This is a genomic window from Microbacterium pumilum, assembly GCF_039530225.1.
GTDB lineage: Bacteria > Actinomycetota > Actinomycetes > Actinomycetales > Microbacteriaceae > Microbacterium > Microbacterium pumilum.
In genome coordinates, this window is the sequence record NZ_BAAAOH010000001.1 from 1,027,321 (window position 1) to 1,142,663 (window position 115,343).

Sequence of the window (115,343 nt, forward strand, 5' to 3'; positions counted from 1 at the left end):
CGGGCATACCTCGCCGGCGAGCTCGATCTGCTGTACGTGGCACCTGAGCGACTGACGCTGAGACAGGCGCAGGGTCCGAACGGGCTGGTGGCCCTGCTCGCGCGTGGTCGGCTCAGCGTCATCGCGATCGACGAGGCGCACTGCGTCTCGCAGTGGGGGCACGACTTCCGCCCCGATTACCTCGCGCTCGGCGACCTCGCGTCGCACTTCCCCGGCGTCCCGCGGATCGCCCTCACCGCGACGGCGACGCCGGCGACTCATCGCGAGATCACCGAACGCCTGCGGCTGCCCGAGGCGCGGCACTTCGTGGCGAGTTTCGACCGCCCCAACATCCAGTACCGCATCGAGCCGAAGGTCGACCCACGCCGCCAGCTCGTCGCGTTCATCCGCTCGCAGCCCGAGCGCTCCGCAGGCATCGTCTACGCGCTCAGTCGCAAGTCCGTCGAGCAGACCGCCGACTTCCTCTCCGCCCAGGGCATCGACGCACTGCCCTATCACGCCGGACTCGACGGAGCCGTGCGATCGGCCAACCAGTCGCGGTTCCTGCGCGATGACGGGGTCGTGATGGTCGCGACGATCGCGTTCGGCATGGGCATCGACAAGCCCGACGTCCGCTTCGTGGCGCACATCGATCTGCCGAAGTCCGTCGAGGGCTACTACCAGGAGACCGGGCGCGCGGGCCGCGACGGCGACCCCGCGATCGGGTGGATGGCCTACGGCCTCGGCGACGTCGTCCAGCAGCGACGGCTCATCGAGCAGAGTCCCGGCGATCGGGTCTACAAGCAGCGCCTGGGTCAGCACCTCGACGCGATGCTCGCGCTGTGCGAGACCGTCTCCTGCCGCCGCCAGAACCTGCTCGAGTACTTCGGCGAGGCATCGGGTCCGTGCGGCAACTGCGACACCTGCCTCGAGGCACCCGACACGTGGGACGGACTCATCCCGGCGCAGAAGCTGCTGTCGACGATCGTCCGCCTGCAGCGCGAGCGCGGCCAGGCTTTCGGGGCGGGCCACCTCATCGACATCCTGCGCGGCAGCTCGACCGACCGCATCCGTCAGCAGGGCCACGCGTCGCTCTCGACGTACGGCCTCGGCGCCGATCTGTCGGAGCAGGACTGGCGCAGCGTGATCCGCCAGCTGCTCGCGCGCGGCATCCTGGTCGCGCAGGGCGAGTACGGCACCCTGGCGCTCGGCGAGCCCGCCGCGGCCGTGCTGCGAGGCGAGTCGCCCGTTCCGCTTCGGCGCGATGTGCTGGGCCGCACCGGCGCGGCGCCGCGCGTGCGCAAGGCCGCGGCGTCCGAATCGGTGGATGCCGCTGACCGGCCGCTCTTCGAGGCGCTGCGTGAGTGGCGCGCGGGTGTTGCGAAAGAGCTCGGCGTGCCCGCGTACATCGTGTTCGGCGATGCGACGCTTCGCGCGCTCGCGGAGCACAGACCGAAGTCGCTCGCCGATCTCGACGGCGTAAGCGGCATCGGCGCGAAGAAGCGCGAGGCGTACGGCGATGCCGTGCTCGAGGTGGTCGCCGCCGCTGCCGCGTGACGCTGCTCTTGCTGGGGCCGCCAGTGCGCCGCAAGCACCGCGGCTCGCGCTCCCTGACTGTTGCCTGGGGAACCGGAGCATGTTGTCCGGAATGGCTCGCCGATCGCTACGGTTGACCACACCATGAGCCTTCGCGACATCCCGATCAAGACCATGGAGGGCACGGAGACGTCCCTCTCCGAATTCGACGGCAAGGCGGTTCTGGTCGTCAACGTCGCATCTCGTTGCGGCCTCGCCCCGCAGTACGAGACGCTCGAGAAGCTGCAGCAGAAGTACGGCGAGAGAGGACTCCAGGTCGTCGGATTCCCGAGCAACCAGTTCCTCCAGGAGCTGCGCTCGAACGATGCGATCAAGGACTACTGCTCGCTGACCTGGGGCGTCACGTTCCCGATCTTCGATCGCGTCAAGGTCAACGGGCGCCACGAGCACCCGCTGTACACGGAGCTGAAGAAGACCCCCGACGACCAGGGCAAGGCCGGCAAGGTCGAGTGGAACTTCGAGAAGTTCCTGGTGACGCCCAGCGGCGAGGTGCGGCGGTTCCGTCCCAAGACGGTGCCGGATGACCCCACCGTGATCGCGGCGATCGAGGAGAGCCTGCCTGCCTGAGGCGACCCCGGCCGCGCTCGCCGCTGCGGCGATCGGCTCGATCGCGGGATTAGGCTGGCCGCGCCGGACGAAGGGGTTCGGCGAGGGGGAGCATGACGCTGAGCAACATCGAGATCGCCCAGGCAGCACGGATGTTGTCGATCCAGCGGATCGCCGAGCAGATCGGCATCCCGGACAACGCCCTCGAGCCATACGGCCGGCATAAAGCCAAGGTCGCCCTCGGCTGGCTCGCCGGGCTCGACGACAGAACCGACGGCAAGCTGGTGCTCGTCACGGCGGTCTCGCCGACTCCGGCCGGCGAGGGCAAGACGACGACAACCGTCGGGCTGGGCGATGCGCTGCGCCGGATCGGCCACCGCTCGATGATCTGCCTGCGCGAGCCCGCGCTCGGGCCGGTGTTCGGGATGAAGGGCGGCGCAGCCGGCGGCGGCCACGCGCAGGTCGTCCCGATGGAAGACATCAACCTGCACTTCACGGGCGACTTCTCGGCCATCGGCGTGGCGACGAACCTTCTCGCCGCACTCATCGACAACCACATCCACCGCGGCAACGCGCTCGGCATCGATGTGCGGCGCATCACCTGGCGCCGCGTGCTCGACGTCAACGACCGTGCGCTGCGCGACGTGGTCGTGGGCCTGGGCGGTCCCGACAACGGGTACCCTCGCGAATCCGGCTTCGACATCGTGGTCGCGAGCGAGGTGATGGCCGTGTTCTGCCTCGCCACGGATCTCGCCGATCTCCGGACCCGGCTGGGCGAGATCGTCGTCGGCTATACGCGCGAGCGCACCCCCGTCCGCGCTCGAGATCTCTCCGCGAACGGCGCGATGACCGCGATCCTGCGCGATGCCCTCGCGCCCAACCTGGTGCAGACCCTCGAGCACACGCCGGCGTTCGTCCACGGTGGTCCGTTCGCGAACATCGCACACGGCTGCAACTCGGTGGTGGCTACCCGAGCGGCGCTGAAGCTCGCCGACTACGTGGTCACCGAAGCGGGCTTCGGCTCCGACCTCGGAGCCGAGAAGTTCGTCGACATCCTCTGCCGCTCGTCGGGGCTGCGACCGTCCGCCGCGGTGATCGTGGCAACAGTGCGTGCGATGAAGTACCACGGCGGGGTGGATGTCGCGGACCTGGCGACCGAGGACGTCGAGGCCGTCGAGCGGGGTGCGCCGAACCTGATCCGCCACCTCGGGATCGTGCGCGAGACGCTGGGCCTTCCCGCGGTCGTCGCGATCAATCACCGCGCCGAAGACACCGACGCGGAGGTCCAGGCTCTCGTCGCGGTGGTGGAGCAAACCGGCGCCCGCGCGGTCGTCGCCCGGCACTTCGCCGAGGGCGGTGCCGGTGCCGAACAGCTCGCGCACGAGGTCGTGCGCCTCTGCGACGAGCCGTCCACGCTCCAGTTCACCTATCCGGATGACGCGACGCTGTGGCGGAAGATGAAGACGATCGCGACCCGCATCTACGGGGCCTCGGACATCACCGCGAACACGGCGGTGCGCCGCCAGATCCAGCGGCTTCAGGATGAGGGCTACGGCGGCTATCCGGTGTGCGTCGCGAAGACGCAGTACTCCTTCTCGACGGACCCCAAGCTGCGGGGTGCGCCGACCGGGCACATCGTCGACATCCGCGAGGTGCGGCTCGCCGCAGGAGCGGGCTTCGTGGTCATGGTGTGCGGCGATGTCATGACGATGCCGGGTCTGCCGGCGGTACCCGCGGCGGAGTCGATCGACGTCGACGAGAACGGGCGAATCGTCGGGCTCTTCTGACACTCCTTGCAAAACCGAGCGCTATTCGGTTTACACTGGAAGGACGTACGCACGAAGGAGTGACACCGATGACCGATGTCGAGACCACCGCCGCTTCCCACCCGGACGCTTCCGCCGCACCGGCGGAACGACCCTGGCTGGATGCGAGCCTCGCCGTGGACGAGCGTGTGGCTCTCCTCCTCGAGGCGATGACGCCCGCAGAGAAGGCGGGTCTGTTCTTCCACACCATGATCGCGATCGGCGACCTCGACGAGCCGAACCCGATCTTCGGCACACCCTCCGCCCGTGAGTTCATCGACCGCAAGCAGATGACGCACTTCAATCTGCTGGGCGGCGCGCCGAGCGGCCGCGAGATCGCGGCCTGGCAGAACGCGCTGCAGCGGCTCGCGGCATCCACTCGTCTCGGCATTCCGGTCACCCTCTCGACCGACCCGCGCCACTCGTTCAGCGATAATCCGGGTGCGGCGATCATGGCCGGACCGTTCTCGCAGTGGCCCGAGACGATGGGCCTCGCCGCCATCGGCGACGAGGAGCTCGTCGAGCGGTTCGCCGACATCGCGCGCCAGGAGTACACCGCCGTCGGGCTGCGCGTCGCGCTGCACCCGCAGGTGGACCTCGCGACCGAGCCGCGCTGGGCGCGCCAGGTGGCGACGTTCGGCGAGGACGTCGACCTGTCGGGGCGCCTGGGTGCCGCGTACATCCGTGGGTTCCAGGGCGCTTCGTTCGGTGCGGGCTCGGTCTCGACCATGACGAAGCACTTCCCGGGCGGCGGTCCTCAGCTGAACGGCGAAGACCCGCACTTCGCGTACGGTCGCGAGCAGGTGTACCCCGGCGGTCAGTTCGAGCTGCACCTCAAGCCCTTCGAGGCTGCCTTCGAGGCGGGGACGCGCCAGATCATGCCCTACTACGGCATGCCGGTCGGCACCGAGTACGAAGAGGTCGGGTTCGGCTTCAACAAGTCCGTCATCACGGGTCTGCTGCGCGAGCGCTACGGGTTCGACGGCGTCGTGTGCACCGACTGGGGCCTGATCAACGACGCTGAGATCTTCGGCCAGCCGTTCCCGGCGCGCGCGTGGGGTGTCGAGCACCTCACCCCGCGTGAGCGGATGCTCAAGGTCATCGAGGCGGGTGCCGACCAGTTCGGCGGAGAGGCATGCCCCGAGCTGCTGCTCGAACTCGTCTCGGATGGTTCGGTGTCGGAGGAGCGACTCGATGCGTCGGCCCGCCGCATCCTGCGTGAGAAGTTCGAGCTGGGACTCTTCGAGAACCCGTTCGTCGACGAGGATGCCGCCGATCAGATCGTCGGCAGCGCCGACTTCCGGGCCGCCGGCGACGCGGCGCAGCGCGCGTCGATCACCCTGCTGACGAACGTGGTCGGAGCAGACGGAGCCCCGACGCTGCCCCTCGCGAGTGGGCTGCGCCTCTACGTCGAGGGCATCGATCGCGACGTCGCCGCACAGTTCGGAGTGGTCGTCGATTCTCCGGCGGAGGCGGATGCCGCCATCCTGCGCCTGCACGCCCCGTTCGAGCAGCGCGGGTCGACGTTCGAGAACTTCTTCCACGCCGGTTCGCTCGAGTACCCGGGCGACGTCGTCGCACACGTGCGCGAGGTCGCCGCGGCGGTGCCGACGGTGGTCGACGTCCTTGCCGACCGGCCCGCCGTGCTGACGCCTATCGTCGAGGCCGCGGGAGCCGTGACGCTGAACTGGGGCGCGAGCGCGGCAGCGCTGCTCGACGTGCTGACCGGAGCCGCCGAGCCGAAGGGCCGACTGCCGTTCGACCTGCCGCGTTCCATGGCGGCGGTGGAGGCATCCCGCCCCGACGTGCCGTTCGACACCGCCGATCCGCTGTTCCGGTTCGGGCACGGACTCAGCCTGTAGGCCGAGCCCGGCGCCGGAGCCCGCGGCGCGGCCCGCCCCGCGGCCAGCCCCCGCGCTCCCCCCTCCGCGCTCCGGCCAGCCCTGGCATCCGATTCAGGAAGATCGACCAGATCAGGACGAATCAGCGCAATTCGTCCTGAATCCGTCGATTCACCTGATCTCGTTCCCGGTGGTGCCCCGGCGCCGCCTCAGCCCGGGGGAAAGGTGCGCACGCGCCGCACCCGCAACACGTGCGGCAGCGCCGCGGTGTCTCGCGTGCCGTCCGCACGAGGAAACTCGTACACGTCGAGCATCAACTGAACGGGGTAGTTGATCGACTGCGCCACGGTCTTCACCCAGCGCCCGTCGATGAAGAACCGCATCCGTTCCGGGCTCCACTCGACGGCGTAGTCGTGGAACCGCGTGAGGTCGCCGTCCACGCGGATCTTCTCGAAGTCCGCACGAAGGCGAGGGTCATGGTGCGGCTTGACCCCCACGCCGACCCAGCCGCCGTCGTCATCGAGTTCCGCGCCGAAGATCTCGGCGATGCACAGCTCGCCGCAGTTCTCGGGCCGGTCTTCGAAACCGACCGGCCAGAAGGCGACCATCGCATCCGGATGCCGGATGGCAGCGAGCCGCACATCCATGACGCCGTGGTGCGCCAGCCACAGTCGCTGTTCGGGCTGCTCCTCTCGCACCGTGAGACCGTCGCGGAACCTGTGCTGGCCGATCCCGCTGCCGACCGGACCGGAGAACTGCCCGGTCTGCAGATGCGACACCCGCAGCTCACCGTCGATCGCAGGCGGCCACGGCGGGGTGTCGCCGTCGATGCGCAGCTCGAGCCCCGCGTCGCCGATGCTCCAGCGCGCCTCGGTCGTCGCGCGCGACGCCCAGTGCGGCAGGTAGAACGGCGACCACCGTGTCACGTCGAGCCCCGGTCCGCGGAAAGTCTCCTCCATGTCCGGTTCGCGGCCCTCGAGGTCGAGCGGCGACATGTCCAGCATCCAGGTGTTGAACGTGAGCTCACCGCCGCGCCACGGCATCGTGTCCGAGCCACGGTGCTCGAACCCGGCGCCCCGGCAGAGGGCGTTCGAGCCAGGGTTGTCCACGCCCGGGTACGCGACGAGGAGCGTTCGAGTGCCGTCGTCGACGATGCGGCGGATGACGAGGCGCAGCGCCTCGCGGGCGATCCCCCTGCCCTGCCACTCCGGCTCGACGTTCCACCCGGTCTCCCATGCGGGCACGCCATCGTGCTCGACCTTCCAGTACCCGATTCCGCCGACGGGGACGCCGTCCACCTCGATGCGGAACATCCGCGCCTCGCCCGTCTCCCACAGCCTCAGGTAGCGCGCCTGCCGCTCCACGAGCTGCTCGGGGGTCTCGGGCCCACCGAGGTGCGCGGTCATCTCGGGGGTGTTGCTGCGCTCGAGAAGGGGAAGGTCGTTGTCCCCCCACCGCTCGATAGTGACCGTCATCCGCCGCCCGCCTTTCACGCCTCCGGCTCATTCTGCGCGTGGGGTCCGACGGGGAACACCGGGCCGCCGCATCCGTCGTCGGCCCAGCGTGCCCCCGGTCCAGAATTCACAGCATCCCTCGGCGCAGAGCCTGCGAAACCCGGACCTGCGCCATCACGGCCCGCCAGGGCGGCGGGGGTCGATCATCCAGACGTTGACCGACATCCCTGCCTGCTCGCCCTCGCTCGCGAACGCGCCCGTTCCGACGAGCGAGAAGCCGACGCGTTCGCACAGGGCGTTCGAGGCGGCGTTGTCGACGTTCGCATAGCCGACGATCGGACGTCCTTCTCCGGTCGCGACGGCGCGCCGGACGACCTCGGCAAGGGCTGCCGACGCGGCGCCGCGCCCTTGCCACGCCGGTTCGATGACGCAGCCGATCTCATAGACGGGGGCATCCTCGTGCACCTCTGTCCACCAGCCGGCGTAGCCCGCAGCGACACCGTCCACCTCGACTCGGAACATCACGACCTCGCCGGTCTCCCACAGGTCGAGGTAGTCATGATGGCGCTCCGCGATGGCGTCGTCGCTCTCGGGCCCGCCCAGGAACCGTGTCATCTCGGGAGAATTGGCGCGCTCGAGCAGCTCGATGTCGTCAGCTCCCCAGCGCTCCAGCGTCACGCGCATGCACGTCCTTCCGGTCCCTCTCCATCGTCCCGGTCTGCGCCTGCGCACGCCACCCCGGCTCCGCCCGCCGAGCCCGTGTCTTCCCAGCCGCATCCGCCAGCCCCGCCTCTGCGCGGCGAGGCACCAGCTGCGTCCGGTGTGGACTGGACACAAGTCGAGGCGGACACATGGCCGAACTGGATTGTCGAACAGCTCCAACCGGTTTGAGTCACCATTGTGGAGGTCCTACCGTAAGCGTGACCTTCTTCCCCCTCCCCGAGAGGTGTTTCCATGGCCGACGCCGCTGTCCGTTCCAAGAAGCCCGCCACGAGCCGGCGCACGCCCGCCGGCGGTGCGCCGACCGCGCCGCACACGGCGGCTGAGGCATCCGATGCTCGCATCGACATCGCCGCGGTCACCGACATGCTGCTCGGCACGTGGGCCGACACCCGGCGCGAGGCTCGCGCGATGCTGAAGGATCCGGCATTCCACCGCGTCGACGGCCTCAGCATGCACGAGCACCGCGAGCGGGTGCTGAGCCAGCTGCACCTGCTCGTCGAGAACGGCTCCGTCCACCGCGCATTCCCCAAGTCGTACGGCGGCGAGGACAGCAACGGTGCCAACATCGCCGGGTTCGAAGAGCTCGTGTCGGCCGACCCCAGCCTGCAGATCAAGTCGGGCGTGCAGTGGGGCCTGTTCGGTTCTGCGGTGCTGCAGCTCGGCACGAAGGAGCACCACGACAAGTGGCTGCCCGGCATCATGAGCCTCGAGATCCCGGGTGCGTTCGCGATGACCGAGACAGGCCACGGGTCGGATGTCGCGGCCATCGGCACCACCGCCACGTATGTCCCCGACACCGAGGAGTTCGTCATCCACACGCCGTTCCGCGGCGCCTGGAAGGACTATCTCGGCAACGCCGCGCTGCACGGCATCGCGGCCACCGTCTTCGCGCAGCTGATCACGAACGGCGTCAACCACGGCGTGCATTGCTTCTACGTGCCGCTGCGCGACGAGAACGGCGCCTTCCTGCCGGGTATCGGCGGCGAGGACGACGGGCTCAAGGGCGGCCTCAACGGCATCGACAACGGCCGCCTGCACTTCGACCACGTCCGCGTACCGCGCACGAACCTGCTGAACAAGTACGGCGACGTTGCGGCCGACGGCACCTACTCGAGCTACATCTCGAGCCCGGGCCGCCGGTTCTTCACGATGCTCGGCACGCTCGTCCAGGGTCGTGTCTCGCTTGACGGAGCCGCGTCGTGGGCCTCAGCGCTCGGTCTGGACATCGCCATCACGTACGCCAACCAGCGTCGTCAGTTCGACTCGGGCGCCGGCACCGACGAGGTCGTGCTGCTCGACTACGGAAAGCACCAGCGGCGCCTGCTCACCCGTCTCGCGACGACGTACGCGTCGATCTTCGCGCACGACGAGTTCCTCAGGAAGTTCGACGGCGTCTTCAGCGGCGATGCCGACTCCGACACCGATCGCGAAGACCTCGAGACGCTCGCCGCGGCCCTGAAGCCGCTGTCGACCTGGCACGCGCTCGACACCCTGCAGGAAGCACGGGAAGCGTGCGGCGGCGCAGGCTTCCTCGCCGAGAACCGCCTCGTCGGGCTCCGCGCCGATCTCGACATCTACGTCACGTTCGAGGGAGACAACAACGTCCTGCTGCAGCTGGTCGGCAAGCGACTGCTGAGCGACTACGCCAAGCAGTTCAAGGGGGCGGATGCCGCGAAGCTCGCTTCGTTCGCCGTCACCGAGACCGCAGGCAAGCTGTTCCACGGCGCAGGCCTGCGCCAGCTCGGCCAGGCGGTCGGCGACCTGGGGTCGACGGCTCGGTCCGTCGAGCGCGGACTCCGAGCCGACCAGCAGCACGACCTGCTCGCCGGACGCGTGCAGCGCATGGTGGCCGACATCGCGGCGCGGCTGCGCCCGGCATCCGGTCTCACACCTCAGGGGGCGGCCGCGCTCTTCAACGCCAATCAGGCCGAGCTGATCGAGGCGGCGCGCGCACACGCGGAGCTGCTGCAGTGGGAGGCGTTCACGGATGCCGTCAACCGCACCGCCGACGAAGGCACCAAGCAGGTGCTGACATGGCTGCGCGACCTGTTCGGGCTCGGACTCATCGAGAAGCACCTCTCCTGGCACCTCCTCAACGGGCGCCTGTCGACCCAGCGCGCCGGAGCGGTGTCGAGCTACATCGACCGACTGTGCGCGCGCCTGCGCCCCCACGCGCAGGACCTCGTCGACGCGTTCGGCTACGAGCCGGAGCACGTGCGTGCGTCCATTTCGTCGGGTGCCGAGCGCGCGCGTCAGGATGAGGCCCGCGCCTACTACGCGGCGCTCGCCGAGTCGGGCGAGGCGCCGATCTCGGAGAAGGTCGCCAACAAGAAGTAGGCGCATTCGGGACGTCTCATCTCGCCTTCGGCTCGCTCGACGACCGGGGCTCGTCTTTGGGATCGCCCTCGGTCGTTGAGCGAGGGAGCGCAGCGACCGAGACGAAACGCGGTGAGCCGCCCTCGGGGATGCGCGTGGGGAATGTACGTGGCGGCACGGATTCCCCGGTGGACGCGGCGGCCATATCTTCGGGACAGCCCCGTCGCCGACGGGCCGCACACCCAGGAGGTGACCGTGCGCAGATTCTTCGAGATCGCGTTCTCGATGGTGACGATCCTGCTCGTCATCGCCGTCGTCCTGCAGCTGTACTTCGCCGGGATGGGAGTGTTCAGCGATCCCACCGACCGCCTGTTCGCCATCCACGGCTGGAATGGCAGGGTCGTCCTGCCGCTTTTGATCCTGCTTTCGCTGCTTTTCGCCGCGCTGGCGAGGGCGGGGAAGCGGACGATCTGGCTGAGCGCGTTGCTGGTCGGTCTCCTCGCCCTGCAGACGCTCATCTTCGTCATCACGGGCCTGGTCTTCAACATCGGCCCCGAGACGCCGCATCCGCCGCTCGCAGCCACGATGCTGCTGAGCCTTCACCCGATCAACGGTCTCGCGATCCTGGTCGTGTCGGTGATCGTCGCCGCACGGGCATGGAAGCTCGCGTTCGCGCGAGATGCGGCATCCGTCGGATCGTCGGCGGCACCAGCCCCTGACCGCGAGACCATCGATCTGGTACGTGAGCCATCGCGACAGTCGGTCGGCCGCGCACCCGCACCGTAGGGGCGTGTCATGAGCGCGGCGATCCTGCAACTGGGGTGCGGGGGAGCCGCGCTCGCCGCCGCCGTCGTCTGGATGATGCTCGCGGTGAGATCCGTGGCGAGTCCGCCGAAGGGAGGCGGAGTGCTGCCGCGCACGGTCCGGCGGCTGCCTCTCGTGGCCGTGACCGTCCTGCTCCTCGGCAGGGTGGCTGCAACGGTGGCGCTCGGACGGGCATCCGAGGCTTTCGCTGTCGATCGTGTCTGGGGGCTCGCCCTTTCCGCGATGCTGACGGTCGCCGCGCTTGTGGGAGTCGCGACGGCATCGCCCGCCGCCGGTGCACTCGCCGGCGGTGCGGCGCTTGCCGCCGTCGGCGAGCTCGTGTTCACGCTCGTGATCGGTGCGCCTGTTCCTCTCTGGGCCGGTATCGCCGTCGTGGTCGCGGTGCTCGCGGGGACGGCCGCGTGGGCGAACGCCACGTTGCATCGGGGTCGGAGGCCGCTCGCCCTCACCGCCGTGGTCGGCACGCTCGCTGTGACAGCGGCCGTGACCGTCGGGTGGGTGGGCACGACCGTTCCGGGGTCACTCGCGGACGAGGGATTCCAGGCGCACGAACACGGCACGACTCAGGCGCGTGAGGAGCAGGGCACGCCGGTGGTCGAGCTCGTGGGCGACGTCGACGCGGCGGCCCCTCGTGTCTCGGTACGGTTGATCGCGAAGCAGGACAAGATCTCGCTCGCCTCAGGTGAGACGCTCTCCGCCTGGACGTTCGGAGAACTCGGGGGTCCGGCGATCACCGCGACCGTGGGCGACGTGCTGGACGTGCGCCTCGACAACGTCGACATCGCCGGCGGCGTGACGGCGCATTGGCACGGGTACCCCGTTCCCGCAGCCTCGGACGGCGTGGCGGGCGTGACACAGGATGCCGTTGTTCCCGGTGCATCGTTCCAGACGGCGTTCGCCCTCGACCGCGCCGGGACGTACTGGTATCACACCCACCAGGTCGGGTCGGAAGGGGTCGCACGGGGCCTCTACGGCACGCTCGTGGTGCTGCCGGCGGAGGGATCCGCCGAGGATGTCGACGTGGTGCTGCCGCTGCACACGTTCGGGCGAGCCGTCGTGTTCGGTGCCGACACCCACGCTCAGCACACCCCAGCGGCCCCCGGACAAACGGTGCGTGCGAGGATCGTGAACACGGACCAGCTCCCGCAGCGGTTCACCGTGTCGGGCGCGGTGTTCCGGGTGCTCGCGATCGATGGCGCGCCGGTCGAGACCGACGAACTCGAAGACGTCGCGATCGAGATCCCGGCTGGCGGTCGGTTCGATCTGGGCTTCACGATGGGTGGGAGCGCCGTCGCGGTTCGTCCCGAAGCTTCGCGGAGCGCAGCGATAGTGTTCGGCCAGGCGTCCGACGAGGCTCCCCTGTCGACCAGCCCGGCTCGCACGTTCGATCCGCTCACCGAGGTGATCGGATCGACGCCACCCGACGAGTCAGCCGCTGCCCTGATCGCGGCGGCGGCCTCATCGGGACGATTCGACGCCGAAGCGACGTACGTGCTCGACCGTCTGCCGCGGCTTGTGAACGGCATCCCGCAGTACGCGTACACCGTGAACGGCGCGGCCTATCCGCACATCCCCTCCACGGTCGTGGCGGAGGGTGACGTGGTGCGTCTGACCGTCGTCAATCGAGGATTCGAGACCCACCCCATGCATCCACACGGTCACACCGTTCGAGTGCTGTCCGTGGACGGACAGCCACCGGCGGCACCGCTGTGGCTCGACACTTTCGATGTCGGACCCGGGCAGGTGTGGGAGGTCGCCTTCGTGGCAGACAACCCGGGCATCTGGATGGATCACTGCCACAACCTGCAGCATGCTGCGTTGGGCATGGTGCTGCACATCGCCTACCGGGGTATCACGACCCCGTTCATGCGCGGCGGCCACGCATCGAACGCCCCCGAGTGAATGGAGCCGATGAGCGGCACGTCACGGGCTCCCGGTGCGCTCGAGCCGTACGCGCGCTACCTTGTCGGCGGGGCCAGGAGGACGCCATGACGCAGCTGCTCGGACGGGAGGCCGTGGTGAGCCGGGTCGTCGCCGCCCTCGAGCGCACTGATCGGGAGGGAACCTCTGTGGTCGTCGTCTGCGGGCCGGCGGGCGTGGGCACGAGCGCGGTGGTCGAGGAGGCGCTGCGGCCGCTCGGCGCGAAGGTCGCGCGCGCACAGGGGGCACTGCCGTCGGATGCGACGGCGCCGGTGTGGTGGATCGACGACGCCCAGCGCCTGCCGCTCGCAGCGGTGGATCGCTTGCGAGCGGGCATCGCCGACGGCACTCGTGTGGTGCTGCTGTCGGGACGGACTCCGCTCGGGGAGCCGCTCGAGACGGTGGTGCGCGATGCGGTGCGCGCTGATCCGGCCTGCGTCGTGGATGTCTCGCCGCTGGATGCCGATGTTGCGGTCATCGCCGTCCGGGCTCCGGGCCTCGACGAGGCGGCGCCCGCTGTCGACGCTGAGCGGGCGGTGCGACTAGCGGCGGACTCGGGGAGCCGGCTTCGTCTGCTCGCTGCCGTGCTCGCATCGGATGAGGGCGACGGCGTCAGGGGAACGGCGGTGCGCGTCGCCGTCGACGATCTGCTGCGCGACCTGACGCCCCCCGCGCGACGGCTTCTCGATGTCGTGGTCACCGGCGGGGGTGACGTGCGTGCCGCTGCGGTGGAGAGGGTCTTTCTGCGCGACGGCGATGCCTCACGGGAGAGCTTCGATGAGGTCCTGGCCGAGCTCGAGTCAGCCTCACTCGTGGAGGTCGACGGCGTCAGGCTGCCGATGGGCGTCCCCATCGTCGCCGAGGTCATCGCCGCAGAGGTGGGGGCCAGTCGAGCGGCCGCGCTTCACGTCGCCTACGCCGAGACACTGGCGAGCCTCGAAGGAGTCGACCCCCGCGAGACCGCGGTGCACGTCCACGCGGTCGCCGACCGATTGCCGCGGGCATTCTCGACGAGCGTGCTGACGGCGGCCGCCGAGCGGCGGTTCGAAGCCCTCGATCCGCTCGGGGCCGCCGTCGACCTCGCGGCCGCCGCCGCTCTGCTCGAGGTCGCGGCCGACCGCGGGTCCACGGCCGACCGGGCTGCGGCATTCGATGTGCTGCTCAAACTCGGCATCGCGTATTACCAGGGTGGGAGGATCGAGCCGGCGCATGAGGTGTATCGACGCGCGGAGCGATTCCAGGATGCCGCCTCCCCGACCAAGATCGCCGAGTTCGAGCTCAACCGGACATATGTCCGGGCAGACCGCGGCCATCCGGCATCCGTCCCCCTCGCGTACAGCGGACCGCCCGATGGCGGAGTGGAACGTTCTGCCGACGTGGCGGTGATGCGCCTCTTCCTTGTCGATCGCGACAACGATCCCGTGGAGTTGGACGCGGTCTGTACGCAGCTCATCGCGTTGGACGGCGACGCGGCTTCGGCTGCGGAGCGCGGTGCGGCAGCTCTCGGTTCGTCCATCCGCGCCTCGATGGCGGGCGATCACGTGCTCGCCCGCGCCGAGGCCGAGCGCGCCCTCCGGATGGCCGGCGACAGCTCGGTCATCGTCTACGGCGGAATCCAGCGCGAACTCATCCGCCTGAACACGCTCTACGGGGATCTGGCCGCCGCCCTCCGGCACGCGGACGGGGACTCATTCGCCCTGGCGGGGCGCATCCCACGCGTCGTCGAGGGGTCTGCGATCATCCACGGCGCCAGTGTCGCACTGCTGCAGGGTGATGTCCTCGATGCCGCGGCGCGTGCCGAACGTGCGCTCACCGCGACGCGCCTGTCACCCGTCCCGCGGGGGATCGTGCGCTGCGTCAGCTGGGTCGCCGTGATAAGTGCCATGCGCGGAGACCTCGCGCGGGCGCGGATGCTCATCGCCGAGGCCGGCCGCCTGTTCCCGCTCGACGGGAATCTGCGCCTGGCGGCGATCGTGCTCTTGGCGCGCGCGCAGCTCGCGCTCCGCGAGTCGGGCGCGATGCCGCCCTCGGTCGACCTGAGTCTGGAGCGGGTCGAGGGGCCGGCGCGCCTCCTGCTCCCGCTCCTGCTCGCACGCCTCGCCATCCTGAACGGCGACGCCGCCACGGTCGAACGCGCGCTGGACGAGCTCGATCGCCTCGAAGGCAGCCTCGTCGCGGCCGCCCTCGCGCAGCGGGTGCGGGCACTCATGCTCGTTCCGACCCGTCGGCGCCGCGACGCCGCCGATGCCCTCGACGAGAGCGCCACCACGCTCGAGCGGCTGGGTTTCAGGGGCTTCGCCGCCGAGACCCGGCTCGAGTGGGCCGAACTCGCTGCGGAGCGCGCCGATCCCACCGCGCGCGCCGCCGTCGTCGGCCTGGTTCCGTATTTCGACGCCCAGGGCCTCGACGACTGGTCAGACCGGTCGCGGCGCCTGGCGCGCACGCTCGGCGTGCGCATCGGCGGCCGTCGCGGCGGAGTCGGTGAGCTGACCCGCCGCGAGTCGGAGGTCGTGGACCTCGTCCTGGCCGGGCTGACGAACGCGGACGTCGCGCGCCGGCTCTTCTTGAGCGAGCGGACGGTCGAGACGCACCTCCAGCACGTGTACCGGCGACTCGGCGTGGACTCGCGCCTCGGTCTGATCACGAAGCTCGGCGCCGTGTCGGCCGTCGAGGCGGACGATGGCTGAACCGCGCAGAAGGTACGTACCAGTCCGGATGCCGCAGCACTCGGCGCGGCGGGACGATGGCCACATGAGAACGATCGAGGCGACACCTCTGGCATCCGCCGCCGCGCACCACGGCGGCAAGGCGGCAGGACTGAGCGCGCTGCTGACCGCGGGATTCCCCGTTCCGCCCGGCGTGGTCTTCGATGCCGCGCCGCTCGCATCGGCGCCGGCGATCGCGGCAGCGGCGGTCGACGCGGCGCGCGAGAACGGTTGGCGCTCCGTCGCGGTCCGATCGTCGTCGAAGGGGGAGGATGGCGTGACCTCCTCGGGTGCCGGCGAGTTCGAGACAGTCCTGAACGTCCCCGGTGACGACGTCGAGGCCATGACATCGGCTGTCGACACGGTCCTCGCCTCGATCGGTGAGAACGGCGGAGTGATCGTGCAGCAGATGGTGGCCGCGGAAGCGGCCGGCGTCGTGTTCACGATCGACCCGGTGACCGGGGCGACGTTCATCATCGTCAATGCGGTGTCGGGCCTCGGTGACGCACTCGTCTCGGGAGCCGAGACACCGTGGGAGACCCGCATCCCTAGAGCGGTGGACGGATCGGTTCGCAGCGCCGACATCGTCGCGGATGACGGACCGATCGATCGCGCCGCGCTTCGCGAGCTCATCCGTCTCGCGTTGGCCGCGGAGGACGCGAGACATGGTCCGCAGGACATCGAGTGGGCCGTCGCGGACGGCGTCGTATGGCTCTTGCAGTCGAGACCTGTCACGGCGCTCGCGGAGCAGGTGCCGGTCGAGGTCGTCGTGCCGCCGGGCTACTGGGTGCGCGACCCCACGCACGGCCGCCTGCCGCGCACCCGCATGACCGCGAGTGTCATCGACGAGGATCGCGCGGTGCGGCCCATGGTCGTGGAGTTCGGGATGCTCGCGACCTTCTCCGGTGCCCGCATCGGCGGTTGGCATTACGTGACGATCGTCCCGGTCGGTGCGCCGCCGCCTGCGCCCGGGAAGTCCCCACCGAGGCTGCCGGGCTGGCTCGTGTCGCTGCTGATCCGCGGTTCTCGCGAGGGACGGCGCCAATTGCGCGCGGCACGGCGAGCTATGAAGACGGATGCCGCGCAGCGGCTGCTCGACGAGTGGAACGACCGGCGTCGCGAAGAACTCCGTGCCGGCATCCTCTCGTTCCAGGACGTCGATCTGGGGGGACTCGACGACGCTGAACTGGCCGATCAGCTGCGAGAGCGCGCGGGCACGCTCATCAGGAGCACCGAACTGCACTTCCGGCTCGCGATGCCCTACTCGATCGGCATCTTCCAGCTCGTCGACTTCTGTCGCGCACAGATCGGCTGGAGTGCCGAAGAGACACTCGATCTCCTCTCCGGGCTCGCCGACGTCGCATCGGAGCCGGGCCGCGCCCTTGCTGCGTTGGCCGCCATGCCGCCCGGCAGCGCCGAGCGCGCCGACGCCTTCGAGCAGTTCCAGCGCTACTTCGGCTGTCGAGCCCTCGATATCGAAGTCGCCGAACCCACGCTCGCGGAGTCACCGCACCTGCTCAACGTGCTCATCGATGCGGCACGCCAGGCAGGCTCCGTCGACGCCGAGCAGGCGCAGGCGGAGGCGCGAGCGCGCGTGGCCGCGCGAGCGCGGGCGCGACTGCGGCCGGCTCGGCGGGCCGAGTTCGAGCGACTGCTGGCGACCGCGGAGCGCGTGTACGGCCTCCGTGACGACAATGTCTTCCTCACGATCGACGCGCCCCTCGCCGTGGTGCGCTACGCGGCGCTCGAAGTGGGCCGGCGGCTCGCGGCACGCGGGACCCTCGACCTTCCCGAGGACGTGTTCCACCTGACGCCCGAGGAAGCCGCTGCGGCGCTGGGGTCGCGCGATCCGCTGACCGACATCCGCGACGGCGCTCAGCGCGAACGCGGTGAGCGGGCGTGGGCGATCGCGCATCCGGGTCCGATCAGCTATGGCATCGACCCGGGGGCTCCGCCGCGTTTCACGGGCCTCACGCGGGCCGAGCGCACACCGACGGAGGCGGAGATGCTGATGGGCGAGCTCATCATGCCGAGAGTGACAGCGGACTCCACGGGTCAGGATGGCGTGCTGCGGGGCACGCCGGCATCGGCGGGACGCGTCACCGGCACGGCCAGGATCGTCCACTCCGAGGCGGACTTCCACGTGCTCGAACCCGGCGACATCGTCGTGTGCCCGGGAACGCGTCCGTCGTGGTCGGTCATCTTCCCCATGATCGGCGGCCTCGTCGCCGACGCCGGCGGGTCCCTCTCGCATCCCGCGATCATCGCGCGAGAGTACGGGATTCCGGCGGTCGTCGCTGCTGTCGGTGCGACCGACGCGATCCGAGACGGTGAGGTGATCACCGTCGACGGCGGTGAAGGAACGATCCGACGGCACGCCTTCCCGCCGCGTCGCTGAGCGAGTCGCCGCGAGACGAGACGTCGGCCGCTTCACTGCACGACCGGCTCTGTCGAGGACCGCGGGTAGGGTCGCGAGGGTGACAGTGCTTCTCGGTGCCGACGGTGTTGCTCGATGTGCGTGGGTCGGCGACGACCCCGAATACCGCCGGTACCACGACGAGGAATGGGGAGTGCCACTCCACGGCGACCACGCGCTCTTCGAGAAGTTGAGCCTTGAAGGGTTCCAAGCGGGGCTGTCGTGGATCACCATCCTTCGCAAGCGACCGAGGTTCCGCGAGGTGTTCGCGGGCTTCGACCCTCACGTCGTCGCATCGTTCGGCGAAGACGACGTCGCGAGGCTGATGGGCGACGCCGGCATCATCCGCAACCGCGCGAAGATCGAGGCCACGGTCTCCAATGCCCGGCTCCTGCTCGAGATGCCTGACGGCGAGCTCGATGAGCTGCTGTGGTCGTTCGCACCGCCGCCTCGGGCGCGGCCCGCATCCTTCGCCGACATCCCTGCGGTGACGGCGGAGTCCGAGGCGATGAGCAAGGCTCTTCGCAAGCGGGGATTCCGCTTCGTGGGGCCGACCACGATGTATGCGCTGATGCAGTCGGCGGGCATGGTCGACGACCACGTCGAAGGATGCTGGCGGGTCAGTCTGTAAAGAATTCTTGACACTGGGCGCCTTTCGCCGTACGCTCAGAATGTCAAAGTTTCTTGACATTCTGGAGGCTTCCCATGCGTGCTGCCGTCTACCGCCGATACGGCGGCCCATCCGTGGTCGAGGTCGAACAGATCGACACTCCCGTGCCCGCTGCGGGTGAGGTGCTGGTTCGAGTCACGGCATCCGTCGTCAGCACGTCAGACGTCGCGATGCGCTCGGGCACGCCATTCGCCGCGCGGCTGTTCGCGGGGCCGTTCCGGCCGCGCCTGAGAGTGCTCGGTTCCGAGTTCTCGGGCAAGATCGTGGCGGTCGGCGATGGTGTCGACTCCTTTCGCGTCGGCGAAGCCGTGTGGGGCGTCACAGGCACGGCCATGCGCGCACACGCCGAATTCGTGGTGGTTCGCGCCGACGGTGTGATCGAGGCGCTGCCCGCCGGGCTCGACCCGGTCGAAGCAGCGGCCCTGATCGATGCGACCGCCCTTTCGTTCCTGGACGACACCGCCGAGCTGGTCGCGGGGCAGACCATCCTGATCAACGGCGCATCCGGAGCGGTGGGCACGGCGGCGGTTCAGCTCGCGTCGCACCGAGGGGCCGTCGTGACGGCGGTGTGCAGTGCCGAGCGCGCCGGCCTCGTCCGCAGCCTCGGTGCGCAGGAGGTGCTCGACTATCGAGCCGGCGACATCGTCACCACGCTTCAGGATCAGGGACGCACCTTCGACGTGGTCTTCGATGTGTTCGGCCACCTCGGCTATCGCGAGGCCCGGTGCCTGTTGACCCCGACCGGACGCTACTGCGGCACCGTGCCGACGCTTCCCCTCCTGTGGCGCACCCTGCTGACCAGGTGGTCGAAAGGCAAGCGGGGCATGATCGCGTTCACCGGGCTTCGCGGGAGGGATGCCGTGCTGGCCGATCTGCGCGAGACCGGGTCGCTGGCCCGATCCGGCGCGCTCCATCCGGTCATCGGAGCCGTGTACCCTCTCGAGCGGGTCGCGCAGGCGCACGCCCACGTCGGGCGGGGCAGGGCAGGCAACATCGTGCTCACGATGGGCTGAGCCGGCCTGACTCCGGCGACCCGACCGTCATCCCTCAGCCAGGCGACCGCAGCGCCGCAACGTGCAACGGATGCCGGAATGGGAGGCAGCCGTCTCACCCCCGGCGAGGCCGTGACCGCGCTCGAAGAGGCGATCGACGTCATCCGGGAACTGTGGGACACGAGCGAGCGCCGCGGCGCATTCACCGACGGACGGTTCCATCGCGTTCACGGTGCGAAGCGCGGACCGCGCCCTGCTCACGGCGTCCCCATCTGGATCGGCGCCTACAAGCCCCGCATGCTGGCCCTCACCGGTCGCACGGGCGACGGATGGCTGCCGTCATCCGGATACATGAAGCCCGGCGACCAGGCCCGCGGCAATGCGGCCATCGACGAAGCGGCCGCCGGCGTCGGTCGCGATCCGCGGGAGATCCGGCGCCTGCTCAACGTCGGCCGGCTCGCCGCCGACCCGCGCGAGTTCGCCGAGCGGCTCGCTGCGCTCGCGATGGAAGACGGTATCGGCACCTTCATCCTCGCCGGTGACGGCCCACGGTCGCTGCAGACGTTCGGGCGCCGAGTCGCGCCCGCCGTCCGTGAGATCGTGGCGGGCGAGCGTGCCGAGCGAGGCACCGCCGCGGCATCCGTCCGCTCGACCGCGGCGATCAGCGCGCGACGCGCCGGAATCTGAGCTTCGACAGGCTCCGCGAGCGGGTCACACGTGGTCCGGATTGCGCGGCGGTCCCGGTTTCGCAGGTTCGCGGCATCCGAAACCTGCGGAACACGGACCTGACCCCAGCTTCCGGGCAGGAATGAGGAAGCGCGGTGTCCGCGGTCATGAGCACAATGGAGGGTCGCCCCTTCGAGAGGACTCCCATGCCCGTGATTCGACAAGCTCATCAACCGGAGGCGCACATCGCCGACTCGCACGAGATGATCCGGGTCGTCGGAGCTCGCGAGAACAATCTCAAGAACGTGGATGTCGACATCCCGAAGCGCCGGCTCACGGTGTTCACCGGCGTGAGCGGCTCGGGAAAGTCGTCCCTCGTCTTCGCGACGATCGCGAACGAGTCGCAGCGGCTCATCAATGAGACCTACCCGACGTTCGTGCAGCAGTTCATGGGTCAGCTCAACCGGCCCGAGGTCGACGCGCTCGAGAACGTCAGCCCCGCGATCATCGTCGACCAGGAGCGGATGGGCGCCAATTCCCGCTCGACGGTCGGAACCGCCACCGATGCGCAGGCCATGCTGCGCATCCTCTTCAGCCGCCTCGGCCAGCCGCACGTCGGGTCGCCGCAGGCGTTCTCGTTCAACATCCCCTCGGTGTCGGGCGCCGGCGCCGTGACCTTCGAGAAGGGCGGCAAGAAGGTCAAGGAGCGCCGCTCCTTCGAGATCACGGGCGGCATGTGCCCGCGCTGCGAGGGCCTCGGCGAGGCGACCGACGTCGACCTCGACGAGCTGTTCGACCGCACCAAGTCGCTCGCCGAGGGCGCGCTCACCATCCCGGGCTACAACGTGGACGGCTGGATGGTGAAGGGGTTCACCGAGTCGGGCTTCGTCGATCCCAACAAGCCCATCCAGGACTACTCCGAGCAGGAGATGCAGGACTTCCTCTACAAGGAGCCCACCAAGGTCAAGATCCAGACCATCAACATGACCTACGAGGGGCTGATCCCGAAGATCACGAAGAGCTTCATGCAGAAGGACCGCGACTCGCTGCAACCCCACATCCGCGCGTTCGTCGACCGGGCCGTGAAGTTCACGGCCTGCCCCGACTGCGGCGGCTCGCGGCTGAACGAGGGTGCGCGCTCCTCGAAGATCAAAGGCGTCAACATCGCGGATGCCGCGGCCATGCAGATCACGGATCTCGCGGACTGGCTCGCGACCGTCGACGACCCCGAAGTCGCGCCGCTCATGGCGGGGCTGCGCGCGACGATCGACTCGTTCGTCGACATCGGACTCGGCTACCTCTCGCTCGATCGCTCCTCGGGCACGCTCTCGGGCGGCGAGGCGCAGCGCACCAAGATGATCCGGCACCTCGGATCCGCGCTCACCGACATCAGCTACGTCTTCGATGAGCCGACTGCGGGGCTGCATCCGCATGACATCCAGCGCATGAACGCGCTGCTGAAGCTCCTGCGCGACAAGGGCAACACGGTGCTCGTCGTCGAGCACAAGCCCGAGGTCATCGAGATCGCCGACCACATCGTCGATCTCGGTCCCGGGGCAGGCCGCGCGGGCGGCGAGATCCAATACACCGGGGATGTCGCGGGCCTCCGCGCATCGGGCACCATCACCGGTCGCCACCTCGGCGACCGGGCGCGCCTCAAGGAGTCGACACGGGCGGCGAAGGGAGCCCTCGAGATCCGGGGCGCGACCCAGCACAACCTGAAGAGCGTCGATGTCGACATCCCGCTCGGCATCCTCACCGTGGTCACCGGTGTAGCCGGCTCGGGCAAGTCGTCCCTCATCCACGGCAATGTGCCCTCGTTCGACGACGTCGTGGTGGTCGACCAGGCGCCCATCAAGGGGTCGCGTCGCAGCAGCCCCGCGACGTACACGGGGATCCTCGACGCGATCCGCGCCGCATTCGCCAAGGCGAACGGCGTCAAGCCCGCGCTGTTCAGCGCCAACTCCGAGGGCGCATGCCCCGCGTGCCGCGGACTCGGGGTGATCATCACGACGCTCGGGTTCACTCAGACGGTCGAGACGCTGTGCGAGCTGTGCGACGGCTCGGGGTTCAGCGATGAGGTGCTCGAGTACCTGCTGGACGGCAAGAACATCGCCGAGGTCCTCGCGATGTCGGCAGCGGAGGCAGCCGAGTTCTTCACGAAGGGACCGGCGCACACCACGCTGCTGCGCATGATCGACGTCGGGCTCGGGTACATCACGCTGGGCCAGGCGCTCAACACGCTCTCGGGCGGTGAGCGCCAGCGGCTCAAGCTCGCGATCTCGATGGCCAAGAAAGGTGCGATCTACGTGCTGGACGAGCCGACGACGGGCCTGCACCTCGCAGACGTCGACAACATGCTCAGGATGCTGGATCGCCTGGTGGCAGCCGGCAACAGCGTCATCGTGATCGAGCACCACCAGGCCGTGATGGCGCACGCCGACTGGATCATCGACATCGGACCCGGCGCGGGCCATGACGGTGGCGAGATCGTCTTCGAGGGCACCCCCTCCGACCTGGTGGCCGAGGGCAAGACCCTGACCGCCCAGCATCTCAAGGAGTACGTCGCCCCCGGTCGTTGAGCGAGCGAAGCGAGACGAAACGTCCCGAGATCGGCTTACGGCGTTCGTCTCGTCGCTGCGCTCCTCGCTCAACGACCGAGTGGCGCCGCGCGCCGCAGGGGAATTGTCCCCATCGCCCAACCCGTCGGTTCTGCTTACGCTGGCTGAGTGTGTCGCCCGTGAGCTGCACTGATCTCACGTGGTCGGAAGGGCGAGATCGACCGGGTTACCCTGGTCGGACAGCATTTTCCAGTGAGCGCCCGGGCATCCTCGCCCGCGGCCTGGCGCCACGCAGGATGACAGACGACACCCGCTCGGGGGAGGCCGACGCCGCATGAGAGCCTTTGCGTGGCTTCGCGCACGCCCGCGCGCCGTCGCTTCCGCAGCCGCACTCTCCGCGGGTGCCGTCGTGATCACGACCCTGGCCTTCGTCTACGAGGGCTTCCCCACCACCGAGGTCGACCTGAACGACGGCGGCGTCTGGGTGACGAAGCAGTCGAGTCTGCTCGTCGGCCACTTCAATCACGAGTCGCAGGTGCTCGACGGCGGTCTTCGCACCTCGAGCGATGAGTACGACATCCTGCAGTCCGGTGACGAGGTCGTCATGGTCGATCCCGAGGCGGCGTCGGTCACCACCATCGATCCGGCGATGGTCTCGCTCACCGACTCGGCGAACGTGCCGGCGGGCGCGAAGGTCGTACTGGGCGGAGCGACGCTCGCGATCCTCGAGCCGGCGAAGGGCTCGCTGTGGGTCGTTCCGGCCGCGGGCCTGGCGGGGTTCGATGTCGAGGGCACCGAGCCGACGGCCGAGATCGGCGCCGACGGAGATGTGACGGCCGGCGTCGACGGCACGGTTTATGCGGTCTCGACCAAGACGGCCGAGGTGATCACGGTTCCTGTCGACGCCGAGGGAGAACCCGGTGAGGCGTCGAGGTCCGGTCTCCCGGGGATCGATGAGAGCTCCGACGTCACGATCACGGCGGTCGGCGACATCCCGGTCGTCTTCGACAGTGCGAGCGGAACGGTGCTCAGCGCCCGCGGCCTGCACACCGAGGCGGCGGCCGCGGCTGACGCCGTTCTGCAGCAGCCGTCGGCGGAGACGGATGCCGTCATCCTCGCTTCCGCGGATGCCCTGGTGCGCGTGCCCTTCGACGGGTCGGAGCCGGTCGAGGTCTCTGCACGCTCGGACGGTGTGCCGGCCGCTCCGGTGTTCCTGAAGGGCTGCGCCTACGGCGCGTGGTCCGGCTCGGCGATGTTCGTGCGCGATTGCCTGGGCGATGACGATGACCTGACGACGCCGGTGAGCGGAGCGGACGCGGATGCCGAGCTGCGCTTCCGCGTGAACCGCGATGTCATCGTGCTCAACGACATCATCGGCGGTGCCGCGTGGATGGCCAGCGAGGACCTGCAGCAGGTCGACAACTGGAACGACATCACGCCACCTGAGGGCGAGACCGAGGAGAACGACGAGGAGACGACCGAGGAGACGGTCGAGACCACGCTTCCGGAGCGCACCGAGGTCAACACTGCGCCGATCTCGGTGGATGACGACTTCGGCGTCCGGCCCGGACGCACCACCGTGCTGCCGGTCCTCGACAACGACACGGATGCCGATGGCGATGTGCTGACGGTCACCGTGCCTGATGGCGGTCCGTCGTTCGGCGAGGTGGAGTCGATCAACCAGGGCGCGGGCCTGCAGATCGCGGTGCCCGAGAACGCCTCGGGCAGCACCACATTCACCTACGAGGCCGACGACGGCCGTGGCGGCAAGGACACCGCGAAGGCGCAGCTGACCGTCCATGACTGGAACGTCAACTCGGCTCCCAAGCAGAAGCGTGTGACCGCTCTCGCCATCGAGTCGGGCGGCGTCGTCACCTACAACGTGCTCCCCGACTGGATCGACCCCGACGGCGATGACGTCTTCCTCAAGGGAGTCGTCCCCGCCGAAGGCGACGAGGCGGACTTCACCGCCGACGGGCGCATCACGTACCGTGCGCTCGGGCTCACCCAGGGCCGCAAGGATGTGGCCGTCATCGTCTCGGACGGCGACAAGGACGCCGAGGGCGTCGTGCGCTTCGACGTACGGCCGCCCGGCTCGACCGACCCCGTCACCAACGCCGACCACGTACAGGTGCGCGCGGGCCAGTCCGTCACCGTGGCCCCGCTCACCAACGACACCAGCGGCGGCAGCGAACCGCTGCGGCTCGCCCGGGTCGACGAGGTCGACGGGGCGATCGTGCGCGCGGACTTCGCCGCCAACACGTTCACCTTCACCTCGGATGCCGTGGGCGTCTACTACGTGCAGTATCTGGCCGCCGTCGGCTCCAGGATGGCGCCCGGCGTGGTGCGCGTCGACGTCCTCGAGGCGACCGACAGCGACCTGCCTCCCGTCGCGGTGCGCGACGTGGCGCTGCTGCCGAGCGGCGGCGAAGTGCTGGTGAACGCGCTCGTCAACGACTCCGATCCGGGTGGCGGCATCCTCGTCATCCAGTCGGTCTCGCTGGACCCCGACAGTGGCATCTCGGTCTCGGTGCTCGGCCACGAGACCCTCCGCATCAGCGACCAGGGCTCGCTCGAAGAGCAGATCACCATCGGCTACACGATCTCCAACGGCACGCAGAGCGCCGACGGCGAGGTCGTCGTCATCCCGGTGCCGTCACCATCCAAGCTCCGGCCGCCGGTGGCCAACGACGACCAGGTGGTCGTGCGCGCCGGCGACGTCGTCACGATCCCGGTGCTCGACAACGACTATCACCCCAACGGCGACACCATGCACGTCGCCCCCGACCTGGTCGAGCCCCTGCCCGCTGCCGAGGACGGCGAGATCTTCGTCTCGCAGGACACCGTCCGCTTCCGCGCGGGCGGCGAGGCGGGCACCGTCTTCGCCACCTATGAGGTCGTCGACAGCACCGGGCAGAAGGATGCCGGCTACCTCACGATCCAGATCCTCCCGGTCAACGCCGACACCAACCAGGCGCCGCGCCCTCGCGACATCACGGCTCGCGTGCTCACCGGTTCGCGGGTGCGCATCCCCGTGCCGCTCGACGGCATCGACGCGGACGGCGACTCCGTCGAACTGGTCGGCATCGCCTCGGCACCGAAGAAGGGTCGCGTGACCGAGGTCGGAGCCGACTACATCGAGTACGAGGCCGTCGGCGATTCGGCCGGCGCCGACACCTTCACGTATCGGGTGCGGGACCGCCTCGGCAAAGAGGCCACCGCGAGCATCCGCGTCGGCATCGCGCCGTCGCTCGACGTCAACCAGGCTCCGTATGCGGTGAAGGATTCCGTGGTGATGCGACCAGGTCGCTCCGTCGCGGTGCCGGTGGTCGCCAACGACTCCGACCCCGAGGGCGAGCGGCTCACGCTGGTGAGCAATGGCCTCATCCTGCCGGACGTCGATGGGCTCGAGGCCAGGGTGCTGGGCGACCGGGTCATCGTCACCGCCCCCGACGAGGAGGGCGAGACCTCGCTGCAGTACACGATCCGCGACGAGCGCGGCGCTGAGGCGATCGCGGTGCTCCAGGTCACGGTCGACGAGGACGTGCCGCTGCTTCGACCCATCGCCCGCGACGACCGCGTGCTCGCGCAGGACGTCGCGGACGGCAGCGTCGACCTCGAGGTGCTGGCGAACGACGAGGACCCCGACGGCACCATCGACGAACTGCGGGTCGAGGTCGAGGGCGGAATCGCACGAGTGCTCTCGGACGGCACCGTTCGCATCGCGCTCGACGACGAGGAGCACCTGCTCCGCTATACGATCACCGACCGCGACGACCTCGAGGCATCCGCATTCATCCACGTACCGTCGCTCGACGGGCTCGCCCCGACCCTCATCTCGACCGAGGGCATCGAAGTCCAGAGCGGTGAGACCGTCGAGATCCCCCTCGCCGATCACGTGCGCGCGTCGGACGGCAAGTCGGTGCGCATCACCGAGGCGGCGAAGGTCGCCGCGGTGCACTCGGACGGCGCCGGCCTCGTCAAGGACCAGAGCACGCTCGTCTACACGTCGGTGGCCGGATACTTCGGGCAGGACGCGATCACGTTCGAGGTCACCGACGGCACCGGGCCGGATGACGCGGAGGGGCGCAAGGCGACCCTCACCCTCCCGGTGACCGTGCTGCCGCCCGACAACCAGCAGCCGACCTTCACCGCCGGTCAGATGAACGTCGCTCCGGGCGAGGATCCCACGAGCCTCGACCTCGGGGCTCTCACGACCGATCCTGACCCCGAAGACCTGCCCGGGATGGGCTACGCGATCGTCGGTGGGGCACCCGTCGGGCTGAGTGCGTCGATCGCCGACCATACCCTCCAGGTGAGCGCCGACGCCGGCACCCCGAAGGGAACTCGGGCGACCCTCACCGTTCGGATCGACGACGGCGAGACCGAGCCCGTTCAGGGCACCGTCGTGGTCACGGTGACGGCTTCCACTCGTCCGCTCCCGACTGCGAACGACGACACGGTGGCCGAGGCGGCCCAGGGCACCACGGTGAGCGTGCCGGTGCTCGCCAATGACTTCAACCCGTTCCCCGATGAGCCGCTGAAGGTCGTCGCCGCGGTCACCGAGACCGGCAGCGGGTTCGCCGAGGTGGTGGGCGACACCGTCGAGGTGAGCCCCGCCGAGACGTTCGTCGGCACGATGGTCGTGCGCTACCGGATTCAGGATGCCACCGCCGACGTGGACCGCGAGGTGGAGGGCCGCATCGTCGTCACTGTGCAGGGACGCCCAGAGGCGCCCGGCACGCCCTCCGTGTCGAGCGTGCAGGACCGCACCGTCGTGCTGTCGTGGACACCGCCCGCCGACAACGGCGCCGCGATCACGGGCTACACCGTGTCTTCCACGCGTGGTGACTACCAGAAGCAGTGCCCCGCGACCACGTGCACCCTCGACGGGCTCACGAACAACGTCGAGTACAACTTCACCGTGGTCGCGACGAACCGCGTCGGCGAATCCGACCCGTCGCGGCCGTCCGAGACGGCGCGTCCCGACGCCCGCCCCGACACCCCCGCCCCGCCGACGCTCACGTTCGGCGACCGGAGCCTGAACGTCGCGTGGGTCACCCCGACGACTCCTGGTTCCCCTGTGGAGTCCTTCACGCTCGAGATCTCGCCGGCACCGCCGTCGGGCATCGGGCAGAAGACCGGCGTGACGGGCAACTCGATGGTCTGGGACGGGCTCGAGAACGGCGTCGCGTACCAGGTTCGGGTGAGGGCGCACAACCGCGCGCCCGACCCGTCGAGCTGGAGCGGGTGGTCGGCCACCGAGATCCCGGCGCGAGCACCCGACCCGGTCGGCGCGCCGAGCGTCGCCCGCCTTCAGCCGGTGGGCGACCAGGCCCAGCTGCAGGTCTCATGGCAGCAGCCGGCGACCAACGGAGCCGACATCGCGGGCTACGAGCTGCAGGTGCTGCAGGGCGGCTCGGTGGTGCGCACCATCCCGAACATCCCTGCCGGACAGCTCTCGCAGGCCGTGTCGCTGACCACCTCGACGGTCGACTACACGTTCCGCGTCAGAGCGAGCAACAAGGCGGGCTGGGGCGAATGGGGAGCGACCTCCGCGCCGCGTCGCGCGTTCGGACAGCCGGGAGCGCCATCGGCGGTCAGCGCACAGCCGGGTGACCGCAGCCTCACTGTGAGCTACAGCCCTGCCGCGGGCAACGGCGCCACGGGTGGCGAACTGCGTTACGAATACTCGCTCAACGGCGGCGGGTGGACGGCCCTGCCGGGCAACAACGTCCTCACCGGCCTCAACAACGGCACCACTTACCAGGTCACGCTGCGCGCGTACACCGCGCTCGACGGCGTCCGCTACGACGGACCCCCTTCGGCACCGTCGGCGGCGCAGATCCCATACGGTCCTGTGGGCAACCCGGGCGCTTCGGCCAGCCGTAGCGGCCGCGATATCACGTTCTCGTGGAGCCCACCCGCGCCCAACGGGCGTGCCATCACGCAGGTGCAGATCAGGCTCGACTCCGGCGGCTGGCAGAACGTCGCGAACAGCGGGTCGGTCACCAACACGTACGCGTACAGCACGACTCACACGATCGACGTGCGGGCTCAGGATGCCGCGGGCCAGTGGAGCGGTGTCGTGTCGGCGTCGGCCAGGACGGTCGATCCGCCGCAGCCGCGAGCGTGGGTGACGCCGGGAAGCTCGGCGGTAGGGCAGGACAACTGCAGCACCTCGTCGTGCGCCTACTTCGTGCTGAACACCCAGGACTTCCCTGCGGGGACCTACCGCGTGTACTGCGCGAGCGGTCCGGACGGCGAGTTCGCCGGCGGGGCCCAGCGTTCGATCCCGGCCAACGGATCGGTCCAGCTCGGCTGCTACTACGGCAAGCCCGGCACCCAGGTCTGGGTGCGCATCGCGGGCTGGGGCGAGTCCGAACACACCACGTGGCAATGACCAGGGACATGACGATGACAGAGAGGAACAGCTCATGACGATGACGCCCGAACAGGCGGCCTGGTTCCAGGGGACCTTCTCGCGCCTGATCGACAACATCGATCAGGCCGTGATGGGCAAGCGCGAGGTCGTGGGTCTGGTCCTCGCGGCCATGCTCGCCGAGGGCCACGTGCTGCTCGAAGACGCGCCCGGCACCGGCAAGACCAGTCTCGCCAAGGCGCTCGCCGCCACCGTGCAGGGCACGAGCAGCCGCATCCAGTTCACCCCTGATCTCCTCCCCTCCGATGTGACCGGCGTGACGATCTACGACCAGGCGCAGCACCGGTTCGAGTTCCACCGCGGCCCCGTGTTCGCCTCGATCGTGCTCGCCGACGAGATCAACCGCGCATCGCCGAAGACCCAGTCAGCGCTCCTCGAGGTCATGGAGGAGTCGCGGGTGACCGTGGACGGCACGCCGCACGCGGTCGGCCGGCCCTTCCTCGTGATCGCGACGCAGAACCCGATCGAGCAGGCGGGCACGTACAAGCTGCCCGAGGCTCAGCTCGACCGCTTCCTGATCAAGACGTCGATCGGCTACCCCGACCTCGCCGTCGCCGAGCGGATCCTCGCCGGCGCCTCCGATCGCAATCCGTCCGCCCGGCTGTCGGCGCTCATCACCACCGGCGCGGTCGCCGACATGGCGGATCTCGGCGCGACGGTCCATGTCGAACCCGCCGTTCTCCGCTACGCCGCACAGCTGGCCGAGGCCACCCGCGACGATCCCGCCACGCGGCTCGGTGTCTCGGTGCGCGGCTCGCTCGCGATGATCCGCATCGCCAAGGTCTGGGCCGCCTCGCACGGCCGCCACTACGTCACCCCCGACGACATCAAGCACCTCGTGCGTCCGACCTGGACGCACCGCCTCGTCCTCGACCCCGAGGCGGAGTTCTCCGGCACGACCGCCGAGACCGTGATCAGCCGTGTCATCGAGGGTGTCACCGCGCCGCAGGCGAGGTCCGCGGCCTGATGGCCGCCGAGACGTTCGCGCAGACCCCTCCGGCACGGGAGGGTCGTTCGTGGTGGACGGATGCCGCGGGTCACGCGGCATCCGGTCTGCTGCGGCGTCTGCGCAGCGTCGTTCGCGTCATCCGTCCTGCCGCATGGGTGCTCATCGCAGCCGCGGTCGTCCTCTGGATCGGCGGGATGGCGCTCGGGTGGTCGGAGTCGACCGTCGCGGCTGTGGTGCTCACCGTCGCGCTCGCGCTGTGCACGCTGTTCCTCATCGGGCGGACGGCCTACGACGTGTCGCTCGATCTGACGCGCACCCGCGTGGTTGTGGGCGAGCGGGCCGTAGGCGCCCTGACGCTGGCGAACACGAGCGGTCGCGCCATCCTGCCCTCTCGCGTGGTGCTGCCGGTCGGGGCCGGCCGCGGGGTCTTCGCGGTCGGCCGCCTCGCGGCGGGGGAGTCCGTCGAAGAGCTCTTCGCGATCCCGACCACCAGACGCGGAGTGCTCGCCGTCGGTCCGGTCAGCGTCGTGCGCGGCGACCCGCTCGGGCTGCTCGAGCGGGTCCACCGGCGCGATGAGCCGGTCGACCTGTACGTGCATCCGCGCACCGTGGCGTTCGAGGGGCAGTCGCTGGGCTTCTTCCGCGACCTCGAGGGCCTCGCCGCACGGGACCTCTCACCCGACGACGTGTCGTTCCACGCGCTGCGCGAGTATCAGCCGGGCGACGACCTCCGTCACGTTCACTGGCGATCGACGGCGCGTACCGGCACGGTCATGGTCCGTCAGTACGAGGAGACGCGGCGGTCGCACTTCGTGCTCGGCCTGTCGCGCAATCCGTCCGAGTACCGGCATCCCGACGAGTTCGAACTCGCCATCTCGGCGGCCGGATCGCTCGGGCTGCGCGCCGTCCGCGACTCCCGTCAGGTCGACCTGCAGGTGCAGGGGAGAACGGTGGCGGCCGAGTCCGGCAAGCGTCTGCTCGATGCGCTCGCCGCACTGGAGCCGTCGCGACCGAGAGAGGGCGGCATCCTCGATCTCGCCGGAACCATCGCGGCGAACCTGCCCCTCGCCTCGGTCGTCGTCCTGCTGTGCGGCTCGACGGTCGAGGTCGCAACGCTCCGTGCCGCCTGCGCGCGCCTGCCGTACGGCGCGCGCGCTCTCGCGATCGTGGCCAAGCAGGGGGCATCGCCAACGCTCCGGCGGATCGGCGACGCCGACGTGGTGACGATCGGCGAACTCGAGCAGCTTCCGGCGGCCTTGCGCAAGGTGCTCGCATGAGCGCCGGACTGCTGCCGCGCCGGCGCTGGGTCGCCGACCTCACGGCCTCGGCCCTGCTGCTCGCCGTGCCGATCGCCGGCTTCTGGCCTACCTACGGCGGACCCGGATATCTCGTCGCGGTGTGCGCCGCCGCCATCCTCGGGATGGGCATCGCGGCGCTGGGCGCCTGGCGGCGGTGGGGAGTCCTCGCTGTGGCGGGGCTCGTGGTGCTCGCCTACTTCGTCTTCGGTCCGGCGCTCGCCGTGCCGCAGACCACGATCGCGGGGGTCATCCCGACGCTGGACTCGTGGTACCGGCTCGCCGCCGGCGTCGTCACGTCGTGGAAGCAGCTGCTGACGACGGTCGCGCCCCTCCCCGCGGCGGAGGGGTTCCTCATCGCGCCGTTCCTGCTCACGCTCGTCGCGGCGACCCTGACGACGTCGCTCGCCCTGCGCGCGCGGTCGGCGGCGTGGACGCTGCTCCCGGCGGCCGGGTTCCTCGCGATCCAGATCGCCCTCGGAACCTCGGAGCCGGCCGTGCCGGTGATCGAGGGCGTCGTATTCGCGGTGGTCTCGATCGTGTGGCTCGCGCTCCGGCAGACATGGGCGCCGGCACTCGGGGCTGTGCCGCTCGGAGAAGGCGGTGGTGCCCGCGCCGGTGCCCTGCGCCGTGTGCTCATGGGCGCTGGCGTGGTCGCGATCGCGGTGGGCGCAGGTGTCGTCACGAGCGGGGTGGCCGCCCCCGCGGCGCCCCGCTATGTGCTTCGCGACGTCGTGATCCCGCCGTTCGACGTTCGCGCGTACCCGAGCCCGCTGCAGTCGTACCGAGGCTACGTGCGCGACTTCGCCGACGAGCCGCTGTTCACCGTGTCGGGCATGCCCGCAGACGCCCGCGTGCGGCTGGCGGCCATGGATGCGTACTCCGGCACCGTCTACAACGTCTCGGGCGGCGGCGCCGGCTCGTCGAGCGCCTTCGTGCCGATCAGGCCCGATATGTCGCCCGATGCCCGAGGCGCCGAGGCGACCGTGCATGTCGAGATCGCTGGATTGACGGGCGTGTGGATGCCGGAGGTCGGTGCCGTGACGCAGGTCGACTTCGCCGGAGCCCGAGCGGACGACCTGCGCCGTGCTGCGCACTACAACGCCGCAACCCAGACGGCCGTCGTGACCTCTCAGCTGCGCGCGGGAGACGAATACGACCTCCGGGTCGTCATCGCCGACGATCCCAGCGATGAGGCGCTCGGGGATGTCCCGTTCGCCCCGTTCCGGATGCCGGCTCAGGACGGTGTTCCGCAGGACTTCGTCGAGGTCGCCGCCAAGGCCGTCGCAGAGGCGGAGACCCCGATCGAGCAGGTGCGGGCGCTGCAGACCTGGCTGTCGGAGAGCGGTTTCTTCAGCCACGGGCTCGAGGGAGAGCCGCTCTCGCGGGCGGGGCACGGTGCGGAGCGCATCTCGACCATGCTCGGCGCCGAGCAGATGGTCGGCGATGACGAGCAGTACGCCGTCGCGATGTCGCTGCTCGCGAACGAGCTGGGGATCCCCGCGCGGGTGGTGATGGGATTCCACCCCGATGAGGATGCCGCGAACAACCCGGTCTTCACCGCCACCGGCGACAACCTGCACGCGTGGGTGGAGGTCGCGTTCGAGGGCGTCGGTTGGGTGCCGTTCGATCCGACGCCGCCCGAGGACCAGGTGCCGAGCGATCAGACCACCAAACCGCGAGCCGACCCCAAGCCTCAGGTGCTGCAGCCGCCGCCCCCTCAGCAGGAGCCGGTCGACATGCCACCGACCGTCCCGGATGAGCGAGAGGATGACGACGACGACAACGCCGGGTCCGGCATCCTGGGTCTCGTGCTCGCGATCACGGCAGGGAGCATCGGGGTGCTGCTGCTGCTCGCGACGCCGTTCGTGGTGATCGGCGCCCTCAAGGTGTCACGTCGTCGTCGGCGACTCCAAGCAGAGCGCGCGGCCGACCGGATCAGCGGCGGGTGGAGCGAGATCGTCGACAACGCCGCTGACTACGGCACCCCGGTGCGCCCAGGAGCGACCCGGCTCGAGGATGCCGCCACTGTCACCGCCGCGTTCTCGCAGCCTCAGGTGGTCACGCTCGCCCGTCAGGCGGATGCGGAGGTGTTCGGCCCCGCGGACCCGAGCGATGCGGATGTCGCGGAGTTCTGGCGCCAGGTCGACGACATCCTGGACGAGATGGCGCGAAGCACGACGTTCTGGGGGCGCCTGCGCGCGCGGCTCAACCTGCGGTCGCTGCTGGCCGGAACGCGCTTCGCCCTGCCGATGCGCTCGAGGGCAGACCAGCCCGCGCCCCCGAAGGCGGGCGGTGTGGCAGGCCCCGAGAGCGCTGAACCGGCCGAGGGCGCACCATGAACTCCGCGCGAGGCTCGGTCGCGGCGACTCCCGCGATGGGCCGGCGCGTCGGCACCTGCGCGATCGATGTCGCGGTCGGCGTGGCCGTCCCTTTCATGCTCGTCTCGATGGTGTCCGGCGCGGTCATCGGCTTCGGTGAGGTGAGCGGCGCGACGGCCGCCGGACTGCGGAGCCTCCTCCCTGTGCTGCTGCTTCTGTCGTGGGCGGGGTGGGCGCTCGTCCACAGCGCCATGCAGGGCAGCGCCGGATCCATCGGCCAGCGGATGACAGGGCTGCGGCTTGCGGATGCCGAGACCGGCGACCGCATCGGATTCGGGCGTGCGCTGAGTCGGAACGTCGTCTTCCACCTCGCTGCTGCGATCGTCGTCGGCTTCTTCAGTCCACTGTTCGATCGCAGCGCGCGGCGGCAGGGCTGGCATGACCTCGCCGTCAGAGCCTGCTGCGTCGACGTCCGCGCCGACCGGCCGTCGCCGGTCGCTGCTCCCCCCGCTGCGTCGCTCGCACCCGCCGCCCCGCGCGCGTATGGTGCACGTGTGAACACGACGGTCTCCGCGGACGCGCCGACCGGGGCGGTCGAGCGCATCGACGCCCCCGAACTGGAACTGACGGCTGTGGCCGGCACACCGGGCAGGTTCCCGCGCACCTCCGCAGCGCTTCGGCCGGTGCGGGACGTCGACGAGGCGCGGATGGCGGCATCCGGAACTCTCCGCGATCAGCCCGGGCAGGCGGGCTCGGGGCGGGCGATCGTCGGCCATCGCGTGATCACCGTGCTCACGTGGGACGACGGAACGCGGATGGCGGTGTACGAGCGGACGGTGTGCGGTCGCAATCCGGAACGTGAAGGCGGGGTCGCCGTGCGGGCCGTCCGAGACGAGACCCTGTCGGTGTCCAAGACCCACTTCGAGATCGGCGGCGACGACGGCGCATGGATCATCGACCGGTTCTCGACCAACGGCACCAACCTCGTCCGCGATGGCGAACGCATCGGTCTGGTGCCGGGTCTGCCCGCCGCGTTGCGCGCCGGCGACCGGCTCGAGTTCGGCGACCGCAGTGCCGTCGTCGGAGGTGCCGCATGAGTGGTGCCGAGCCGCCGGTCACGGTGGCGTGGGGTGCGGCGAGCGATCCTGGCCTGCGGCGTGCGCTCAACGAGGACTCGTTCCTCGCCGCCCCGCCGCTGTTCCTCGTGGCCGACGGCATGGGCGGCCATCGCGCGGGCGACGTCGCCAGCGCGACCGTGATCGAGGAGTTCGCGACCTACGCCGGACGCCCGAGCCTTTCGATCGGAGACCTGCACAGCGCGGTGGACCGGGCGCGTCGCCGTGTGGCAGACCTCTCCGACGGTGCCGGCGACGGCATCGGCGCCGGCACCACCCTGTCAGGAGTGGTGATCTGCGAGGTCGACGGAGACGCCTATTGGCTCGCGGTGAATCTCGGCGATTCGCGGACCTATCGGCTGAGCGACGGTGAACTCGAGCAGATCAGCGTCGACCACTCGGTGGTGCAGGAGCTGATCGACAGCGGTCTGCTCACGCCCGACGCCGCTGCCCGGGACTCCAGGCGCAACGTCATCACTCGTGCGATCGGCGGGGGCAGCGACTCCGAGGCCGACTACTGGCTGATCCCCGCGGAGGTGGGCGACCGGATCCTCGTGTGCTCCGACGGGCTGCCCGGCGAGCTCGATCGCGACGCCATCCACGCGGTCCTCCTCGCCGAGGCCGACGCGCAGGCCGCCGCGACGCGGCTCGTCCACGAGGCCATGCTTCGCGGCGGACGTGACAACATCACCGCGCTGGTCGTGGATGCGACCGCCGTCCGTGCGCGGACCGGCGGGCTCGCGAGCGATGATCCCGGCATCGGGGCGGCTGTCGTCGAAGACGAGGTCGACGGCGACACCCGCCCGAGGGTGCCCGCGGGAGGGGGCTCCTGATGTCGGCCCGCTATTCGCCAGGCGCCATCCCGGTCGTGGTCACCGCCCGCGGCATCGTCGTGCTGGCCGCAGACACCTCGCCCACACTCGTCTCGAGGATCTGGGCGCAGGTCGGCGCCGGGCGCGGACTCGCGGCAGTGCTCGAGGCCCTCACCGGCGCTTACGGCACCTCCCTGTCGGCGATCCCCCCGTTCGCCGTGGTGCTGGCCGAGGGCGACGCCGTGCGCCTCGCCGTGCGCGGTGACATCTCGGTCGACATCGAGATGTCGACCGCGTCCGAGCGGGTGAGCGGCACAGGAGTCACGACCTGGAGCGAACGCGTCCTCACGGACGTCACGCGCGTGCTGGTCGAGGCCGCCAAGCCCACGGCGCCCGCGGACCTCCCGATCTCCGACGGGGTCGTGCTCGCCGCGGTCATCGAGTGGAGCCCGCGGGATCGGCCGATCACCGAGCCGGTGGAACGCCCGAGCGCAGAACGCGACCTCCGCCCCGGCGCGGAGCCGGAGGCGACGAACGAAGAATCCGAGTCGACGGGTGCGGCTGAGCCGGATCTCGGCGACCTGACCGAGAGGGCGGATGCCGCACCCGCCCGTGCCGCACCCGCCCCTGCCGCGGCATCCGTTCCCGCCGCACCCGCACCGGAGGACGAGGTCGTGCTGGACGAGGCGGACCCGCCGTCGCAACCGATCGCGGCGATGCCCGTCCCCCCGAGCGTGTCGCGCACCGCATCCGAGCTCGCGCCCGCACCGCCCTCGCCGGCGCTCATCGATTCGGCCGCCGTGCTCTCTCTCGCCGACGCCGACACGCTGCTTCCCGCAGAGTCCACGTTCACCGTCCGCCACGACGACGAGGCACCGGATGTCGAGCTCGCCGCATCGCTCGCGCCCGCGCCGGTCGGGGTCGACGACGAGCTCGGCCGCACCGTCATCCGCGGCGACGGATCGTCGCTCCCGACCCCGGTCCTCGGCGATCACGACGGTGAGACGATCTCGCTCGCGCAGGCGCAGGCCCTCCGCGCTGGAGGGGACCCGAGCGCCGCGGCGCCGCCGCTCGCTCCGCCGCGCCCGCCGGCTCCAGGCCGGCTGCGACTGTCGACGGGGCAGGTGGTCCCGCTGAACCGCACCGTCGTGCTCGGACGCCGGCCGCGCTCGACACGCATCACCGGCACCGACCTGCCCCATCTCATCGCGGTCGAAAGCCCCCAGCAGGACATCTCTCGCAGTCACGTCGAGCTTCGTGTCGAGGGCGACAGCATCATCGCGACAGACTTGAACACCACAAACGGCACGCTGCTGCTGCGGTCGGGGTCGGATCCGGTGCGACTCCACCCGGGCGAACCCACGGTCGTGGTGCCGGGCGACATCCTCGACTTGGGTGACGGCATCACAGTCGCCATCGAGGACGTCGCATGAATTCGAAGCGCCCCGCGATGGCGCCTCCGGACCTTCCGGGCTTCACGTTCGTCGACACGCTCGGGTCGGGAGGATTCGCCGACGTCTATCTGTACGAGCAGCAGCTGCCCAAGCGCCGCGTCGCGGTGAAGGTGCTGATCGCCGATCGGATGTCGAGCGGCTCGGCCGAGGAGTTCACCGCCGAGGCGAACGTGATGGCGATGCTCTCGACGCACCCCGCGATCGTCACGATCTATCAGGCGGGGGTGGCCCAGGACGGCCGTCCCTACCTGGTGATGGAGTACTGCCCGAAGCCGAACCTCCAGGTGCGCTACCGCCGCGAACCGTTCTCCATCGCCGAATCGCTCCGCGTCGGCATCCAGGTCGCCGCGGCGGTCGAGACCGCCCACCGCGCGGGCGTGCTGCACCGCGACATCAAGCCCGCGAACATCCTCGTGACCGAATACAACCGGCCGGCGCTCACCGATTTCGGCATCGCGTCGACGACGAGCGCCACGGCGGAGTCGGCGGGACTCTCGATCCCCTGGTCGCCGCCTGAGTCGTTCGCCGACGTGCCGCGCAGCGATCCGCGCTCGGACGTGTATCAGCTCGGGGCGACGGTCTACTCGCTGCTCGCCGGGCGCTCGCCGTTCGAACTGGGCGGACAGCGCAACACCGCCGCAGAGCTCATCGAGCGCATCGAGCGGATGCCGCTGCCCCCGCTCGGCAGAGCGGATGCCCCCGAGTCGCTCGAGCGCGCACTGGAGCGGGCGATGGCCAAGGCCCCCGCGGATCGTTACGAGAGCGCCCTCGCGTTCGCCCGTGCACTGCAGAAGGTGCAGATCGAGCTGTCTCACTCGGTCACGCCGATCGACATCCTCGACGACGCGGTCGTCGAGGACGACAGTGACGATGACGATGACGGCCTGACACGCGTGCGCGGCGTCGTGAGCATCGATCCTGCGACCGACCCCGCGGCCGGGCTCACCCGCCCGGGAGCGACCTCCGGGATGCCGTCCTTCGCCGCGTCGGAAGCGACGGCGGAGGCGTACCGGCCGTCGATGGACACCGTCGTGCGGGGATCGTCCGTCCCGGTCCTGACCGAGGGCGTCGTCGAGACCGTGCTGCGCGCCGATCAGCAGCCGTCGCGCTCCTCCGGCCTCCCAGGGGACCTCACTGCGGTGGCCGGGCCTGGTGCCGACTCCGAGCCACCCGTGGAATCGTCGCGGGGCCGCTCGCGTCGGGCCCTCTGGGTCGGATCAGCAGCCGGCGCGCTCGCACTCATCGTGATCATCGCCGTCTCGCTGCCGGGACTGCTCGGCGGCGGCCCGGAGGCCAGTCCGACGCCCGAGACGAGCTCGGATCCGCAGGATCCGGTGTCGGCGATCGTTCCCGGCCCCACCGATCTCTCCGGCACGGTCGTCGCCTCCGGCGTCCGCTTCTCGTGGACGAATCCCGACCCTCAGGACGGCGACCACTACCTGTATGCGGTCGTGACGACCACGGCCGAGCCCGAGTTCGACTCCGTGACCGAGGCGGAGGTGACCGTTCCCGCCGATCCGTCCGGAACCACGTGCATCGACGTCATCATCGTGCGCGCGAACGGCCAGTCGTCCGATCCGCCGGTCAGGGGGTGCACGCCGTGAGCATTGCAGCCGCCGGGGCGGATGAGCTGGTTGTCGAGTTCGCCGGGGAAGACTTCCGGGTGGTGCCCGGCGACGTGTTCCGCGTCGGCCGAGAGGGCGATCTCATCATCGACGACAACCTCTTCCTGCACCGCCACTTCCTGACGATCGAGAACGTCGAGGGGCTCTGGCTGCTGTCGAACGTGGGCAGCAGGCTGCGGGCGACGGTCACCGATTCGGCGAGCCGCGTTCAGGCGTGGCTGGCGCCGGGGGCGCGACTTCCACTCGTGTTCGCGTCCACTTCGGTGATCTTCAGCGCCGGAGCGACCACCTACGAGCTGACGATCCACATCGCCGAGCCGACCTTCCGAGAGACGCAGCAGTTCGACGACGATGACGGTCAGAGCACGATCGGCGAGGTGCCCCTCACGCCGAGCCAGCGCGTCATGATCCTCGCGCTCGCCGAGCCGCTGCTTCGCCGCGATGGCACCGGGATGAGCGAGCTGCCGACATCCGCCCAGGCCGCCAAACGGATCGGATGGACGCTCACGCGCTTCAACCGCAAGCTCGACACGGTCTGCGACAAGCTCGACCGCATCGGCGTGCCGGGGATGCGGGGCGGTGCGCGCTCCTACGCCACGAACCGTCGTGCGCGGCTCGTCGAGCACGCGATCGCGGCCCGCCTCGTCACTCGGGAGGACCTGCCGCTGCTCGACCGTGAGCTGGAGTCCCAGCCCCCCGTCGACGACGAAGCCGACTGAGGGTCTCCACCCGTTCGCCGAATGCACCGTCGGCCGGGCGGACGTTTGCGGACCCCCTCAATCCTGCTCGCCAGTCTGGTCCGGTCCAGGTTCCACAGGTTTCGGATGCTGCAATCCAGCGAATCCTGGACCGCCCGCACCGGTCGGAACTCGCCGTCGGGGTCAGCGCCAGCTTTCGCGGGTTTCGGATGCCGCGAAGCTGCGAAACCCGGACCGCTGGCGGCGGTGGGAGTTCGGTGACCGACGACGAGGGGTGCGCCGGGGTCAGCGTCCGGCGTCGAAGAGGTGCCGGCCCCCGTGGCTCAGCACCTTCACGACGACTCCACGGCGGTGCAGTTCGGCGACGGTGCGGGTCTCTTCGTCGATGTTGCGGCCGAGCGCGTGCACGTTTGAGACGACGAGCACGTCGCCGGCACGCAGGGTGCCGAACAGTCGCACGAGGCGCTGCTGCCACGACTCCAGCGTCTCGGGGGCCGGATGCCGGAATCCCTCGATCGGCACGCCGAACCGCGTCAGCTCGTCGCGCTGCTCGACGACGGAGGGCATGTCATCGCGAGAGATGACGAGTCCGACCAGCCGCGAGCCCGCGGGGCGGGCCAGCCACCAGTCGCGGTCGTGCTGCAGCTCGGTGAAGCACTCCGGGCATTCCGCTGCGGGATGCGGGGTCCGCAGCGCAGCCGTGTCGATCGAGACCGCGGCATCCGTCGTCGCGGCCTGTGCCGTCTCCGTGCGCTCGCTCATATCGATGCCCTTCGCTTGCCTCCATTGTGCCCCGATCGGCGGACGTCGCCGACCGCTTCACGATTCGTCGTCCAGCCGCAGCTGCAGGCTGAGCTGGTCGGCGTCCAGCTCGGCGAGGGCGTGGCGCAGGGCTGCCGTGCTGAACTGTCCGCCTGACGAGACCTCGTTCAGGCGCGTGCGCATCACCTCGATGACGGCGAGACGCAGTTCGAGCACCTCGTGGGCGATGGCCGTCTGCTCGTCGTCGGGCGGCGAGAGGAACCGGTTGCCGACGCGGTCGAGGAATTCCGACGAGAACGGACTGCCGTCGCGTCGGACGAGTTTGGAGTCGGTGAGGGCGGTTGCCGCGGCATCCCGAAGCTCTTCGTTCAGGCTCGTCTGCTCGGCCTGGTCCATCAGGTCCGTCGACGAGTTCTCGAGTCGGAGCAGGCGCACCACCCAGCGGAGGGTGTACCCCTGCAGCAGCAGGCTGCCGACCGCGACGGCGAAGGCGATGAAAACGAGCAGTGCGCGCTCGGTGGTGTTCCGCGGCAGCGTCTGTGCCGCGGCCAGGGTCACGACGCCGCGCATGCCGGCCCAGACGATCACGGCACCGTGCTTCCAGCCCAGCGGGGACGCCTGGTAGTAGTCGAGATCGCTCAACGCGCGAGTCACTCGGGCGCGCCCTGCTGCGAGGCGGCGCTCCCATCTGGGACTCTCGACGCTGGCTTCCCGCCCTCCTCGGCCTGGTCCCCTGCTGGGCGGTGGGCTCTTGCCGGAGGCCATGTCGTCGAGCTGCTTGCCCATCGCCTCGAGTCGTTTCCGCTGTTTCGTGCGCGCACGCCGGCTCTGCAGCCACACCAGGAGTGCCACGTAGATGCTGCGGACGATCAGAATGATCGCGAGTGCGCCGATCGCGATGAGGATGCCGGTGCCCAGGCCGTCGTGGGCTTCGATGTTCTGCCCGACGATCTCCTTGAGCTCGAGACCCATGAGCAGGAACACGCCACCCTCGAGCACGAGTTCGACCGTGCGCCAGTTCAGGGAGTCCGAGAGCCGCTGCTCGGGCGAGAACCAGCGCGCCGCGCCCTGGCCTGTCACGATGCCTGCGACCACCGCGGCGACGAGCCCCGATCCGCCCAGCCGCTCGGTCGGAAGGTAGGCCACGAACGGAACGATGAAGCCGACGGCCGTGTTCGCGGCGGAGTGGCTCATCAGGGCGCGCAGCCGCAGGTTCAGGTAGCCGACGATCGCGCCGATCACGACAGCCACCACCACGCCCCAGAGGAACGCCGGCAGGAACCCGACATCGTCGCGCTCGCCTGCGCTCGAGCCGAGTGCGACCGCGGCGGCGGCGACCATGGTCCGCAGCAGCACCAGCGCCGTGGCGTCGTTGAGCAGGCTCTCGCCCTCCAGCAGCGTCACCACCCGACGGGAGATGCCGAGGCGCTTCACGATGGAGGTCGCGACCGCGTCGGTCGGGCTCAGGATGGCGCCCAGTGCTACCGCGCTGTAGGGATTGATATCGGGGATCACGGCGACGAAGAAGACGCCGAGCACGAGCGAACTGAGGATGACGAGAATCACCGACAGCCCGGCGATCGGACCGAAGTCGCGCCGGAACTCCACTGCGGGAAGGGCGACAGCCGCAGAGAAGAGCAGCGGCGGCAGCACTCCGACCAGGATGAGCTCGGGCTCGACCTCGAAGGGCGGCACCACGGGCAGCAGTCCAACGACGATGCCGACGATGACGAGAAGGAGTGGTCCGGCGATCTTGAGCTTCGGTGCGACAGCGGTTCCGACGGCGATGACGACGATCGCGAGGATGACGGAGACGAGGACGTCCGCGGGCGTCATATCAGCCCGAGGTCGCGCACCGCATCCCGCTCGGCGGCGAGCTCGGACACGGAGGCGTCGACCAGGCCGCGGGCCCGCGGATCAAGCGACAGGCCTTCGAGCACGCGATATCCCGTGCCGTCGGAGGTCACGGGGAACGAGCTGATGAGGCCCTCGGGCACACCGTACTCGCCGCGCGAGACGACTGCGGCTGATGTCCAGCCCTCACCGGTGCCGAGCTGATCATCGCGCACATGGTCGATCGCCGCGTTGGCAGCCGATGCCACCGACGACGAGCCGCGCACTTCGATGATCTCCGCACCCCGCCGCGCGACTCGGGGGATGAAGATGTCGTCCAGCCACGCCGTCGCCTGCTCATGCCCGCCGCGCCGTTCGGCCAGGGCGTCGATGACGGCGACGCCCCGCACGGTCGCATGCGCGACATCCGGAAACTGCGATGCCGAGTGATTGCCCCAGATCGTGACCCCTCGAAGCTCATCGGGGCGCACCTCAAGCGCCTGCGCAAGCTGCCCGACAGCCCGGTTGTGGTCCAGGCGGGTGAGCGCGGTGAACCGCTCGGCCGGAACATCGAGAGCGGATGCCGTGGCGATCAGCGCATTCGTGTTCGCGGGGTTGCCCACCACCACGACTCGCACGTCGTCCGACGCGGATGTGCTGATCGCTGCGCCTTGCGGCCCGAAGATGCCCGCGTTGGCGGCGAGCAGATCGGCACGCTCCATACCCGGGCCTCGCGGTCGGGCGCCGACCAGCATCGCGATGCTGCAGCCGTCGAAGGCCACTTCTGCGTCATCACTGACCTCGACATCCCGCAGCAGCGGAAAGGCGCAGTCCTGCAGTTCGAGCGCGGCGCCCTCGGCGGCGCGCATCCCCTGCGGAATCTCGAGCAGCCGCAGCCGCACCGGTCGGTCCGGGCCGAGCATGTCGCCCGCGGCGATGCGGAAGAGGAGGGCGTACCCGATCTGTCCGCCCGCTCCGGTGATGGTCACGGTCGTCGGCGCCTGCTCCATGGTCCGAGCCTATTCCCGCTGTCGCACCCGTCGTTGAGCTTGTCGAACCTGTCCGAGGCGGCGGTCAGGGTACCGTGTGCCCATGACCTTCAACGACAACGCCAGGGTCGGAGGAAACACAGCGCGGCGTCGCGGAGGCGGGGCCGCGCTTGCCGGCGGCGGCGTGGTGGGCCTCGGTGCCATTGCCGTCCTGCTGTTCCAGCTGTTCACCGGCACCGACATCTCCGGATTCATCGGGCCCGGCTCGGGCGGCAGCACCGACCAGTCCGAGATCGCCAACTGCGAACTCGGTTCCGACGCGAACGCCCGCGACGACTGCCGGCTGGCGGCGGCATCCCTCGCCATCGACCAGTACTGGGGCGAGCAGATCCAGGGCTACCGCGCGCCCCAGCTCATCATCGTCGACGGGTCCACCTCGACGCAGTGCGGTACCGCGTCCAACCAGACCGGGCCGTTCTACTGCCCACCGGAAGAGACGGTGTACGTCGACCCGACGTTCTTCGCACTGCTGCGGGAGCAGTTCGATGCGAGCGCCGGTCCCCTCGCGCAGCTGTACGTCCTCGCACACGAGTACGGGCACCACGTGCAGCAGATCACCGGCATCACGCAGGAGCACCCGAGCAACGGCACCGGAGCGGACAGCAACAGCGTCCGCACAGAGTTGCAGGCCGACTGCTTCGCGGGCGCATGGGTCGGCAACATGACCGAGCAGGAGGATGAGAACGGGGTGCCGTTCCTCGAAGCTCCGACTTCGCAGCAGATCGCCGATGCGATCAACGCCGCGCAGGCGGTCGGAGATGACCACATCCAGCAGGAGTCCGGCGGATCGGTGAACCCCGAGACCTGGACCCACGGGTCGAGCGAGCAGCGTCAGAGATGGTTCCAGACCGGCTACCGTGGGGGTTTCACGGCATGCGACACATTCGGGGTTCCGGGGGGAAGCCTGTGAACGAGCATCTGGACGACATCCTCTATCCGCCGATCGAACCCTACGAGACCGGCGAGCTGATCGTCGGAGACGGCAACCGCGTCTACTGGGAGCAGAGCGGCAACCCCCACGGCAAACCCGTCGTGTTCCTGCATGGCGGTCCCGGAGCGGGCACCTCGCCCTGGCATCGACGGTTCTTCGATCCCGAGCGCTACCGGATCGTGCTCTTCGACCAGCGCGGATGCGGGCGCTCGACGCCTCACGCCAGCCAGGACGCGGAGCTTCGCCACAACACGACGTGGCACCTCGTCGGCGACATCGAGCTGCTGCGCCGCAACCTCGGCATACCGTCATGGCAGGTCTTCGGCGGATCGTGGGGGAGCGCCCTGGCGCTCGCGTATGCGCAGGCGCACCCCAGTGCTGTCACCGAACTGGTGCTGCGGGGGATCTTCACGCTCCGCCGCCACGAGCTGGAGTGGTTCTACGAGGGCGGAGCATCGGTGATCTTCCCCGACCTGTGGGAGGAATTCATCGCGCCCATCCCCGTCCTCGAGCGATCGCGGTTGATCGAGGCCTACCACCGGCGCCTTGCCGACCCTGATCCGGCCATCCACGTTCCGGCGGGCGTGGCGTGGTCGCGATGGGAAGCCGCGACGCTGACCCTCCTCCCCGACGAAGAACTCGTGAACGGGATGACGGAGCCCGCTGCGGCGACCGCGTTCGCGCGCATCGAGAACCACTACTTCCTCCACGGCGGCTGGTTCGACGAGGGACAGCTCATCGACGGCGTCGGCGTGATCCGCGACATCCCCGCGGTCATCGTTCAGGGTCGCTATGACGTGTGCACGCCGATCATGACCGCGTGGGATCTGCACCGTGCGTGGCCGGAGGCGGAGTTCGTCATCGTGCCCGACGCATCGCATGCCGCCGGCGAGCCGGGCATCGCCCGCGCGCTGCGGGCGGCGACCGATCGCTTCGCCGGCAAGGTCGCCGAGCCCGAGCCGGTCGCTGACCCCGAGCCCGTCGCTGACCCCGAGCCGGTCGCTGAGCCCGAGCCGGTCGCTGAGCCTGTCGAAGCGTCCGCGCCCGACCCTGAGCCGGTCGCTGACCCCGAGCCGGTCGCTGAGCCTGTCGAAGCGTCCGGCGATCCCGCCGCCGCCCCGCCTGCGGATGGCGAACTGGCCGACGAGGAGTAGCGCCCCTGCTAGACTGGGGACACTTGCAGCGCTCCGACGCGCTTCTTGCGTCGTAGAACGCTTCCCTCGCCGCCGTCTCAGGATCATCCGAGATGCCGCCGGCTGACAAACTTCGCACGGCGACCCCGCGTCGAAATCCGACCCGGTTCACCGAACAGGGTGCGTGCGCGCGCCCGGAGAAAACTCCCTCAATGACTGATGTCACCTTCAGCACGCTCGGCGTGCCCCAGCCGCTCATCACCGCTCTCGCGGCGGACGGCAAGACCACGGCCTTCCCGATCCAGATCGACACCCTGCCCGACACGCTCGCGGGTCGCGACGTGCTCGGTCGCGGCAAGACGGGCTCGGGCAAGACGCTCGCGTTCGCCATCCCGATGGTCGCCCGGCTCGGCACCAAGCTCGCCGGCGGCAATCGTCGCGGCGGCATGCCCCTCGGCCTCGTGCTCGCCCCCACGCGCGAGCTCGCGACCCAGATCAACGCGGTGCTCGAGCCGCTCGCGAAGGCCTACGGCCTGACCACCACGACCATCTTCGGCGGAGTGAGCCAGAACCGTCAGGTGGCGGCGCTGAAGTCCGGCGTCGACATCGTCGTCGCGTGCCCCGGCCGCCTCGAAGACCTCATGGGCCAGCGCCACGTGCGCCTCGACGCCATCGAGATCACCGTGATCGACGAGGCCGACCACATGGCAGACCTGGGCTTCCTGCCCGGAGTCACCCGAATCCTGAGCGCGACCCCGGCAGGCGGACAGCGCCTGCTGTTCAGCGCCACGCTCGACAACGGCGTGGACAAGCTCGTCAAGCGCTTCCTCAGCAACGAGGTGATGCACTCGGTCGACGAGGCCAACTCGCACGTTTCGGCGATGACGCACCACGTCTTCACGATGACCGACGCCGACGCCAAGAACGAGGTCGTCCGCACCCTCGCGTCCGGCACGGGCCGCCGCATCCTGTTCATGCGCACCAAGCACCACGCCAAGAAGCTCGCGCAGAAGCTCACCGCCCAGGGAATCCCCTCGGTCGACCTGCACGGCAACCTCTCACAGCCCGCACGTGACCGCAACCTCGCGGCGTTCTCCTCGGGTGCCGCACGCGTGCTCGTCGCGACGGATGTCGCCGCCCGCGGCGTGCACGTCGACGACGTCGAGCTCGTCATCCACGTCGACCCGCCCACCGAGCACAAGGCGTACCTGCACCGCTCCGGTCGCACGGCTCGCGCGGGTGCCGAGGGCGCTGTCGTGACCCTCGTGCTTCCCGGGCAGGAGCGCGACGTCGCAGATCTGCTCCGCAAGGCGGCCATCGCCGTGAAGCCCATCCGCGTGACTCCCCAGTCGGCCGAGGTCACCGCGCTCGTCGGCGAGGTCGCGGCCTACGTCACGCCCACTCCGAAGGTCGAGTCGCACCGCGGAGGCGGCCAGAGCCAGGGCGCCAACGCCCAGCGCAAGCGCGCCGCGCGCGGCGGTTCGACCGGTGGTCAGTCCCGTGTCGAGCGGTCGGGTTCGACCGGTCAGGCTCGCGGGGACCGTTCGGGTCGTCCCGCACAGTCGAAGGGGACGGATGCCGCCCGCGGCACCGCCCACACCGGCCGTGACTCGGGACAGGCTGCGAACCAGCCGGCCGGCACGCCGCGCCAGGGCGGCTCGCGCCGCGCCTCGCACGCCGGTGGCTCGAAGCTCATGGTCGGCTCGGTCGTCCGCCAGAACGGCGGCAACCGCCGCAGCGGGCGCTGACCCTCACCTGATCCATGCGAAGGGCGGACTCCCGTGAGGGGTCCGCCCTTTCGGCACTCCCCGGTCGTTGAGCGAGCGCAGCGAGACGAAACGCGTCGGGTGGTTCGGCGCGTTTCGTCCCGGTCGCTGCGCTCTCTCGCTCAACGACCGACAGGCTCAGCGCGACGCCTTGATCCGGTCGGCGGCGACCTCGCCGATCACGATCGCGGCGGCATTCGTGTGACCGCGGACGACCGTGGGCATGACTGACGCATCCGCAACCCGCAGCCCGGAGACTCCTCGCACCCGGAGGTCGGGATCGACGACGGATGCGGCATCCGCACCCATCCGCGCGGTGCCGACCGGGTGGTAGATCGTGTGCGAGTAGCGACGCAGTGAGAGCTCAGCGCGTTCGGCAGGCGTCATCCGCTCGCCGTCTTCCGGCAGTACCCAGCGTCCAGTCGTCACGGCGCGCAGGGCTTCGGTGTCGAGGAGCCGCTCGCACTCGGCGATACCCGCGAGGATCGTGGCTTCATCGATGCCCTCGGGATCGGTGAGGTACCCCGGGTCGATGACCGCCTTTTCGAACGGGTCGGCGGAAGCGAGCCGAATCGTGCCGCGACTCCGCGGTCGCAGCAGGATGGCGGCGATGGTGAGACCCTCGTCCGGCGGCCGCACGAGGCCCTGGCCGACGTAGGGGGCTGTGGCGAAGAGGATCTCGACGTCGGGCAGACCGGCGGGCACGCCCGCGCCCTCGGCGGCCGCGGTGCGGACGAATCCATACGCCTCGGCGACAGGGGAGGACAGCATCCCTCGCCTGGTCGTGAGGTAGCGCGCGAGTTGGGGTGCACTCGCGCCCGTGAACAGGGTGCCGCCGAGGGCCTGCGGAGCGAGGCCCGCGATGAGGTGGTCCTGCAGGTTCGAGCCGACCCCGGGTGCGTCGACCACGAGCGCAATGCCGTGCTCGGCGAGATGATCGGCCGGTCCGATGCCGCTCAGCATGAGCACTTGAGGAGTGTTGACGGCGCCGCCGGAGAGGATCACCTCGTGCCGGGCGGCGGCGTGCACGGTGATGCCGTCGATCTCGACGTACACACCCATCGCGCGCGGCTCCTCTCCGGACGTGCCGGATGACGCGGCGAAAGTCACGCGCCGCACGAACGCCCCGGTGACCACACGCAGGTTGCGCCGGTCCTTCGCGGGTCGGAGGTATGCGTCCGCGGTCGACGCACGGGCGCCGCGCCGCTGCGACACCATGGTCTGCGAGAAGCCCTGTCCTTCCGGGAGGTTCGCCGCGGTGACCGGATGCCCGGCTTCGCGTGCGGCGTCGAGGAACGCCGCGGTGTGCGCCCGCGGGTCGCGCTGGCGCTCCACCGACTGCGGGCCGTCGGTGCCCTGCGTCTCGTGCGCGGCGTCTTCGGTGCGCTCGACACGGCGGAAATAGTGCTCGAGCGACTTCCACGACCAGGACTCGCCCGCTGTCTCGGCCCACTCGTCGTAGTCGGCCGCGAAGCCGCGCACCCACATCATCGCGTTGAGGGACGACGAGCCGCCGAGCGTCTTGCCGCGCGGCCAGAAGATCGTGCGGTTCTCGAGGTGCGACTGCGGAACGGTGTCGTAGTTCCAGTCGTACGCACCGCGGAACAGGCTCGTGAATGCCGCCGGAATGTGCAGCTGAGGCGCGGAGTCGGGCGGGCCCGCCTCGAGCAGCAGCACCGACACGTGGGGGTCCTCACTCAGGCGTGCCGCCACCACCGCGCCGGCTGAGCCTGCGCCCACGACGATGTAGTCGGCCGCGAGCGGAGCCACGCGCCGGCTCACGCGCGGAACGCCTGAGTGAGCGTGGCGACCAGCTTCACCCAGTCCTGGTTCATCTGGAACCGGGTGAAGCCCTCGCTCACCCTCGCGCCGGTGCGCGAGCTGACGAACCACGGCGGCTTCGGCAGCACCGAGAATCGGCCGGCGCCGAACGCCGATGACACCGAGCGGGGGAACGGGCGGAAGGGCCCGTGCGTCACCGATCGCTCGACGTGGTCGAGCAGCAGCGCGTTGTGCACGACGCCGATTCCGCTCTCGACCTCGTCGAGCGTCGCGCCGGGGAACCCGCCCCAGGTCAGGGTCGGAGTCAAGTAGACGAACGCCGACCAGGCGTTGATCGCGATGGAGCCGTAGCGCAGTGCGGCGATGGCGTTGTCGAACCCGTCGCCGAGCGCGGCCTGCGTCTGGGGATCGATCAGCACGTTGGCGCCGAGCGTGCCGGTCAGCTTCTCGTTGGCATGGGCGACCGCCGTATCGAGGAACTCCTGGCCGTTGCCCGGCAGCGAGACGACTCCCAGCACGGGGGTGAAGTACTCGGTGGTCTCGATTGCGGTGGCGTCCTCATCCGCCCCGATCACGACGAGAGCGCGGGTGCCCTCTGCGAACCATGTCGCGTCGGGATAGTCGGATGCCGCGCCGGCCAGCTTCTCGGTGCTGCGCGGGTACCAGGCAGACCGACGCGGGGCCGCTTGGTACGCCGTTCGGAGGGCGTCGAGGAAGGCATCGCGCTGCGGCCAGTCGGAGCTCATCAGCACGACCTGGCCGGCGATGCAGTTGTGGCCGGCGTTCTGCAGCCGCATCGTCGCGATGTGCTCGGCCTGGAATCGCAGATCCGCTTCGGTCCAGACGCCCGGCACGACGATGATCGGCGAGACACCGCCGAGTTCGGCGGTGATCGGCTTCTCGAGCTTCGGACGATTCTCGCGCTTGCGCTGGAGGGTCGCCGCCTCCCCTGCACCTGTCGACGGTCCCCACACGATCGTCTCGAACGTGGGTGCGGCGCCGGTGATGTGGACATGCTCGATCGCGGGGTGACCCGTGAGATAGGCGCCCATTTCGCCGCCCCCTCGGACGATCCGGACGAAGCCGGGCTCGATGAGCGGCGCGAGCGCGCGCTCGAAGACCGCCAGCAGCGGGTCCTGCGTGGGGTTGAGCTTGAGCAGGCTGACGCAGTTGCCCGACAGCAGTTCGTAGAGCACATCGAGCACGGGGATCGAGGTGACGTTGCCGGCGCCGAGCACCAGACCGACGCCACCGGATGTCGTCGGCGCGAGCTGACCGAGACCGGCAGTGCGGCGCGCCTCTTCCGCCGTCACTCCGGGCTCGAACCAGACTTCGCCGGTGAAGCCCGACAGCAAGATGCCATCGGTGGCGCCGAGCGGGAAGACGTGGGCTCGTACACGACCGCCGGGCGCGGCATCCGTCTTCACGTCCGTCAGGGGGCTCTGGCCTCTGGCCAGCTTCAGCAGGGTCGAGCGATACGCCGTCAGCGCCGTGAGCACGCCGTAGGGTCCGCCCAGCCAGTCCTCGCCACGAAGCGGATGCCCGGGCTCGAGGCCCTTGGCTGTGGCTGCGGCATCCGCCCACTCGGCGGCGACGGCGGTGACGGAGGCATGCAGCCGCTCCATGAGCCGCGCGCGCTGTTCGAGAGTGAGGTGGACCCAGGTCTTCGCGCCCAGGCCCAGATCGCCGATCGCCACGTCGATCGCGTCGCGCTCTGTCTGGCTGAGTGCGGTGTCGGGGGTGCGGGGCTGGGCCGATACAGCCGTGGGGGCCTCTGACACGGGCGCTCTCCTTCGGGCGGGAAGTCTCAGTCTACGTTCACGGGCGAGACCCGATCTCACTGGGTGCGGGACTCGATGTCGGTGCGGCGCAGCGGGTAGCGGGCGAGCGTGAGGAGGCTGAGTCCGACCAGCACGGCGGGTACCAGGCTGAAACTCACGACGATGCCCGTGATGGCGGCAGAAGGCTGGGTCACGGTCTCTGCTGCCGTCGACGAGACGTATCCCGTGACCGCGAGAATGATCGACAGCGTGGTCGCCCCCAGGGCGAACCCGATGGTCTCGCCCGCCGTCCAGACACCGCTGAACGAGCCCGCCTGGCCGGGTCCGCTCGTGCGCTCGTCATGAGAGATCACGTCGGGGAGCATCGACATCGGCAGCGACTGCATCCCGGCATACGCGACACCGGCGACCGCAACCGGCACATAGATCCAGGCGCCGGGCGCCCAGAGCGTGCCGAGGATGGTCAATGCGGCACAGGCGAACAAGACGCTCGCGATCGAGAAAGCGCGCTCCTTGCCGATGCGACGGGCCAGAACGCCCCACCCGGGTGCCGCGAACAGGGCGGGGGCGATGAGCGCGACGAAGAGGAACGTGACGGCCTGCTCGGAATGGAGCACCCACGTCGCGACGTACTGGGCGCCGGCGAGCATGAGCCCCGTCGCGAGTGCCTGCAGCAGATAAGTCGACAGCAGTGCGCGAAAGGCGAGACTTCGCCGCAGTCCCCGGATGCCGTTGGAATAATGCTCGCGGATGCCGCCGCCCTCGGTCTGCTCGCCCGCAGCGGTCCGTAAACCCGCGGTCCCTGAGCCCGCGGTCCCTGAGCCCGCGGTCCCTGAGCCTGTCGAAGGGCCGCCGGCCCACGTCACCGGGCGTTGTGCGACGGTGGTGGCGACCAGCATCCCGACCGCGATCACCACGCCGGCGACGATGCCCATGATGAGATAGCCGAGCACGGGGTCTTCGGTGATCCCGCGAAGCTCCGGTCCACCGGCTCCGAAGAGCAGGATCGCGAAGGTGAGCACGACGACCCGCCAGGTCAGCAGGCGAGTGCGTTCGTCGTAGCTCGGGGTCAGTTCCGCCGGAAGCGCGATGTAGGGCACCTGGAAGAGGCTGAACGCCGTCGCGGTCAGCGTGAAGGCGAAGAACACCCACACCGCCCCGACGACCGGGCCGAGCGAGGGCGGCACGGCGAAGGTGAGCGCGAAGAGCACCGGCAGAGCCAGCGCGCCGATCAGCATGAGCCGGCGTCGCGTACCGTGCCGGGCGAGGTCGCGATCGGTCAAGGCGCCGATGATCGGATCGATGATGACATCCCAGACCTTGGCGACCGTGATCACCAGGCCGGCGACGAGCGCTGCGACGCCGAGCGAGTCGGTCAGGTAGTACGCCAGCACGAGCCCTGGAAGGGTGGCGAAGCCGCCGGTGCCGAGCGAGCCGGTCGCGTACCGGGCGATCGTGCCCCTCGAAAGACGAACGTCCGCGGGCGAGGGGGCGGCAGTGCTCATCGCGCCAGTGTAGGTGAGGTGCGAGTGCGTCTTGGGGCGGCTGTGGAGTGAGTGCGCTTCGTCTCGCGAAGCGGTCCCTGAGCGGGTCGAAGGGCGCTCAACGACCGGCGTCGTCCGCCCGCACCGCATCCGCCACGGCGAGCAGCCCGCGGTAGGTCTCGGCGAAGCTCGTCGAGAGGGGTGAAAGGCCGATCCGCAGACCCGCGGGATCGCGGTAGTCCGGAATGACGTCATCCGCCCACAAGCGAGCCGTCACCGCCCGCATCTCGGGGTGGGAGAGCGTGACATGCCCGCCGCGGGATGCGGCGTCGCGGGGCGAGGCGACGCTCACGCCGAGGGGAGCCAGCAGCGCATCGCACACGCGCAGCGCGAACTCGGTGAGAGCGACGGATTTCGCGCGGATCGCGTCGATGCCGGCATCCTGGATCATCTCGAGGGTGTCCTGCATCGCGAGCATGCCGACGATCGGCGGGGTGCCCGAGAGGAACCGGCGCATCCCGTCGGCAGGGCGATAGTCCGGGCCCATCGCGAACACGTCGGCGGTGCCCATCCATCCTTGAACCGGCTGCGCGAGCGCGGCCTGGTGCCGATGCGCGACGTAGGCGAATGCGGGGGAGCCCGGTCCGCCGTTGAGGTACTTGTAGGTGCAGCCGACGGCGAGGTCGAAGCCCCAGGCGTCCGCCTCGACCGGCACCGAGCCGGCCGAGTGGCAGAGATCCCACAGGATGAGCGCACCGGCGTCGTGCGCGATGCGGGTGAGAGAGGCGGCATTCGCGAGATAGCCCGACCGGTACGCGACATGGCTCAGCACGACGACCGCCGTCGAAGGACCGACGGCCTCCGCCAGCGCCTCTGCCGTCACGCCCGCGGCCAGGTCGACGTCCACCCATCGGACGCGCCCGCCGCGTTCGCGGGCGATTCCGTCGACGAGATAGCGGTCGGTGGGGAAGTTGTCGCGGTCGACGACGATCTCGACGCGGCCGGGGTCGGCGCTGTGCTGCGCATCGAACGCGGCGCGGATGAGCTTGTACAGCAGCACCGTCGTCGAGTCGCCGATGACCGTCTGGCCGGGTGCGGCACCGATGGCCGATCGCCCGATCGCGTCGCCGATCGTGAAAGGCAGCCGCATCCACGACTCGTCCCAGCCGCGGATGAGGCGCCCGCCCCATTCGTCTCGCACGAAGGCCGAGAGCCGGTCGAGGCTCGCCCGCGGCGGGCGTCCGAGTGAGTTGCCGTCGAAGTAGACGAGTGATGTCTCAGACCCGACGAACGCGTCGCGGTATCGCCGCAGCGGGTCGGACCCGTCGAGAGCGGAAGCCTCGGCCTCGAGCGAATCGACCACGGCGGCGTCAGTGGGCGTCATGGATGAGCTCCTCGGCAGGAACGACGGTGGCGCCACCCAGCCATTCCGGGATGTCGTCGATCGTCGCGGGTGCGTCGCCGGCGACGAATGTCGCGATCGCTGTCGACACATCGACGCCCGGCCAAGAGTCGGTCAACGCATCGATGAGGTCAGGCCCGCGCAGTCCGCAGTCATGCAGCGCGGCGAGTTCGCGGACGATGACGCCGACGGGTCGCTCGCCGTTGCCGAGGTCCGTGCCGTAGAAGACGCGGCCGCCCGCAGCCGCGAACGCCGCCAGGTTGGCGCGCGCGGTCGCCTCGGCGTTCGAGTCACCCTGATGGATGTCGAGCGTCGAGATCCAGCACTGATCCGCGCTCACCGCCCGGGCGATGAGCTGGGCGTCGAGGACTTCCGTGAACGGTGTGTGCGCGAGCACATCGACGCCCGCATCGAGCGCGAGCAGCGTCATCCCGTCGCCCTCGACGTGCGCGACGACCGAGAGCCCGCGCTCGTGCGCACTCGTGACGATCGCGGCGAGTGTGGGTGGATCGAAGACGGGGCCGAACTCTGCGTTGAGCGAGAGCTTGATGAGCGATGCCCCGAACGTCGCCTGCTCGTCGACCGCGGTCCTGGCTCCGCCTCGCACACCCGGATGGCGCGATGCATCGGTCACCTCGCGCACGATCGCGTCGGGGGCCCAAGGCCGGCCCCACGGGTACCCGTCGCTGGTCGTCAGGAACGCGCCGGCATATGCCACTCGCGGCATCCCATCCGGTTCGCGTCGCGCGAGCTCGACGGGGTCGCCGCCCAGATCGACGACCCCGGCGATCCCGCCCGCGGCGAGAAGGTGCTCGTCGATGAGGTGGAGGTGCACGTGATGGTCGATGAACGGCGGCAGCGAGATGCCGTGTTCGCCCGTGATCGCGCGTCGGCAGGGCAGGGCGCTGTCGCCGAGCAGCGCCTGCACCGCGAAGAGATCGGCATGGCTCATGCGATGCGCCGCCTTCGCAGCCCCGCGCTCACAGCGCGCTCCGCACGGCGAACAGTTCGGGAAAGAACGTGAGCTCGAGAGCCCTCTGCAGGAACGGCACGCCACTCGATCCCCCGGTGCCATGTTTGAACCCGATGATCCGCTCCACCGTCTTCAGGTGCCGGAACCTCCAGAGCTGGAAGTTGTCCTCGAGGTCGACGAGCTCCTCGCAGGTCTCGTATGCCGCCCAGTGCGCCTGCGGGTCGGTGTAGATCTCGGTGAGCACCGGGACGAGCTCCGGTGTGAACGTCCACGCTGTGGTGACGTCACGGTCGAGGACGGCGGCGGGAATCGCGTAGCCCCGGCGGGCGAGAAGTCGCAGGAACTCGTCGTAGAGACTCGGCGCCTCCAGCGCCGCGCGCACGAGCACGTGCGCTTCGGGATCGGTGGCGAATACCCGCAGCATGCCGGCGTTCTTGTTGCCGAGCGTGAACTCGACGGCACGGTACTGCGCGGACTGGAAGCCACTCGCGTTGCCCAGCACACCGCGGAATTGCACATACTCGGCCGGCGTGAGCGTCGCCAGCACCGACCACTGCTCGGTGAGCGTGCGCTGGATGTGCTTCACGCGGGCGATGCACTTGAGCGCCGGGGCGAGTCTGTCGTCGCGAAGCAGATCGCAGGCCGCTGACAGCTCGTGCAGCACGAGCTTCAGCCACAGCTCGGTGGTCTGGTGCTGGATGATGAAGAGCAGCTCGTCGTGGTGCTCGGGATCGCTGAGGGGCCGCTGCGCCGACAGCAGCGTCTCAAGGTCGAGGTAGCCCCCGTAGCTCATGCGGTCGGCGAAGTCCGTGACGACGGTCTCTTCTATCGTCCTGGTGTTGCGTTCGACGCCTTCGGTCACGAAGGCAACTCTACTGAGCGGCCCACTCAGCCGATGAGGTTGATCACGTCGTCGAGCCCCATGCCGTAGTCGATGCGGACGCAGGGCAGGGTGAGCTTGTCGGTGCCGATCGTCACGTAACCCGGTTCGACCGTCCGTGCCAACTCCCACCCCGCCTGACGAAGGGCCTCCTTCGCCGTGTCGTTGTAGTGGCCGAACGGGTACGCCATGACCTGCTTGACGCCCAGAACGGCCGCTGAAGCCTCCATGTCCGCCACGATGTCGGGAACCGGAAGGTTCACCATCCGCCCCTCGCCGTCAGCGCCGGGACGATGCATGTCGTGCGTATGCGAGCGCTGCTGCACGTACATCGATGGCGAGGGACCCGTGCCGTCGATCGTTATGCAGAACGCCGTGCTGAGGAGGTGCTTGTCGACGACGATCGGCAGCGCCAGCTGCAGCCAGCTGAGGTCGCAGTCGTCGTCGGTGATGATGACAGAGCGGCTCGGCAGCCACAGCCGGCCGTCGATGAACGCACTCAGCTCGTCCCACGTCGGCAGATAGAAGCCCCCGGTCGCGATGTGGTTCATGTGGGCGTCGAAGTCACCGATGTAGGCCCAGTTGCCGCGGAGGTAGCCGTTCTCGCCCTCCGGCCGTGTCGTGAACTGGTGGTACATCATGATCGGGATGCGCGCGTCCTCTGCCACGTTCGCGTCCACTGTGGTCCACGCGCCGTAGAGCGTCCGCTCCTGATCGGTGCACTCGACGAGCTCCGACCCGTTCACCCGTGCGGCGATCGTGCGGGCTGCCGCATCCGCCCGCGTCGCGTACCACCCCGCGAAGACCGCGTCCACGCGGTCCGGGATCGGCAGACCCGAGTACAGCGAACCCTGCGTCTGCAGCATGGGGGCATCGTTGATCTCGGCGCCGTCGAAGGTGACGGCGCAGGCGGCGGGATCGTCCGTGGTGGTCAGCAGCCGTTCGGACGCTGTCAGCGGGGTCGGGGCGGGCGAGGGCGTTAGGCTCGGAGTGGGAGTCAGCGTCGGACGCGGAGTCGGCGGAGTTCGAGGAGTCGGCGGGGTCGCAGGCGACGCCGAGGGCCGGCCCGCGGCATCCGTCATGTCAATGGGTGACGCTGACGGCTGAATCGCGTCGTCCATCTCCGGGGCGAGCGATGCCGACGGCTGGGCCGCGGGTTTCATCCCACCGGTGGCCGCGGCGAACGCGCCACCGCCGATCGTCACCGCGGCGACGACCCCGACCGCGACCCATATGGCCGCTCGTCGACGCGCGCGGCTGCCGGTACCAGCGCTCATGCCCCCATGCCTCCGGATCGGCGCCGCTCGTCCCGGCGGGTACGGCGCCGTACACGGATATTACTGCGGCAGATGCGGGGATGCCGCTAGGGCGCGATCAGCAACGGACGACGGCGGTGGGCCGGGTCGCTGCTAAAGGAGGGCGAGGTCGCGGAGCTTGGCTTCGACGTCGGCGTTGGAGGGCTCGACGTGATGGGACGAGTCCGGGTACACCACCACGGGGATGCTCGTCCGGCCGGAGATCTCCCGAGCCACATCTGCGGCATCCGGGTCCTGCATCAGATCCACGTACGTGTACTGGATTCCGAGGCCATCGAGCTGCCGCTTGGTGCGGACGCAGTCTCTGCACCAGTCGGCGCCGAACATCGTGATCGTGGAGGGGGACGTCATGCCTCCATTCTCCCGCATGGATGCTGGGCGGATGCCGAGCGGCTCCGACCCACGGAGCGTCAGAGCGGGCTGAGGATGCCCTCTGCCTCGCTATAGCGGCCGCCTGAGACCGGGCATACCCAGTCATCACCGTCGCGCTCGAGTGGGTGCCCCGCAGTGCCCACCCAGCCGATCCTGCGGGCCGGCACTCCGACGACCAGGGCGAACGCAGGGACGTCCTTGGTCACGACCGCGCCGGCCGCGATGAGCGCCCACTCGCCGATGGTGACGGGAGCGATGCAGACAGCCCGGGCGCCGATCGACGCGCCTGTGCCGATCGTGACTCCGACGGCGTGCCAGTCGTCGGCGCTCTTGGGGGTGAGGTCGGGGTTCACCGCTCGCGGGAACTCGTCGTTCGTCAGCACCGCCGCGGGCCCGATGAAGACGCCGTCGCCGAGCCGGGCGGGCTCGTAGACGAGCGCGTAGTTCTGCAGCTTGCAGCCGCTTCCCATCACGACATCCGGGCCGACGTAGGCCCCGCGCCCGATGTTGCAGTCCGCACCGATCTTTGCGCCCTCGCGCACCTGTGCGAGGTGCCACACCCGCGTGCGGTCGCCGATCTCGGCCGACTCGGCGACATCGGCGCTCGCCTGGACGACAGCGGTCTCGGATGCGGTCATGTTCGGGGCCTTCCGGTTGCACCTGCAGGGTCTGCCAAGCATACGATCAAGATTTGGGGCGGATTCGGCTTCCGAGCCTGGATAAGCGGATGACGCGGGTCGGCGTTGACGGTACACTCCTGAGCGGGGAGTAGAGGTTCTGGCGCGCACTGGGGATTCATCGCGTGCGCAGGATCTCTTCTAGACATGTGCGCGCGTGGGGCGTGTGCTGTGCACCCGTATGGGAACTGGGGAAGCATGCGCAAGTCGACTGTCGACGCTGTCGGAACGAATCGCAATGGGGGAAGGCTGAGAAGCCTCGCCATGGTGGCGTTGACGGCGCTCGTCGCCACGACGTTCATCGTGGTCCAGCCGGCCGCACCTGCCACGGCAGCCGGCAGCTCCTGCGGCGCGACGATAAACCCGATCGTGTGCGAGAACTCCAAGCCGGGCACCGACCCGGATGTCTGGGACATCGAGGGTGCCGGTGATTCCTCGATCCAGGGGTTTGCGACCGACATCAGTGTCAACGCCGGGCAGAAGATCGACTTCAAGATCGACACCAACGCCCGCGCCTACTCCATCGACATCTACCGGACTGGCTGGTACCAGGGTCTGGGCGCGCGCAAGATCACTTCGGTTTCCCCTTCCGCGACGCTGCCGCAGGCTCAGCCGCAGTGCATCTCGGATGTCACCACCGAGCTCTATGACTGTGGCACGTGGAAGGTGTCCGCTTCGTGGAACGTGCCGGCTGACGCAGTCTCCGGCGTCTACGTGGCCAAGCTCACCCGCGCCGATGATGGCGGCGCCAGCCACATCATCTTCATCGTCCGCAACGACGGCAGCACGTCCGACGTGCTCTTCCAGACATCCGACCCCACTTGGCAGGCATACAACAAGTACGGCGGCTCGGACTTCTACCAGGGTGCAGCGAACAATCGTGCCTACAAGATCAGCTACAACAGGCCGTTCGCGACACGTGGCAGCGACCAGGGGCGGGACTTCTACTTCAGCTCCGAGTACGCCACGGTGCGTTTCATGGAGCGCAACGGCTACGACGTGAGCTACCTCGCGGGAATCGACACGGATCGTCGCGGTGCCGAACTGCGAAACCACAAGGTGTTCATGTCGGTCGGACACGACGAATATGTCTCGGGAGCGCAGCGGGCGAACATCATGGCCGCCCGAGATGCCGGCGTGAACCTCCAGTTCCTCACCGGAAACGAAGCGTACTGGCGTACCCGGTACGAGAACTCGGTCGACGGATCGAACACGCCCTATCGCACCCTCGTCTCGTACAAGGAGACGTGGGCCAACGCGAAGATCGATCCTTCATCAGAGTGGACCGGCACGTGGCGCGACCCGCGGTTCGCGACCGCTGCGCAGGGCGGGCATCTGCCCGAGAACGCCCTCTCCGGCACGATGTTCCAGGTCAACAATGACGATCTGGCGGTGACGGTGAACAGCGCCGAGGGAAAGACCCGACTCTGGCGCAACACCGCACTGGCATCCCTCGCATCGGGCGCGAGCGCGGCGCTCGCCCCGCACACGGTCGGCTACGAGTCGAACGAGGACGTCGACAACGGGTACCGGCCCGCCGGCCTGGTGCGCCTCTCGACGACGACCGGAGCAGTGCCGCAGTACCTCACGGACTACGGGAGCACTGTGGTACCGGGCACGACTCAGCATCACGTCACCCTCTACCGCGCGTCGAGCGGCGCTCTCGTGTTCTCGTCCGCGAGCATCCAGTGGGGCTGGGGGCTCGACCAGACACACGATGGAGATGGAGCAGCTGCCGACGTCCGCATGCAGCAGGCCCAGGTGAACCTTTTCGCCGATATGGGGGCACAGCCCGGAACTCTGATGAGCGGACTTTCTGCGGCTGCGAAGAGCACGGACACGACGGCACCCACCACCGTCATCACGACGCCCACAGCCGGCCAGTCGATTGCACACGGCACCGCAGTGACGATGACCGGTACCGCCGCCGATGCCGCCGGTGTCGTCGCCGGGGTCGAGGTGTCGGTCGACGGAGGCTCGACGTGGCACGCAGCCACCGGCACAACCAACTGGACCTACACGTACATCCAGCAGGGGTACGGGCAGTCGTCCGTGCTCGCACGTGGAATCGATGACAGCGGCAACTACTCCTCGACCGGGACGAGTCGCGCGGTCACGGTCACCGGACCGGCGTCCGTCTACGGCGCCGAGGTGCCCGCGACTCCCTCTGCGACCGACACCTCGGCGGTCGAGGTCGGCCTGCGGTTCTCGGCGAGCGTCGATGGTTTCGTAACCGGAGCTCGGTTCTACAAGGGATCCGCGAACACAGGTACGCACGTGGCGTCATTGTGGACGACTTCCGGCACTCGCCTCGCCACAGCGACATTCGCCAACGAGACGGCCACCGGATGGCAGACGGTGCAGTTCACGGCACCGGTCGCTATCGTCGGCGGCACCGACTATGTGGTCTCGTATACCGCCCCGCGTGGTGGTTACGCCTACGTCGACGACTATTGGCCCTACAAGGCCAAGGCTTCATCACCGTTGACGGTCACGCCTGCGGTAGGTGCGGCCAGTCCGGGCCTGTACGGGTCGGCCGGCTCACTGCCGACGAACACCTGGGGCAACTCCAACTACTTCGTCGATCCGCTGTTCACGGCGACCGACAACTCCCCGCTCGGCGTCGCCAGCCGGACACCGCTCCCCTCGTCGTCCAGCGTCGCGCTCGACACGAAGGTCAGCGCAACCTTCACGCGTGCCGCAGCGCCTGCATCGATCGCCATCACGGTCAAGAATGCGTCGGGCACAGCTGTGCCCGGGTCTGTGAGCTACGACGCCCCGACGAAGACCGCCACGTTCCAGCCCACCGGCACGCTCGCGCCGGCGACGGCCTACACCGTGACGCTTGCCGCCACCGACACCAGTGGTGTGTCCGTTGCGGCGAACTCCGGCTGGACCTTTACCACGCAGGCGGCCGACCTGCCCGTGGGAACATGCCCGTGCTCGCTCTTCTCCGAAAGCATTCGGCCGGTGGTCGACTCAGACACTGACACCGCTCTGGTGACGCTCGGCGTCAAGTTCACTCCCACGGTCGACGGGACGATCACTGCCGTCAAGTTCTTCAAGGGTGTGCGCAACACCGGAGCGCACAACGGCGCACTGTGGAGCGCGAGCGGCACGAAGCTGGCGTCGGTGACGTTCACGAACGAGTCGTCGTATGGGTGGCAGACGGCCGTGCTTTCGACGCCCATCGCGGTCACCGCGGGCCAGACGTACGTCGCGTCCTATCTGGCTCCGGAGGGTGGATACTCGGCGACGCTGGGACAGTACAGCGGCGGGTACACGCGTGGACCGCTCACAGTCGTTGCGAACGGTGGTGCATTCACGTACGCGGACGGCTTCCCCGGATCCTCGTCACCGACGAACTACCTCGTCGACGTGGTGCTGCAGACCGGGGCCCAGGGTCCCACTCTGGTGGCGACGACGCCGGCGTCCGGAACCGTGGATGTCGCAGCTGACACGGGCATCGACGCGACCTACAACCTGCCCATCACCAGCGGCTTCACCGGGACGGTGAAGGCTAACGGCGCCACAGTCGCCGGAACCTGGACGCTGTCTTCGGATTCGCGGACTGCGAAGTTCCAGCCTGCTGCGGCCCTGCCTGCCGGCGCGTCCATCGCGGTCGCGCTGTCGAACGTCACCGGCACCTCCGGCGCCGCGGCACAGAATGCGTCCTGGTCGTTCACCGTGGTCGCGGCGAACTCACAGCCCGTCATCACCCTGATCGGCAACCTGACGCCGCAGGTCGCTGCAGAGGCGGGCGACACGGCTTCGGTGGAGTTGGGCATGTCCTTCCGCTCGTCTGCCGCCGGCACCGTCCGCGCCGTGCGGTTCTACAAAGGCCCCGGTAACAGCGGAACCCACGTCGGTTCGCTGTGGGGCCCGAACGGTGAGCTGCTCTCCCAGGTGACCTTCGCGAACGAATCGGCGACGGGCTGGCAGCGTGCGGTCTTCGCCGTCCCGGTGTCCATCACCCCGAACACCACCTACACGGTGTCGTACCTGGCTCCGAACGGCAGCTACTCCTATACGCCCGCGGGCTTTGCATCGCCGATCACGAGCGGACCACTCACCACCGAGACGGTCAACAACGGCAAGTACCGGTATGGCGCCGGCGGAACGATGCCGAACAGTTCGTGGAACGCGACGAACTACTTCGTCGACGTCGAGTTCATGGCCGCCGCGGATGTGCCGAAGCTCACGTCGACTTCGCCTGCCCGCGATGCTGCAGGTGTCGTGTTCGACGCGAACGTGACCGCGACCTTCGACCGTGACATGGCTGGATCGTCTCCGACGCTCTCTCTCCAGGCCGGCACGACGTCCATTCAGGGCACCAGCGCGTATGACGCCGTCACCAAGCGCCTGACGTTCGATCCGGCAGCGGACCTCTCGGCGGCGACGACGTACACGGCAACGGTTCGCGTCTCGGGTGCCACCTTCGACACCTGGTCATTCAGTACCGCTGATGCGGCGGCGACAGGTCAGACGCAGAATCTCTTCGGAGTTGAGACACCGCAGACCGAGTCTGCTGCGGACAGCGACCCCGTCGAGCTGGGAACCGCGTTCCAGGTCACTGAAGCCGGCAAGGTCACCGCCATCCGGTTCTACAAGGGCGCTGGCAACGTGGGCGTGCACACCGGAACGCTGTGGTCGTCGACGGGCCAGTCACTCGCGACCGTGACGTTCACGGGCGAGTCGGCTTCCGGATGGCAGCGCGCGGTGCTCTCGGTACCGGTCGATGTCGTACCCGGCCAGACCTACGTGGTGTCGTACTTCGCACCGTCCGGTGGATACTCGGTGTCCCCGAGTTACTTCACCGCCCCCAAGGTCAGCGGCAAGATCGTCGGGATCGCAGACACGAACGGGCGCTTCTTCTACGGTGCCGGCGGCGGGTTCCCGACGACCTCGTGGAGCGGCTCCGCCTACTTCGTCGACGCTGAAGTGATGTTCGGGGCCACAGGTCCCACACCGCCGCCGGCTGCGGCACTGGTCTCGGTGACCCCGGCCGCGTCGGCGACGAATGTCGACCCGACGACGGCCGCAATATCGGCCACCCTCACGAATGCGACGACCGCGACCTTGGCGGTCACCTCGGCCGGGGTAGCAGTGCCGGGCACGTCGAGCCTCAACACGGCGACGGGAGTCGTCACCTTCGCTCCTTCCGCAGCCTATGACTGGGGCAAGACCTACGCGGTCACGCTGACGGCCAACGGCGCAGCGATCAGCGGTGGAACGTGGTCCTTCTCCACGCTTCCTCGGGCCACGATCACAGCTCGGACGCCGGCATCTGCCGCAACGAATGTCGATCCCGCCACAGCCAAGGTCACGGCGACGTTGACCGGGGCAATGACGGCGGCGATCCAGGTCACCCTCGCCGGCGCAAACGTCGCAGGAACGTCGGCGCTGAACACGTCGACCGGTGTGGTCACATTCACTCCCACCGCTCAGCTCGACTGGACCAAGACGTACACCGCCACCGTCACGGCCAACGGAACCAGTGTCGCGAACGGTGCGTGGAGCTTCACCACTATGGCGAAGCCGGATCAGGTCAGCCTGTTCACGACCGGCACGCCCACGAATGCCAACGCCAATGCGGTCCTCGGCTACCAGGCGGGCACACGGTTCAGGTCGAGCGCGGCGGGTGTCGTCACCACGATCCGCTTCTACAAGGGAAACCAGAACACCGGAGCTCACACGGGTTACGTGCGGAACGCGTCTGGCACCGTCCTGGCGCAGGTCACCTTCCAGAACGAGACCGCGTCCGGATGGCAGACCGCCGTCCTCTCCACGCCGGTTCGCCTGACCGTCGGCGCCGAGTACCGTGTCACCGTCTACAGCGCCTCGGGACGCTATGCGGTGACCACGTCCGGTCTCGCGACGACGGTGACCGTCGGTCCACTGTCCACGATTGGCGGCATCGCAGGGTTCGGCACCGCCAACCCCACGACGACGAGCACGAACAAGTTCTGGGTGGACGTCGTGTTCGACCCGGACAATTGATCGCCGGCCAACGGTAGATTTCGTAGATTCAACACATTCAACCAATGGGGGAACTCAGCGTGTCTTCACGCCTGAATATCGCTGTGGTCGGAGCGGGGTATTGGGGGCCGAACCTCGCCCGCAATTTCCGTGCCTCGACTGACTGGGACCTGGGAGCGATCTGCGACCTCGACACGGACCGCGCGCAGCGGGTGGCCGACAGCGTCGGCGGTGTGCCGGTGATCGCAGACCTCGACGAGGTCCTCGCCGACGAGATGATCGATGCGATCGCCGTTGCGACACCGGCCCGCACGCATCACCCGATCGTGCTCGCGGCGCTCAGGGCCGGCAAGCATGTCATCGTCGAGAAGCCACTCGCCGACACACGCGAACGCGGCGTCGAGATGGTGGAGACCGCCCGCGAGCGCGGCCTCATCCTGATGGCTGATCACACCTACTGCTACACGCCGGCCGTCCTCAAGATCCGAGAGCTCATCGCCGACGGCTTTCTCGGCGACATTCTCTTCGTAGACAGCGTCCGCATCAACCTGGGGCTGATTCAGCCGGACGTCGACGTGTTCTGGGACCTCGCACCGCACGACCTGTCGATCATGGACTTCATCCTCCCGAGCGGGCTGAACGTCGAGTCCGTCTCCGCGCACGGTGCGGACCCACTCGGCACCGGCAAATCCTGCGTGGGGTATCTGGCCATGCCGCTCGCCGGCGGCGCGATCGCCCACGTGCACGTGAACTGGCTCAGCCCGACGAAGATCCGGCAGATGGTGATCGGCGGCACCAAGCGCACCCTCGTGTGGGACGACCTCAACCCGCAGCAGCGCGTGAGCGTCTACGACCGCGGAGTCGACCTCGCCCTGCAGTCCAAAGAGACGGCCGATGCTCGCGCATCGAACATCTCATATCGCCTCGGCGACACCTGGGCGCCCGCGCTCCCCGAGCGTGAGGCGCTGGCAAACGTTGCGACCGAGTTCGCAGCATCCATCCGAGAGCAGCGCGCTGCACGCACCAGCGGCGAATCCGGACTCCGCGTCCTTTCCGTGCTCGAAGCCGCCGCGGAGAGCCAGGCGTCGAATGGTGCACCGCGCCCCGTCGCAGCAAGTATCAGCAAGGAAGACTCACAATCATGACAAATCTTGAAGGCACGCGAGTTCTCGTCACCGGGGGCGCTGGAACGATCGGCTCCACACTCGTCGACCAGCTGCTCGAGTCGGGCGTCGAGCACATCGACATCCTGGACAACCTCGTCCGAGGCCGCCGTGCGAACCTCGACGACGCTCTCGCCAGCGGTCGTGTCGAGTTGATCGACGGCGACATCCGTGACGCGCGGCTCGTCGACGAGCTGACGGCGGAGAAGGATGTCGTCTTCCACCAAGCGGCGATTCGGATCACGCAGTGCGCGGAAGAGCCGAGGCTCGCGCTCGAGGTGCTGGTCGACGGCACCTTCAACGTCGTCGAATCGGCAGCGAAGCACCGAGTCAAGAAGCTGGTCGCGGCCTCGAGCGCGTCGGTGTACGGCATGGCAGAGGAGTTCCCGACCGACGAGCGCCATCATCACGAGAACAACGACACCATCTATGGTGCAGCGAAGACGTTCAACGAGGGTCTGATCCGCAGCTTCCGCGCTATGCAGGGCATCGACTACGTGCTGTTACGGTACTTCAACGTCTACGGTCCCCGCATGGATGTGCACGGTGTGTACACCGAGGTCCTCGTCCGATGGATGGAGCGAATCGCCGACGGCAAGCCCCCGCTCATCTTCGGCGATGGACAGCAGACGATGGACTTCGTCTGTGTTCCCGACATCGCCAGGGCCAATGTGCTCGCCGCGCAAAGCGACATCGTCGAGGGCACTTACAACATCGCAAGCGGCACGGAGACGAGTCTGCTCGGACTCGCCGAGGCACTGCTTCGCGTCATGGGCTCGGATCTCGGTGTCGAGCATGGTCCGGAGCGGGCTGTCAACGGGGTCCTCCGGAGGCTCGCCGACACGACGGCCGCCCGCCGCGACCTCGGATTCGAGGCCACGATCGGCATCGAAGAGGGGCTCAGGATGCTCGTCGAGTGGTGGGCGCCGCTTCGTGAGGAGATCGCAGCCGGCAGATCGGTGGGCGTCTGATGGCCGAGCGCATCAATGTGATGGTTCCGTGGCTCGGCCAGGAGGAGGCTGATGCCGTTGCGGAGGTCATCGCGAGCGGGTGGGTCGCCCAGGGTCCAAGAGTCGCGCAGTTCGAGCAGGAATTCGCCGCAGCCATGCAAGCGCCGTTCGCGGTCGCCACGACGAGTTGCACGACGGCCCTCCATCTCGCACTCATCGTCGCGGGTGTCGGCCCCGGCGATGATGTGGTCGTCCCCTCCTTCTCGTTCATCGCCACCACGAACGCCGTTCGGTATGTCGGCGCGAACCCCGTCTTCGCAGACGTGGACCCGGTCACGGGCAATCTGACCGGAGACACCGTCGCGGCGGCACTCACGCCTGTGACCCGCGCGGTCATCGCGGTCGATCAAGGAGGGGTGCCGGTGGATCTCGACGACATCAGGCACCTCGCGGATCCGCTGTCGATCGTCGTGATCGAGGATGCTGCGTGCGGTGCCGGGTCGACCTACAAGGGGCGGCCCGTCGGGGCAGGCGCGGAGATCTCCGCGTGGTCGTTCCACCCGCGAAAGCTGCTCACAACCGGCGAGGGCGGCATGATCACGACGACCCGCCACGACTGGGCCACGCGTGCGCGCCATCTTCGTGAGCACGCGATGAGCGTCTCGGCAGCCGATCGCCACGGCTCGGTTCTGCCACCTGCCGAGGAGTACACCGAGGTCGGCTACAACTTCCGAATGACTGATCTTCAGGCCGCCGTGGGGCTCGTTCAGCTGGGTCGGCTTCCCGAGATCGTCGCCCGGCGCCGCGAGATCGCCTCGACGTACCGCGCGGCCATCGAGACAATTCCGGGGCTGAGGCCGGTTACGGACCCCGCGTATGGCACTGCCAACTATCAGTCCTTCTGGGTCGAGGTTCTCGACGACTACCCCACCGATCGGGAGGGCCTCCTCGAAGCCCTCGCCAACGCGGAGATCTCCGCGCGTCGCGGCATCATGGCCACCCACCGGCAACCACCGTATCGCGATCTCACCCCGCAGACGGGGCTGCCTGTCACCGAGCGCCTGAACGACCGAACCCTGATCCTGCCGGTCTTCCACACGCTGACGCCGGCTGACCAGGAGCGGGTCATCACTGTGCTGCGTCAGCAGGGGACCGTGGCGTGACGGCTGGCCTTCTGCTGATCGGGGCCAGTGGTCTCGCCCGTGAAGTGATCGCGGCCGGGGTGACGGGCGTCGTCGGCATTCTGGACGATAACCTCGACCTCCACGGGACAGAGGTCGCCGGGGTGCCGGTTGTGGGCAGCATCGTGGATGCGGTCAAGCGAGAGGAGTCGCTTCTCGTGTGCGTCGGACCGAGCCTCGGACGCCGTCACGTCGTGCGCCGGCTTCACAAGTTCGGCGTCTCGGGCGACCGTTACGCGACGTATGTCGCGCGGTCGGCGCGAGTCGGAGCAACGAGTGACATCGACAGAGGAAGCATTGTGATGGACGGAGTCGTCATCACGGCGGATGCGAAGATCGGCCGTCATGTCGTCATCATGCCCAACTGCACGATCACGCACGATAACGTGCTTGGTGACTTCGCAACGCTGGCGGCCGGTGTGTCACTCGGCGGCTCGGTGCACATACGTGAATCGGCATATATCGGCATGAACGTATCTGTCCGCCAAGGACTCACGATCGGAGCGGAGGCGACGATCGGGATGGGCGCCGTTGTCCTGGAGGATGTACCAGACGAGCAGACATGGGTGGGCATCCCTGCCCATCCGTTAGGGGTGACCTCGTGAGCACGAACGTTCCATTCCTGGACCTCGCCGCCCAGCAGGCCGAGATTCTCGACGAGGTGCTGCCCGTGTGGCGCGCCCAGCTCGAATCGGCCGCATTCATGGGTGGTCCTGAGGTTGCCGCGTTCGAACGCGAGTACGCCCAGTACATCGGCGTCGAGCACGTGATCGGAGTCTCGAACGGCACTGATGCGCTCGAGCTTGCGTATCGCGCTGTCGGCGTGGGCCCCGGTGACGAGGTCATCATGCCCGCGAACACCTTCATCGCCACGGCGGAGGCGGTGTCACGCGCCGGCGCTGTTCCCGTCTTCGTCGACGTCGACGAAGAGCATCTCCTGATCGACCCGGCGGCCATCGAAGCCGCCATCACGCCGCGGACGAAGGTCATCGCCCCCGTACACCTCTTCGGGCAGACCGCGCCCGTGGAGCTGATCGCGCCCATCGCGGCCAAACACGACCTGGTGGTGATCGAGGACGCCGCGCAGTCTCAGGGGGCGTCCGGCGTTGCCGGGCGCGCCGGGGCGTTGGCGCGTGTTGCGGCGACCAGCTTCTACCCGGGCAAGAACCTCGGTGCGGCCGGCGACGCCGGCGCGGTGATGACCAACGACAGCGAGATTGCGCACTTCGTACGCAACATCGCGGCCCACGGCAGCTCGGTGAAGTACGTGCACGATCGCATCGGAGTGAATGCCCGCCTGGATGCCGTCCAGGCGCCCGTCCTTCGGGCGAAGCTTCGCCGACTGGACGGCTGGAATTCCGCACGGCGGGCGGCGGCAGACCGTTACGATGCCCTTCTCGCTGTGGTTGAGGGGGTTAGACGGCCCACCGTACGCCCGGGCAACAAGGACGTCTGGCATCTCTACGTCATCCGCCTGGAGGACCGCGATCGCGTCGCGGCTGAACTCACCGAGGCGGGCATCGGGGTCGGCATCCACTATCCGACGCCCGTCCACCTGACCGAAGCGTACGCCGGGCTCGGCTACCGACGCGGACAGTTCCCCGTCGCCGAGGCCGCGGCAGACCGCATCCTCTCGCTCCCGATGTTCCCGCACCTCACCCAGGCGCAGCAGGAGACTGTCGTCCAGGGAGTGGCCCGTTCGGTGCGGCCGTGACTCAGGAGCCCCCGGAGGACTCGGTTCCTCGTCGTGCCACCCGTGCGTTCGGGTGGAGTTTCGGGAACATGGTGGCGTCCCGCCTGGGGACCCTTGCCATCGGCATCGCCCTTGCCCGTGTACTCGGACCCGACCAGTTCGGCATCTTCGCGATCGCGACGCTCACCCTTCTCGCGATCCTGAGCTTCAACGAGCTGGGGGTGAGCCTCGCCATCATCCGCTGGAGGGACGATCCGGCGACGATTGCCCCGACCATCAACACCATCTCCGCGGTGAGCAGCCTGCTGCTCACGATCGTCGTGATCGTGGGCGCTCCCTGGATCTCGGAGACCCTCGGCGATGTTCGCGCAGCGCCCGTCGTCCAGGTTCTGGCTTTGTCGATTCTGATCAACGGCTTGGTCGCGACGTCGGCCGCGATCATGCAGCGAGAGTTCATGCAGAAGCAGCGAACGATCGCAGATCAGGTCAACACCTGGCTTGGCGCCGGGCTCTCGCTGCTGTTCGCGTTCCTCGGCTGGGGCGCGATGAGTCTCGCGGTCGGTCGCCTGATCGCGAGCATCGTGTTCGCGATCATGCTGATCAAGTGGAGCCCCGTGCCCTATCGCTTCGGGTGGAAGCGCGACACCGCCGGTCGACTCCTGCGTTTCGGACTCCCGCTTGCAGCATCGAGCATCGTGGTGTTCGCGGCGGGTTATACCGACCAGCTCATAGTGGGTTCCACGCTCGGGGCAACGGCGCTCGGCTTCTATGTCCTCGCATACAACCTTGCAAGCTGGCCCGTTTCGATATTCTCTCTGCCTCTTCGTGCCGTCGCCCCCGCGGCCTTCTCGGCCCTCAAACATGATCCGGATCGGATGTCACGCAACTTCGCCCGGGTGCTCGCCATCCTGTCGAGCGTCGCGATCCCGGCATGCCTGGCGATAAGCGGCGCCGCCGAACCGGTCGTCGACGTCGTCTATGGGACGGAGTGGCTGCCTGCTGCGGACATCCTGCTGTGGCTGGCGGCGATGGCCGGCCTCCGGATATGGTTCGAACTCGCGTACGACTACCTCGTGGTGCACGGCAAATCGGGCATCGTGCTGTTCATCCAGCTCGCCTCTTTCGGCATCTCGCTGCCACTGATGCTCTGGGCGGTCCAGGCTTTCGGCGCTCCAGGAGTCGCTGCGGCGCAGTTCGTCGTCGCTCTCGTTGCAGTGGTGCCGCTCTACCTGATCAGCCTGCACCGCACCGGGATACGGGTTCACAAGATCGCAGGCGCAGTCGTGCTGCCTGTCATCGCGGGCCTGATGGTTTGGGTGGCGAGCTGGCTCATCGCGCAAGCGGTCGGCCTGCCGCTCGTGGCCGCGGCCCTCGCGGCGGGCGTCGCGACCGGTGTCATCGCGCTCCTTGCCTTCTGGCAGCGCGAGAACCTCAAACTGCTCCGCGCTGCGGCGACGGGAAAGGGATGACGTGAAGATCCTCGTCTACCCCCACGACCTCAAGATGGGCGGCAGCCAGACCAATGCGATCGAGCTCGCGGCGGCGGTGTCGAAGCTCGGTCATGAGTGCATCATCTTCGGCCGTCGAGGCACGCTCTGCGATCGCATCGACGAACTCGGCCTGACCTTCATCGAGTCGCCGGATCCCGGAAGGCGTCCGTCGCTGCGAATTGCGCGGGCGCTGCGGCAGGTCGCTGCGGAACACGAAATCGATGTGATCCACGGCTACGAGTGGCCGCCCGCGCTCGAGGCGGCGATGGCCACGGAACGCCTTCCGGATGTCGCCGCAGTCTGCACCGTGATGTCGATGGCCGTCGCGCCGTTCATCCCCAGTTGGATGCCGCTCATCGTGGGAACACAGCAGATATCAGCAGTGGAGCAGTCCAAGGGAAGGCTGAACGTCACCCTGCTGGAGCCTCCCGTCGACCTCGAGCACAACGCGCCCATGGGGGAAGAGTCTGCGCAGGCGTTCCGGGCGCAGTGGGGGCTGGATGACCGGCCCCTGGTCGTGTGCGTGAGCAGGCTCGTGCCGGAGCTCAAGTCGGAGGGCATCCTCACCGCGATCGATGCGGCGGCAGAGCTCGCAGACACTCACCCTTTCCAGTTCGTGATCGTCGGCGACGGCAAGGCGCGGGATGCCATGCAGAAGGCCGCAGACCGATCCAACCGCGCGGTGGGCCGTCCCACCGTGGTGTTGACCGGTGAGCTGACCGACCCGCGGGCGGCCTACAACGCGGCCGATATCGTCCTGGGGATGGGCGGGTCCGCACTTCGATCGCTGGCGTTCGGCAAGCCGCTCGTCGTGCAGGGCGAGCACGGCTACTTCCGCACCCTGACGCCTGACACGGTCGACGAATTCCGGTGGCAAGGCTGGTACGGAGTCGGGCAGGGGTCGGCGCACGGCCCTGACGTCCTCCGTTCCGAACTGGTCGGTTTGCTCGCCGACCCGGCACGGCGTGCCGAGCTCGGCGCGTTCGGCCGAGCCGCGGTCGAGGAGTTCTCACTCGAACGGTCAGCGACGCGTCAGGTGACGATCTATCGCGATGCGGTGGCCGCGCGGGCAGAGCAGAAGAAGCGCGTTCTTGCCGCAGGCCGGTCTTTCCTGCAGCTCGCCAGGTACCACGTCGCGCAGCGGGTGGATCGCTGGCGCGGGCGCCAGCGTGCCGACGACTTCAACGTCGAACCCGTGGCAACGCAGAAACACGGCGCGCGCCCTGGCGAATCCCTCTCCACGCTGGCCGGTGGACCGATCCTCTATTTCCCGGGCGTCGGCTGGGACACTCTCGCCGGGACGGATCGTCAACTGGCAACCTCCCTGTCTGCAGACTCACAGATCGTGTGGGTCGACACACCGCATTCGATCCTTCGTCGTCGCGACCGGGTCATCCCACTGGTGAGCCATCCGCAGAAGAACGTGGTGCGGCTGCGTGCGCCGACGTTCTACGGTGTGCAGCGCCCATATTTTCGTGACGTCGCGAATCGCCGGCGCGCCGACGTGGCGAGACGCTACCTGAAGGAGCACGGGTTGAACCCGCGCGCCGTGATCGCTTCGACAACCGCGCCGATGCTCCACCTTGCTCGAGACATCCCGGGTGTGCACGTGTACTACGCAACCGATGACTTCGTCGAAGCGGCCGCCCTCTGGGGCGTGAGCAAGCGATACCTCGGATCGTCACGCGAGGCCAACCTCTCGGCCGCCGACCTGGTCCTCGCGGTGACGCCTGAGCTCGCTCGACACCTCCAGCGCGGACCCACGTCTCCGCGCTGGCTGCCGAACGGTGCGGATCTCGGACGATTCCGCGAACTCGAGGACACCACACCTCCGGGCATCGCCCTGCAGCGTCCCATCGTCGGCGTGATCGGCCAGTTCAACTCGCGCACCGACATCAGTTTTCTCGAGGCCGTGCAATCCGCCGGGATCAGTCTGCTCCTCGTCGGACCCAGGTGGTTCGTCTCCGCCGGCGAGAACGAGGCCTTCGACCGCCTTACCGCGATGCCGGGTGTCCAATGGATCGATGCCCTGCCTCGAGACGCGCTTGCGCCCTATCTCGCGACACTCGACGCCGGACTCACGCCGTATCGGGATTCCATGTTCAATCGCCGCAGCTATCCGCTGAAGACCCTGGAGTACCTCGCCTCCGGTGTGCCCGTCGTCATGACCGACGTGGCATCGCGCGCAGGTCTCGACCCGGCATTCGTGGCCACGGCCACAACGACGACCGAGTTCGTCGAGCGAGTCGCCGCCGCCGCGGCATCCACACCCTCTCGCGCCGCCATTCGGCACTCGGTTGCGTCAGATGGCTGGGACTCGCGGGCGGCGCAGCTGACGGAGTGGCTGAACGAAGAGGCGCGCGATGAGCGGTCGTAGCCATCTTCGCGAGCCGGCCGCGCCGACGAACGGTTCCTCGCATGCCACCCGCACAGATCGGCGCCGGTACGTTGATGTGAATGGGATCGATCACGAGGGCGACCGTTCCCTAGAGAGGTGTGCAGCGTGATACGGACCGCGATCCACCACCTGCTGGCTGGTGCCGCCGAGACCACGCCCGACGCGCCCGCGTTGACGTATGCCGGTGAGACATACAGCTATGACGCGATCTGGGCGTCCGCCCTCGCGCTGGCAGCACAACTCGAGTCCACGGGGGCCCGTCGTGGCGACCGTGTCGCCATTTACATGGAGAAGCGGCCCGAGACGGTTACGGCGATCTTCGCGGCGTCGGCCGCGGGCGGGATCTTCGTCCCGATCAACCACGTGCTGAAGCCCATCCAAGTCGCCCACATCCTGGAGGACAGCGGCGCACGGGTTCTGGTGACGACAAGCGATCGACTGACACAACTGGCGTCGGTGCTGCCGGAGACTCTCGTGGAGGACATCATCGTGGTGGGCGGCAAGCCGGCGTCCGCTCCCGAAGGTCGCAGGTTGCACGAGTGGGCCTCGACTGCAGAGACGGGGGATGGGTACGCGCCATCACCCGTGATCGACTTGGATCCTGCGGCAATCCTCTACACCTCGGGCAGCACCGGGAGGCCGAAGGGCGTTGTCCTCAGTCACCGCAATCTCATCGTCGGCGCGGAAAGCGTCAGCACGTATCTCCAGAACACCGCGGACGACGTCATCCTCAGCGCATTGCCGCTCAGCTTCGACGCCGGGCTCAGCCAGGTGACCACGGCCTTCGCGGTCGGGGCGCACTGCATCCTCCTCAATTACCTGCTGCCTCGCGAGGTCCCGAAGCTCTGCGCACGGTACGGAGTGACCGGCCTCACGGGCGTTCCGCCGCTCTGGCTGCAGATCGCTGACGTACCCTGGCCCGAAGAGGCCGCCGCACGGCTGCGCTATTTCGCGAACACCGGTGGACGGATGCCGCGAACCACGCTCGAAAAGCTTCGCTCGATCTTCACGAATGCCGCTCCCTACCTGATGTACGGGCTCACCGAAGCCTTCCGCTCCACCTATCTCGATCCGGCTGAAGTCGACCGACGACCGGACTCGATCGGCAAGGCGATCCCGAACGCTGAGATCCTCGTTCTCCGCCCCGATGGCTCGCGCTGCGCGCCCGGTGAAGAAGGAGAGCTGGTGCACAGGGGAGCGCTGGTCGCGCTCGGCTACTGGAATGATCCGGTGAGAACTGCTGAGCGCTACCGGCTCGTTCATCATCCCGATCAGGAATGGCGTGCGCCGGAGTGGGCGGTGTGGTCGGGCGATACGGTTGTATCGGATGATGACGGCTACCTCTATTTCGTTGGGCGAACCGACGACATGATCAAGACTTCCGGCTATCGGGTCAGCCCCACCGAGATCGAAGAAGCGGCCTACGGAACGGGCATGGTGCGCGACGCCGTAGCGATGGGCATCGAGGACGCTGGACTCGGGCACAGGATCGTCCTGGTCGCCACCCCGACCGCACCCGAGCTGGATGTGGCGGCGCTCACCACCGCGCTGCGCCAGGCGCTGCCGCTGTACATGGTCCCTTCGCGCATTGAATCGAGGCATGAGCTGCCTCGATCGCCCAATGGAAAATTCGACCGCACGTTGATCAAAGCCGAGGTGTCCGGATGAAGCCCGAGGAACACATCGCCCCGTTCGGCACGATCGACGGTGAACTCGCCGTCGGTGGCATGCCGCTGAGTCGCCTCGCTGCTCGGGTCGGATCCACGCCCTTCTTCGCATACGACCGCGGCCTCCTCGACGCGCGGATCGAGAAGCTTCGGGCTGTGCTCCCCGCGCGCGTCGAGCTGAGCTTCGCGATGAAGGCGAACCCGATGCCGGCGATCGTTCAGCACCTCGCGCAGAGGGTCGATCGGATCGATGTCGCCTCGTCGCTTGAGATGCAGGCCGCGCTGGATTCCACGATCCGCCCAGACCGAGTCAGCTTCGCCGGACCCGGCAAGGTTCCGGCAGAGATCCGTCAGGCCGTCGCCGCCGGGATCATCGTCGAAGCCGAATCCAAGACGGAACTGGATCGATTGGTCGCCGCCGGCGAGGATCTCGGCGTCACGCCCACGGTGGCGATCCGGGTAAATCCGGACTTCGCCGTCAAAGGATCGGGAATGCGGATGGGCGGCGGCCCGCAGCAGTTCGGCATCGATTCCGAAGCAGTGCCCGACCTTCTCGGCGAATACGCCTCCGCCGGCTTGGACATCATCGGATTCCACGTCTTCGCAGGCTCTCAGAACCTCAATGCCGGGCTCATCTCCGAGGCGCAGCGCCGTACCGTGGATCTTGTGAGCGTGCTTGCTGATCGTCTGCCCGCACCGCTTCGCTACCTCAACCTCGGCGGCGGCTTCGGCATCCCCTATACAGACCGGGATCAGCCGCTCGACCTTGATGGCGTCGCGGCGGATCTGCACGATCTCGTGGACGGGCCGATCGCCTCCCGCTTCCCTGACGCGAGTCCTGTGATCGAACTCGGTCGCTACATCGTCGGCGAGTGCGGCATCTATGTCACACGGGTCGTCGATCGGAAGGTCTCGCGCGGCAAGACCTACCTCGTCGTCGACGGGGGGATGCATCATCAGCTCGCGGCATCGGGGAACTTCGGTCAGGCGATCCGCCGGAACTATCCGCTCGTCGTGGGGAACCGAGTCGAGGAGGTTTCCGAACACGGCGTGAACGTCGTCGGCTGCCTCTGCACCCCGCTCGATCTGCTCGGTGACGACGTCGAGCTGCCGCCTGCGGAGATCGACGACCTCATCGTCATCTTCCAGGCAGGGGCCTACGGCCTCACGGCAAGTCCGACAGCTTTTCTCGGACACCCCGCGCCCGCCGAGGTCCTCGTCTGATCACAGACATCCTCGTTTCGACATAGACATCAAGGAGCACGAATGACTGGCACCATCGACAACGTCCGCGCAGTACTCATCGAGACGCTCGAACTTCAGCAGGCGCCCGACGAGCTGGCCGCCGACACCGCCCTCTTCGGCGCGCTGCCCGAACTCGACTCTTTCGGGGTCGTCGCCCTCGTGGGCGCGTTGGAGGACCGCTTCGACATCACGATCGACGACGACGAATTCGGCGCGGATCTCTTCGAGACCGTCGGGTCCCTCACCGAGTTCGTCGACGCGAAGCTCGCGTCAGCCTGACCCATGTTCCACCCCGCGGCACTTCCTGGCTTTCTCGCGACGGGCGGAGCACCCGCACGCGCGGTGGAGGACTCCACCTCGGTGAGTCGAACGCAGTGCGGGCCGATCGATGTCTGGCGCTGGGGTCTGGAGTCCACCCCGGGCGATCACGTCGCATTCGCGGTGTCCAGGGTGGTGCGCGATACCCACGGGGCGGTGTCGCAGGCTCGCGTCGCCGAATCGATGCGGACAGACCCGAAGGCCCTCACGAGGCTGCTGCCGCCCTTCGGCGCGGCGGCAGGAGACGAGACGGGCGCCTGGATGGTCGCCGATTCGATGGGGTTTCAGCAACTGTTCCACACCGACGCTGGTTCGAACTCTGCCGGAGTCATGTCGAGTTCCGCACTGGCGGCGGCATGGACGGTGCAGGCGGATCTCGACCGCGAGCGTGTCGGAATCCAGTCACTGCTGGGGTGGCAGCTCGGTCAGGGCACCCTCTTCGCCGGGATCCGGAAGCTGAGTCCGGGCGCCGTGGCGCGCATCGACGAGCGCGGCGTACAGATCACCGACGCCGACATCCCTCAGCTTCCGCGACTGGAGTTGGCCGAGGCGGTCACGGCTGCGGCAGAACTTCTGCGAACCTCCCTGAATGCGCTTCTCGACGACCACCCCGACGCGGTCCTGCAACTGACCGGTGGAATGGACTCGCGATTGCTCCTGAGCGCGATCCCCGAGAAGCGTCGCCGCGGACTTCGTGCCATGACACTCGAGGTTCCCGGCAAGGGTGATGTCGCGATCGCGAGTGCGATTTCAGAACGGTACGGCATTCGCCACGACGTGCACGGGCTGACGGATGTCGGCGACATCGACCCCGCTGAGGCATGGGATCTGTGCGTCGCCGACGCCGTCAGGCTCGACGGGATGTCCGACCCTGTGGCTCTCGCCGCGCAGCGGATCGGCGAGCGAGCCTTCGACCAGGGAGTCCGCATATCCGGACTCGGCGGCGAGATCGCCCGCGGCTTCTACTACGTCGGACGGATCCAGGATCGGCCTTACACCCGAAAGGACGCCGAGCAGCTCGCCTCCTGGCGCATGTTCGTGAACGAGGCCGTCGAGCCAGGTCTGCTTGACCTGGAGTTTGCCGCGTGGGCACGCAAGGCCGCGACCGACCGGGTCTATCAGGCGTTGCGAGCCGGCGGCGACGAATGGTTCCGCGCTGCGGACGAACTCTACGTGAGGCACCGCATGCAGCGCTGGGCCGGGGCGACCGACATAGCGGTGGCGGATCAGCGAACCGTCGTGAACCCGATGCTCGACCCGGGCTTCCTCGACATCGCGTCCCAGCTGACGCCGCAAGACAAGGCGGGATCACGTTTTCTCGGCGCGCTCCAGATGGCGCTCGATCCCGAACTCGGGCAGCGACCACTCGATGGACGCCCTGCACCGTCTGCATACGCCACGCCTTCGCGCTGGCAGCCGGCCGTCGACGTTGTGACGACCGGACGACGGCTCAGCCGCAAGGCGGTGCAGCGACTCCAGCGGGGCAATCGTCCCCCCGCCGGCGGCACGGTGATGGCCGCCAAGGTCGTAGAACACTGGCGACGGCAACCCGACACGCTGCGCCCGCTCGGCAGGCTGGACTTCGTCCGTGACGAATGGCTTGAGGACGTGCTGTCAGGGAGGGTCGAACCCCGCCCGAGCTCCGTCGCCTTCGTCACGAACTTGGTGGTCGCGACCTCGTAGCCCGCTCGCCGTCGAGCGCGGGATCGGCCTGAGCGACGAGCTCGGCGTAGAGGATTGCGGCGCGCTCGATGCGCTGTGGCCACATGTGTGTCGTCGAAGCGTGCTCGCGCGCGGCAGCGCCCATCGCGGCGCGGAGGTCCGGATCCTCGACGAGCGTTCGGATCGCGGACGCGCAATCTGCGGCGAGCTGTTCGGGAGACTCCGCCGCCAGCCGGATGGCGCACGAGTCGTCGACGTTGGCTCCTGGCCCGCCCCGCTGGCAGACGATCACCGGCAGGCTGTAAGCCATCGCTTCCATGGTCACGTTCCCACCTGGTTCGCGATAGCTCGGGAAGACGAAAACGTCGGCCCTCTCGTAGAAGTCGTCGACGACGTCGCGGGGCACCTTCCCATGGAAGGACACCCGCGCCTCGACACCCAGCTCCTTCGCCAGGGCCTCGCATGCTTCGCGGTCGTTTCCATCTCCGACGACATCCAGAGTCGTGTCGAGATCCTTGATGAGAGCCAATGCACGAATGACGTCCCGCAGGCCCTTGGTCCGCACGATGCGGCCGACGTAGAGCAGACGCACGGCGCCGGTCCGATCAGTGCGATCGATGGGGGCACTCACGCTGTGCACCGCCGTCTCGCTCATGATCTCCAGGCGTCGGATGCGGAGGTTCGCAAGGAAATCCGCCACATACGGGGCCACCCCTATCACGCACGCCGCTGACTCATAGGTTCGCCGGAGCAATCGATCGTGCTGAATGCGCCACGCGTCGAGGGCTCTGAGCCGCTGCCACCACGGCGTGGCGCCTTCCTCATCCACGAATCCGGGAGGTGACTCCAAGCTGCCTCCCACCGGACCGACGACGAGCGGGACCCCCAGCCCGGCGGCGGGTGACGGATACCGCATGGCGACGGGAACGACTTGATGTGCGATGTCGAAGTGCTCGCCGGCAGCGAGCCGTTCTTTGATCCATCGGCGAGCCCGGATGTAGAACGGGACGTACCCGGGCTGCATCAGACTGTTCAGCCGCTCGAACCTATCCACGAGCGGAGGCTCTCCCCACTCAACCACGCGCACGTGGGGAAGCTGCTGTGCCATCGGCGTGTGATCGCGCTTGTAGGTCGTCAGCAGGGTCAATTCGAATCGCGCAGAGAGCAGCTTCGCCCATTGGAATGCGACCCAGGCCTCGCCGATGTCTTCGCCGTCACAAGCCGGCGCGATCATGAGTATCTTCAGAGTTCCACTCTCCGGTCGGTTCGTCATCGCGGAAGGAACGTGTCATTGGCGCCCAGTGGAGCAGGGCGAGCCGAAGGGACAACCAGGGCGCGGACGGTCGGCCACGATTTGTCGTGACCAAGCATCGCGCGTCTCACCTCAGTAAGCACCGTCAGTGCCATATAGATCGACGCGAGGAAGGTACCCGATCGACGGCGATACAAGCGCACTCGGTTCAGGATCTTCATCGTGTGAGTGACCGAACTCTCACCGGAGCCGCCGCCGACGTGCATTGCCCCTGCCGCCGGAGTGTAGACCGTCGCCCACCCCGCATCCTTCGCCCGGAGGCTGAAGTCGGTCTCCTCTGAGTAGAGGAAGTACGATTCGTCCATCCCGCCAAGCTTGGTATAGCACTCGGCGTCGACGAGCAGGATGGCTCCGACGGCCCAGTCGATCTCGTGCTCCGCCTCGTATTCCCGAGGATCCTCGATGCGCTCGGTGAACACCGGCCAGCCGGTGAAGCTCAGGCCGCCGACTCGTCCCATCGTCGGTCCGCGACGAAGGGTTGGCGACAGGCTGCCGTCTTCTTCGCGGACGCGTGGCGCGACAACAGCGATGCCGGGCTTACGGAGGACCTGAAGCATCCGTGGTACACACTCAGCGTCCAGCGAGGCGTCGGGATTGAGGATCAGTATCGCCGAAGCGTCCGGAGACCTGCGCACCGCCCGGTTCATTCCCGCCGCATACCCGTCGTTCGTCGAACGGACGACGATGCAGTCCTGACGGGCGTCGAGGATCTCGAGGGTGCCGTCGTGTGATCCGTTGTCGACCACAACGGTCGAGTAGGTGAGCTCACCCATCGCAGCAGGGAGGCTGTCGAGCAGATCCGTGATATGTCGCTCACTGTTGTAGGTGACGACGACAGCGGCTATGTCTACGGGCATATGGGTCATCTTAGGAGAGCCGCCAGACCTGCTTTGGCGTCCTCGATTCGCCGCAGCGCGCCGCAGATGCCCAGGGTGACGAAGAGAGTGCCCATCGTCATCGGAAATGCGAACGCGTCGAACATGAAGAGGCAGCTGAACCCGGCACAGATGGATGCGGTGAGCGCCAGCGCGAGGTCTCGTGACCCCTCGTCGCGAAGCCGCACGCGCAGTCGAAGCATGGTCACGGCGGCTGTGATACCGAGGGCCAGGAATGCGATGGTGCCGACGACCCCGATGGTCACGAGCAGAAGAAGATATTGATTGTCGAAGATCCGATACTTCGGGAGGAAGGTGCCCAAGCCCCGACCGAATGCCGGGTTCTGGGAGATGAATTCGAACGCGAGCGAGAAACTGTCGGTACGTGAGGCGATGCTGGGGTCTTCACCCGCCCCTGTGAAGAGTCCTACGATTGCGCCGAAGAAGTTCGGTGTGATCACGAGCATCGCGAGCACTCCGGCCGCCCCGATGGCAAGCACCCTGAGACGTCGTCGCCGAGTCCACCCGATCATGCAGATCACCAGTCCGATCGCGGCGCCGAGGTATGCCGACCTCGACGATGTCAGCGGAATGATCGCGATCAGAGCGATGGCCGGAATCCACCGGATGACAGGTCCCCGGTGCGTGTGATTGAAACCGACGTGCAGCGCGAGCGGGAGGATCATCGCCAGCAGCACGCCGTACTCGATCGGGTGGATCGATGTGCCCGCAGGGCGCGGGTACCCTCCACGCGTGGTGAGCCCATACGCAGGTGCGCTCGACAACCCCGGGATGGACAGCTGGTCGACCCAGAGCTGTCGAGTGGCCACTTGGATGAGACCGAGGACGGCGATCAGACCCCCGCACACGGTGAAGCGCCAGATGAGGGTGTCGAGGCGACTGCGCTCATGGATGCCGTCGTGCGTGAGCAAGAGGGTGCCTGACCACGATGCGAGCGCCAGGAGCGCGACATCTCCCGGGCTTGTCTCGTCGGGACTCATCGGACGAGACATCGCGAGGATGTAGCTCACACCGACGAAGAACAGCAACAGAGCCAGGGCGATTCGAATCGGCTGTGGTTCGCTGGCTGCTCGTCGCGCCGCCCCGAGGAAGAGGAGAAGCCACAGCAGAAGACTTCCGAGCCCGAACAGCATCGATGGGGCGCCCGCGCTGCCCAGCGGGCCGACGATGAGCCTCGACGGCACGAAAAGCAGCAGCACCAGGTATACCGTCAGCCATCCGACGGCGTCGATCCTGCTCGTCGTCCGTGCGGTCAGCTGAGGGAGTGCAGTCGTCAACTACGTGCTCGAGCTCGGACGGGTCGGCCCGCCGTCGCGTTCTTGGGTTCGCCGGGCACTTCGGCTGGTCCCCGCCACTTCGCTGGCTCGGTGCGCTCGGAACGGCGGCTCTGGCTTCGCCGCAAGAGCACGCCGTCGAGCGCGAACGCGACGAATCCGGTGGCGACGACACCGGCGGCCAATGCAGCGATCACCAGCCTGAGGGTCCCGCTGATGTCGCTCTTCGCCTTTTCGTCGATCGTCAACGGCATCGAGGTGATGACCGCCTGGGCCGGCGCGTCGACATCCTGCTGAAGTCGCTCGAGTTCGGCAGGGATCCGTTCGGCGATGAAGTTGAGAGTCGAGAGCGCGGCTGCCGCGGAATGGTCGGTCACATCGATGGCGATGACCGGCCCACGCGTCGAGTCGTCGATACCGACGACATACTCCGCTGTCGGCGACTGCTCGGCGACTTCTGCCTGCGCGGTCGTGCTACCGAAGTACGCCACCACGATGCCAGCCGGCTGCTCGAGACCGCTGAGCGTCAGGAACGGGTTTCCGCCTACACCGACGGCTGCTTCGGATGGCAGGAGCAGAACCAGGCCCCTGGCGTTGTACTCGGGGGGGCTTGCGACGTATGCACCGTACGCTATGCCCGCCGTCAGGAGGACACCTGCGACAAGGACGTACCATCGGCGCGCCAAAGCCTTCAAGACGTCGAGTACCACAGAGTTCCTCCCCAATCCGGCGGGCATTGCGCGCCGCGGACACGAGGTATTCTACCTGGGGGGAACTTATGACTTTCTGGGAGTTGGTGCGCGCCTTCATCAGGCACTGGCCGATCGTGCTGATCGGTGCTGTGTGCACTGCCGGCGCCGGCTTTGTCGCGATCAGCGACGATGGCGTGTACTTCACGCGCGCCGAGATCGTATTTCTCGCTCCGACGAGTTCGCTCTATCCGAACGCTCTGCGCACGCAGTCCGAGGACCTCATCGACACCGCGGGCATCGTCGCCAAGCGGCTCGCCGGCCCGGGAAAGGTCACCAAGTTCGCATCGCCGGATGTGACACTCATCGGCATGGGCGTTCGCGATGGCTGGTCGCTCCGACTGCCCGACACCGGTGGCCAATGGGCGACGAACTACGCAACCCAAACTCTCAACCTGGATGTCGTGGCCGCGACCGAAGACGAGGCGCGCGCGCGGCAGACCGAACTCGTCGAGCGGGTCAAGACGGAGTTGAACCAGCTGCAACGGGATGCGAACGTCGATCCGGTGAATGACATCACCGCGATCGCAGCACCTGAGTCCACCGTGATGTACCACGTCGGGGGAAGCACCGCTCGAGTGCTTGGTATGACAGCCGCGCTGGGGATCGGTCTCACCGTTGCAGCCGTTCTCTTCCTCGAGTACCGGCGGCAGCCCAGACGCGACCTTGCGCCGCGCTGGACATCGCGCGCGCGCCTGCGAACCAGCACGTCGTCATAGACCCGTGACGATCGCACCAAAGGTCTCCGTCAGCGAGATCATCCTTGAGGACAGCGCCCAGGTGAGCGCCTTCCTCCACGAGAATCTCAATCGACGCGTACCGGCCGCACGGTGGGCTGAACTCATCAGCCCGCCATGGGGGAGCGACCGACCCAATCACGGATTCCAGCTTCGCACCGCGGAGGGCGAACTGGTCGGAGTGTATGTGGCGGTGTACTCCAGGCGGTTCCGCGACGGTGCTGAGCGGGAGGTGTGCAACCTAGCGGCGTTCTGCGTCCTGGAGGAACATCGTGTTCACTCGCTGAGACTGGTTCGAGCGATCCTGGCACAGAAGCATCTGCTCTTCACGGATCTATCTCCGAGTGGCAATGTCCCGGCAATGAACAAACGCCTGGGGTTCACAGAACTCGACACCGCGACCCGCTTGTCCCTGAATGTGTCGCGGCCGTTCGCTCGCACTCGCGGCGTCACCGACGACCCGAGGACGCTGGAGCAGACCCTGACGGGTCACGACGCCGTCGTTTTCGAGGATCACCGGGCTGCTCGAGCAGCCCGGCATCTGCTCATACTGGATGACAGTCGCTACGCCTACCTCATCTATCGTCGCGATCGACGCAAGCGTCTGGGCGTATTCGCGTCGCCACTGTATGTCGGGGGAGATCCCGCCGTACTACAGGCGAAGTGGCCCGACGTCGCGGCGCATCTGCGCAGACGCGGATACCTGGCGACCTTGGCGGAGCGACGGATCCTGGGGTTCACCCCTCGTGGACCCGGTCGTGATCTCGCCCACCCGCGGCCGAAGATGTATCGCGGAGAGCTTCCTGCTGGAGAAACGGTTGACTACCTGTACAGCGAACTGACTCTGCTCGGATGGTAGCGAAAGCCGCGACCATCCGAGCAGAGACGATTGCTTTCAGTTCGCGGGTGGAACGGTCTTCCCGTCATCCCACAGGTTATTGGTCCAGACATTTCCAGGTGCGTTCGAGTCGAAGGAAGTGATCGGACCCCAGATTCCGCACTTGCCCCCCTCGCCGCGCTTGAAGATGTTGTTCGTGAACTTGATGTTGTTGACACCCGCCGAGTACGGCTTGCCAGTCGTCGAACCACCGTAGGCGCAGTAGCCGACCGAACCGTCGGGTCCACCATCGATCAGGTTGTTGTCGATCGTGTTGCGCTGCACGATGCCGAAGTCGCCATAACCCGTCAGCGCCGCGGAGCAGCCGGCGTCCGGAGGCACCGGGGTGGAGTCACAGGCGATCGTGTTGTGGCGGAGGATGGTGTCCTGGCCCATGCGGATTGCCGACTCGTGGTCGATGCCGCGGCGGTCGGTGTACTGCGCGTGCAGGTACGAGTCCTGCAGCGTGCAGTTGGAGGAGCAGTTCGCGGATCGGCTACCGCCGGTGATCTCCACGCGGGTGAGGGTCCAGTTCACGTCGCCGACGCCGGTGCCGGTCGAGTTGGGCATCCTCACTTCACTGTCGGTCATGCTGAAGGAGCCGTTGAAGTAGTCCGGGTCGCTGTAGATCTGCCCGTTCAGTACGGATCGCGTGATCTTGATCCCCTTGGCCAGGATGCGCATGTCGCAATTGATGATCTTCGCGTCGATCACAACGTTGTCAGTCTGGATCGTGCACGGCCCGGTGTACGTGGTCAGCGTTGTTCCGGCAGGAACACCGGTCGTCGCGGAGGAGGGGAATGAACGGCCCAAGACGATGAACCCTCCAGTCTCCGCCGGCGGCGGCGTAACCGTCGGGGTCGGGGTGGGAGTCGGGGTCGGCGTCGGGGTCGGCGTCGGCGTGGGGGTCGGCTTCGGAGTCGCCGTCGGGGTGGGCGTCGGCGTGGCAGTCGCCGTCGGCGTGGCCGTCGGAGTCGGAGTCTGGGAATCCGTCGGCTTCGGAGTCGGCGTGGTCGGCGTGCCGGGCTCGACGGTCTCCACCTTGTAGACGACGTCTACGAGATAGTTCGACCCGTCGTAGCTGTATGTCGGCAGCGTGCTGGTCGGGCCATATCGGTAGACGCCTGCACCCGCGCCCAGGCGGAATCCGTTCTGGTACATCGTCTCGTCGAGATCGTCCTCCGTCACGGCGTAGCCGCCACGGGGAGCGTTGTAAGACGCGACGTAGGAACGGCCAGCATCGAGGCTCACCGGCTCGTCAAGCGGGATGGTGCGCCAACCCACTTCGGTCGTCGCGTCGAACGAGACCTGCGCGATCACATCGCCGTCTCCGGACCAGAGGGTCGCCTGCGTGACGCCGAATGCCCGCTCGCCCTGGTAGTACTGCAGGGCCACCACGTCGCCCGACTTCTGCGGGCTGAAGCGCACGCCGAGTTCGACCGCCCCGCGGTCGGAGTCCACATCGATGGCGGGTTCCAAGTTGTCGGCGAATATGCCGGTCGTCGTCGAGGGCACGGCAGCGAGAGCTGGGGCCACAGCGAAGCCCGCCACCGCGACAAGACCGACGAGGCCGGCGATGAATCCAGCGAGATGCGGGGGCCCGCGACATCCGCGAGCCGGCTCGAAAGGATCAGCTCGGCGGCGGTGCCCTCGAGCTGCCAGCTGAGCCGCTTGATGAAGTCCGGATCGTCGTCGGGGCGGCTGGCCACGATGATCGTGTCGGCGCTGAGCTGGCGAGCGTTGGCCGCGACAGAGTGGGTCGACCCGACACGCGGGTAGTTCTTGCCGTCGACGTCCATGTCGGCCTCGACGGTGTCGGTGGTGGCGATGCCGACGACCGAGTAGCCCAGCTTGCCGTCGCGCTCGAGCCGGCGGATGACGTACTCGATGTCGTCGCGCGAGCCCGTGACGATGGCGCGGGAGGTGAAGAGCCCCACCTTGCGCTTGGCGTTGAGCCACCGGCGCCACGCCCAGCGATTGACCAGGAGCACCAGCAGACCGATCGGCAGAGCGAAGATCAGCTGCGTACGAGCGCCGGGCAGCTGGAAGATCACGAAGATCATCGCGACGATCCCGAACGCGAATCCGGTGGAGTGGGCGAGCCGGACGTACTCGGTCGAGCCCGACCCGACGATGGTGCTGGACCGGGTGCGGAACAGCGCGAGCATGGTGATCCACAGCGCGCCGCTCAGGATGGGGAGTGCCCCATGTGTCCACATCGCGGCGAGGCCGCCATATGTGACGAGTGAGTCCACCAGGGCGACACCGACCGTGACCAGCAGCACCGCCAGCACGTCGGAGATCCGCAGCTGCCGGGCGTAGCGCCGCTCCCACGCACGCCGCCGCTCGAGTGCGGGCTCGATCCGTGGTGCGACCGTCGCACCTGCCGGCAGGACGGCCGCCTTCGCGGCCGACACTGCGGTCGACCGTGCTCCGGTCGTCGTGACGATCGGAGCGCGAAGCGCAGCAATCGGCCTGAATCCAGAAGGTGGATCCAAATCGATCGCTGCGCTCGCGTCGATCGTCGTCATTGCCCGGCGGCAAAATGCCGCACGCGCAAAGCGTCCCCAGTCGCCATTACGTTCCCCAGTACCGCTTCTGACGAGCAGGCTCGTCGATTCCCCATAAAGCATCTCGGCGAGCGAACTCGTCGAAATTTCAATCCCCAGCGAGGCCCCGATAAATCGGGTCAATCACATGCATAGGCATCCCACTGCCCTGCAACAGCAAATCTACCGTGCCGGAGGTCGAGTGGGAAGCGCCATTTCGAATGAGACCAACAACTACGCTGAGGTTTTGCTCAGGACTTGCGGATGCTGCCACTCCGCATATCCGCCGCGAGGCGTCTGCGGGGGCGTCGTCGCTGGGCAAGCTCGGAGCTTCGCACCCGTCGTCGCATGCGATTATGGAGGGCAGTGCACCTCTCGATCATCATCCCGACCTTCAATGAGGCTCCCAATATCGCGGAGCTGGTTCGTCGTGTCACGGCAGCGGTCGACGGCATCGAGGCGGAGGTCATCTTCGTCGATGACAGCACCGATTCGACGCCCGACCAGATCCTCGCGGTGGCGGCAACCGCCACTCTGCCGGTCCGGCTGATCCACCGCGATCGTCGCGATGGCGGGCTGGGCGGAGCAGTGCTCGAGGGGTTCGCCACGGCGGAGGCCGACGCATGTCTCGTCCTTGACGGCGATCTGCAGCATCCGCCAGAGGAGATCCCCGCGCTCTGGTCGCGCTACTCGCGCGGCGATGTCGACCTCGTCGTCGCGTCGAGGTACGCCGGCGGGGGCACGGCGACCGGCCTTGCCGACCGCTCTCGCATCCTCGTGTCGAAGGCCGCCACCTCGCTCACTCGGGCGATGTTCCCGATCCGCCTGCGCGAGGTGTCCGACCCTATGACGGGTTTCTTCATCGTCGATCGTCGCACCATCGATTCCGCGACGCTCAAGCCGCGCGGGTTCAAGATCCTGCTCGAGATCCTCGCGCGCCGCAATCTGCGGGTCGCCGAGGTGCCGTTCGACTTCGCGGACCGCTACGCCGGCGAATCGAAGGCCTCGGCGCGCCAGGGGATGCATTTCGTCGTGCAGCTGACCGCGTTGCGCTTCGGCAAGATGTCGCTGTTCGCCGTCATCGGCGGCATCGGCGCTCTCGTCAACCTGGCGATCATGGCCGGCCTCATCCATGCCGGCGTGGGCTATGTCTTCGCCGCGGTGATCGCCGCCGAGACGACGATCATCGGCAACTTCCTGCTGCAAGAGCGATTCGTCTTCCAGGACATGCGCGAGTCGGCCTCGGGTGTGTGGCACCGCTTCGCCAAGTCCTTCTCCTTCAACAACGCCGAGGCGCTGATCCGCATCCCGATCCTCGCGCTGATGGTGCAGTCGTGGCACATCTCGGCGGTCGCTGCCGCAGCGATCACCCTGGTCGTGGCGTTCGTGGTGCGGTTCATGTTCCACTCGCTCGTCGTCTACGCGCCGCGCAAGGCGGGCCAGGCGCCGAGCCGGGCCCGGCAGTTCGTCGAGCAGCTCGACGAACAGGCGATGGCTCCCGGCGAGCTGTAGCGAACGGATGCCGCGGCTCGCGGCATCCGTTGCGCACCGTTGCTAGGCTCGCGACCGTGCTTCCCCCGGACTGGATCGAGCATCGCCGCGGCGACGGTGAGACGGTCGGCTGGATCGTGGCGGAGGGCGACGGATTCCGCGCCATGGATCTGCTCGGGCGCGAAGTCACCGGCGACGTCGTGGACTGGCTCGGCGCCGAAGAGGTCCTCGAGGACCTGGGCATCGGCTATCTCGCGGATCGGTACATCCTGCGGTTCGCCGACGGCACCGAGCGGCCCGTCCGCATCGCCGAGGTCAGCGTGCGAGGGGTCACCGTGGTCGCCGACGAGTTCGGGGCGTCATCCGCGGTCGGCGCGACGCTCGACCGGTTCCCCCTCCCGTTTCCGGTGCCGCGCGAGCTGCGCCCGGTGGCGCGCTGAGGCCGCCGAGCGTCAGGGCGCGAGTCGCTCGTTCAGAAACGCCCTCGTGCTCGCGATGGCCGCGTCGCTGCGCCACCGCCCGGTCAGGGTCGAATGCCCGAACTGGTTCGGTCCGGTGAGGGTGAACACCTGCATGCGCCCGCCGAGCAGCCGCTGCGCCGCGTCGAGCTTCGCCCCGGGCGACAGGCAGTCGTAGCGAAAGCGGTAGCCCTGCACGCGGAGGTCGGGGTGTTCGGCCAGGCTGGCGCTGTCGCCGGGAGACAGCCCGAGTCCGGAGGGCCTCACCGGAATCGCCGGCTCGCCGACCACGGCAGCCGCGACGCGCGGATCGACGGCGAGCGCGAGAGCGAAGTTGCCGGTCAGGCACAGGCCGATCACGCCGTACCGGCGACCGGATGAGTCGGCGACGTGCGCGTCCGCGAACTCCCGCAGCCACGCCACGGAGGCGCTCACACCGTGCCGGGCGAGGATGTGCACCTCTCTTCGCACGCAGATCTGTCTCATCGAATCGAGCGGCGTGGCGCTTCCGTCGCGGCCGACGATCGACGGGACCACCACGCGGAAGTCCTCCGCCAGGACGTTCGCCAGGGCGACGAGGTTGTCGGAGATGCCGGGGAACTCGTGCATCAGCAGCACACTCGGGTGCGGTGAGTCGGCGGGGCTTCGATCGACGATGTAGTACGGATGGGAATGATCACCGTGCGGATAGGTGTGGCGATCCCACCCCTCGGGGCACCACTCGGTTCCACGTGCCATCGCGCTGCCACCCCTCATCCGTCTGCCGTCACAGGAAAGCGCGTCGGCAGCTGACTGTCCATGATGGCCCACAGCCGCTCCGCCGTCTCGGAGTCGGCGAGATTGCGATACACCCGCTGCTGTCGCGGCGGCCCGCTGAGGTGCAACGGCCGCGACGGGCCGTAGAGCCCGCCGCCCACGGCATCCGGCGCCGTCAGCGCATAGAGCGCGGTCGACGCGGCTTCGGCGGCGCTCTGCCCCAGCGCGCCGCGCTCCATGAGCGCCCTGGCTGCGCGGTTCCACCACTGCGTCCCGTTGCGCAGAGCAGGCGGCCCGATGTTCGTCAGCGCGATGCCGGGGTGGCTCAGCGCGACGCGCAGGCCCCACCGAGCGAGCATGCAGCGGCGATGCAGCTCCACTCCGAAGAGCCCGAGCGCGATCTTCGACGACGCATACGCTCGCAGCGCCGAGTACCGGCGCTCACTCTGCAGATCGTCGAGGTCGATCCCGAAGTGGTTCGCGGCGAGGCTGCACTGCAGAACGACGCGTGCGTCACCGGCGCGAAGAAGGGGGAGGATGCCGGCGGTCAGCGCAGCGTGCCCGAGGAAGTTCGTCTGGAAATGGAGCTCGTACCCGTCCGCGCTGACGTGTCGCATCGGGTCCCCGAGAAGTACGATCCCCGCGTTCGCAACGAAGAGGTCGATCGGTCGCCCTTCGGTCTCGAGTGTTCGAACGAGCCCGTCGACCGATGCGAAAGAGGCCAGGTCGAGGTCTCGAAGCTCCACGATCGAGCCTGGCGCGCTCTCACGGATGCGCTCCGCCGCTCCCTCCCCCTTGGCACGGTTTCGCACCGGCATCACCACCTCGGCGCCGGCCCTTGCGAGCGCTCTGGCGATCTCGAATCCGACGCCGTCGCTTGCACCGGTGACCAGCGCGACCGATCCGTTCAGTTCGGGCATCTGCACACCCCATCGAGCGAGTGCGGTCGGCGCTGCGGGATCGGAATGCATCGGTTGGGTCTCCTCGGAACGGTCTGCGTCGAAGGAGCGCGCATCGGCGCGCGAGACGCTCGGCGACCCGTCAGGTCGTCTGGCCCGGGGCGGCTGTGTCGGTCGCGTGGTAGCCGGCCACGAGCGCGCTCTCCCTGTCCTTTCGCGGGAAGAAGATGAAGACGAGCGCCGCTCCGATGAGCACCGCGATCAGCCCCGCCGTGTACGCCCACTGATCGCCGGCCAGGAACGACTCCTTTGCCGCGGCCGTGATCTGGTCGGCGTACTGCGGATACTGCTTGGCGATCGCCTCGGCGCTGTCGAACGACTTCGTCAGCTCACTCTCCACCGAGCTCGAGACCGTCGTCGCATCCGCTGACGCCCCGATCGCAGCCGTGAACGCCGCCGCATAGCCGGCAGTCAGCAGAGCGCCGAAGATCGACTGCATGAGCGCTCCACCGAGGTCGCGCTGCAGGTCGGCGGTGGCTGACGCCATCCCGAGCCGTGTCGGGGGGACCGACCCGGTCAGCGAGTGCGCCGCTGGAGTCTGCGCGAATCCCACGCCGGCGCCGACGAGCGCATAGCCGAGACCGACCTGCCAATAGGCGGAGCCCTCGTGCCACAGCAGGAGCATGGTGAGGAAGCCGAGGAACACGAACCCGTAGCCCAGGAGCAGCGTCGTCCGTGAACCGGTTCGGTCCACCATCCGCGCCGACACCGGTGCGATCAGCACCATGAGGATCGCGGCGGGCAGGATCGCGGCACCCGCCTGGATGGTCGTGTAGCCGAGCACGTTCTGCAGGAACTGCTGGCCGATGAACATGGCGCCCATGAGAGAGCCGAACACGATGATGCCCGCGACGGCCGCCACCCAGAACGGAGGCCGGGCTGCGATGTGCAGGTCGTACAGCGGATTGCGTGCCCGGCGCTGACGGATGACGAACACGACGGCTCCCGCGAGGGCGACGATGAGCAGCGTCACCGCCAGCGTCGTCGAGTCGGGAACGACGGCGAAGTTGATGGCGAGGATCAATGCGCCGACCATCACGATCGAGATGATCCCGCCGATGTTGTCGACCGCGGCCTTGGACTCGTTGATGTGCGCCGGAACGAACAGCAGCGCCAGGACGAAGGCGATCACCGCGAGCGGGACCGTCACCACGAAGACCGATCCCCAGTCGAGGGTCTCGAGCAGGTAGCCCGAGAGCAGGGGCCCGAGCGAGGCGACCGCGGCGCCGATCGCCGACCACAGGGCGATCGCACGGGTTCGACCGGCCCCGCGCCACAGCGCTGCGATCAGCGCGAGCGTGGTCGGATAGCACATGCCGCCGGCGATCCCGCCGAGCACCCGGGCGACGATCAGCACCTCGATCGAGGGCGCGAACGCCGCAAGGAGTCCGAACGGGATCGAGGCGAGGGCGCCGAGAAGCAGCATGAGCTTGCGACCGTACCGATCGCCCAGAGCGCCGAGATAGAGGACGGATGCCGCGAGCCCGAGGCTGTAGCCGACCGCGGTCAGATTCAGCTGGGTCTGCGATGCGTCGAACGCCGCCCCGATCGTCGGGAGTGCGACGTTCGCGACCGCGAGATTCAGGTTGGCGATGGCCGCCGCAAGGATCAGGGCGAGGAGCACCAGTGGTGCGCGGGCCGGACTGTCGGTCGCTCGATCGGATGTCGCCGTAGCGGGAGGCGAGCCCATTTCAGCCATGCCCACACGCTAGTGGGACGGGCGAAAAAAGACCCCCCTTCCTGTAGAAGCCAGGAAGAAGGGCCAGTGGCTCCGACGGGCGTCGATCCCGTGACCTCACGATTTTCAGTCGTGCGCTCTACCAACTGAGCTACAGAGCCGCGCGGCATCCGGAGCTGCCACGTCCTAGACGAAAGGCCCTCTCGAAAAAGGGCCCGTCGCTTCAGAGCGACCCTGACGGGACTTGAACCCGCGACCTCCGCCGTGACAGGGCGGCACGCTAACCAACTGCGCTACAGGGCCATGCTTATTCAATTATGTGCCGGAGTGGTGACCCCAACGGGATTCGAACCCGTGCTACCGCCGTGAAAGGGCGGCGTCCTAGGCCACTAAACGATGGGGCCGAGCAGAGCCCGGGGACTCACGCTTACCGACGCTCAAGCATACGCAATCCCCGTCGGATCCGCCAATCGAGGGCGGGTCGCACGAGTCACGATATGGATGCTGATGAAACTGACATGGTGCGCTTCGAGCTCAAGAGGCGGAGTATTGATTCGGGAGGATCCGTTGCGCGTGTGACTGATGTTGCTAGTGTGAAGCTTGAATTGACGCGAGGGGAGGATTGAGTGGAGTCCGAACTGGCCATCGAAGACGAGTGCGATTGCGCGCCCAGTCCTCGTGAGCGCCGCCTGCTGTGGCCGGCGATGAGCCGACGCGGAGCGCTCGGTCTCGGCATCCTGGGCGTCACGACGTTCGGTGCGCTGAGCGCCGCCCTCATCCCGCCCGCGTTCGCCGCGGACTATCCGTCGTGGGACGACGTGGTCAAGGCCAAATCGAACCAGGCGGCCAAGCAGGCGCAGGTCGCCAAGATCCAGGGCCTCATCCAGAACCTCGCCGACGATGTCGCGGCGAAGCGCGCGGTTGCGCAGCAGACCTCCGACGAGTTCTACGTCGCCCAGCAGGCCTACTTCGATGCCGCCTTCCGCGCTGAGCAGTTGCAGAAGCAGGCGGACGAGGAAGCGGCGACGGCTCTGGATGCCGCCAACAAGGCAGGGCGCGTCGCTGCGCAGCTCTACCGCAACGGCGGAGACGACACCTCACTCGAGCTCTTCTTCTCGGGCTCGGCCGCGACGGCCGACGATCTGCTCGCACGACTCGGCACGATGGACAAGCTCATCGAGCGCAACCACGATGTCTACTCCGAGGCCATCACTGCGCGCGACTCCGCCCAGGGCCTCAGCGACCAGGCTGTGGTCGCCCGCACCGAGCGCGACCGGCTGCAGCAAGAGGCCGAGGCCAAGATGATCGCGGCGCAGCAGGCCGCGGATGCCGCCCAGGCCGCCCTCGACGAGCAGCAGGTGCGCCAGTCCGAGCTCAAGGCCCAGCTCGCCGCTCTGCAGGACAACACCCGCAAGACGATCGCCGACTATAAGGAAGGCGAGCGCGTCCGCAAAGCCGCCGAGGCGAAAGCCCGGGCCGAGGCGGCAGCCAGGGCGAGGGCCGAGGCCGAGCGCATCGCACGCGAGCAGGCCGCTGCGGCCGCAGCCGGCGGCGGTGGCGGAGGTGGCGGCGGAGGCGGCGGTGGCGGAGGCGCGGTAGTCGGGACCGGCTGGGCGCGTCCGTCATCAGGATGGCGCAGCTCGGGCTACGGTCCGCGCACCGTTCAGTGCGGCAACAGCTATTGCTCGAGCGGGTATCACTACGGCGTCGACCTCGCCGCCGGCTGCGGAGCGGGCATCTACGCCGCCTCGGCGGGAACCGTGGTGTACGCCGGATACAACGGCGGGTACGGCAACTACATCAAGATCGACCACGGCGGCGGCATAGGCACGGGGTACGGGCACATCCGCCCGGGTGGGTTCTTCGTCGGCTACGGTCAGTGGGTCAACGCCGGTCAGCTCATCGGCAGCGAAGGCCGCACGGGCAACGCCTTCGGCTGCCACGTGCACTTCGAGACCTACGTCAACGGGTTCCCTGTCGACCCGGTGCCGTTCATGGGCGCGCGGGGCGTCTCGATCTGACGCACTCGCGCTTGCGGGAGCGGGTGTTCCCTAGGCGTTGGGGCCGGGCTCGGCGGTCCCGGGTGCTGCACCCTCGCCCTGAGTCGCGGTCTGGCCCTCGTGCTCCTCGAAGCGGTCGAAGGCCTCCGACACGAGTCGCTCGGCTTCGGCGGCATCCGCCCACTCGTCGACCTTGACCCACTTGTTGGGCTCGAGATCCTTGTAGTGCTCGAAGAAGTGCGTGATCTCGCTGCGCGTGTACTCGGGGATGTCGTTGACGTCCTGGATGTGCGCCCAGCGCGGGTCCTTGGCGAGCACCGCGACGACCTTGTCATCGCCGCCTGCCTCGTCGCTCATCTTGAGCACCCCGACCGGCCGCACCTTCGCCAGCACGCCGGGGGTCAGGTCGAAGTCGAGCAGCACCAGCACGTCGAGCGGATCGCCGTCCTCGCCCAGGGTGTTCTCGAAGAAGCCATAGTTCGTGGGGTACCCGAACGCGGTGTACAGGATGCGGTCGAGGAACACGCGGCCCGTACCGTGGTCGACCTCGTACTTGATGCGGCTGCCGCGGGGGATCTCGATGACGGCGTCGTACGCGCCCATGGGAACTCCTTCGAAGAGACGGTGGATGCTTCGACTCGCTGCGCTCGCTCAGCACCGGTGGCGCGACCAGCCTAGCCGCCGCATCCCACCGCACTGATTCCTCCCGGTACCGTGAGCGGGTGGACGCACATCGGCCGAGCCTCGACCCCGCCGTCGCGGAGGTGCGCCTCGCGGTGCGGCGGGCGCTCGCCGCGGTCCCGAGCGGATCGACCGTCCTGGTCGCGCTCTCCGGTGGTGCGGATTCGCTCGCGCTCACCGCGGCTACAGCCTTCGAGGCAGCCAAGCTCGGGCTGGCTGTCGCCTCGATCACCGTCGACCATGGGCTGCAGCCCGACTCGTCCGAGGTGGCGGAGACGGCGGCGCAGACAGCGACCAGCCTGGGCATCGCCGCCGTGGTCGCGCGCGTGAACGTCGGCGAGGACGGGGGTCCCGAGGGTGCGGCGCGCGCGGTGAGATACCGCGCGATCCGAGAGGCCGTAGCGGATGCCGGCGCCACCGCGGTGCTCGTGGGTCACACGCTCGACGACCAGGCCGAGACGGTGCTGCTCGGCCTGGCCCGCGGATCCGGCGGAGCGAGCCTGCAGGGCATGGCGGCGGCCGGCCCCCTGCCCGCGGAGGCTCCGGGCGAGGCGGCAGCGGCGTCCAGAGGGCGAGCGGGGACCGCTCTCGACGGCGTGCTGCTGCTGCGACCGCTGCTCGAGGTCCGGCGGGTGACGACGCGGGCTGCGTGCGTCGCCGAGGGCCTCGAGCCGTGGGATGACCCGCACAACGTGGACCCGCGCTTCACGCGCGTGCGCGTGCGCGAAACGGTTCTGCCGGTTCTCGAGGCCGAGCTCGGCCCGGGCATCGCCGAGGCGCTCGCCCGCACCGCCGCCCAGCTGCGCGAGGACGCCGAAGCGTTCGACGAGATGATCGAGGAGACGATCGAGGACATCGTCGAGCACGCGGAGGCGGGGATCTCGGTGTCGGTCGCCGCGCTCGCTGCGAATCCCGCGGCCCTTCGGCACCGGATCATCCGCCATGTCGTCGCCGCCGAGTTCGGCGAGAGCCTCACTCGCGTGCAGACCCTTGAAGTCGCACGGCTCGTCACGGACTGGTCGGGGCAGGGCCCGATCGACCTGTCCGCATGCCGAGTCCGGCGCGTCGCGGGGCGGCTCGAGTTCACATCTCGCCATGCGCATCCGACTACGCTCTGACCATGCGCGCGGCCGACGTACAGGATGATCTCACCCAGGTTCTCGTGACCGAGGAGCAGATCCTCGCAAAGCTCGATGAGGTCGCTGCCCGGGTGGCCGCGGATTACACCGGCAAGGAACTTCTGCTCGTCGGCGTCCTCAAGGGCGCGGTCATGGTCATGGCGGACTTCTCGCGAGCACTGCCCACCGTTGTGCCGATGGACTGGATGGCCGTCTCGTCCTACGGCGCCGGTACGCAGTCGAGTGGCGTCGTGCAGATCCGGAAGGATCTCGACACCGACCTGCACGACAAGCACGTGCTCATCGTCGAGGACATCATCGACTCGGGCCTCACGCTGAGCTGGCTGCTGAAGAACTTCGCGTCGCGCGGTGCCGCCTCGGTCGAGGTGTTCGCGCTGCTGCGCAAACCCGAGGCCGCCAAGGTGCAGGTCGACTGCAAATACGTGGGGTTCGACATCCCGAACGAGTTCGTCGTCGGCTACGGCCTGGACTATGCCGAGCGGTACCGCAATCTGCGGGATGTCGCGATCCTCGCGCCGCACGTCTACGCCTGACGGGCGGTCGGCGCGTTTCGTCTCGTCGCTGCGCTCTTCGCTCGACGACCGGGCGGTGCGTACGCCGTCGGCGAATACGCAGGCAGGGCACAGAAACGCCGCGATACCCTGAATTCACCGTTGTCGGGGCAGCTTTGACCGCACGGACGGATCGCCGACGAAAAGGACCGAGCTCCAGCTCCCACCATGGACATCAAGAAGATCACCCGCAATCCGCTCTTCTACGTGCTGATGATCGGGTTCCTGCTGGTCGTCGGCTTCTCGCTGATCTCGAGTCTGGGCGGTGCGAAGCAGATCTCCACGCAGCAGGGTCTCGAGCTCCTCGACGGCACCACCGTCACCGAAGTGGTCAACACCGACGGCGATCAGCGCGTCGACATGAAGCTGTCCAAGGAGTTCGAGGGCGCCAGCGACGTGCAGTTCTATTACGTCACGGCCCGTGCCGACGAGGTCGTGTCCGCGATCAACGCGGCCGATCCGAAGGACGGCTTCAACGACGCCGTGCCGCGCGCGACGTGGTTCGACGGATTCCTGTCTCTCCTCCTTCCGATCATCCTGCTCGGCCTGCTGTTCTGGTTCCTGCTGTCGAGCGCCCAGGGCGGTGGCAGCAAGGTCATGCAGTTCGGCAAGTCGCGCGCCAAGCTCGTGACCAAGGAGATGCCCCAGGTCACCTTCGACGACGTCGCCGGCTCCGACGAGGCCATCGAAGAGATGCAGGAGATCAAGGACTTCCTGAAGGACCCGACCCGCTTCCAGGCCGTCGGCGCCCGGATCCCGAAGGGCGTGCTGCTGTACGGCCCTCCCGGAACCGGCAAGACCCTGCTCGCCCGCGCCGTCGCAGGTGAGGCGGGCGTGCCCTTCTACTCGATCTCGGGCTCGGACTTCGTCGAGATGTTCGTCGGCGTCGGCGCGAGCCGCGTGCGCGACCTCTTCAACCAGGCGAAGGAGACCTCGCCCGCGATCATCTTCATCGACGAGATCGACGCCGTCGGTCGTCACCGCGGCGCCGGCATGGGCGGCGGACACGACGAGCGCGAGCAGACGCTCAACCAGATGCTCGTCGAGATGGACGGCTTCGACCCCAAGGTCAACGTCATCGTCATCGCGGCGACCAACCGTCCCGACATCCTCGACCCGGCACTCCTGCGTCCCGGCCGCTTCGACCGGCAGATCGGCGTCGACGCGCCCGACCTCAAGGGCCGGACGAAGATCCTCGAGGTGCACGGCCGCGGCAAGCCCCTCGCCGATGGTGTCGACCTCGAGGTCGTCGCGCGCAAGACGCCGGGCTTCACCGGTGCCGACCTCGCGAATGTGCTGAACGAAGCCGCCCTGCTGACGGCGCGCTCCAACGCGCAGCTCATCGACAACCGTGCGCTGGATGAGGCCATCGACCGTGTGATCGCCGGCCCGCAGCGTCGCACGCGCGTGATGAAGGACAAGGAGAAGCTCATCACGGCGTACCACGAGGGCGGACACGCTCTCGCGGCGGCGGCGATGAACTTCACCGACCCGGTCACGAAGGTCACGATCCTGCCCCGCGGCAAGGCGCTCGGCTACACCATGGTGCTGCCCCTCGACGACAAGTACTCCATCACCCGCAACGAGCTGCAGGACCAGCTCGCGTACGCCATGGGTGGTCGCGTCGCGGAGGAGATCATCTTCCACGACCCGACGACCGGCGCCTCGAACGACATCGAGAAGGCCACGGGCATCGCCCGCAAGATGGTCACCGAGTACGGCATGACGATGGATGTCGGTCCCGTCAAGCTCGGCTCGGGCTCGGGCGAGGTGTTCATGGGCCGCGATATGGGCCATGGTCGCGACTTCAGCGAGCGGGTCGCCGAGCGCATCGACGTCCAGGTGCGCGCGCTCATCGAGCAGGCGCACAACGAGGCCTACCAGGTGATCAACGCCAACCGCGACATCCTCGACAAGCTGGCACTGGAGCTCCTCGAGAAAGAGACGCTCGACCACATCGAGCTGGCCGAGATCTTCGCCGACGTCGAGAAGCTCCCGCCGCGGCCGCAGTGGCTCTCGAGCGAGCAGCGACCTGTATCGCCGCGTCCGCCGGTCGAGGTGCCGAGCCGTGCCGTGCGCGAGCCGGTCGCCGCGTCGGTCGAGGCGGAGCAGGCCGCGCCTGAGAAGGCGGTCAAGCGCCGTCCGACCGGTCAGGCGCGTCCCGCAACCGCGTAGGCTCGGGCCCGTGGCCGTAGATCGTGAGCGCGTCGCCGCGCTGGTGCGGGAACTGCTCGAGGCGATCGGGGAAGACCCTGATCGGCCGGGCCTGCGGCTGACCCCTTCGCGGGTGGCGGACGCGTACGCGGAGTTCTTCGCCGGCGTGGGTGAGGATGCCGCAGCCCCCCTCGCGCACACCATCTCCGTCGCGCGCGGGCCTGCGCCCGAGACGCTGCCTTCGGGCGCGGTGATGCTGCGCGACATCCGATTCCGCTCGATGTGCGAGCACCACCTGCTGCCCTTCCGCGGCCACGCCCACATCGCGTATCTGCCGGGCGAGCAGGTCGTGGGGCTCGGCGCACTGCCCAAGCTCGTCGACGTGCTCGCGTCGCGCCCGCAGGTGCAGGAGCGGCTGGGTGAGCAGATCGCGGATGTCATCGCGTCGTCGCTCGACACCCGCGGCGTCCTCGTGGTGCTGGATGCGACGCACGAGTGCGTGACGATGCGCGGCGGGCGGCAGACGGATGCCTCGACCGTCACGATCGCGGCCCGCGGTGACCTCGCCGAACCGGCGGCACGGGCAGAGCTGATGGCACTCCTCGGGGCGAGCCGCGGATGAGCACACTCATCATGGGGATCGTCAATGTGACCCCCGACTCATTCAGCGACGGCGGTCGGTACCTCGACGCGGATGCCGCCATCGCCCGAGGACTGCTGCTGCGCGCGCAGGGCGCCCACATCCTCGACGTGGGCGGCGAATCGACGCGACCGGGCGCGGAGCGCGTGCCGGTCGAGGTCGAGCAGGAGCGTGTGCTGCCGGTCGTGCAGGCGCTCGCCGCTGCGGGTGCGCTGGTGAGCGTCGACACCATGAACGCCTCCACGGCCGTTGCGGCGGTCGAGGCCGGTGCACGGATCGTGAACGATGTGTCGGGTGGCATCGCCGACCCGGACATGCTTTCCGCCGTCGCAGCGACGTCGGCGGATGTCGTGCTCGGGCATTGGCGAGGCCCATCTTCGGACATGTACGCGAGGGCGGAGTACGCGGATGTTGTCGCCGAGGTGCTCGGCGAGCTCACAGGGCGCGTCGAGGCTGCCGCGGGCGCGGGCATCCCTCCGGCCAGGGTCGTCGTCGATCCCGGCATCGGGTTCGGCAAGATCGGCGAGCAGAACTGGGCGACCCTGCGCGGGATCGAGCGCATCGGCGGGCTGGGTCATCGTGTGCTCATCGGCACGAGTCGCAAGCGGTTCCTCGCCGAGACATTGGAGCAGGATGACGCGATCGACGTCTCCGAACAGCGACGCGATCTCGCGACCGCCGTCACGAGTGTTCTCGCCGCGCAGTCCGGCGCTTGGGCCGTGCGCGTCCACGACGTCACCGCGACGAGGGACGCACTGAAGATCGCGACGAGCTGGAAGGGGGAGGGTCGATGGACGAGATCACGCTGACCGGGCTGCGCGTCTTCGGACGCCACGGCGTCTACGACGACGAACGGCGGATCGGCCAGGACTTCATCGTCGACTTCACCCTGGTGCTCGACCTGCGACCCGCAGCCGAGACGGATGACGTCGCAGACACCGTCCACTACGGCGAAGCAGCCGAGCGGGTGGCCGAGATCGTCGCGGGGGAGCCCGTGGACCTGCTCGAGACTCTGGCGGCGCGCATCGCCGAGGCCCTTCTCGCATACCCCCTGGTCGACCGGGTTCGAGTGACCGTGCACAAGCCGCAGGCGCCGATCCCGCTGCCGTTCGCCGATGTCGCTGTGACCGTCGAGCGCTCACGGACGGCGGATCGATGAATCGCCGTCTGGCTCAGGGCTTCACCGGCGACGTGGAGCGCCGGCATCCGGCCCCCGTTGAGGCCGTCGTCGCGCTCGGCTCGAACCTCGGCGACCGCGCGGCAACCCTCGCTGCCGCGATCGACGACCTCGCGCGGCTGCCCCTCGTCGACGCCGTCCGCGCATCCATCCCGACCGAGTCGGTCGCCGTGAAGCCCGATGGACCGGATGTCTCCGCCCCGGCGTACCTCAACGGTGTCGCTCTCGTCACCACTCGGCTCGCCCCGACGGTACTGCTCACCTACCTGCAGGCGATCGAGGCGCGACACGGTCGGCAGCGACAGGAGCGATGGGGCGACCGCACGCTCGACCTCGACCTCATCGCCTTCGGCGACATCCGCAGTGCCGACCCACGGCTCACGCTGCCGCATCCGCGTGCGTTCGAGCGCGATTTCGTGCTCGAACCGTGGCTCTCGCTCGACGCGGACGCCGAGCTGCCGGGCTCCGGTCGTGTCGATGCGCTGCTCGAACGACTGCGAGCCACCCTGTGAAACGCACCGGGGCCGGCATCCTTCTCATCTCGGCGGCGCTCGGTGTCGCCGCCGGGTTCTTGTTCGACCAGGTGCTCACCTCGACCGGCCGACCGACCTTCACCCCCGCCGTGACTCTGCCGATCCTGCTCGTACTGCTCGGTGGGATCGTGATCGCGCTCGCCGTGCCCATCCGTCGCGCCACGCGCGGTCCGAAGGGCGCGCCGGTCAATCCGTTCCGCGCGCTGCGGATCGCGATGCTCGCGAAGGCGTCGAGCATCGTCGGTGCTGCGATCGGGGGTGCGGGGCTCGGACTCCTGCTGTTCCTGCTGACCCGCCCCGTCGCCCCGTCGGTAGGCTCGATGGGCACCATCATCGCGACAGCGGTGTGCGGGGCGCTGCTCGTCGCCGCAGGTCTTGTCGCCGAACAGCTGTGCACGATCCGGAAGGACGACGATGACGAACACCCCGGGGATGATCCCGGACTCCGGCCAAGCCCCCACGACCACTGAGGGAACCCTGGACGCCGGGACGTACGACCGGCTCGTCGAGCCGCGGTCCGAGAACCGCCTCGCGATCGAGCCCGGCGAGTGGCACCAGATCTCGCGCAAGTACGTGTGGGTGCAGCTGATCTCCACCGGATCTTTCTTCCTCGTCGTCGTCGCCGCCACGCTGGTGCTCACCCTCGGCTTCCACCAGATGTGGGCCTGGATTCCGGGAGGGATCTTGACGGTGATCCTGGCCTGGACACTCGCGATCCTGCCGCGCCAGGCGCGCGCGATCGGGTATCGGCTGCGTGACGACGACCTCGTCTTCCGCCGCGGCATCCTGTGGCAGCGTCTCGTCGCGGTGCCGTACGGCCGGATGCAGCTCGTCGACATCACGCACGGGCCGCTCGACCGCGGCTTCGGGATCGCGCAGCTCAAGTTCGTCACCGCGGCTGCCGCGACCGGCGTCACGATCCCCGGCCTCGAGCAGAAGACGGCCGAGACCCTCCGTGATCAGCTCGTCGCCGTCGCGGAGAGTCGCCGCACGGGCCTATGACCGATCCGCTCCCCCCGCAGGGCACGCCGCTGGACCCGGGCGCGCCGGCCGTTTCGACGACCGAGCACGCCTCCCCGCCGCAGAACCTGGTGCGCTCGCCGCTCAGCGACGGTGAATGGCACCGACTTCACCCTCTCACGCCGCTGCTGCGCGGCGGGCTGGTGCTGCTCATCATCTTCGGGCTCGTCGTCTCGAACCTGCGCGACCGCCTGCTCTACCTCTTCATCCCGTCGCTCGCGCCCGACATCCCCGCCGACGAGCTGGAGGAGTGGGAGGGCACCGGCGACCCGATCGACTTCATCATCGTCAACAACCTGTACATCGTCGCGATTCTGGCGGTGCTCGCCATACTGCTCGTGCTCATCGCGATCTTCTACATGTCCTGGCGGTTCCACACGTTCCGCATCACCGGAGACGACGTCGAGGTGCGAAGCGGCATCCTGTTCCGCACGCAGCGCCGTGCGCCCCTCGACCGCGTGCAGGGGGTGAACCTCACGCGGCCGATGATCGCGCGCCTGCTGGGCATGGCGAAGCTCGAGGTGGTCGGTGCGGGCACCGACGCCAACGTCAAGCTCGAGTACCTCTCGACCCCCAATGCCGAAGCGGTGCGGGCCGACATCCTGCGCCTCGCATCGGGCCGACGACTTGCGGAGGCCGCCGCGCGCGCCGCCGCGCCCGGGGAGCGCACATCCCGCGTCGCAGCGCTCGGCCAGACGGTGAGCCGGGGGATCAACGGCCTGATCGAGGGCGATGAGGCGCCGGTCGACGTACCCGAATCGGTCGTGCACATCCCCGTTGTGAGGCTCGTGGTCTCGCACATCATCAGCCCCGGAACGGTCTTCCTGCTGGTGGCGCTGATCGGCGTCATCATCGGGGTGTCGCAGGGGGTGACCTGGCTCCTTTTCGCGTTCATCCCCGCGCTGATCGGCTTCGGCGCGTACTGGGTGCGCTCGATCCTCCGATCTCTGCGGTACTCGATCGCTCCCACCCCGGACGGGGTGCGGATCACGTTCGGGCTGCTGACGACGGTGACCGAGGTCGTGCCGCCTGGTCGTGTGCACGCCGTCGAGATCGCGCAGCCGATCCTGTGGCGACCCGCAGGATGGTGGTCGATCCGCATCAACCGGCTGAGCGGCCGGAACGCGAACGACACGAACCGCGACCAGTTCACCACGGCCCTTCCCGTCGGCACAGCAGCCGACGTGGAACGGGTGCTTCGGCTGCTGCTGCCCGCGGTGCCGGACGCCGAGTGGCCCCTCATCGTGCAGGAGGGGATGTTCGGGCCATCCGAGACGGACACCTTCACCACGACTCCGAAGCGAGCGTGGTTCCTCCGCCCGCTGTCGTGGCGCCGCAACGGCTTCCGCCTCGCCGAGGACGTGCTGCTCCTGCGGCGCGGGCTCATCTGGCGCAAGCTCTCGGTGCTGCCTCTCGCGCGCCTGCAGAGCTTCGCCGTGCATCAGGGTCCGGTCGACCGGATCCTGCGCATCGCCTCCGGGCACGGCCATGTCGTCGTCGGCCCGGTCTGGACTCAGCTCTCCGCGATCGACCGCGTCGAGGCGCTGAAGCTTTTCGCCGACGTCGCGCGCGGCACAGTCCGCGCCTCCTCGGGCGACCGATCGCACCGCTGGGCTGCGGATGCGGTCAGTGCTGGGGCTGGTGACGCCGGCGCGCCGGGTGCGGCGGATGGCGACCCCGGCATGGGGGGTGCTGCGGGCCTCGACGACGCCGACGTGCCGGAGCCCACAACGGACGTCGACGATGCGGTGTCGTCGAGTGCCGCGTCGGAGCGCCCGTCGTGACCCGGGACGGCCGCCTCGGAGTGGGCATCATCGGAGCGGGCCGGGTCGGACCGGTGCTCGGCTCGGCGCTCGCCGGCGCGGGTCATGCGCTCGTCGGCATCACGCACGGCTCGGATGACGCGCGGGTGGAGGCCATGCTGCCGGGCGTTCCGCTGTTGGACGCCATCGAGGTGATCCGCCGGAGCGAGCTCGTCATCGTCGCCGTCCCGCACGATCAGCTCGCCGGACTCGTCAGCGGTCTGGCCGACATCGGAGCCTGGCAGCCCGGACAGCTCGTACTGCACACCGACCCCGCGTTCGGCACCGACATCCTGGCCCCCGCGGTTGCGAAGGGTGCGATTCCGCTGGCTGTGCACCCCGCGATCGCGTTCACCGGCACATCGATCGACCGGCGGCAGCTGGCGACCGCCTATGCCGCCGTGACGGCTCCCGCACCGGTGCTGCCGATCGCGCAGGCCCTCGCCGTCGAGCTCGGCTGCGAGCCGGTCGTCGTGGCCGAGGAGGACCGGGCGGCGTACGCCGAGGCGATATCGACCGCGACCGAATTCTCCCGCTCCATCGTCGGCCAGGCCGTGGCCCTGCTGCGCCAGGCCGGTGTGCCCAACCCGGGCGCATATCTGTCGGCGCTCGCGCATTCCACGATCGACCACGCGCTCGCCGATCCGGGTTTCGGTCTCGGGGGCGCGCCCACCGCTACGATCGACGGATGATCAGCACCATCGACGGGCTGCGCACCCGACTGGCCGAGGCCAGAGCCGCAGCGCCGGACGGCGCCAGGATCGCGCTCATCTCCACCATCGGCGCCCTCCACGACGGCCACATCGACCTCGTCCATCGCGCGCGGGAGGTGGCCGACATCGTGGTGGTCTCGGTCTTCGTGAATCCGCTTCGGTTCGCGAACTCCGCCCAGTTCGAGGCGTATCCGCGGACGCCCGACGATGACCAGCAGTTGCTGGCATCCCTTGGAGTGGACGTGATCTTCGCGCCGGCGACCGACGAACTGCTCCCGAACGGGTCGAGCACGACGAAGGTGAGCGCCGGCGATCTCGGCCTGCGCTATGAAGGCCGATCGCGACCCTTCTACTTCGACGGCCTGCTCACGGTCGAGGCGAAGCTGCTGAATCTCGTCAAACCCGATGTAGCGGTCTACGGTGAGCGCGATCGGCAGCGCATCTTCCTCGTCAAGCGGATGATCCGAGACCTGTACTTCGACGTCGAGGTGGTCACGGTCGAAACGGTGCGCGGCGACGACGGCTTGCCGGTATCGACGCGCGTCGGAATGCTCGAGGCTCGCGATCTCGCTGCCGCGGCCAAGCTTTCTGCCGCGCTCGATGCGGCGGCCTCGAATGCCGACCGGGGGGTCGATGCCTGCACCGCAGCAGCGCAGTCGTCGCTCATGGGCGAGGAGCGCATCCGGCTCGAGTATTTGAGCGTCGTCGACCCGGAGACCTTCCTGCCCGTAGACGAAGGTCACCGCGGACCCGCGTTCGCACTCATCGCTGCAACGGTGGCGGGTCATCGGTTCATCGACAACGCCGAGATCTACATCGGCTGACGGAGGCGACGTGCGCATCACTCGAATCGGCGGACCCACCGTCCTCATCGAGTGGATGGGCTGGCGCATCCTCACCGATCCGACGTTCGATGCGCCCGGCCGCACGTATTCGTTCGGGCTCGGAACGAGCTCGCGCAAGACCGCCGGACCGGCGATTCAGCTCGATGAGGTGGGTGACGTCGACATCGTGCTGCTCAGCCACCACCAGCACGCCGACAACCTCGACGACGCCGGCCGCGCCGGCCTCTCCCGCGCGTCAACCGTGGTGACCACCGTCGCGGGTGCGAAAGCGCTCGGGCACCCTCACGCTCGCGGGCTCGAGTCTGGGGCCAAGACGCTAATGATCGACTCCGGCAGGCCGACAATCACCGTCGTCGCGACACCCTGCCGGCACGGTCCGCCGCTTACGCGCCCGATCGTGGGGCCGGCGACCGGCTTCGCGCTGACGCTCGAGGGTGCGGATCGTCCGGGTCTCTGGGTCACCGGCGACACCGTGCTCTACGGCGGGCTGCGTCGCGCCGCCGCAGGCCTCGAGCCGGACGTCGCGATCGTCAATATCGGTGCGGTGAAGTTCCCGCTCACGGGTCCGCTCGCATACACGATGGATGCCGCGGCCGCCGTCGAGCTCATCGAGCTCGCTGCGCCCGGAATCGTCGTGCCCGCACACGTCGAGGGCTGGAGCCACTTCACCGAGCAGGAGGAGGCCGCAGCAGCGGTCTTCGCCGGGGCTCCGGCCGCGGTGCGCGAGCGGATCCGATGGCTGCCCCTCGGCGACCCGGTCGACGTGATGTGACGGCCCTGCCGTCGGGTTGGTCGATGTGGTCGGTTTGCGGTCGGCCGCTGAGCTCGTCGAAGCGTCCGGCGCCCCGTCCGTTTGCGGGCCATGGTCCCAGTGGGCGCGGCAAATCCGAAAGTTTCGGCGTTCCCCTCTTTTCCCATTGAACCTCAGGCCCACACCCCTCCGGGGCGCCTGTGAGCGGGAAGTTCATCAGCGTGTACGGCAAATGTCTGCGGAAGCCCTGTCCGATGCGCCGTCGCAACCCGACACGGCTGGCGCGGAGCAGCGTCGCCGCTGTACGCAGGGGACGCACGCGGTCCCGTCGATAGACTTGGGCCCGACTTTGCAAGGAGCCCCGCCCGATGACCGACACGCCTGCCCCCGAGCCGACCGACGACGAGATATTCGAGCAGAAGGCGGTGCGCCTCGCCAAGCGTGACCGGCTGAATGCCGGGCGAGCAGATGCCGCCGGCGGCGCGTACCCCGTCACCCTTCCCATCACCCACACCATTCCCGACCTGCGCCACAGGTTCGGCGACCTCGATGCCGGTGCGGAGACGGGCGAGACGGCTGCGGTGGCCGGCCGGGTGGTCTTCAGCCGCAACACCGGCAAGCTCTGCTTCGCGACACTGCAGTCCGGTGACGGCAGCCGCATTCAGGCGATGGTGTCGCTTGCCTCAGTCGGCGAGGAGTCGCTGCAGGAGTGGAAAGAGCTCGTCGATCTGGGTGACCACGTCTTCGTCGAGGGCGAGGTCATCTCGAGCCGCCGAGGAGAGCTGTCGATCATGGTGACCGACTGGGCGGTCGCGGCCAAGGCGCTTCTTCCGCTGCCCAACATGTACGCCGAGTTGAGCGAAGAGACCCGGGTGCGCAGTCGCTACCTCGACCTCATCGTTCGCGACCGCGCCCGCGAGACGGTCGTCGCGCGGGCCAAGGTCAACGCCAGCTTGCGCGAGACCTTCGCCTCGCGAGGATTCCTCGAGGTCGAGACGCCGATGCTGCAGGTGCAGCACGGCGGAGCATCCGCTCGCCCCTTCATCACGAACTCGAACGCGTTCGACGCCGACCTGTACCTGCGCATCGCGCCCGAGCTCTTCCTCAAGCGCGCCGTCGTGGGCGGCATCGATCGCGTGTTCGAGATCAATCGCAACTTCCGCAACGAGGGCGCCGACTCCACGCATAGTCCTGAGTTCGCGATGCTCGAGGCGTATCAGGCCTACAGCGACTACAACGGGATCGCCGACCTGACCCAGGAGCTCATCCAGAACGCCGCCATCGCAGTCGCGGGCTCGACCGTCGTCACGTGGGCCGACGGCACGGAGTACGACCTCGGCGGGCAGTGGGATCGGCTGTCGATGTACGACTCGCTGTCGGAGGCCTCGGGTCACGCCGTGAGCCCGCAGACATCCCTCGACGATCTGTTGGCGCTCGCGGCCGAGGCCGGTGTCGAAGCACCGGCCCACGCGACCCCCGGCAAGCTCGTCGAAGAGCTCTGGGAGCACTACGTCAAGAGTGGGCTGACGCGGCCGACCTTCGTGATGGACTTCCCCCTCGACACGAGCCCGCTCGTGCGCGAGCACCGCACGATCGAAGGCGCCGTCGAGAAGTGGGATCTCTACGTGCGCGGCTTCGAGCTCGCGACCGGGTACTCCGAGCTGGTCGATCCCGTCATTCAGCGCGAGCGCTTCACGGAGCAGGCGAAGCTCGCCGCTCGGGGTGACCTCGAGGCGATGCGCATCGACGAGGAATTCCTGCGTGCGCTCGAATACGGCATGCCCCCCTCGGGCGGCATGGGCATGGGAATCGACCGCCTCCTCATGGCGATCACCGGCCTCGGCATCCGCGAGACGATTCTCTTCCCTCTCGTCAAGTAGCCTCACCGCGAGCGCGGCCGCCCCGAAATCCCCGGGCTTCAGCTCCGGCGCTTCGATCGCGGCGGCCGCTGGAAGGCCCAGTCCGGCAGATGCCCGGCGTGCACGAACGAACGCACGATCTCGGCGAGCCCGTGCTCGGGCTCGATCGTGCAGGCTTCGAGCGCATAGAGCTCCGCGTGCGTCGAGCGCCCCAGCGCCCAGGCCAGCCATGCGCAGGTCGCCAGCGCACCGGCCCGCTCGCCACGCGGTGCGCCCGCCGCCACCCGCCGGGCGAGCCCGAGCGCGGCGGACAGGCGATCGGGATCGGGCTGCGCACCCTCTCCCCACATGTGCATCGCGAGGTGCGCCGGGTACTCCTCGCCGGCCTCCCACCGCAGCTGCGCGTCGAGCGCCTCGTCGCCGGCTGCCAGGCCTCCGCACCACTGGACAAGCGCGATGTCACGCATCGCGGGCCGGGCGAGGCACCACGCGATCGACGCTGCGTCGTACGGCTCGAGGGCGTCGATGTCCCACGCCAGGGCGGCCTCGAAGAGCGTCGGCAGGTCATCGAGCACGCACACCGCGGCCAACGCGCGCGGGTCGATGCGGCGCGAGTCGTCCGGGGCAGCTGGAACGTCAGTGGCGGCGGATGCCGCCGCCCCATCGACATCGATGCCGGCATCGGCCGCCGCGCCGACATCCTCGCGATCGTCGCCGTTGGAATCGGGGCCGCACAGCAGCGCCACCGCATCGTGGAGGCTCGCGAGCGCCCGAGCAACCCTCTCCCGCTCGGCGAGATCGACGGAGGGAAGCGTCGCACCCGTCGTCTGGTCGCCCGCCGGATCGGGAAGCGACCCCACCGGAGCGGCGCCGTCGCCGAGTTCGGCCAGCGCTCGCCCTGCCGGAGGGCACTCCGCATCGAGGTACGAGCCCCACCCATCCCCCGCGACGCACAGTCCGTCCACCACGCGCATGCCGCAGGCGTGGGCTCGGGTCTCGAGAGCGGCGGAGAGGTCGCGGTGCGGCATCCCTTCGGCATCCGCGAACCGTGCGTCGGTGTAGACGACCGTCGTCAGGGATTCAGCCTCGGCGACGCGGCACACCATGCCGATGATCGTCGAGGCGACGCGGTCGATCGCATCGGGCTCATCGTCGGGAAGATCGAATCGCATGGCGCCGAGACTGCGCGACCCCGCGAAGGGGATCACGACGAGGCTGCGAACCGGACGGAATCCCAGGAGGTGCGGGACGAGGGACAGGAATTCGGCCGGACTTGCGGCCTTCACGATCGTTGTCATGCGTCGAGAGTGGGTGGTCCGCGGATGCCGAAACGACGTCGGACGCAGCTGTGGACGGTGAGCACCGTCGCGCGCGGCTGGGGAGGAAGCGTGGCCGGGTATTCTGGAGCCCATGGACGACTACTGGGCTGCCGTGCTGTGGTCGCTGTTGCCGACCGTCGTCGTGAGCGCCCTGTTCTTCTTCGTGCTGCGCAGCGTCATCCGCGCCGACCGCACCGAGCGCCGCGAGTATGCGCGCATCGAGGCCGAGGAGCGCGCGAAGCGGGGTCTTCCGCCGGCCCCGGCCCCGGCCGCCGCATCCTCGGCGTCTGAGCACTGACCTCACCCCCGGCTACGCTGGGGCAGATTGCCGGCGACGGGCGGGCGGAAGGGGCGGCGCGTGATCACGCTCACATTCGACGCGTCGTGGTGGCTGATCCTCGTCTTCGTGTTCGACCTGGTCGTGCGCGTGCTCGCGATCATCTTCGTTCCCCGCAATCGCCGGCCGACAGCCGCGATGGCCTGGCTGCTGGCGATCTACTTCATCCCTCTCATCGGCGTCTTCCTCTTCCTGCTGATCGGCAATCCTCGGCTCCCGCGCAAACGGCGGCGCAAGCAGGAGCGCATCAACACCTACATCCACGAGACGAGCGAGCATCTCGATTTCGGCACACTGCGCCCGCACGCTCCGGGATGGTTCACGTCGTTGGTCACGCTCAACCGCAACCTCGGCGCGATGCCGTTGGCCGGTGACAACGCCGCCCACCTCATCCCCGAGTATCAGGAGAGCCTCGACGCGATGGCCGAGGCGATCCGCAAGGCCGAGCTGTACGTCCATGTGGAGTTCTATATATTCCAGACGGATGCCGCGACCGACAACCTGTTCCGGGCGCTCGAGGAGGCCCGCGCGCGGGGCCTCACGGTCAGAGTGCTGCTCGATCACTGGGCCAACCGCGGCAAGCCCTTCTATCGCAGGACCCTCAAGCGCCTCGATGCGATGGGCGCGCAGTGGCGGCTCATGCTGCCAGTGCAGCCGTTCAGGGGGCGGTACCAGCGGCCCGACCTGCGCAACCACCGCAAGCTTCTCGTCCTCGATGGGCGCGTCGCCTTCATGGGATCGCAGAACGTGACGGACTCGACGTACAACCTCAACAAGAACATCAGGCGCGGACTGCACTGGGTCGATCTCATGGTGCGACTCGAGGGGCCGGTCGTGGCATCCGTCAACGCGGTCTTCCTCTCGGACTGGTACAGCGAGACCGACGAGGTGCTCACCGACGAGATCGACCTGTTCGACGTCCGCTCGGGACCTGGCGACCTCGACTGCCAGATCATTCCGTCGGGGCCGGGATTCGAGTTCCAGAACAACCTCAAGCTGTTCGCGGGTCTCCTGTTCGCAGCGCAGCACAAGATCATCATCGTGAGCCCCTACTTCGTCCCCGACGAAGCCCTGCTCCTCGCCATCACAACGGCCTGCCAACGCGGCATTCACGTCGAGCTGTTCGTGTCGGAGGAGGGCGACCAGGCCCTCGTCTACCACGCGCAGCGCAGCTACTACGAGGCGCTTCTACGAGCCGGAGTGAAGATCTGGATGTACCAGAGGCCCTTCATCCTGCACTCGAAGTGCATGACGATCGACGACGAGGTCGCGATCATCGGCTCGAGCAACATGGACATGCGATCGTTCGGTCTCAACATGGAGATCTCGATGCTCGTGCGCGGCGAAGAGTTCATCCGCGAGATGCGCGGCGTGGAGGACATGTACCGCGGCCTCAGCCGCGAGCTGACGCTCGAGGAGTGGGAGAAGCAGCCCCTCCGTTCGACGGTGCTCGACAACCTCGCGCGTCTGACATCCGCTCTGCAGTAGGGCTTCGACAAGGCGCCACGCCGTGATCAGCTCGTGATCGATCTTCCGGGCGTTGGCCAGGCTTCTGCGCCATGATGGAGGGGCCGGGCGCAGGGATGCGGCCGGTCCGCGTGTGAGCGGCACCTCGTCGAAAGGCATGTCCATGGCTCGTTCCGCACTCCTGGCCGGACTCGGTGCGCTCGCGCTGGCGAGCATCGCCCTTGCCGGCTGCGCGTCTTCCACCAGTGGATCCCCATCCGAGGAGCCGACGCAGCCCGTCGCAGCAGACCCCGACCTCGGAGCCGCCTGGCTCGACAACGGCCGCGTGATCGGACTCGTGACCGTGGGCAGTTCGACGTGCGTGCCCCAGGCCGAGAGCGCCGATGTCAGCGAGGACGGCGTTCTCCAGGTCACGCTCGCGGCTCCCGAAGAGGACGAGGCCTGCACTGCGGATCTCGTGCCTCGCGTCACACTCGTGGGTGTGCCAGAGGACGTCGACCCCGAAGAGGACCTCTCCATCGAAGTGACGGGCGACAACCAGCAGGGTCAGGTCGACCTGGCGGCAGTGGCCGGGCTCGCGCCCGGCGGCGAGACCGACTTCCAGCCGAGCGCCGGCTGGGCGACCGCCGCGGGTCAGTTCGTGATCCTCACCTGGGGCTCGTCGACCTGCGTCCCCGTGATCGAGGATGTCGCGGCCACCGCACCCGCCGAGGTCACCGTCACCTTCCAGACTCCCCCCGACGACCAGGCCTGCACGATGGACATGGCCCCCCGCGGTCAGGTCGCCGCGGTCAACGACCTCGAGGAAGACAGCGACGTCGAGCTGATCCTGACGGGCGGCGAGTTCGACGACGTCAAGGTCCCCATCTACGGCACCAACAGCTGAGTCGCAGCCGCGACCGCCGACACAGGATGTCGCGGCGCTATGCCTACGGCGAACATCGCCACTTGGCATCCGGGGGCTCGTTACCCTCGTTCTAAGGCACCAAGAGGGGTCGACCGACCTGTCCCTGCCCCGGAGGAAAACGATGTTCGAGAGATTCACGGACCGAGCCCGTCGAGTGGTCGTCCTCGCCCAAGAAGAGGCGAAGATGCTCAATCACAATTACATCGGCACTGAGCACATCCTGCTGGGTCTCATCCACGAGGGTGAAGGCGTGGCGGCCAAGGCACTGGAAAGCCTCGGCATTTCGCTCGACGCAGTGCGCGAGCAGGTGCAGGACATCATCGGCCAGGGGCAGCAGCAGCCCACCGGGCACATCCCGTTCACGCCGCGCGCGAAGAAGGTTCTCGAGCTCTCGCTGCGCGAAGCGCTGCAGCTGGGTCACAACTACATCGGCACCGAGCACATCCTGCTCGGACTCATCCGCGAGGGTGAGGGAGTGGCCGCCCAGGTGCTGGTGAAGCTCGGCGCCGACCTGAACAAGGTGCGCCAGCAGGTCATCCAGCTCCTCTCCGGCTACCAGGGCAAGGAGCCCGCAGCCGTCTCGGGTGCCGCGCACGACAACGCGCAGCAGGCACAGGGCGGCTCGCAGGTGCTCGATCAGTTCGGCCGCAACCTCACGCAGGCGGCGCGCGAGAACAAGCTCGACCCGGTCATCGGGCGCGAGAAGGAGATCGAGCGCGTGATGCAGATCCTCTCGCGCCGCTCCAAGAACAACCCCGTGCTGATCGGCGAGCCCGGCGTCGGCAAGACCGCCGTCGTCGAGGGGCTCGCTCAGGCGATCGTCAAGGGCGATGTGCCCGAGACGCTGAAGGACAAGCAGCTCTATTCGCTCGACCTCGGCTCGCTCATAGCCGGCTCCCGCTACCGCGGTGACTTCGAGGAGCGCCTCAAGAAGGTCACGAAGGAGATCCGCACCCGCGGCGACATCATCGTCTTCATCGACGAGATCCACACGCTCGTGGGTGCCGGTGCTGCAGAGGGTGCGATCGACGCCGCGTCGATCCTGAAGCCGCTGCTCGCCCGCGGTGAGCTGCAGACGATCGGCGCGACCACGCTCGACGAGTACCGCAAGCACTTCGAGAAGGATGCCGCGCTCGAGCGCCGCTTCCAGCCGATCCAGGTCGCCGAGCCGAGCCTGCCCCACGCGATCAACATCCTCAAGGGGCTGCGCGACCGCTACGAGGCGCACCACAAGGTGCAGATCACGGATGGCGCGATCGTCGCGGCGGCGAACCTCGCCGATCGGTACGTGAGCGACCGCTTCCTGCCCGACAAGGCCATCGACCTGATCGACGAGGCCGGCGCTCGCCTGCGCCTGTCGATCCTCTCGAGCCCGCCCGAGCTGCGCGAGTTCGACGAGAAGATCGCCGAGGTCCGTCGCCAGAAGGAGCAGGCGTCCGAGGACCAGGACTTCGAGAAGGCCGCATCGCTGCGTGACGAGGAGAAATCCCTGCTCGCCGAGCGCCTGCGCCTCGAGAAGCAGTGGCGCAGCGGGGATGTCGCATCCCACGCCGTGGTCGATGAGGGACTCATCGCCGAGGTGCTCGCTCAGGCCACCGGCATCCCGGTGTTCAAGCTCACCGAGGAGGAGTCGAGCCGTCTCGTCTTCATGGAGAAGGCTCTGCACCAGCGCGTCATCGGGCAGGAAGAGGCGATCGCCGCTCTCGCGAAGACGATCCGTCGTCAGCGTGCGGGTCTGAAGGACCCCAAGCGTCCGAACGGCTCGTTCATCTTCGCCGGCCCCACCGGCGTCGGAAAGACCGAGCTCGCGAAGGCGCTCGCGGAATTCCTCTTCGACGATGAGGCCGCGCTCATCTCGCTCGACATGTCGGAGTTCGGTGAGAAGCACACCGTCTCGCGCCTTTTCGGTGCCCCTCCGGGCTTCGTCGGGTTCGAAGAGGGTGGCCAGCTCACCGAGAAGGTGCGCCGCAAGCCGTTCTCGGTCGTGCTCTTCGACGAGATCGAGAAGGCGCACCCCGACATCTTCAACTCGCTTCTGCAGATCCTCGAGGAGGGTCGACTGACCGACGGTCAGGGCCGCATGATCGACTTCAAGAACACCGTCATCATCATGACGACCAACCTCGGCGCACGCGACATCGCGGGCGGCCCGGTCGGGTTCCAGGTCGAGGGTGACAGCTCGACGTCGTACGACCGCATGCAGGGCAAGGTCAAGGAAGAGCTCAAGCGCCACTTCAAGCCCGAGTTCCTGAACCGCGTCGACGACATCATCGTGTTCCCGCAGCTGTCGAAGCCTGAGCTGATCCAGATCGTGGATCTGTTCACCAAGCGCCTCGGCGATCGCCTGCTCGATCGCGACATGACGATCGAGCTGACGCTGGCCGCGAAGGAGAAGCTCATCGAGATCGGGTTCGATCCCGCCCTCGGTGCTCGCCCGCTCCGCCGCGCGATGCAGCACGAGATCGAGGATCGTCTCTCGGAGCGCATCCTGCACGGCGAGCTGAACTCCGGCGATCACGTGAAGGTCGATGCGCTGAACGGCGAGTTCGTGTTCGAGAACGGCCCGCGCAACACACCTGTCGCAGTCGGCGTCGTCGGCGGCGGCGAGATCAGTGGAACGATCGACCTGGCGGTCGCGAGCGGCGAGTAAGGCGGAGCGAACGAAGAGCGGATGCTGCGGCATCCGCTCTTCGTCGTTCGGGCGCAGCGACCCTCCCGCCTAAGCTGGACGCGTGGGGGACTTCACGGTACGACCGGCGCGCAGCGCGGACGTGCGCGGCATCCAGGCTCTGCTCGAGCCGTTCGTGCAACGGCGGATCCTGCTCGGCAAGGACCTGGTCGTCCTGTACGAGGCAGTGCAGCAGTTCCTCGTCGCAGAGGACGAGCACGGCACGCTGATCGGATGCGGCGCCCTGCACGTGATGTGGGAGGACCTCGGCGAAGTGCGCACGCTGATCGTCTCGGACGACTGGCTGCATCACGGAGTCGGCCGTGCACTCGTGGAGGGCCTGGAAGCCAGCGCGCAGGCGCTCGGGCTGTCGCGCCTGTTCTGCCTGACATTCGAGGTCGAGTTCTTCACCCGACGCGGCTTCGCCCCGATCGGCGAACAGGTCGTCGACCAGGACGTCTACTCGCAGCTGGTGCGCAGCCCCGACGAAGGTGTCGCTGAGTTCCTGGACCTCGCGCACGTCAAGCCCAACACCCTCGGCAACACCCGGATGCTCAAGGTCCTCTAGGGTCACTCCGGTCGGCTTGCCCCTCGGGGGAGGTCGTCCCGGGCGCGCCGGAGCGGCTTGGAGGCATCCGCGTCCTAACCTGGGCGCATGGCGACCGAACCTCCGCGCCGCAGGCGGCATTCTCCGGCGGTCTATCGCCGTCGGCGGATCGTCCTTCTCGTCGGCATCCTCGCCGTCGTCGCCGTGGTCTGGCTTCTGATCGCACAGCCGTGGCGGGGCGCGGCATCCGAAGGCACACCTGCGTCGACGGGGAAGTCGCAGGATGCCGCCACCGAACTGCCGGTTCCGTCGGCCTCGGCCACCCCCAGTGCGCCCGACGAAGACAACGCCGCCGACGACGCTGCCGTGGACGATGCGGCCGCCGCGGAGGGCACCGGTGACGCAGCGGCAGACGGGGAAGAGACAGGGGCCGCCCCGTCGCCTTCGGTCACTCCCGTCGCCGAGGCGTGTCTCCCGCGCGATGTGGCAGTGACGCCGGTCACCGATCAGCAGACCTATGCGACGGGCCAGAACCCGCAGCTGTCGATCAGCCTCACCAACAACGGCACAACGGACTGCACCCTCAACGTCGGCACGAGCGCCCAGGTCTTCACGATCACGAGCGGCGACGACACATGGTGGCGCTCGACGGACTGCCAGACCGAGCCGAGTGACATGGTGGTGCTGCTGGCTGCCGGTCAGACCGTGTCGAGCGCCGCACCGCTGGTCTGGGATCGGACTCGTTCGGCGGTCGACACCTGCTCTGCCGCTGATCGTCCGCGTGCTCCAGGAGGGGGCGCCTCGTATCATCTCGAGGTGGAGATCGGGGGAATCTCCTCGACCGATTCGGCCCAGCTGCTGCTTTACTGAGGCCTGGCCCGCTC

At 68.5% G+C, this 115,343-nt stretch carries 86 protein-coding genes, 3 tRNA genes and 1 pseudogene (1 of these 90 running past the window's edge); 62 read left to right on the forward strand and 28 right to left on the reverse strand.

From position 1 onward, the window contains the following. From recQ to ABD188_RS04720, 4 genes are all read left to right on the forward strand, one after another. Positions 1-1,536, forward strand: partial view of a DNA helicase RecQ gene (gene recQ / locus ABD188_RS04705; protein ID WP_344059013.1) — the 3' portion only. 492 nt of this gene lie to the left of the window's left edge; only the last 1,536 of its 2,028 coding nucleotides appear in the window; the start codon falls outside the window, past its left edge; its stop codon occupies positions 1,534-1,536. Between the two features lie 123 nt (positions 1,537-1,659). Next, on the forward strand, positions 1,660-2,142 hold the full coding sequence (locus tag ABD188_RS04710) for a glutathione peroxidase (protein WP_344059015.1): 483 nt from the start codon (positions 1,660-1,662) through the stop codon (positions 2,140-2,142). Between the two features lie 92 nt (positions 2,143-2,234). Continuing rightward, entirely contained in the window at positions 2,235-3,908 is a 1,674-nt protein-coding gene (locus ABD188_RS04715; RefSeq protein WP_344059017.1) for a formate--tetrahydrofolate ligase, read from the forward strand. Positions 3,909-3,976: 68 nt separating this feature from the next. Next, complete coding sequence (locus ABD188_RS04720; protein WP_344059019.1) at positions 3,977-5,788, forward strand: glycoside hydrolase family 3 protein; 1,812 nt, start codon at positions 3,977-3,979, stop codon at positions 5,786-5,788. Positions 5,789-5,976: 188 nt separating this feature from the next. Here the strand turns inward: ABD188_RS04720 and ABD188_RS04725 are convergent, their stop codons facing one another. After that, positions 5,977-7,242 carry a GNAT family N-acetyltransferase gene (locus ABD188_RS04725; RefSeq protein ID WP_344059021.1) on the reverse strand — a complete coding sequence of 422 codons (1,266 nt, stop codon included), beginning with the start codon at positions 7,240-7,242 and terminating at the stop codon, positions 5,977-5,979. Between the two features lie 153 nt (positions 7,243-7,395). Next, entirely contained in the window at positions 7,396-7,905 is a 510-nt protein-coding gene (locus tag ABD188_RS04730; RefSeq protein ID WP_344059023.1) for a GNAT family N-acetyltransferase, read from the reverse strand. Positions 7,906-8,175: 270 nt separating this feature from the next. Here ABD188_RS04730 and ABD188_RS04735 point away from each other — a divergent pair, with 270 nt between their 5' ends. The 18 genes from ABD188_RS04735 (at position 8,176) to ABD188_RS04820 (ending at position 39,747) form a co-directional block, all read left to right on the forward strand. Further along, positions 8,176-10,281, forward strand: a complete 2,106-nt coding sequence (locus tag ABD188_RS04735; protein WP_344059025.1) for an acyl-CoA dehydrogenase family protein — start codon at positions 8,176-8,178, stop codon at positions 10,279-10,281. Between the two features lie 234 nt (positions 10,282-10,515). Beyond that, positions 10,516-11,046 carry a DUF6220 domain-containing protein gene (locus tag ABD188_RS04740; protein WP_344059027.1) on the forward strand — a complete coding sequence of 177 codons (531 nt, stop codon included), beginning with the start codon at positions 10,516-10,518 and terminating at the stop codon, positions 11,044-11,046. A 9-nt stretch (positions 11,047-11,055) separates the two neighbouring features. Beyond that, positions 11,056-12,987 carry a multicopper oxidase family protein gene (locus ABD188_RS04745; protein WP_344059029.1) on the forward strand — a complete coding sequence of 644 codons (1,932 nt, stop codon included), beginning with the start codon at positions 11,056-11,058 and terminating at the stop codon, positions 12,985-12,987. A gap of 86 nt (positions 12,988-13,073) precedes the next feature. Continuing rightward, positions 13,074-15,692 carry a helix-turn-helix transcriptional regulator gene (locus tag ABD188_RS04750; protein ID WP_344059031.1) on the forward strand — a complete coding sequence of 873 codons (2,619 nt, stop codon included), beginning with the start codon at positions 13,074-13,076 and terminating at the stop codon, positions 15,690-15,692. 64 nt (positions 15,693-15,756) lie between these two features. Further along, on the forward strand, positions 15,757-18,108 hold the full coding sequence (locus ABD188_RS04755) for a PEP/pyruvate-binding domain-containing protein (RefSeq protein ID WP_344059033.1): 2,352 nt from the start codon (positions 15,757-15,759) through the stop codon (positions 18,106-18,108). Positions 18,109-18,187: 79 nt separating this feature from the next. Then, positions 18,188-18,757 carry a DNA-3-methyladenine glycosylase I gene (locus tag ABD188_RS04760; RefSeq protein ID WP_344059035.1) on the forward strand — a complete coding sequence of 190 codons (570 nt, stop codon included), beginning with the start codon at positions 18,188-18,190 and terminating at the stop codon, positions 18,755-18,757. 74 nt (positions 18,758-18,831) lie between these two features. Then, positions 18,832-19,809: an NAD(P)-dependent alcohol dehydrogenase gene (locus tag ABD188_RS04765; protein WP_344059037.1), complete on the forward strand. Its 978-nt coding sequence runs from the start codon at positions 18,832-18,834 to the stop codon at positions 19,807-19,809. A 78-nt stretch (positions 19,810-19,887) separates the two neighbouring features. After that, entirely contained in the window at positions 19,888-20,475 is a 588-nt protein-coding gene (locus ABD188_RS04770; RefSeq protein WP_344059039.1) for an LLM class flavin-dependent oxidoreductase, read from the forward strand. Positions 20,476-20,660: 185 nt separating this feature from the next. After that, positions 20,661-23,036: an ATP-binding cassette domain-containing protein gene (locus ABD188_RS04775; RefSeq protein WP_344059041.1), complete on the forward strand. Its 2,376-nt coding sequence runs from the start codon at positions 20,661-20,663 to the stop codon at positions 23,034-23,036. 313 nt (positions 23,037-23,349) lie between these two features. Then, positions 23,350-29,418, forward strand: coding sequence for an Ig-like domain-containing protein (locus tag ABD188_RS04780; RefSeq protein ID WP_344059043.1), 6,069 nt, complete (start codon positions 23,350-23,352; stop codon positions 29,416-29,418). 34 nt (positions 29,419-29,452) lie between these two features. Continuing rightward, positions 29,453-30,424, forward strand: a complete 972-nt coding sequence (locus ABD188_RS04785; protein WP_344059045.1) for an AAA family ATPase — start codon at positions 29,453-29,455, stop codon at positions 30,422-30,424. Further along, entirely contained in the window at positions 30,424-31,683 is a 1,260-nt protein-coding gene (locus ABD188_RS04790) for a DUF58 domain-containing protein (protein ID WP_344059047.1), read from the forward strand. The genes ABD188_RS04785 and ABD188_RS04790 overlap by 1 nt, the downstream gene beginning before the upstream one ends. Continuing rightward, complete coding sequence (locus tag ABD188_RS04795) at positions 31,680-34,043, forward strand: transglutaminase-like domain-containing protein (RefSeq protein ID WP_344059049.1); 2,364 nt, start codon at positions 31,680-31,682, stop codon at positions 34,041-34,043. Before ABD188_RS04790 ends, ABD188_RS04795 begins: the two co-directional genes overlap by 4 nt. Further along, the gene (locus ABD188_RS04800; RefSeq protein ID WP_344059051.1) at positions 34,040-35,119 is read left to right on the forward strand and encodes an RDD family protein; all 1,080 of its coding nucleotides are present in this window, start codon (positions 34,040-34,042) and stop codon (positions 35,117-35,119) included. Before ABD188_RS04795 ends, ABD188_RS04800 begins: the two co-directional genes overlap by 4 nt. Further along, positions 35,116-35,970 carry a PP2C family protein-serine/threonine phosphatase gene (locus ABD188_RS04805; RefSeq protein WP_344059053.1) on the forward strand — a complete coding sequence of 285 codons (855 nt, stop codon included), beginning with the start codon at positions 35,116-35,118 and terminating at the stop codon, positions 35,968-35,970. Before ABD188_RS04800 ends, ABD188_RS04805 begins: the two co-directional genes overlap by 4 nt. After that, positions 35,970-37,382, forward strand: a complete 1,413-nt coding sequence (locus tag ABD188_RS04810) for an FHA domain-containing protein (protein WP_344059055.1) — start codon at positions 35,970-35,972, stop codon at positions 37,380-37,382. The genes ABD188_RS04805 and ABD188_RS04810 overlap by 1 nt, the downstream gene beginning before the upstream one ends. Next, positions 37,379-39,007 (forward strand): serine/threonine-protein kinase, encoded by a 1,629-nt coding sequence (locus tag ABD188_RS04815; protein WP_344059057.1) that lies wholly within the window; start codon positions 37,379-37,381, stop codon positions 39,005-39,007. The genes ABD188_RS04810 and ABD188_RS04815 overlap by 4 nt, the downstream gene beginning before the upstream one ends. Before the next feature lie 2 nt (positions 39,008-39,009). After that, positions 39,010-39,747: an FHA domain-containing protein gene (locus tag ABD188_RS04820; RefSeq protein WP_425561367.1), complete on the forward strand. Its 738-nt coding sequence runs from the start codon at positions 39,010-39,012 to the stop codon at positions 39,745-39,747. A gap of 264 nt (positions 39,748-40,011) precedes the next feature. Here ABD188_RS04820 and ABD188_RS04825 read toward each other — a convergent pair whose 3' ends face one another. The 3 genes from ABD188_RS04825 to ABD188_RS04835 are packed head-to-tail and all read right to left on the reverse strand — an operon-like array spanning position 40,012 to position 43,331. Beyond that, entirely contained in the window at positions 40,012-40,488 is a 477-nt protein-coding gene (locus tag ABD188_RS04825) for a recombinase family protein (protein ID WP_344059061.1), read from the reverse strand. A 57-nt stretch (positions 40,489-40,545) separates the two neighbouring features. Next, the gene (locus tag ABD188_RS04830; protein ID WP_344059063.1) at positions 40,546-42,324 is read right to left on the reverse strand and encodes a cation:proton antiporter; all 1,779 of its coding nucleotides are present in this window, start codon (positions 42,322-42,324) and stop codon (positions 40,546-40,548) included. Next, positions 42,321-43,331 (reverse strand): malate dehydrogenase, encoded by a 1,011-nt coding sequence (locus ABD188_RS04835; protein WP_344059065.1) that lies wholly within the window; start codon positions 43,329-43,331, stop codon positions 42,321-42,323. Before ABD188_RS04835 ends, ABD188_RS04830 begins: the two co-directional genes overlap by 4 nt. An 82-nt stretch (positions 43,332-43,413) precedes the next feature. On the opposite strand from ABD188_RS04835, the gene ypfJ reads away from it, so the two are divergent. The 3 genes and pseudogenes from ypfJ (at position 43,414) to ABD188_RS04850 (ending at position 47,182) form a co-directional block, all read left to right on the forward strand. Beyond that, entirely contained in the window at positions 43,414-44,280 is an 867-nt protein-coding gene (gene ypfJ / locus ABD188_RS04840; protein WP_344059067.1) for a KPN_02809 family neutral zinc metallopeptidase, read from the forward strand. Further along, positions 44,244-45,239, forward strand: a pseudogene (pip, locus tag ABD188_RS04845) (prolyl aminopeptidase); the annotation flags it as partial. The gene ypfJ and the pseudogene pip, both read left to right, overlap by 37 nt. A 407-nt stretch (positions 45,240-45,646) precedes the next feature. Then, entirely contained in the window at positions 45,647-47,182 is a 1,536-nt protein-coding gene (locus ABD188_RS04850) for a DEAD/DEAH box helicase (protein WP_344059069.1), read from the forward strand. Between the two features lie 156 nt (positions 47,183-47,338). Here ABD188_RS04850 and ABD188_RS04855 read toward each other — a convergent pair whose 3' ends face one another. The 9 genes from ABD188_RS04855 to ABD188_RS04895 all read right to left on the reverse strand — a co-directional run bounded on the left by ABD188_RS04855 (position 47,339) and on the right by ABD188_RS04895 (position 57,828). Further along, positions 47,339-48,982, reverse strand: coding sequence for a GMC family oxidoreductase (locus ABD188_RS04855; protein WP_344059071.1), 1,644 nt, complete (start codon positions 48,980-48,982; stop codon positions 47,339-47,341). Further along, on the reverse strand, positions 48,979-50,763 hold the full coding sequence (locus tag ABD188_RS04860; RefSeq protein WP_344059072.1) for an aldehyde dehydrogenase family protein: 1,785 nt from the start codon (positions 50,761-50,763) through the stop codon (positions 48,979-48,981). Before ABD188_RS04860 ends, ABD188_RS04855 begins: the two co-directional genes overlap by 4 nt. A 56-nt stretch (positions 50,764-50,819) precedes the next feature. Further along, on the reverse strand, positions 50,820-52,268 hold the full coding sequence (locus ABD188_RS04865) for an MFS transporter (RefSeq protein WP_344059073.1): 1,449 nt from the start codon (positions 52,266-52,268) through the stop codon (positions 50,820-50,822). A gap of 97 nt (positions 52,269-52,365) precedes the next feature. Continuing rightward, positions 52,366-53,631 (reverse strand): kynureninase, encoded by a 1,266-nt coding sequence (locus ABD188_RS04870; protein ID WP_344059075.1) that lies wholly within the window; start codon positions 53,629-53,631, stop codon positions 52,366-52,368. Continuing rightward, the gene (locus ABD188_RS04875) at positions 53,618-54,601 is read right to left on the reverse strand and encodes a hypothetical protein (RefSeq protein ID WP_344059077.1); all 984 of its coding nucleotides are present in this window, start codon (positions 54,599-54,601) and stop codon (positions 53,618-53,620) included. Before ABD188_RS04875 ends, ABD188_RS04870 begins: the two co-directional genes overlap by 14 nt. A gap of 28 nt (positions 54,602-54,629) precedes the next feature. Further along, positions 54,630-55,484 (reverse strand): tryptophan 2,3-dioxygenase, encoded by an 855-nt coding sequence (gene kynA, locus ABD188_RS04880; RefSeq protein ID WP_344059079.1) that lies wholly within the window; start codon positions 55,482-55,484, stop codon positions 54,630-54,632. Positions 55,485-55,510: 26 nt separating this feature from the next. Next, positions 55,511-56,779, reverse strand: coding sequence for a polysaccharide deacetylase family protein (locus ABD188_RS04885; protein ID WP_344059081.1), 1,269 nt, complete (start codon positions 56,777-56,779; stop codon positions 55,511-55,513). Between the two features lie 132 nt (positions 56,780-56,911). Further along, positions 56,912-57,169 carry a glutaredoxin family protein gene (locus tag ABD188_RS04890; protein ID WP_344059083.1) on the reverse strand — a complete coding sequence of 86 codons (258 nt, stop codon included), beginning with the start codon at positions 57,167-57,169 and terminating at the stop codon, positions 56,912-56,914. Positions 57,170-57,228: 59 nt separating this feature from the next. Next, complete coding sequence (locus ABD188_RS04895) at positions 57,229-57,828, reverse strand: acyltransferase (protein WP_344059085.1); 600 nt, start codon at positions 57,826-57,828, stop codon at positions 57,229-57,231. Positions 57,829-58,131: 303 nt separating this feature from the next. On the opposite strand from ABD188_RS04895, the gene ABD188_RS04900 reads away from it, so the two are divergent. From ABD188_RS04900 to ABD188_RS04955, 12 genes are all read left to right on the forward strand, one after another. Further along, positions 58,132-63,867: a DUF4082 domain-containing protein gene (locus ABD188_RS04900; protein WP_344059087.1), complete on the forward strand. Its 5,736-nt coding sequence runs from the start codon at positions 58,132-58,134 to the stop codon at positions 63,865-63,867. A 44-nt stretch (positions 63,868-63,911) separates the two neighbouring features. After that, positions 63,912-64,991, forward strand: coding sequence for a Gfo/Idh/MocA family protein (locus ABD188_RS04905; protein ID WP_344059089.1), 1,080 nt, complete (start codon positions 63,912-63,914; stop codon positions 64,989-64,991). Continuing rightward, positions 64,988-65,980 (forward strand): NAD-dependent epimerase/dehydratase family protein, encoded by a 993-nt coding sequence (locus ABD188_RS04910; RefSeq protein WP_344059091.1) that lies wholly within the window; start codon positions 64,988-64,990, stop codon positions 65,978-65,980. Before ABD188_RS04905 ends, ABD188_RS04910 begins: the two co-directional genes overlap by 4 nt. Then, the gene (locus tag ABD188_RS04915; RefSeq protein ID WP_344059093.1) at positions 65,980-67,122 is read left to right on the forward strand and encodes a DegT/DnrJ/EryC1/StrS family aminotransferase; all 1,143 of its coding nucleotides are present in this window, start codon (positions 65,980-65,982) and stop codon (positions 67,120-67,122) included. The genes ABD188_RS04910 and ABD188_RS04915 overlap by 1 nt, the downstream gene beginning before the upstream one ends. Beyond that, positions 67,119-67,745 (forward strand): acetyltransferase, encoded by a 627-nt coding sequence (locus ABD188_RS04920; protein ID WP_344059095.1) that lies wholly within the window; start codon positions 67,119-67,121, stop codon positions 67,743-67,745. Before ABD188_RS04915 ends, ABD188_RS04920 begins: the two co-directional genes overlap by 4 nt. Beyond that, positions 67,742-68,854: a DegT/DnrJ/EryC1/StrS family aminotransferase gene (locus ABD188_RS04925; RefSeq protein ID WP_344059097.1), complete on the forward strand. Its 1,113-nt coding sequence runs from the start codon at positions 67,742-67,744 to the stop codon at positions 68,852-68,854. The genes ABD188_RS04920 and ABD188_RS04925 overlap by 4 nt, the downstream gene beginning before the upstream one ends. Before the next feature lie 68 nt (positions 68,855-68,922). Next, positions 68,923-70,302 carry an oligosaccharide flippase family protein gene (locus tag ABD188_RS04930; protein WP_344059099.1) on the forward strand — a complete coding sequence of 460 codons (1,380 nt, stop codon included), beginning with the start codon at positions 68,923-68,925 and terminating at the stop codon, positions 70,300-70,302. A gap of 1 nt (position 70,303) precedes the next feature. Beyond that, positions 70,304-72,700, forward strand: coding sequence for a glycosyltransferase (locus ABD188_RS04935; RefSeq protein ID WP_344059101.1), 2,397 nt, complete (start codon positions 70,304-70,306; stop codon positions 72,698-72,700). Between the two features lie 126 nt (positions 72,701-72,826). Next, positions 72,827-74,389: an acyl-CoA ligase (AMP-forming), exosortase A system-associated gene (locus ABD188_RS04940; protein ID WP_344059103.1), complete on the forward strand. Its 1,563-nt coding sequence runs from the start codon at positions 72,827-72,829 to the stop codon at positions 74,387-74,389. Then, positions 74,386-75,612, forward strand: coding sequence for a pyridoxal-dependent decarboxylase, exosortase A system-associated (locus ABD188_RS04945; protein ID WP_344059105.1), 1,227 nt, complete (start codon positions 74,386-74,388; stop codon positions 75,610-75,612). Before ABD188_RS04940 ends, ABD188_RS04945 begins: the two co-directional genes overlap by 4 nt. A 42-nt stretch (positions 75,613-75,654) precedes the next feature. Continuing rightward, entirely contained in the window at positions 75,655-75,912 is a 258-nt protein-coding gene (locus tag ABD188_RS04950; protein ID WP_344059107.1) for an acyl carrier protein, read from the forward strand. Positions 75,913-75,993: 81 nt separating this feature from the next. Beyond that, a complete protein-coding gene (locus ABD188_RS04955) occupies positions 75,994-77,634 on the forward strand; it encodes a hypothetical protein (protein WP_344059109.1) in 1,641 nt (546 codons plus the stop codon). Here ABD188_RS04955 and ABD188_RS04960 read toward each other — a convergent pair. From ABD188_RS04960 to ABD188_RS04975, 4 genes are read right to left on the reverse strand one after another with little or no spacing between them, the layout of a single operon-like run. Further along, the gene (locus tag ABD188_RS04960; protein ID WP_344059111.1) at positions 77,606-78,847 is read right to left on the reverse strand and encodes a glycosyltransferase family 4 protein; all 1,242 of its coding nucleotides are present in this window, start codon (positions 78,845-78,847) and stop codon (positions 77,606-77,608) included. The two genes, ABD188_RS04955 and ABD188_RS04960, sit on opposite strands and share 29 nt — an antisense overlap. 35 nt (positions 78,848-78,882) lie before the next feature. After that, positions 78,883-79,782, reverse strand: a complete 900-nt coding sequence (locus ABD188_RS04965; RefSeq protein WP_344059113.1) for a glycosyltransferase family 2 protein — start codon at positions 79,780-79,782, stop codon at positions 78,883-78,885. Between the two features lie 5 nt (positions 79,783-79,787). After that, on the reverse strand, positions 79,788-81,098 hold the full coding sequence (locus ABD188_RS04970) for an O-antigen ligase family protein (protein WP_344059115.1): 1,311 nt from the start codon (positions 81,096-81,098) through the stop codon (positions 79,788-79,790). Beyond that, positions 81,095-81,805: a YveK family protein gene (locus ABD188_RS04975; protein WP_344059117.1), complete on the reverse strand. Its 711-nt coding sequence runs from the start codon at positions 81,803-81,805 to the stop codon at positions 81,095-81,097. Before ABD188_RS04975 ends, ABD188_RS04970 begins: the two co-directional genes overlap by 4 nt. A gap of 68 nt (positions 81,806-81,873) precedes the next feature. Between ABD188_RS04975 and ABD188_RS04980 the strand changes: the two genes are divergently transcribed. Next, the gene (locus ABD188_RS04980) at positions 81,874-82,563 is read left to right on the forward strand and encodes a hypothetical protein (RefSeq protein ID WP_344059119.1); all 690 of its coding nucleotides are present in this window, start codon (positions 81,874-81,876) and stop codon (positions 82,561-82,563) included. Between the two features lie 4 nt (positions 82,564-82,567). Then, positions 82,568-83,440, forward strand: a complete 873-nt coding sequence (locus tag ABD188_RS04985) for a hypothetical protein (RefSeq protein WP_344059121.1) — start codon at positions 82,568-82,570, stop codon at positions 83,438-83,440. Positions 83,441-83,476: 36 nt separating this feature from the next. Here ABD188_RS04985 and ABD188_RS04990 read toward each other — a convergent pair whose 3' ends face one another. Together ABD188_RS04990 and ABD188_RS04995 are read right to left on the reverse strand one after the other, a co-directional pair. Then, positions 83,477-84,886: a DUF4082 domain-containing protein gene (locus ABD188_RS04990; RefSeq protein ID WP_344066873.1), complete on the reverse strand. Its 1,410-nt coding sequence runs from the start codon at positions 84,884-84,886 to the stop codon at positions 83,477-83,479. After that, positions 84,775-85,875, reverse strand: a complete 1,101-nt coding sequence (locus tag ABD188_RS04995) for a nucleoside-diphosphate sugar epimerase/dehydratase (RefSeq protein WP_344059123.1) — start codon at positions 85,873-85,875, stop codon at positions 84,775-84,777. The genes ABD188_RS04990 and ABD188_RS04995 overlap by 112 nt, the downstream gene beginning before the upstream one ends. 498 nt (positions 85,876-86,373) lie before the next feature. On the opposite strand from ABD188_RS04995, the gene ABD188_RS05000 reads away from it, so the two are divergent. Together ABD188_RS05000 and ABD188_RS05005 are read left to right on the forward strand one after the other, a co-directional pair. Next, positions 86,374-87,519 carry a glycosyltransferase gene (locus ABD188_RS05000; RefSeq protein ID WP_344059125.1) on the forward strand — a complete coding sequence of 382 codons (1,146 nt, stop codon included), beginning with the start codon at positions 86,374-86,376 and terminating at the stop codon, positions 87,517-87,519. Between the two features lie 56 nt (positions 87,520-87,575). Further along, the gene (locus tag ABD188_RS05005; protein ID WP_344059127.1) at positions 87,576-87,938 is read left to right on the forward strand and encodes a hypothetical protein; all 363 of its coding nucleotides are present in this window, start codon (positions 87,576-87,578) and stop codon (positions 87,936-87,938) included. Between the two features lie 12 nt (positions 87,939-87,950). On the opposite strand, the gene ABD188_RS05010 is transcribed toward ABD188_RS05005, so the two are convergent. From ABD188_RS05010 to ABD188_RS05035, 6 genes are all read right to left on the reverse strand, one after another. Beyond that, positions 87,951-88,694 carry a dienelactone hydrolase family protein gene (locus tag ABD188_RS05010; protein ID WP_344059128.1) on the reverse strand — a complete coding sequence of 248 codons (744 nt, stop codon included), beginning with the start codon at positions 88,692-88,694 and terminating at the stop codon, positions 87,951-87,953. Positions 88,695-88,708: 14 nt separating this feature from the next. Then, on the reverse strand, positions 88,709-89,683 hold the full coding sequence (locus tag ABD188_RS05015; RefSeq protein WP_344059130.1) for an SDR family oxidoreductase: 975 nt from the start codon (positions 89,681-89,683) through the stop codon (positions 88,709-88,711). A gap of 70 nt (positions 89,684-89,753) precedes the next feature. Beyond that, on the reverse strand, positions 89,754-91,370 hold the full coding sequence (locus tag ABD188_RS05020) for an MFS transporter (RefSeq protein WP_344059132.1): 1,617 nt from the start codon (positions 91,368-91,370) through the stop codon (positions 89,754-89,756). Positions 91,371-91,437: 67 nt separating this feature from the next. Further along, positions 91,438-91,510 (reverse strand) — tRNA-Phe (locus tag ABD188_RS05025). 68 nt (positions 91,511-91,578) lie between these two features. Continuing rightward, positions 91,579-91,652, reverse strand: a tRNA-Asp gene (locus tag ABD188_RS05030). A 25-nt stretch (positions 91,653-91,677) separates the two neighbouring features. Then, positions 91,678-91,753: transfer RNA gene (locus tag ABD188_RS05035), tRNA-Glu, on the reverse strand. Between the two features lie 222 nt (positions 91,754-91,975). Here ABD188_RS05035 and ABD188_RS05040 point away from each other — a divergent pair. After that, on the forward strand, positions 91,976-93,370 hold the full coding sequence (locus ABD188_RS05040) for a peptidoglycan DD-metalloendopeptidase family protein (protein WP_344059134.1): 1,395 nt from the start codon (positions 91,976-91,978) through the stop codon (positions 93,368-93,370). Between the two features lie 30 nt (positions 93,371-93,400). On the opposite strand, the gene ppa is transcribed toward ABD188_RS05040, so the two are convergent. Then, positions 93,401-93,952 (reverse strand): inorganic diphosphatase, encoded by a 552-nt coding sequence (gene ppa / locus ABD188_RS05045; protein WP_344059136.1) that lies wholly within the window; start codon positions 93,950-93,952, stop codon positions 93,401-93,403. A gap of 119 nt (positions 93,953-94,071) precedes the next feature. Here ppa and tilS point away from each other — a divergent pair, with 119 nt between their 5' ends. The 14 genes from tilS (at position 94,072) to lysS (ending at position 107,235) form a co-directional block, all read left to right on the forward strand. Beyond that, complete coding sequence (gene tilS / locus ABD188_RS05050; protein WP_344059138.1) at positions 94,072-95,148, forward strand: tRNA lysidine(34) synthetase TilS; 1,077 nt, start codon at positions 94,072-94,074, stop codon at positions 95,146-95,148. A gap of 2 nt (positions 95,149-95,150) precedes the next feature. Then, positions 95,151-95,702 carry a hypoxanthine phosphoribosyltransferase gene (hpt, locus tag ABD188_RS05055; RefSeq protein WP_344059140.1) on the forward strand — a complete coding sequence of 184 codons (552 nt, stop codon included), beginning with the start codon at positions 95,151-95,153 and terminating at the stop codon, positions 95,700-95,702. A 186-nt stretch (positions 95,703-95,888) separates the two neighbouring features. Beyond that, the gene (ftsH, locus tag ABD188_RS05060; RefSeq protein ID WP_344059142.1) at positions 95,889-97,895 is read left to right on the forward strand and encodes an ATP-dependent zinc metalloprotease FtsH; all 2,007 of its coding nucleotides are present in this window, start codon (positions 95,889-95,891) and stop codon (positions 97,893-97,895) included. 10 nt (positions 97,896-97,905) lie between these two features. Next, the gene (folE, locus tag ABD188_RS05065; protein ID WP_344059144.1) at positions 97,906-98,496 is read left to right on the forward strand and encodes a GTP cyclohydrolase I; all 591 of its coding nucleotides are present in this window, start codon (positions 97,906-97,908) and stop codon (positions 98,494-98,496) included. Further along, on the forward strand, positions 98,493-99,323 hold the full coding sequence (gene folP / locus ABD188_RS05070) for a dihydropteroate synthase (RefSeq protein ID WP_344059146.1): 831 nt from the start codon (positions 98,493-98,495) through the stop codon (positions 99,321-99,323). The genes folE and folP overlap by 4 nt, the downstream gene beginning before the upstream one ends. Continuing rightward, positions 99,305-99,673: a dihydroneopterin aldolase gene (gene folB / locus ABD188_RS05075; protein WP_344059148.1), complete on the forward strand. Its 369-nt coding sequence runs from the start codon at positions 99,305-99,307 to the stop codon at positions 99,671-99,673. Before folP ends, folB begins: the two co-directional genes overlap by 19 nt. After that, positions 99,670-100,203 (forward strand): 2-amino-4-hydroxy-6-hydroxymethyldihydropteridine diphosphokinase, encoded by a 534-nt coding sequence (gene folK / locus ABD188_RS05080; RefSeq protein WP_344059150.1) that lies wholly within the window; start codon positions 99,670-99,672, stop codon positions 100,201-100,203. The genes folB and folK overlap by 4 nt, the downstream gene beginning before the upstream one ends. Continuing rightward, positions 100,200-100,694 (forward strand): DUF3180 domain-containing protein, encoded by a 495-nt coding sequence (locus tag ABD188_RS05085; RefSeq protein WP_344059152.1) that lies wholly within the window; start codon positions 100,200-100,202, stop codon positions 100,692-100,694. Before folK ends, ABD188_RS05085 begins: the two co-directional genes overlap by 4 nt. Then, positions 100,639-101,226 carry a PH domain-containing protein gene (locus ABD188_RS05090; protein ID WP_344059153.1) on the forward strand — a complete coding sequence of 196 codons (588 nt, stop codon included), beginning with the start codon at positions 100,639-100,641 and terminating at the stop codon, positions 101,224-101,226. The genes ABD188_RS05085 and ABD188_RS05090 overlap by 56 nt, the downstream gene beginning before the upstream one ends. Next, a complete protein-coding gene (locus tag ABD188_RS05095) occupies positions 101,223-103,028 on the forward strand; it encodes a PH domain-containing protein (RefSeq protein ID WP_344059155.1) in 1,806 nt (601 codons plus the stop codon). The genes ABD188_RS05090 and ABD188_RS05095 overlap by 4 nt, the downstream gene beginning before the upstream one ends. After that, positions 103,025-103,738: a Rossmann-like and DUF2520 domain-containing protein gene (locus ABD188_RS05100; protein WP_344059157.1), complete on the forward strand. Its 714-nt coding sequence runs from the start codon at positions 103,025-103,027 to the stop codon at positions 103,736-103,738. Before ABD188_RS05095 ends, ABD188_RS05100 begins: the two co-directional genes overlap by 4 nt. Continuing rightward, positions 103,735-104,583 (forward strand): pantoate--beta-alanine ligase, encoded by an 849-nt coding sequence (panC, locus tag ABD188_RS05105; protein ID WP_344059159.1) that lies wholly within the window; start codon positions 103,735-103,737, stop codon positions 104,581-104,583. Before ABD188_RS05100 ends, panC begins: the two co-directional genes overlap by 4 nt. 10 nt (positions 104,584-104,593) lie before the next feature. Further along, positions 104,594-105,376, forward strand: coding sequence for an MBL fold metallo-hydrolase (locus ABD188_RS05110; protein WP_344059161.1), 783 nt, complete (start codon positions 104,594-104,596; stop codon positions 105,374-105,376). Positions 105,377-105,723: 347 nt separating this feature from the next. Beyond that, positions 105,724-107,235 carry a lysine--tRNA ligase gene (gene lysS / locus ABD188_RS05115; protein WP_344059162.1) on the forward strand — a complete coding sequence of 504 codons (1,512 nt, stop codon included), beginning with the start codon at positions 105,724-105,726 and terminating at the stop codon, positions 107,233-107,235. 38 nt (positions 107,236-107,273) lie between these two features. On the opposite strand, the gene ABD188_RS05120 is transcribed toward lysS, so the two are convergent. Then, complete coding sequence (locus ABD188_RS05120; RefSeq protein WP_344059164.1) at positions 107,274-108,512, reverse strand: DUF4192 family protein; 1,239 nt, start codon at positions 108,510-108,512, stop codon at positions 107,274-107,276. Positions 108,513-108,624: 112 nt separating this feature from the next. Here ABD188_RS05120 and ABD188_RS05125 point away from each other — a divergent pair, with 112 nt between their 5' ends. The 6 genes from ABD188_RS05125 (at position 108,625) to ABD188_RS05150 (ending at position 115,329) form a co-directional block, all read left to right on the forward strand. Next, positions 108,625-108,831, forward strand: a complete 207-nt coding sequence (locus ABD188_RS05125; protein WP_344059166.1) for a hypothetical protein — start codon at positions 108,625-108,627, stop codon at positions 108,829-108,831. A gap of 60 nt (positions 108,832-108,891) precedes the next feature. Further along, entirely contained in the window at positions 108,892-110,358 is a 1,467-nt protein-coding gene (gene cls / locus ABD188_RS05130; RefSeq protein WP_344059168.1) for a cardiolipin synthase, read from the forward strand. Between the two features lie 142 nt (positions 110,359-110,500). Then, complete coding sequence (locus ABD188_RS05135) at positions 110,501-111,223, forward strand: hypothetical protein (protein ID WP_344059170.1); 723 nt, start codon at positions 110,501-110,503, stop codon at positions 111,221-111,223. 142 nt (positions 111,224-111,365) lie between these two features. Next, positions 111,366-113,894, forward strand: a complete 2,529-nt coding sequence (locus tag ABD188_RS05140) for an ATP-dependent Clp protease ATP-binding subunit (RefSeq protein WP_344059172.1) — start codon at positions 111,366-111,368, stop codon at positions 113,892-113,894. 82 nt (positions 113,895-113,976) lie between these two features. Continuing rightward, complete coding sequence (locus tag ABD188_RS05145) at positions 113,977-114,480, forward strand: amino-acid N-acetyltransferase (protein WP_344059173.1); 504 nt, start codon at positions 113,977-113,979, stop codon at positions 114,478-114,480. Positions 114,481-114,567: 87 nt separating this feature from the next. Next, on the forward strand, positions 114,568-115,329 hold the full coding sequence (locus tag ABD188_RS05150; protein WP_344059175.1) for a hypothetical protein: 762 nt from the start codon (positions 114,568-114,570) through the stop codon (positions 115,327-115,329). Positions 115,330-115,343: the final 14 nt, after the last annotated feature.

What these genes read in the sequence shown, in the direction of transcription:
- ABD188_RS04710 (WP_344059015.1), top strand. Translation starts at nt 1,660, where the DNA reads ATGAGCCTTCGCGACATCCCGATCAAGACCATGGAGGGCACGGAGACG.
- ABD188_RS04715 (WP_344059017.1), top strand. Translation starts at nt 2,235, where the DNA reads ATGACGCTGAGCAACATCGAGATCGCCCAGGCAGCACGGATGTTGTCG.
- ABD188_RS04720 (WP_344059019.1), top strand. Translation starts at nt 3,977, where the DNA reads ATGACCGATGTCGAGACCACCGCCGCTTCCCACCCGGACGCTTCCGCC.
- ABD188_RS04725 (WP_344059021.1), bottom strand. Translation starts at nt 7,242, where the DNA reads ATGACGGTCACTATCGAGCGGTGGGGGGACAACGACCTTCCCCTTCTC.
- ABD188_RS04730 (WP_344059023.1), bottom strand. Translation starts at nt 7,905, where the DNA reads ATGCGCGTGACGCTGGAGCGCTGGGGAGCTGACGACATCGAGCTGCTC.
- ABD188_RS04735 (WP_344059025.1), top strand. Translation starts at nt 8,176, where the DNA reads ATGGCCGACGCCGCTGTCCGTTCCAAGAAGCCCGCCACGAGCCGGCGC.
- ABD188_RS04745 (WP_344059029.1), top strand. Translation starts at nt 11,056, where the DNA reads ATGAGCGCGGCGATCCTGCAACTGGGGTGCGGGGGAGCCGCGCTCGCC.
- ABD188_RS04750 (WP_344059031.1), top strand. Translation starts at nt 13,074, where the DNA reads ATGACGCAGCTGCTCGGACGGGAGGCCGTGGTGAGCCGGGTCGTCGCC.
- ABD188_RS04755 (WP_344059033.1), top strand. Translation starts at nt 15,757, where the DNA reads ATGAGAACGATCGAGGCGACACCTCTGGCATCCGCCGCCGCGCACCAC.
- ABD188_RS04765 (WP_344059037.1), top strand. Translation starts at nt 18,832, where the DNA reads ATGCGTGCTGCCGTCTACCGCCGATACGGCGGCCCATCCGTGGTCGAG.
- ABD188_RS04770 (WP_344059039.1), top strand. Translation starts at nt 19,888, where the DNA reads ATGGGAGGCAGCCGTCTCACCCCCGGCGAGGCCGTGACCGCGCTCGAA.
- ABD188_RS04775 (WP_344059041.1), top strand. Translation starts at nt 20,661, where the DNA reads ATGCCCGTGATTCGACAAGCTCATCAACCGGAGGCGCACATCGCCGAC.
- ABD188_RS04780 (WP_344059043.1), top strand. Translation starts at nt 23,350, where the DNA reads ATGAGAGCCTTTGCGTGGCTTCGCGCACGCCCGCGCGCCGTCGCTTCC.
- ABD188_RS04785 (WP_344059045.1), top strand. Translation starts at nt 29,453, where the DNA reads ATGACGATGACGCCCGAACAGGCGGCCTGGTTCCAGGGGACCTTCTCG.
- ABD188_RS04790 (WP_344059047.1), top strand. Translation starts at nt 30,424, where the DNA reads ATGGCCGCCGAGACGTTCGCGCAGACCCCTCCGGCACGGGAGGGTCGT.
- ABD188_RS04795 (WP_344059049.1), top strand. Translation starts at nt 31,680, where the DNA reads ATGAGCGCCGGACTGCTGCCGCGCCGGCGCTGGGTCGCCGACCTCACG.
- ABD188_RS04800 (WP_344059051.1), top strand. Translation starts at nt 34,040, where the DNA reads ATGAACTCCGCGCGAGGCTCGGTCGCGGCGACTCCCGCGATGGGCCGG.
- ABD188_RS04805 (WP_344059053.1), top strand. Translation starts at nt 35,116, where the DNA reads ATGAGTGGTGCCGAGCCGCCGGTCACGGTGGCGTGGGGTGCGGCGAGC.
- ABD188_RS04810 (WP_344059055.1), top strand. Translation starts at nt 35,970, where the DNA reads ATGTCGGCCCGCTATTCGCCAGGCGCCATCCCGGTCGTGGTCACCGCC.
- ABD188_RS04815 (WP_344059057.1), top strand. Translation starts at nt 37,379, where the DNA reads ATGAATTCGAAGCGCCCCGCGATGGCGCCTCCGGACCTTCCGGGCTTC.
- ABD188_RS04825 (WP_344059061.1), bottom strand. Translation starts at nt 40,488, where the DNA reads ATGAGCGAGCGCACGGAGACGGCACAGGCCGCGACGACGGATGCCGCG.
- ABD188_RS04830 (WP_344059063.1), bottom strand. Translation starts at nt 42,324, where the DNA reads ATGACGCCCGCGGACGTCCTCGTCTCCGTCATCCTCGCGATCGTCGTC.
- ABD188_RS04835 (WP_344059065.1), bottom strand. Translation starts at nt 43,331, where the DNA reads ATGGAGCAGGCGCCGACGACCGTGACCATCACCGGAGCGGGCGGACAG.
- ypfJ (WP_344059067.1), top strand. Translation starts at nt 43,414, where the DNA reads ATGACCTTCAACGACAACGCCAGGGTCGGAGGAAACACAGCGCGGCGT.
- ABD188_RS04850 (WP_344059069.1), top strand. Translation starts at nt 45,647, where the DNA reads ATGACTGATGTCACCTTCAGCACGCTCGGCGTGCCCCAGCCGCTCATC.
- ABD188_RS04865 (WP_344059073.1), bottom strand. Translation starts at nt 52,268, where the DNA reads ATGAGCACTGCCGCCCCCTCGCCCGCGGACGTTCGTCTTTCGAGGGGC.
- ABD188_RS04870 (WP_344059075.1), bottom strand. Translation starts at nt 53,631, where the DNA reads ATGACGCCCACTGACGCCGCCGTGGTCGATTCGCTCGAGGCCGAGGCT.
- ABD188_RS04875 (WP_344059077.1), bottom strand. Translation starts at nt 54,601, where the DNA reads ATGAGCCATGCCGATCTCTTCGCGGTGCAGGCGCTGCTCGGCGACAGC.
- ABD188_RS04885 (WP_344059081.1), bottom strand. Translation starts at nt 56,779, where the DNA reads ATGAGCGCTGGTACCGGCAGCCGCGCGCGTCGACGAGCGGCCATATGG.
- ABD188_RS04890 (WP_344059083.1), bottom strand. Translation starts at nt 57,169, where the DNA reads ATGACGTCCCCCTCCACGATCACGATGTTCGGCGCCGACTGGTGCAGA.
- ABD188_RS04895 (WP_344059085.1), bottom strand. Translation starts at nt 57,828, where the DNA reads ATGACCGCATCCGAGACCGCTGTCGTCCAGGCGAGCGCCGATGTCGCC.
- ABD188_RS04900 (WP_344059087.1), top strand. Translation starts at nt 58,132, where the DNA reads ATGGTGGCGTTGACGGCGCTCGTCGCCACGACGTTCATCGTGGTCCAG.
- ABD188_RS04905 (WP_344059089.1), top strand. Translation starts at nt 63,912, where the DNA reads ATGGGGGAACTCAGCGTGTCTTCACGCCTGAATATCGCTGTGGTCGGA.
- ABD188_RS04910 (WP_344059091.1), top strand. Translation starts at nt 64,988, where the DNA reads ATGACAAATCTTGAAGGCACGCGAGTTCTCGTCACCGGGGGCGCTGGA.
- ABD188_RS04915 (WP_344059093.1), top strand. Translation starts at nt 65,980, where the DNA reads ATGGCCGAGCGCATCAATGTGATGGTTCCGTGGCTCGGCCAGGAGGAG.
- ABD188_RS04930 (WP_344059099.1), top strand. Translation starts at nt 68,923, where the DNA reads ATGGTGGCGTCCCGCCTGGGGACCCTTGCCATCGGCATCGCCCTTGCC.
- ABD188_RS04945 (WP_344059105.1), top strand. Translation starts at nt 74,386, where the DNA reads ATGAAGCCCGAGGAACACATCGCCCCGTTCGGCACGATCGACGGTGAA.
- ABD188_RS04950 (WP_344059107.1), top strand. Translation starts at nt 75,655, where the DNA reads ATGACTGGCACCATCGACAACGTCCGCGCAGTACTCATCGAGACGCTC.
- ABD188_RS04960 (WP_344059111.1), bottom strand. Translation starts at nt 78,847, where the DNA reads ATGATCGCGCCGGCTTGTGACGGCGAAGACATCGGCGAGGCCTGGGTC.
- ABD188_RS04965 (WP_344059113.1), bottom strand. Translation starts at nt 79,782, where the DNA reads ATGCCCGTAGACATAGCCGCTGTCGTCGTCACCTACAACAGTGAGCGA.
- ABD188_RS04980 (WP_344059119.1), top strand. Translation starts at nt 81,874, where the DNA reads ATGACTTTCTGGGAGTTGGTGCGCGCCTTCATCAGGCACTGGCCGATC.
- ABD188_RS05010 (WP_344059128.1), bottom strand. Translation starts at nt 88,694, where the DNA reads ATGGCACGTGGAACCGAGTGGTGCCCCGAGGGGTGGGATCGCCACACC.
- ABD188_RS05015 (WP_344059130.1), bottom strand. Translation starts at nt 89,683, where the DNA reads ATGCATTCCGATCCCGCAGCGCCGACCGCACTCGCTCGATGGGGTGTG.
- ABD188_RS05020 (WP_344059132.1), bottom strand. Translation starts at nt 91,370, where the DNA reads ATGGCTGAAATGGGCTCGCCTCCCGCTACGGCGACATCCGATCGAGCG.
- ppa (WP_344059136.1), bottom strand. Translation starts at nt 93,952, where the DNA reads ATGGGCGCGTACGACGCCGTCATCGAGATCCCCCGCGGCAGCCGCATC.
- hpt (WP_344059140.1), top strand. Translation starts at nt 95,151, where the DNA reads ATGCGCGCGGCCGACGTACAGGATGATCTCACCCAGGTTCTCGTGACC.
- ftsH (WP_344059142.1), top strand. Translation starts at nt 95,889, where the DNA reads ATGGACATCAAGAAGATCACCCGCAATCCGCTCTTCTACGTGCTGATG.
- folP (WP_344059146.1), top strand. Translation starts at nt 98,493, where the DNA reads ATGAGCACACTCATCATGGGGATCGTCAATGTGACCCCCGACTCATTC.
- folB (WP_344059148.1), top strand. Translation starts at nt 99,305, where the DNA reads ATGGACGAGATCACGCTGACCGGGCTGCGCGTCTTCGGACGCCACGGC.
- folK (WP_344059150.1), top strand. Translation starts at nt 99,670, where the DNA reads ATGAATCGCCGTCTGGCTCAGGGCTTCACCGGCGACGTGGAGCGCCGG.
- ABD188_RS05090 (WP_344059153.1), top strand. Translation starts at nt 100,639, where the DNA reads ATGACGAACACCCCGGGGATGATCCCGGACTCCGGCCAAGCCCCCACG.
- ABD188_RS05095 (WP_344059155.1), top strand. Translation starts at nt 101,223, where the DNA reads ATGACCGATCCGCTCCCCCCGCAGGGCACGCCGCTGGACCCGGGCGCG.
- panC (WP_344059159.1), top strand. Translation starts at nt 103,735, where the DNA reads ATGATCAGCACCATCGACGGGCTGCGCACCCGACTGGCCGAGGCCAGA.
- lysS (WP_344059162.1), top strand. Translation starts at nt 105,724, where the DNA reads ATGACCGACACGCCTGCCCCCGAGCCGACCGACGACGAGATATTCGAG.
- ABD188_RS05120 (WP_344059164.1), bottom strand. Translation starts at nt 108,512, where the DNA reads ATGACAACGATCGTGAAGGCCGCAAGTCCGGCCGAATTCCTGTCCCTC.
- ABD188_RS05125 (WP_344059166.1), top strand. Translation starts at nt 108,625, where the DNA reads ATGGACGACTACTGGGCTGCCGTGCTGTGGTCGCTGTTGCCGACCGTC.
- ABD188_RS05135 (WP_344059170.1), top strand. Translation starts at nt 110,501, where the DNA reads ATGGCTCGTTCCGCACTCCTGGCCGGACTCGGTGCGCTCGCGCTGGCG.
- ABD188_RS05140 (WP_344059172.1), top strand. Translation starts at nt 111,366, where the DNA reads ATGTTCGAGAGATTCACGGACCGAGCCCGTCGAGTGGTCGTCCTCGCC.
- ABD188_RS05150 (WP_344059175.1), top strand. Translation starts at nt 114,568, where the DNA reads ATGGCGACCGAACCTCCGCGCCGCAGGCGGCATTCTCCGGCGGTCTAT.